This window comes from Bradyrhizobium sp. MV1.5 (assembly GCF_055807615.1).
The window spans coordinates 1-104,206 of record NZ_JBVVPL010000020.1; the positions used below are offsets into that span (position 1 = coordinate 1).

The window sequence follows — 104,206 nt, forward strand, 5'->3', positions numbered from 1 at the left end:
CGCTACCTCCCGAATATCGTCCCGGCGAAGGTTGGCACCCTGCTTCCCCACCGTCGTCCTGGCGAAAGCCAGGACCCGTACCGCGTGATCTATCGAGAGCACGCGGTATCGATACCGGCGAAGGGATAAACTCCCAGTGTTCGCCAAATTTCTCCCTGGGGTGATGGGTCCTGGCTTTCGCCAGGACGACGGTGGGGAAGCAGGGTGCCAACCTTCGCCGGGACGATATTCGGGAGGTAGCGTACCTTACCCCTGAGCGCGCAGCTTCTCCGCTGCCTTCGGTGCGAAATAGCTCAGCACACCGTCGGCGCCGGCGCGCTTGAACGCCAGCAGGCTCTCCATCATGGCGCGGTCGCCGTCGAGCCAGCCGTTGTTGGCGGCGGCCGCGATCATCGCGTATTCGCCGGACACCTGGTAGGCGAAGGTCGGCATCGCGAATGTGTCCTTCACGCGACGGACGACGTCGAGATAGGGCATGCCGGGCTTGACCATCACCATGTCGGCGCCCTCGGAAATGTCGAGCTCGACCTCGCGGAGCGCCTCGTCGGTGTTGGCGCTGTCCATCTGGTAGGTGCGCTTGTCGCCGGTGAGCGTCTTGGCCGAGCCGATGGCGTCGCGGAACGGGCCGTAGAAGGCGGAGGCGTATTTTGCGGCATAGGCCATGATCTGCACGTCGAGCAGGCCGGTGCGATCCAGGCCCTCGCGGATCGCGGCGACGCGGCCGTCCATCATGTCGGACGGCGCGATGATGTCGCAGCCGGCTTCGGCCTGCACCAGGGCCTGACGCACCAGCACGGCGACGGTTTCGTCGTTCAGGATCTTGCCGTCGGAGATCAGGCCGTCATGGCCGTGGCTGGTGAAGGGATCGAGCGCGACGTCGCAGAGAATGCCGATCTCCGGAAACTCCTTCTTGATCGCGCGCACCGCCTGGCAGACCAGATTGTTCGGGTTGGTGGCTTCCGAGCCCTCCTCGTCGCGCAGGGACGGGTCGGTGTAGGGAAACAGCGCGAGGCAGGGGATGGTGAGCTTCATCGCGCGCTCGGCGTCGCGCACGGCCTGGTCGACGCTGAGACGCTCGACGCCGGGCATCGAGGCGATCTGCTCGCGCTTGTTGTTGCCGTCGATCAGAAACAGCGGCCAGATCAGATCGTCCGTCGTGAGCACGTTCTCGCGCACCATGCGCCGGGCCCATTCGGCCTTGCGGTTGCGGCGCGGGCGGACGGTCAGATCGAGGGTAGGGGAGGCCCCAGTGCCATCCCGGCGCGAGACCTCGCGCAATTCGATCGGACGTCCGTATTTGATCGCCATCACTCTTCCTCCGCCTGGAATTATTCTTATACCAGCTCGCATGGTTCCCGTCACCGCGGCTTGACGTGCCGCAAAAGATGGCAGCCGATTGATTTTGCGGGGCAAAGCAGCCAGAAGGGGGGATGTCCGAGATCTCCACCCGCGATGCGGCCCGCGACAGCACCAGGGATGCCCTCCGAGACAATGCCCGAGACAGTGCAATGTCGGTGGCGGCGATCTCGTCGGAGCGAGCCGAGTCCGACGACAATGTCTGGACGCGCCGGCTCGTGCTGTTCCTGCGGGTGATGGCGCTGCTCTCGATCCTCAAGGGCCTCTATCACTGGGCGCAGGTGACGGGCTTCGTCGGCGGCGAGGACGAGGCCTTCGAGAACCAGTCGATGGCCTGGCAGGCCTCGACCATCTACTTCGCCGTGATCGAACTCGTTGCCGCGGTTGGGCTGTGGCTGGCGACGCCTTGGGGCGCCGTGGTGTGGCTGACGACCGTAGTGTCGATGGCGGTGATCGAGCTGATGTTCCCGGGCATCTACGGCGGCAGCCTGGTCGTGGTCGGGGTCGAAGCCTTCATGCTGGCCGCCTATCTCGCACTCGCCTGGATGGCCGCACGCGAACGGCCGCCATAGGCGAAGTCATTTCAACGCTCTCTCTCTCTCTCTCTCTCTCTCTTGCCCCGGACGCTGCGCAGCACGCAGTGATGCGCTGCTGAGCCGGGGCCCATCTCTCCACAAGCGCGTTTGTGGCCTCTGGGTCCCGGATCTTCGCTGCGCTCGTCCGGGACACGAGGGCGCAGTTGTGCCCGCTTGGTTGACGGTTGGTTGCGTAAAATTCGACGTAAGTTTTCGCTAACCAGCGTGTTCCGCCACAGCTCTTACGCGGCCGTTTCGAAACGGGGCGGGGCTGTTCTGGAATGCGACAATCGGGGCGGACGGAGGGTGAACAGGACCTTGCGAGAGTCAACAGAGAGTTGCGAAAAGTGCTTGTGGCACAGGCTTAATCCGCAATTCACTGTCTTAAATTCATGATCTCTTTATTCTCTTATTTAAGCCGATCTTCAAACGAGCCCCCTTAAGTTGCACCTATCAGACGGGACACAAGTTTCGTCGAATGAGTGTCGATAAAAACGACAACAGGGGAAGTGTCATGATGAAAGCCGTCGCAACTGCGGCAGATACCGCAGAGCGCGTCTCCGGCCAGCAGGGTTCGGTGCAGACGCTCTATCTGGAAGCTTTGACGCTGGTGGAGCGGCTGCATCGCCGGCTGCTCGACGTCATCAAGGACGAGTTCGATCGCCGCGGCCGTGCGGACATCAACTCGGTGCAGGCGCTGCTGCTCTACAACATCGGCGACAAGGAGCTGACCGCGGGCGAACTGCGCACGCGCGGTTATTACCTCGGCTCCAACGTCTCCTACAATCTGAAGAAGCTCGTCGAACTGGGCTTCCTCGATCATCAGCGCTCGCGCGTCGATCGCCGCTCGGTGCGCATCCGCCTGACGCCGCAGGGCCAGGAAGTCCGCCGCATCGTCGACTCGCTGTACCAGAAGCACGTCAAGACGGTCGAGCAGGTCGGTGGCATCTCGGGCGAGGAGTTCTCGACCCTGAACAAGTCGCTGCACCGCCTCGAGCGGTTCTGGACCGACCAGATCCTGTATCGTCTCTGAGTTCTTTTCGACGCGACAAGGCCAAGCCGGCCCGCAACAAGACCGGCAAGCCTCCCGAACGTGCCTGAGCTTCCCCAAGCGCGCCGGCCCGGCTCTGCCCGGACCGGTGCGTTTTTTCCATTTCGCGGTTGCGAAAAAAATCCCCAACCGCAGGGAACGAGTTCCCGGTTCGGTGCTTATCCTCTTCGATCGGAGGGCGGACGATGCTGGTCGAGCGTGGCGTGGGGGTGATGAACGTGGAACTCGTGAGCGAGGCCTACGCCATCGCCGCGAACTATCTTCGCCGCTCCGGCGCGATCCGGGACACCCTCGTCACCGACGAACGCCTGCTCGAAATCGTCATCAAGCTGCTCCAGCGCGGCGAACTCAACAAGATCAGGCTGGCCAACAAGGCCATCGTCAGGTTCGAGGCGCAGTCCGAGGCCAAAGCGGTTGCCTGATCTCAACTCCCAAACGCGGCAAGAACCAGAGGGTGCCATGGAAGCTGCCATCGACCGGATCATGCATACCTACGATTTGCTCGCCAACCGCACGTCTGCGGCGAGCGCGGAGGCGCGGGAAAAGGTGACGAACTACCTCAACACCTTGATGGAAGCCGGCGAGAAGGACACCCACAGGTTGACGGTTTGCGGCCTCACCTATCTGCGGCAGCTCGACGGCAGTGTGGATCCCGTGAAGGCGGGGTATACCGGGCTTTAGAGGCCGGCCGGACGTCAGCCGGTCGCACCGCGGCGTTTCGAGCGCAAAGCGGACCCTCCCGGGCATGGACGACTGGATGCCGGCCGGTCGTCCAATTTTCCAATCCCACCATATCTTGCATAAATCACAGGTCCGACCCGCAAACCCTTGGCCTGTTGCGGGCGATGTGGTAGATCGCGCTCGCCGCTTCCGATCGCCACACCAGACCCGCCCGTAGCCCACCAAACGGCTGCGGCGGTGGAGATATTCGCAAGATGACCTTCGCCAAAACCGCCTCCGCGCCCGATTCGTTTTTCACCGCCTCGCTCGAGCAGGCTGACCCGGAAATCGCAGCTGCCATCAAGGGCGAGCTCGGCCGCCAGCGTCACGAGGTCGAGCTGATCGCCTCCGAGAACATCGTCAGCCGTGCCGTGCTGGAAGCGCAGGGTTCGGTGATGACCAACAAATATGCGGAAGGCTATCCGGGCGCGCGCTACTACGGCGGTTGTGAGTGGGTCGACGTCGCCGAGAACCTCGCGATCGATCGCGCCAAGAAGCTGTTCGGCGCCAACTTCGCCAACGTGCAGCCGAACTCCGGCAGCCAGATGAACCAGGCGGTCTTTCTGGCGCTGCTTCAGCCCGGCGACACCTTCATGGGCCTCGATCTTGCGGCCGGCGGCCATCTCACCCACGGCTCCCCCGTCAACATGAGCGGCAAGTGGTTCAAGGCCGCGCACTACACCGTGCGCCGCGAGGACCAGATCATCGACATGGACGCGGTCGCCAAGCAGGCCGAGGAGGTCAAGCCGAAGCTGATCGTGGCCGGCGGCTCGGCTTATTCGCGCGCCTGGGACTTCAAGCGCTTCCGCGAGATCGCGGACAGCGTCGGTGCGTACCTCCTGGTCGACATGGCGCACTTCGCCGGTCTTGTCGCCGGGGGCGTGCATGCTTCGCCGGTGCCCCACGCGCACATCACCACCACCACGACCCACAAATCGCTGCGCGGACCGCGCGGCGGCCTGATGCTGTGGAATGACGAGGCGCTGACCAAGAAATTCAACTCGGCGATCTTCCCGGGCCTGCAGGGCGGCCCCCTGATGCATGTGATCGCGGCGAAGGCGGTCGCTTTCGCCGAGGCGCTGCGGCCGGACTTCAAGGTCTATGCCAAGAACGTCGTCGAGAACGCCAAGGCACTGGCCGAGGCGATGAAGGGCCACGGGTTCGACATTGTCTCAGGCGGCACCGATAACCATCTGATGCTCGTCGACCTCCGGCCGAAGGGCCTGAAGGGCAACGCCTCGGAGAAGGCGCTGGTTCGCGCCGCCATCACCTGCAACAAGAACGGTATTCCTTTCGACCCCGAGTCACCGTTTGTCACCTCCGGTATTCGTCTGGGCACGCCGGCGGCGACCACCCGCGGGTTCGGCGTTGCCGAATTCCAGCAGGTCGGCGGCATGATCGCCGAAGTCCTGAACGCGATCGCACAATCTTCCGACGGCAAGGCGCCGCTGGTCGAAGCCGCGATCAAGGAACGGGTCAAGGCGCTCACCGACCGTTTCCCGATCTATCAGTAAGGCTCAAGACAACCGGTCAAGGTCAACGGATGCGCTGCCCGAACTGCAACAGTCTCGATACGCAGGTGAAGGACTCGCGTCCGACCGAAGACTCTTCCGTGATCCGCAGGCGGCGCGTGTGCGTCGCCTGCAATTTCCGCTTCACCACCTTCGAGCGGGTGCAGCTGCGCGAGCTCACCGTGATCAAGCGCAACGGCCGCCGCGTGCCGTTCGACCGCGACAAGCTGATGCGCTCGGTGTCGATCAGCTTGCGCAAGCGGCAGGTCGAGCCTGAAAGGGTGGAGAAGATGGTTTCCACCATCGTGCGCGAGCTCGAGACCGGGGGCGAGGCTGAAATCTCCTCGGAGGTGATCGGCGAGACCGTGATGGAGCATCTGCGCACGCTCGACGACGTCGCTTACGTCCGCTTCGCCTCGGTCTACCGCAATTTCCGCGAGGCCAAGGATTTCGCCGACGTGCTTGGCGAGCTCTCCGGTGAGGAGGAAGCGCGGCTCGCCGCGATCCGCAAATGATCTTCCGCATCCTGGAGGATCAATTCGCGCAGAAGGCGCGCGAGTCCAGGGATGCCGACCGGCGCTTCATGGAGCTTGCGCTGGCGCTCGGCAGGCGCGGGCAGGGACGTACCTGGCCCAATCCCGCCGTCGGCGCCGTCATCGTCAAGGACGGCGTGATCGTCGGCCGCGGCTGGACCCAACCAGGCGGACGGCCGCATGGCGAGCCCGAAGCGCTACGGCGTGCGGGCGAGGCCGCGCGCGGCGCCACGCTCTACGTCACGCTGGAGCCGTGCTCGCATTTCGGCAAGTCGCCGCCGTGCGCCGACGCCGTGATCGCCGCCGGCATCACGCGGGTGGTGGCCGCGATCGAGGATCCCAATCCGGAAGTCGCGGGTCAGGGCCATGCGCGCCTGCGCGCCGCCGGAATCACGGTGGATGTGGGTCTGTGCGCGCGCGAAGCCGCCTTTGATCATGCCGGGCATTTCCGTCGCATCAGGGATCACCGCCCGCATGTGATCCTGAAGCTCGCGGTCTCGCCCGACGGCAAGATCGGCGTAGCCGGCGGCAAGCCGGTCGCGATCACCGGCGAGGCGGCGCGCGACCGGGTGCATCTCCTGCGCGCGCAAAGCGACGCCATCCTGGTCGGCATCGGCACGGTGCTGGCGGACGATCCGCAGCTCGACTGCCGCCTGCCGGGCATGGCGGCGCGCTCACCGGTGCGCGTGGTGCTCGATCAGAGCCTGCGCATTCCCGGCGCGAGCAGGCTCGTGGGCTCCGCGCGCGAGATTCCGCTGTGGGTGGTGGGTTCTGAACTCGCGGAGGCCGCGGCCGCCACGCGGCTCGGTGCCGCCGGCGCGCAGGTGATCCGGGTGCCGCCCGGCAACGCCTCGGGACTCGATCTTGCGGCCGTGCTGCATGCCTTGGCCGGCAAGGGCATCACGCGGCTGATGGTCGAGGGCGGCAGCCGCGTCGCCGCGTCCTTTGTCGCCGCCGACCTCGTTGACGAGATCTGGCTGTTCCGCGGCGCGGAGGCGGTGGGCGCCGACGGGGTGGATGCGCTCGCTGCATTGCCGCTGTCGAAAATCACGCAGTCGCAGGCCTACAAGGTTCATGCTAGCGAGACCTTCGATCAGGATACTCTCACCATCTACGAGCGCGCGTAATGTTCACCGGCATTGTCACCGATATCGGCGAGATCGTCGGCTTCACACCGAGGGCGCAGGGCCAGTTGCACCGGCTGCGCATCGCCTGCCGCTACGACCAGACCAGCATTGCCGACGGCGCCTCGATCGCCTGCAATGGCGTCTGCCTGACGGTGGTTGCTTCCGGTGTCGAAGGCGGCAAGGACTCTGCTCAAAGGACCTGGTTCGACGTCGATGCCGCGGCCGAGACGCTGGCGCTGACGACGGCCAAGCACTGGAGGGTCGGCACCAGGCTCAATCTCGAGCGTGCGCTCAAGATCGGCGACGAGCTTGGCGGGCATATCGTCGCCGGCCATGCCGATGGCATCGCGACCCTCGTCAGCCGCGAGGACCTGCCCGACATGGCGCGGTTCGAGCTCTCCACGACGCGGGAGCTGGCGCGGTTCATCGCGACCAAGGGCTCGATCACGCTCGATGGCGTGTCGCTGACGGTTAATACGGTGAAGGACGTGACCTTTTCGGTGCTGATCATCCCGCACACCCTCACGGTCACGACGATCGGCGGCTGGAAGGCGGGGGATGAGGTCAATATCGAGGTCGATCTGATGGCCCGCTATGCGGCGCGGCTGACGGAAATGAAGTGACGGCGTCTTTAAACTTGGCTTACCCGCTGGTGGCGACTACATAGCGCCAACCCCTGTGGAACGGATTTGACGATGGCAGACGCGCGGCGCGCACCCCTGAAGGACCAGACCGACATCTCCGGCGCACGCGCGCTGATTGTCGAGGCGCGGTTCTATGACGATCTCCAGGACGCGATGCTCGAAGGCGCGGTGGCAGAGCTGAAGGCGGCCGGTCTCACCCATGACGTCATCACGGTTCCCGGCGCACTGGAGATTCCTGCGGCGATCGCCATCGCGGTTGATGCCGCGGCCGCCAATGGCAAGCCCTATGACGCCGCGATTGCGCTCGGCTGCGTGATCCGTGGCGACACCATCCATTTCGAGATCGTCTCGCAGGAATCCTCGCGCGCGCTGATGGATCTGGCGGTGGCGCGAAAGCTGCCGCTCGGCAACGGCATCCTCACCGTCAACACCGAGGCGCAGGCCTGGGCGCGGGCGCGCGCCAGCGAGCTGAACAAGGGCGGCGATGCCGCGCGGGCCGCGATTGCGATGCTGCGCATAAAGCGCCGGCTGGCGCGGGCTTGATCATGGCCGATAACAACAAGAAGCCGCCGGCTGGCACGGAGAAGAAAGCGAACCGGCGCGGTGCGGCGCGGCTCGCAGCCGTGCAGGCGCTGTACCAGATGGATATCGGCGGCGCCGGCATCAACGACATTTTTGCAGAGTTCGAAAGCCACTGGCTCGGCAACGAGGTTGAGGGCGACACATATCTCCCGGCGGAAGCGGCGTTCTTCCGCGACGTCGTCTCCGGCGTCGTGCGCGACCAGAAGAAGCTCGATCCGCTGATCGACGAGGCGCTGTCGAAGGGGTGGCCGTTGAAGCGCATCGAAGCGATCCTGCGCGCGGTGCTGCGGGCAGGGGCGTACGAATTGGAACACCGCAAGGACGTGCCGGGCCGCGTCGTCGTGTCCGAATATGTCGACGTCGCCAATGCCTTCGTCGACCGCGAGGAGACCGGCATGGTCAACGCGGTGCTCGACCAGATTGGCCGCCAGTTTCGCGGTGACGAGTTCGGGCGGGGGTAGACGGCGCGAGGGCGGTGAATTGATGCGATGCGGCTGCCCCATATTCTGCTGTCATCACCCGCGAAGGCGGGTGATCCAGTACGCCGCGGCCTATCGATGTCACACGATCGTCTCTGGAATACTGGATCGCCCGGTCAAGCCGGGCGATGACAGCGATGTGTGTGGCTGACGCTAATGACCAGCCCGCACAACCCCTCCGCCGAAGACTCCCTCATCGCGCGCTATTTCAAGCCGCTGGCGACTGATCCCGGCGCGCTGGGGCTGGTGGACGATGCCGCCATCCTGCAGGCGCTCGGCAGCGACATCGTCGTCACCACCGACGCGGTGGTCGAGGGCGTGCATTATCTTGCCGCCGATCCGCCCGATACCATCGCGCGCAAGGCGCTGCGGGTGAACCTGTCCGATCTCGCCGCCAAGGGGGCCGCGCCGGCCGGCTTCGTGCTGACACTGGCGCTGCGTAGCAAGGAAGACGCCTGGCTCAGGCCGTTCGCGGACGCGCTCGGCGAGGATGCGAAAACCTTCGCCTGTCCGCTGCTCGGCGGCGACACGGTGTCGACGCCGGGGCCGCAGATGATCTCGATTACCGCCTTTGGCCGCGTGCCGCAGGGGCGGATGGTCGGCCGCACCGGCGCGAAGCCGGGCGACCGTATCCTGGTCACGGGAACGATCGGCGACGCCGCGCTTGGCCTCGACGTGCTCAAGGGCGGCGCGGTAGCGGCTGCGCTGGCCTCCGATCCGCACGCGCGCGAGACGCTGATCTCGCGCTATCGCGTGCCGCAGCCGCGCAACGCTCTCGCGCAGGCCGTGCGTGACCATGCGACGGCTGCGATGGATGTCTCCGACGGCCTGGCCGGAGACCTGACCAAGCTCTGTGCGGCATCAGGCGTCTCGGCCACGATCGACGTGACGAGCGTGCCGCTCTCGGCCGCTGCGGCCGGCCTGATCGCGGGCAACGTCGTTTCCGTCGAGACGCTGCTTGCCGGGGGTGACGATTACGAGGTGCTGTGCACCGTTCCGCCGGCGCAAAGCGACACCCTGATTGCCTTGGGGCGGGCGGCAGGCCTTGCCGTCACGGCCATCGGCACGATCGTCGCGGGCCATGAGCGGCCGCGCTTCCTGGACGGGCAGGGCCAGGAGCTGGTCTTGAAGCGGCTGTCCTACAGCCACTTCTAGGAATTGCTCCAAACCCGCGTCCGGGCTCCCAAGACCGGCTAAATACCTGCCGAGATCGGCTTTTCGGCCTTATCTGGCGTTGCACCCTCAATTTGATTTTGGCAAGGTCGTGACCGACTAGGGCCGCGCCTTCGGGCAAGGGGCGGCCCTTTTCAAATCAAGGCGCCGCACCGCACGACGGAAAAACAAAGGCGCCGGGGGTACGTTCATCAAGGATCTGAGGCAAAAAATCACATGACAGCATTATGGTTGATTGTGCTCTGCGGAGTGCTTTCCGTCGTCTACGCGATCTGGGCGACGTCTTCGGTTTTGAGCGCGGATGCGGGGTCTCCGCGCATGCAGGAAATCGCGGCAGCGGTGCGCGAAGGCGCACAGGCCTACCTGCGGCGTCAATACACCACGATCGGCATGGTCGGCATCGTCATCTTCGTGCTGCTCGCCTATTTCCTGGGGCTCTATGTCGCGATCGGTTTTGCCATCGGCGCGATCCTGTCGGGGGCGGCCGGCTTCATCGGCATGAACGTCTCGGTCCGCGCCAATGTGCGCACCGCCCAGGCGGCGACGACGTCGCTCGCGGGTGGTCTCGAGCTTGCCTTCAAGGCGGGCGCCATCACCGGCATGCTGGTGGCGGGTCTCGCGCTGCTCGGCGTGACCCTCTATTTCGGCTTCCTGGTCCATTCGCTGAAGCTTGCGCCTGACAGCCGCGTCGTCATCGACGCCATGGTGGCGCTCGGCTTCGGCGCCTCGCTGATCTCGATCTTCGCCCGTCTCGGCGGCGGCATCTTCACGAAGGGTGCGGACGTCGGCGGCGACCTCGTCGGCAAGGTCGAGGCCGGCATTCCCGAGGACGATCCGCGCAACCCGGCCACCATCGCCGACAACGTCGGCGACAATGTCGGCGACTGCGCCGGCATGGCCGCCGACCTGTTCGAAACCTATGCGGTGACCGCGGTTGCCACCATGGTCCTGGCGGCGATCTTCTTCGCCAAGACGCCGATCCTGGCCGACATGATGACGTTGCCGCTCGCCATCGGCGGCATCTGCATCATCACCTCGATCATCGGCACCTTCTTCGTGAAGCTCGGGCCGAGCCAGTCGATCATGGGCGCGCTGTACAAGGGTCTGATCGCAACCGGCGTCCTGTCGCTGGTCGGCATCGCCGGCGTGATCTATTACCTGATCGGCTTCGGCAAGCTCGCCGGCGTCGATTACACTGGCATGGCGCTGTTCGAGTGCGGCGTGGTCGGCCTCGCCGTGACCGCGCTGATCATCTGGATCACCGAATACTACACCGGCACCGACTATCGTCCCGTCAAGTCGATCGCCCAGGCCTCGGTGACCGGCCACGGCACCAACGTGATCCAGGGCCTCGCCATCTCGATGGAGTCGACCGCGCTGCCCGCGATCGTCATCATCGCCGGCATCCTGGTCACCCACAGCCTCGCCGGCCTGTTCGGCATCGCGATCGCGACCGCCACGATGCTGGCGCTCGCCGGCATGGTCGTCGCGCTCGACGCGTTCGGTCCGGTCACCGACAACGCCGGCGGCATCGCCGAGATGGCGGGCCTGCCGAAGGAGGTTCGCAAGTCGACCGACGCGCTCGATGCGGTCGGCAACACCACCAAGGCGGTGACCAAGGGCTACGCGATCGGCTCCGCCGGTCTCGGCGCCCTGGTGCTGTTCGCGGCCTACAACGAGGATCTCAAGTTCTTCATTGCGGACTCCGCGCACCACGCCTACTTCGCCGGCGTCAAACCGGACTTCTCGCTCAACAACCCCTACGTCGTGGTGGGCCTGTTGTTCGGCGGTCTCTTGCCGTATCTGTTCGGCGCGATGGGCATGACCGCCGTGGGCCGCGCGGCGAGCGCGATCGTCGAGGAGGTCCGCCGACAATTCCGCGAGAAGCCGGGCATCATGCAAGGCACCGACAAGCCGGATTACGGTAAGGCAGTCGATCTTTTGACCAAGGCGGCGATCAAGGAAATGATCATCCCCTCGCTGCTTCCGGTGCTGTCACCGATCTTCGTCTACTTCGTGATCTATGCAATCGCGGGGGGCGGGGCGGCCGGCAAGTCGGCGGCGTTCTCGGCCGTCGGCGCGATGCTGCTCGGCGTGATCGTGACGGGCCTGTTCGTCGCGATCTCCATGACCTCGGGCGGCGGCGCCTGGGACAACGCCAAGAAGTACATCGAAGACGGTCATTTCGGCGGCAAGGGCAGTGACGCGCACAAGGCGGCCGTCACCGGTGACACCGTCGGCGATCCCTACAAGGACACGGCCGGCCCGGCGGTGAACCCGATGATCAAGATCACCAACATCGTGGCCTTGCTGCTGCTGGCGATCCTGGCGCACTGAGGTAGACGTTGCTGAACGAAGACCCCGCGGCGCAGGCCTGCGGGGTCTTACTTTGCGTGCGTGGTGCCAGGGGGCGGTGCATCATCTGAACATGAAACCCGCCCGGCGGGACGTGAAACTGCAACAATCCGATCATCAGAGCGATCCATCGATGCCGAGGGCGTAAGCGGCGCGGAAATGTGCATCCTACGCGTGCGCGCATTTAGGGTTGCTTAACCGGCCGAGCTCTAGAAATACGCGAGATTGTCGGCGGCGTTTTAGCGAGTTCCGCAGCACGCGTCGGGATGCTCCGCGCGAGGCGCGCTCTCGATATGTTCAGGGGTTCGCTGCTTGCCGCCCGCACGAGGGAGGTTTCCGTTGCCTGCACGGCCTGTGAACGAGATTGAGCGGGCATTGATGGCGTTTCCGGGCGTGGCGGATGCTTTCTTCGGCGCCGAGCCTTGCCACGGCGGTCAGTCCGAGGTCGCTTTCGTCGCAATTGCCCCCGATCATCTGAGCGCCGGCAAGGCGAAGCGTCTCCAGGCCGAGACGGATCGCAGAGTTGCGCAATGGCGTCGGGCTTTCGATCAAGCGTATCGCCGTGACGCCGACGGTGTTGTGCCGTCATTCGTCGGTTGGACCAGCAACTTCACCAACAGGCCCATTCCCGAACCCGACATGGTCGATTGGCTGGATCATACGGTCCTGCAAATTCGTGCTCTTGGTGCAAGGCGGGTATTGGAGATCGGATGCGGCGTCGGCTTGCTTGTCGAAAAGCTCGCGCCTGGCTGCGAGGTATATTGCGGGACCGACCTCTCGCCGGTAGCCGTTCAGCGGCTGCGTGCGTTCGCGCAGTCGGAGCCCGAGCTTCGGCATGTCGAATTTCTAGAGCGGGAAGCCGCCGATTTGAGCGGCTTGCCGCTGAATTCGTTCGATGCAGTGGTGCTCAATTCGGTCGTGCAATACTTTCCCGGCATCGAATACCTGCACACAGTCTTGGAGCATGCCGCATGCCTGGTAGCTCCTGGGGGGCACATCTTCGTCGGCGACGTTCGTAACCTCGAGCTCCTGCCGGTCTTCCATCGCGAAGTTCAATCCGCGAAAGTTTCGGGAGCCAGGGATGCCGGGCTCGCGCGAAAGATCTTCCTGTCGATCGCCCAGGAGCGCGAGTTGGTGATCGACCCCCGCTATTTTCACGGCATTTCCGGATCCATCCCGCGGATATCGGGTGCGGAAATCCTGCTCAAGCGCGGATCAAGCTACGAGCTGACCCGCTATCGCTATGACGTGGTGCTGCGTGTCGATCCCGAAGCTGCTTCAGCTGGCAGCGAGAACAGCAGCCTCGTGCCGGACATGAAGCACGGGGCAAGTGAGGGCAGGCCGCTGGCGACCGATCCGATGGCCGCCGCGTTCCTTCAGCATCTCGGCATGGAGCTCGGGGACATGTTGCAGGCCCAGGTTCCGGAGGCGAAATTGCCCGCGGCCGTGATCGCGCTCAACCAGCGAGATTTTGTCGAGATCGTGCAGGCCTCGTCGAGCGCGCCGGGCGATCCCGGCGACAATGAAATGATCGAGGCGTCGGTATGACCGCCCATAATCTGGCGCTGCGTTTCGAAGAGGCCGTTGCGTCCTCGCCGGACGCTGTCGCTCTGTTCTGCGAAGGCGACAGGTTTGCCTTTTCGGAGCTCAACCGGTTGGCAAACCGGTTGGCGCGCTGGTTGGCATCGCGGGGCGTCAACAAGGGCGCCGTGGTGTGCCTCGAATTGCCGAAAATCGTCGAGGCCTATGCGCTCGCGATCGCCTGCATCAAGATCGGAGCACCCTATGCGTTCCTCGATCCTGCGGCTCCCGACGAACGTGCCTGGCTGATGCTGGAGCGATGCCGGCCCGCGCTGATCGTCAGCGTGCGCGATGGATCTGGACCGCGGACATTGATCGGCGATGCGAGTGCCCGAGCTGCCTTGCATCATGCCGCGTCGCAGTTTGAAGATGACAATCTACAGCTGACATCCCTGATCACCGGGGCCGATCCGGCCTATGTCATGTTCACCTCGGGATCGACTGGCGAACCGAAGGGGGTGGTCATCCCCCATCAAGGGGTGCTTCACCTGATCGCCTGGGCGAAGAACGATCTTGGAATTGGACCCGGTGACCGGCTGACGAATGTCAACCCGATCTATTTCGACAATTCGGTCTTTGACATCTATGCCGGCTTGCTGAACGGAGCGGCGGTTGTCGCGCTGGACGCGCTGAAGGGGCGGCCCCCCGCAGAGCTGATGTCGGAGATCACCAAGCATCAGTGCACATTCTTCTTCGCCGTGCCGACCCTCTTCATGTTCCTGGACTCCATGCATCTTCTGAGCCCGGATTGGCTGCCGAGCATCAGCCGGTTCATGTTCGGCGGTGAGGGGTTTCCGCTGGCCCGGCTTCGCCGCTTCCACGACGCGTTTGCTGGCAAGGCGAAGCTGATCAATTGCTACGGTCCGACCGAGACGAGCTGCATTTGTAGCGGTTTCGAGATCGTCGAATCCGTTTTTGAGACCAAGGACGGATTGGCCCCCCTGGGGCGGCTCAACCCCAATTTCAGCTACCGGATCCTGGATGAAGAGATGAAGCCGGTGCCCGCGGGCACCGCCGGCGAGTTGTGGCTGGGAGGCCCTGGGGTAGGGCTCGGCTACATCAACAACCCGCAAGAGACGGCCCGCCGTTTCTGTCAGGATCCTCTGATCGACGGCTATCGGTCGATCCTCTATCGGAGCGGCGACCTCGTGGAGGCCGACGTTGAAACTGGCGTCCTGCGTTTTCGCGGTCGCGCGGATAATCAGGTCAAGCTTCGGGGGTATCGGGTCGAGTTGGAGGAGATCGACCACGCACTGATGGCGTGCAGGGGAATAACCCGTGCGCTTGCCGTGGTGCAGCACGACGCCAGTGGTGCCAGTCGGCTGCTGGCCGCGTATTCGGGTGCGAGAATGGCAGAGACCGATCTGCGCCTGCACTGCGCGGCGCACCTTCCCGCCTATATGGTGCCGGGCCGGTTCATCTGGATGGAAGACATTCCCATCAATCCCAATGGCAAGGCGGACCGCCGCTCGGTGGCGTCGCTGCTTGGCGAAGCTGTTGCAAGGGCCTCGTAGATGCAACAGCTCGTCGTGATCGCGCGCGTTGTCCGATGAGTGTTGAAAGCCAGTCCTACGGCTACGCGCCATCGGGTCCTCTTGAGAAGCCGTCGTGGCGGTTGATCCCCAGGATCGATCAGGACCCGAGGCTCGTGGCGGGGGTCCAGGACATCGGTGGCCGCGTGCTGCTCTGCTGCGCGGTCGGATTGCTCGCAGTTCTGTTTCGGCAGATAGGTATCGATTTTACAGCGGCGGGACTCGCGCTGATATGCGCCTATGCCGGCCGGTACCGGCGCGTCCTGATCCTGCTCGCAACCTTGCTGCTGCTCTATCGCAGCGGGTTCCTGATCGACCGCGGTTTTCTCGAACGGCTGGCGGTCGACGAAGGCGTCGGCGACCGGATCCATCAGCCGCTGCTGGAAGCGGTCATGCTGGTCGTCGTGGTTGCGCTGTTCGCGGGACTGCTGATCATGCAAGGAGCAGGGACGATCGTTTTCCGGCGCCCGACGCTCAGCCTGTTGCTGGCGTTCCTGGCACTCGTCGCGCTGACGCAGGCCACGGCGATGGCCGGCCTGCCGCGCGTCTTACTGTGGTCGTTCCTGATGACGGTCCAACCCTATTTGTGGTTCCTTGCCTATGGTCTGGCCGATGCGGGCAGGAAGCGATCTCCGGTGTGGCGGCATCTGAGCGTTTTCCACCCCTTCTGGGGATCGTCGCTGACGCCGTTCGGGAAGGGGCTGTCTTATCTCGACCGCTTCGAGGCCAAGACACCCGAGGAGCTTGCTGAAACGCAGCTCAAGGGCGTCAAGCTTGCGGTCTGGATCCTTGTGCTCGCCATCGTCAGGATCTGTCTCGTCGAGTTGGTCCACGCGCGTTTGCAGCTTCCAATGTTCGACGACAACCTGCTGCAATATCTCGCGGGCCATCCCTGGTCGCGTTTCGTCGGATGGGCGAGCCTCGTCAGCTTCTTCGCCGAGGACCTGCTGAGCATGACGGTTTTCGGCGGCGTCATCATTGCCACGGCGCGGCTTGCCGGCTTTCGCCTGCTGCGCAACACCTACCGGCCTCTGGAGTCAACGACGCTCGCGGAATTCTGGAACCGCTACTACTTCTATTACAAGGAACTGCTCGTCGATCATTTCTTCTACCCGACCTTTGTTCGCTGCCTCCGCGGCCATCGCCGCCTTCGCATGTTCTTCGCCACCTTTGCCGCGGCTTGTGTCGGCAACCTGCTGTTTCACTTCATCCGCGATATTCATTTCGTCCGCGAAATGGGCCTTTGGCGGGCCGTGGTCGGTCAGCAATCGCACGCGTTCTACACGTTTGTCCTTGCCATCAGCGTCGGGCTCTCGCAGATGCGCCGCGCCCCACGGGCGCCGCAAGGATGGCTGCGTGGCCGCTTGCTGCCTTGCCTGTGGGTGTCGAGCTTCTTTTGTCTCATTCACGTCTTCGATGCGCCGCTCGACCGCGAGCATTCGCTCGGGCAACGCGCCGAATTCCTGTTCTATCTCCTGGGAGTCTCGACATGACCACGAAAGCCGGCCCTGAAGTCAGATCGCAGATGCGACGCTACATCGTGCAGCGGCTGCTGATGAAGGGCGACAGCGCGCCGCTTGGTGACGATGATCTGCTGTTCACCAGCGGTCGCCTCGATTCACTCGACGCGGTCGAGCTGATTATGAGCATTGAGACCGACCACGGGATCAATTTCTCCGACATCGGCTTCGATTTGACGCGCCTGGACTCGATTTCGGCGATTGCTGCTTTGGTAGGACAGCCGTCGGCCGAGCTTGCATAGCAACCGATGTGTCGCCACGCGCTCAACCCGAAAGCGCGTCGCGGCGATGCATGTTGGGCCGCCTCCGCGGATGCGAAGGCTACTGCACGTCCATCTGCAGCCCTTCCTTCTGGATGATGCCGGCGAACTTCTTCGTCTCGGCGTCCACGAAGGCGGCAAACTGGTCGGGCGTGCCGTAGTCGGCGCGGGCGCCCATGGCGGTGATGTTCTTCTTGATGTCGTCGCGCTCGAGCATCGCCTTCACTTGAAGGTTGAGCGCTTCGAGAACGGCGGGCTGCACGCCCTTCGGCAGGAAAACGGCGAACCACGACGAGACGTCGAAAGCCGCAAGCTCCGGCGCGCTCTCGCGCATGGTCGGCAGGTTCGGCGCCAGCTCGCTGCGCTCGGTCGTGGTGACGCAGAGGCCGGTGAGCGTGCCGTTCTGCACCTGCGGCAGGCTCGGATAGAGATTGTCGAACAGGATCTGGATGTCGCCGGCGAGCGCCGCCTGGAGCGCGGGACCGGCGCCGCGGAACGGGATGTGCGTCATCTTCAGGCCGGTGAGCTGCAGGAACCAGGCGCCGGTGAGGTGAGGGCTCTGGCCGACGCCGGAGGAGGCGTAGCTGAGCTTGTCCGGATTGGCCTTGAGATAGGCGACCAGCTCGGCGATCGACTTGATGCCGGTCTTGGGATGCGCCGAGACGATGTTCGGGATCCGGATCATGTTGGAGACCGGCTGGAGCTGGTCCGGCTTGTAGGTGAGGTTCTTGAAAATGCTGTAGGCGATCGCGTTCGGACCGGGATTGCCGATCAGGATGGTGTGGCCGTCCGGCTTGGCGCGGACCACCTCGGCCGTGCCGATCGTACCGCCGCCGCCGGAGCGGTTTTCCACCACGGCCGATTGGCCCCAGGCGGTCTGCAGATGCGCGGCCAGAAGCCGACCCATTACATCGGTCGAACCGCCGGCGGCCGCCGGCACGACGAGGCGGACGTTTTCGGTGGGCTTCCAGTCCGCGAGGCTCGATCGCGGCAGGATCGCTGCGGCCGAGATAGCGGCAGCACCGGTGAGCACGCGACGGCGGGACAGCAATTTATTGGGCACGAATCCACTCCCTGCATCTTGTTTTGCGGAGAGCGTATGGAACAGGACGCGCAACGGCAAGCCGCACGAAGCCGCAGGCTGAAGGCTCAGTTAAAGCTGAGCAGCTTGAAGATCGGCGCGAGGTAGCTCATCTCCTGGCCCGACGTCGGCGTGGTCCGGCTGATGAAGTCGAAGATCTTGCCGTCCTGCAGGCCGTAATTCGCAAGGCGGCGCACGCGCCGGTTCTTGTCGAAATAGACCGCGATGACGCGCTGATCGACCACCTTCTGGTTCATGAAGGCGACCATGCGCTCCGAGCGCTGCGAGATGTAATAGAACACCTCGCCGTCGAGGGTTGCGACGGTGGAGGGGGTGCCCATCACGATCAGCACCTGGTCCTGGCTCGCGCCGATCGGAATCTGCTCCAGCGCGCCGGGCGGCAGGATATAACCCTTCTGGAACTGCTCGCCGGTACAGCCCGCAAGCGCAGCGCCAACCAGGGCCGCGGCCGCGAACAGGCGCAAGCCGCGCCAACGTGCATGAAGGCCGCGCCGCTTGTCTGCACGCAGGCTGGTCTGGTTCGTTATCGTCATAGCGGAACTGATTCCGTCCCCTTGCGTCGCGCGAGGCGCTGAAGTACCGGGCGGAGGCTCTGAATGCAACACGCGCGCGCCCGCTTGCGGAAACCACAATGCTTTGGCCGTTCAATCACTTCAGGAAACCCCGCCTAGCCTCGCCGGGCACCATTGAAGCCATCTATGGCATGATCGTGACGCAGGCGCGAGAACCCATATTTTACCGCGACTTGGGCGTGCCGGATACCGTTAACGGGCGTTTCGATCTGTTGCTGCTGCACCTCTGGCTGCTGCTGCGCCGCCTGCGCACGGTCCAGAGCGCCACCGAGCTGTCGCAGGCGCTGTTCGACCGCTTCTGCGAGGACATGGACGACAATCTGCGCGAGATGGGGATAGGGGACCAGACCGTGCCGAAGCGGATGCGGGCCTTCGGCGAGGCCTTTTACGGGCGGGTCCAAGCCTACGATCAGGCTATGGAAGGCAGCGGCGAGGCGCTGGCATCGGCGATCTGCAAGAATATCTTGAACGGGGCCGGCATGGACCAGGCGCAGCGGCTCGCGGCCTATGCCAGGGCCGCCGAGGCCGACCTCGCCCGGACCGGCGAGGCCGCATTGTTGGCCGCGTCCTTCAAGTTTCCCCGAGCGCTCCCTGAGGATGTCACGCCATGACCCGACCGATACCAGCATCCGGGCCCGATCCCTGGCGGGTGCCCGTCATCGTTGCACAGATCCCGGATACCGGCCTGCATCGCAAGCTCGAGGCCTCGGCCGCCGAGCGGCAGGCCATGGCTGAGACGGCAGGCTTGCGCGAGGTTGTCTCGGTCCAGGCCGATTTCGATGTCGTGCCGAAAAGCGGCAACCGGATCCAGGTCACGGGGCACGTCCGCGCCCGGATCGGCCAGACCTGTGTGGTCACGCTTGACCCGATGGAGAGCGACATCGACGAGGAGGTGGACCTGATATTTGCCCCCGAGGCCGAGGTCCGCCGCCTGGCCGAGCTGATGGAGGAGGGGCACGACGATCAGGAGCAGGTCGCCGACCCGCCGGAGGCGATCGTCAATGGCATTATCGACCTCGGCCGGCTCGCCACCGACGCCCTGTTCCTGGCGGTCGACCCCTATCCGCGGAAGCCGGGGGTCGTGTTTGAGCCCGAGGTCACCGCCCCCGATCCGGAGGACCATCCCTTTGCGGTCCTGAAGGCACTCCAGGACAAGAAGAAAGACGAATAGGTGCCGTCTCCCCATGGGCCCGCTTTGCTACGGGGCGCGAAGTGTTTGCGGTGGTGGTTTGAAAGCTCGAATTATCTGTTTGATTTTGATGTGTTTCTCGTGAATTAGTCCGTCCGCGGCCCGATGCTCCCGAATGCAAAAGGCTGGGGGCAAGAGGTTGTTTCGGGATAACAAAACGCTATTGTCGCGCCCCGGTCCGGGTGCGGCGTGGCGCTTGACCGACCGCCATGTTCGTGGCGAACCCATTTGCGGCCCCGCTCGTTCAAGACCGCACCAGACCAGGTTTCCAGGACTTTTATGCCAAGCAAGGTTCGCATCGCGCTTGACGCCATGGGGGGCGACGCCGGCGCCGCCGTGGTCATTCCAGGCGCCGCCATCTCGCTCGCTAGGCATCGCGAGATCGAATTCCTGCTGATCGGGGACCGCGCCAAGATCGAGCCCGAGCTCGACCGCCACCCCGCGCTGAAGGCCACCTCGAAGATCATTCATACCGATGTCGCGGTCAGCGGCGAGGACAAGCCGAGCCAGGCGCTGCGGCGCGGCCGCAGGACCTCCTCCATGTGGCTTGCCATCGATGCGGTGAAAAAGGGCGAGGCGGATGTTGCGGTCTCTGCCGGGAATACCGGCGCGCTGATGGCGATGTCGCGCTTCCACCTGCGCACGCTGCCGGGCGTCGACCGTCCGGCCATTGCCGGCATGTGGCCGACCAGGCGCGGCGATTCCGTCGTCCTCGACCTCGGCGCCAGCATCGGCGGCGATACGCATCATCTGGTGTCGCTCGCCATCATGGGCGCGGCGATGGCCAGCGTGTTGTTCAACAAGACCCGTCCCACGGTCGGCCTGCTCAATATCGGGGTCGAGGAGATCAAGGGGCACGAGGAGATTCGCGAGGCCGGCGAAATCCTGCGCGCCAGGAACCTGCCCGAGCTCGATTATCTCGGCTTCGTGGAGGGCGACGGCATCGGCAAGGGGGTGGCGGACGTCATCGTCACCGAGGGCTACAGCGGCAACATCGCGCTGAAGGCCGCGGAGGGAACCGCACGGCAGATGGCGGAATTGCTCCGGGACGAGATGAAGCGGAGCTGGCTGTCAAAGCTCGGCTATCTCTTTGCGCGCGACGCCTTCCAGGCCCTGCGCAACAAGATGGATCCGAACAAATCCAACGGCGGCGTGTTGCTGGGATTGAACGGGATCGTGGTCAAGAGCCATGGCGGAATCGCTGCCGAAGGCTTTGCCTATGCGATCGATGTTGGCTATGAGATGGTCAAATTCGATCTCCTCAACAAGATCAATCAGATGCTCAATCGCGAAGGTGGTGCACTCAGTTCCGTGCAGGCCGCGCAGGAGGCTGTTTCGTGACTCAAATTCGTTCGGTCGTGCTGGGCTGCGGCTCTTATTTGCCGGAGCAGGTGGTGACCAACGCCCAACTGGCGGCGCGCATTGACACGTCCGACGAGTGGATCGTGCAACGCACCGGCATTCGCGAGCGGCACATCGCGGCCGAGGGCGAGTTCACCTCGCATCTGGCGCTCAAGGCGGCGCAGGCTGCGCTCGCCGATGCCGGCGTGGACGCGCAGTCGATCGACCTGATTGTGCTCGCGACCTCGACCCCTGACAACACCTTCCCCGCGAGCGCGGTCGCCGTGCAGCACGGGCTCGGCATCAACCATGGCGCCGCCTTCGACCTTCAGGCGGTGTGCTCGGGCTTCGTGTTCGGGCTCGCCACCGCCGATAATTTCCTGCGCACGGGCGCCTTCAAGCGCGCGCTGGTGATCGGGGCGGAAACCTTCTCGCGCATCCTCGACTGGACCGATCGCGGCACCTGCGTGCTGTTCGGCGACGGCGCCGGCGCCGTGGTGCTGGAGGCGCAGGAGCAACCGGGCAATGCCGCGACCGACCGCGGGATCGTGACCACGCATCTGCGCTCGGACGGCCGCCACAAGGCGAAGCTGTTCGTCGACGGCGGTCCGTCCTCGACCCAGACCGTCGGCCATCTGCGCATGGAGGGCCGCGAGGTCTTCAAGCACGCGGTCGGCATGATCACCGACGTGATCGTCGACGCCTTCAAGGCGACCGGGCTCGATGCCGACAGCATCGACTGGTTCGTGCCGCACCAGGCCAACAAGCGAATCATCGACGCGTCCGCGCACAAGCTCCATATCGCGCCGGAGAAGGTGGTGCTGACGGTGGACCGTCACGGCAACACCTCGGCGGCCTCGATCCCGCTGGCGCTGTCGGTGGCGCGCAAGGACGGCCGCATCAAGCGCGGCGACCTGGTTCTGCTCGAAGCCATGGGCGGCGGCTTCACCTGGGGCTCCGCGCTGGTGCGCTGGTAAGCCACAGTCGATAAAATTTTGCCCGAATCAGATCGGATTATCGATGCGCCTGCATTGATGAGCGCTGTTGACCGCCGTATCGTAAGCTCATAATTTCAGACAACAATTGTTCGCCGTGATGTGGGGCAGGGCGATGACCGATCAAAGTAAAACCGTAACGCGTGTCGATCTGTGCGAGGCCGTCTACCAGAAGGTGGGGCTATCGCGCACGGAATCGTCCGCCTTCGTGGAACTCGTGCTGAAGGAGATCACCGATTGCCTTGAGAAAGGCGAGACGGTGAAACTGTCCTCGTTCGGCTCCTTCATGGTCCGCAAGAAGGGTCAGCGCATCGGTCGCAATCCCAAGACCGGCACTGAGGTGCCGATCTCGCCGCGCCGGGTCATGGTGTTCAAGCCGTCGGCGATCCTGAAGCAGCGGATCAACGGCCAGCACCGCACCAATGGCGACGCCAGCAAGGCGCAACCCGAGGCGTAATCCGCCCTCCGGATAAGGATTTGGCATTTGGACAAGGCGCCGGATGCGTTCCGAACCATCAGCGAAGTAGCGCAGGAACTCGACATTCCGCAGCACGTGCTGCGGTTCTGGGAGACGCGATTCTCCCAGATCAAGCCGATGAAGCGCAGCGGCGGCCGCCGCTATTACCGCCCCGACGACGTCGACCTGCTCAAGGGCATCCGCCGTCTGCTCTATGGGGAGGGTTACACCATCCGCGGGGTGCAGCGGATCCTGAAAGAACACGGCGTCAAATCGGTGCAGGGCCTCGCCGACAGCGCGGCCGCGGTCTCGTTCGGCGCCATCGAGGACGCCGTCGGCGCCAGCCTGATGGAGCCCGAGGAGGAGACCGGCGTCCGCGGCGCCCGCGACAGCGACGATGACGACTACCAGGGCGAGGAGGAGGAGGGCATCGACTTCCGCTTCTCCGAGACCGACGACGAGGAAATCCTCACCACCTTCCGCAAGGGCGGCACCCCCGCGCCCGCCGGCCCCAGCGCCATCGACCGGGAGCGCCTCGGACGGGTGCTCGCCGAACTGATCGCCTGCCGCGAGATGCTGGATCAGGCGCTGAAGGACGCCTGACGCCGGATCTCCCCGGCTGTGGGTCAGTTCCGGCGCCTTTCGGCGGAGGCAGCAAAATGGTGTCACCTCGCCTTGCGCAAACCGGCGATCCTAGCTAATGGAACGACGTTCGGAGCGTGGCGCAGCCCGGTTAGCGCACTAGTCTGGGAGACTAGGGGTCGGAGGTTCAAATCCTCTCGCTCCGACCAAATTAAAGAACGACATCAATGGGATGGATCAGGAGGTGGGGTTGGCGCGCTGACGGTCCGGGATCGTGTAGGCACGATGTCGGCACAGCATGAGCCAGCTGCAATTCTTCCACCGCCGAGCTGTCATTCAGTACCCGCCCAGTGACCCGAGCGCGGACAGCCTTGGCAGCGTCGAAGCGGACGACGGATTTCGCTACTACGTAAAGGGCGATGCGCACGGCCGTCCGGTGCGCGCAAGCGAGTGGATTTCGACCCACATCGCGGAGGCAGTAGGCGTTACCTCGCCGGGCGCGGTGACCATGCAGATGCTCTCCGGAGAGGTGGTGTTCGGATCGCGGCGTGTTCCGGGCGTTGCTAGTCGGATCGAAACACAGGCGTTCTTGACGTCGCCGTCCAGTGGCAATCTCGGTCAAAACCTGCCTGGGCTCGGTTCGCTCTTGTCGAAGATCTATGCTCTGGACCTTGTTCTGTTCAATGATGACCGTCACCTGGATAACTACCTCTCGGTCAACGACAACGGCGTCCGCCGGTTGTACACCTTCGACTTTAGCCGCGCGCTCTTCTGGCACTGGCCGTGGAACGGCTACCCAGCACCGACGTGCAACACGCGATTGTGCGGTGGGGTACTCAGGCAACTCCATGGGTTCGATTTAGTGGCTGCGAGCTCTGTGCTCGATGCTTTGGGTGCGTTCGCAACCAAGTCGGTGGAAGGGATAATCAACCAGATGCCGGTAGACTGGATGCCGACAGTACTCCGAGCGGAATTTATGGACCTGTGGACAGCCGGCGTGCGACGCTCGCGGATAGATGGTGTTCGGAAGGGATTGAGTGATGGCTCCCTCCTATAGGTTTTCGGTAGTTCAGCTCGCGACCGAAGAGGATCGCGGCGAGCGGCTCAACGTCGGTATGGTTGTCTTCAATGACGATCGCCTGGACGTTCGGGTCGGCAGGCGACTTGAGAAGGTGAGAGCCATCTCAGCAGCCATTGATGCGGATGACGTGCAGCGGGCGCTGGATGGCATGTCCACCATCGACCAAAAGCTCAGGGACGGCGGAGCAAAATTCAGCGACCGGCTCAAATTTTTGTCGAAGCTCGGTCCTCTGACGTTGTCGAAGTTCGGTGTTTTCGAGGCTGATGGGGCTTCGACCTATGAAGCTCGTGTAGCTTCGATATTGAAAGCTCTCGTTGACGCAGAGCCTGCGCCGATGCGATCGAAAGAAAAGCGCTCAAAACTTCTCACGCAAATGAAGCGTATTTTCCGGGACGAGAGAGTTCTTGCGAAGAGAGACGAGGATCTCTCGTCGCACAGAATTGTCCCTCAGTACGAAGTCGCCGAAGGCTTGACTGCCGATCTCGTTCTCAAGAATGGCGCGTATCACGTTGTCGAGACAGTCGACGCCTCCGGGGATGAGAGCACCTTCCGCAAGGCCGTCTCTGAAATCGGAGTTGCCGCACTCGTGCTTGAGCGTGCTCGCATGAAGTTTGGCGACGGGACAAGTGCGCGCCTCGTCTACGAAGCGTCCTCCTTCCTTGAGCGAGTGGCTATGCCGTCATTGGAAGCGGCTGCGCATCAGGGAGCGGAGCTCGTGAATTGGGCGAGTGCAGCAGACCGAAGCAAGTTCGTGAACTACCTCTCTTCGCTCGCAACTCCCGTTGAGCAGAAGAGAAAGGGAGCAAAAAGACCCCACCGGACGGGCCCGACCTTCATCTAAATCCGCGGCTGAGCGGAGGGGTAGGGTTGGGGAAGAAGGAAGTGCATGATGCCGGTGAACTATATCTGCGATAGCTGCGGATCCGAGGATGGTGCCACGCTTTTTACGGTCTCTTATCCAAGCGGGACTGCCAAAAGCGGAACGACCCGAGTGCAGAGTGTACTTTGCAAGGCATGCAAGACTGCTGTCGTCGAGACGATTAACAGCGCCATGCCGACGTCGGCCTCTCGCTATTGAGCCGGCCGCTCAGCCCTCGTCATCTCTTCTAGCGCGCCTTTTGTGTCAGAACACGTTCGCGAGCCGGTCGGCTAGAGCTGCTCGGGACTGGCACCCCGCGCCAAGTGTAGATTACCTTAGAGCGACGGATTGTTGCGTCCAGCCCCCCAGGTTATAGCGTCTCTCCGGTGGAGCACGTCGACACCAGCTTGGAGGCTCGCGAGGTTACGTTCGAGTATCTGCATTCGTCGATCTAAGAGTTGGGTGTGCAAGGCGTCTCGGAAAGCCAGCCGCCTAACGCAATTCTGCAGGACCCAAAGTGCAATCGCGCCAAACGCCGCAACCGACCACCAAACAGGCGCTTGGAGCAAATAAAGCACCGCGAGGGCAGCAGGAGCCACCAACAGTTCCCAAAATTTCGGAGAAAAGATGTCGTCGTTATCGATCAACTCCGGATGAACACTCGGGATGTCCTCGTGGTCGGCATCGTCCATGTTCTATGCTCCATCGTCACAGTCTGTAGCAACGCACGTCTCGGACAAGATTGCTTTGAATTCAAGCCCTCGATAGTTGATCTTCGAGCAGCTCTCCTTGTTTGCCGAGAGTTGGAGCGGCGGCTCGAAACCGTCGCTCCCAGAAGCCCATGGATCAATCTCTCCGGCCTTGTTCTCAGTTCGAGCCGTACTTCCGTTTGAGCTGCTTGTCGCCGGCTGGCACCACGAACTTCCATGCGTTAGGGAGATCGGCGCTGCGCTCATCAAGAAAGGGGACCCTACGCCCTGAAGCCGACGCCGGAGGGGCGACGCGCGCGTGCGATCATTCTGCGGGCGGTGGCTTAAAAGGAAGGTGTGATCGTTGTCACAAAGCGCGCCACCGCAATGGGGTCTGGCGCTTGCACTGCCCGCGCGGAAAGGCCAGTCGGCCTCCGGGGCGTTTCCTCGTTTTAGTCTTGGTCCGTCGTCTTGGTATCAGTAGTTTTGCGGGGCCTTAGGCGTGGCCCTTGATCTCGTAGTGACCCGGGACGCATTTGTAGCGATCGAGCCGCCAGTTGGCGTGGTAGATCGGATGTTCGCCCATCCATTTCGCCAGGGGGGCCTGTGCGCCGATCGCACACTGCATCATCGACATTTCGGGCGTCATGTTGCTGTCGGTCACGATTTCCTCGATGCAACTGCCTGAGCTGGCTGCACTCAGCCGGCAGAGCACGGCAACGACGGTCACGAACATTCCAGTCACCTCATCGGTAGTTTCTGACCACGAAGAGGATGCAAGCGGAGTGCCAGAGCCTGTGACACAAACAACACGCTGGCCTGGCCGACTCGACCCAGCGTCCGGAGTCCATTGAAGATTCGGATTGTAAAATTGCCCTTAAACCGAAGCCGGGCAAATACGGGAACCGGCAGGGGTGAGTAAGGGGTGAGTCGCAGGGATGATCGTTTGTGGGGGCAGCGCCGCGCCGGGGGCGCTTCACAGGCCGCTTGCAGCCGGTAGGCTCGGAAGGACCGTGGGCACCCGCCAAACGAGCGGGACCGCCACAAGGGATATGGAAACGCGAGGGCAGACCATGAAGGCACGACCGACCGGCGTGATCCCGCCGATGACGACGCCGTTCCGCAAGGATGGCGAGATCGACTACACGCTCGTGGCGCCCCAGGTCGACTGGATGATCGGGGCCGGCGCGCACGGCGTCGCGGCCGGCGGCTCGACCGGCGAGGGGCACACGCTGGATCACGAGGAATATCGCGACCTGATGGAAGCGACGGTCGCGGCGGTGAAGGGGCGCATTCCCGTGATCGCCGGCATCATCGTCGATTCCACGCGCGATGCGATCCGCCGCGGCAAGCTGGTGCGCGACATGAATGTCGCCGCGCTCCAGGTCACGCCGGTGCATTATCTGTTCAAGCCGGACGACGAGGCGATGGTGGCGCATTTCCGCGCCATGGCTGATGAGACCGGCATGCCCATCATCATCTACAACGTGGTACCGTGGTCGTATCTTTCGCCGGCGCTGCTGACTCGGATCATGACCGAGGTGCCGCTGGTGGTCGGCGTCAAGCAGAGCGCGGGGGACCTGAAGCTGTTCGCGGACCTCATGATGATGGCGCCGGACAAGCTGATCTACAGCGCGGTCGATGCGCTGATGTATCCGTCCTACACATTGGGGGCTCATGGCTCGATCGCCGCGATCCTGACCGCGGCGCCGCATGCCTCGGTCGCGCTGTGGAATGCGGTGAAGGCGGGTGACCATCCGCGCGCGCTCGACCTGCACAAGAAGCTGCTGACGCTGTGGAACGCCGTCATCGCCGACAATCTGCCGGCCTGCACGCGCTATGCGCAGACGCTGCAGGGCCTGCCCAGGACTTATCCGCGCGCACCGATGCCGGAGGCATCGCCCGTGCAGCAGGCGGCGATCCGCAAGGCGTTGGATGGGCTCGGCGCGTTGAACGGGCGGCGCGTCGAGGCGGCCGAATAGTCCACGCCCCGAAATTCCTGATGAGCATGGCAGCGCCGATCCGCTTTTACCTGCGGATGCGGCGCTGCTACATTTTGCGCGCGCTCAGATGCGCGCGGCGCGAGCTGTGAAGAAACATACCGACAAGGGAGGGGCCGAAAGTCCCATGAAGGATTTTGCAGGAAAGATCGCCGTCATCACCGGCGGCGGCACGGGAATGGGACGTGAGCTCGCGCGGCAGCTCGTCGCCGAGGGCTGCAATGTCGCGATGTGCGACGTCTCGGAAGGCGCGATGGCCGAGACCAGGCGGCTGTGCGAGGTCGAGAAGCTGCCGCAGGGCCTGCGCGTCACGACCCATGTCGCCGACGTCTCGATCGAGGATCATCTGAAGCGATTCCGCGACGAGCTCGCCGAGCAGCAGAAGACCGACCGGATCCATCTTCTGTTCAACAACGCCGGCATCGGCGGCGGCGGCAGCCTGTTCACCAATACGCGCGAGCAGTGGGAGCGCACCTTCAACATCTGCTGGGGTGGCGTCTATCTCGGCGTCCGCACCTTCCTGCCGATGCTGGTCGCAGCCGACGAGGCCCACATCGTCAACACCGCGAGCGTCAACGGCTTCTGGGCCTCGATCGGCATGAACCAGTCCCACACCGCCTACAGCTCGGCGAAGTTCGCCGTGAAGGGATTTACCGAAGCGCTGATCAACGACCTCCGCCTGCACGCGCCGCACGTCAAATGCTCGGTGGTGATGCCCGGCCATATCGGCACCTCGATCGTCTCCAATTCGCGCAAGGTGCAGAGCGCCGACGGTTCGGAGCGGCTCAATGCCGACGAGGTCGCGCTGACCCGCAAGCGCATGGTGGCGGCCGGCGTGCCGGATGCCGACAAGATGTCGGACGAGGACATCCAGGCGGCGTTCACCGAGCGCGCCCGCAGCTTCCTCGAGGACGCGCCGACGACGGCGGCGCAGGCCGCCAGGATCATCCTCGACGGGGTCAAGGCGGAGCAATGGCGCATTCTCGTGGGCGAGGACGCAAAGCGCCTCGACGAGCGCGTGCGCGCCACGCCGGAGCAGGCCTACGACCGCGCCTTCTACGAAAGTTTCACGCAGGAGGTCGGCTGGCGGCTCGGCTGAGGCGGCCGCCGAGCGCGCGCCGATATAGGTATGATGCTCATCATGGCAAGAGGTGCGCAGGCAATTTCGCGTGCCACCTCTTGCCAGTTCGCGGTCGGCGTTTCCCGCCAGAGTTGGCCACTCATGACGAATTGGAGTGTCACGCATGCGACACATTCGTTCAAGCGATGGTGATGTCGAACGGCTCTCATTCGGCGCACGGCTGCTTGGTCAGGGAACCAAAATAGTTTAGTCAGTCATGTGTAAGGTGATGACCAGAGCGTAGCTCCCGATGATACCCGCATGCCTCTCCGACGACTGGACCCTTTGCCCGGAGCGAGAGGACATCTCCGCTGAGTTCACGCGGCTCCTGACCGCGGCCCAGGAGGGCGGCGCCACGATCGCGGAATGCCTGATGATCGCGCGGCAGCTGAAGCGGGGCGACGACCAGTCCTGGCATCGCGAGTGGAAGAACCTGGCGCAGGCCAATCGGCTTCGTGCCGAGGCCGCGTTCGCGGAAGGTCACAGGGCGACCGCGCAGCGCAACTGGCTCCGCGCCATGAATTACTACAGCGCGGCGGCGATGCCGCTCGATCAGGCGGACGAGCGCCGCTGGGTCGCAGTCCTCGCGATGCAGGATTGCGCCCGCCGCTTCCTCGCCGCGCGCGATCCGGCCGGCGAAATCATGACGATACCCTGGCTCGACGGCCATTCATTGCAGGGCTATTTCCTGCCCGCGCCGTCGGGACGCGTGCGAGCGCCGACCGTGATCTGCATCGGCGAGCCCGGCCACCGCAAGGAAGAGTTTCTGTTCAAGCTTGCGCCGCATGCGCGCGAGCGTGGCTTCTCGCTGCTGGCGCTGGACCTGTTCGGCGACCAGCGCGACGATTATCTCGACGCGCTGTTGCGGCGCCGGGACCTCGAGAGTGCGATTCCGTGCGTCATGGACTATCTGGAGACGTGCAGCGAGGTCGATTTCGAGCGCGTCGCGATCGTCGCCGATGGCTGGGGGTCGTCCTTCGTGGCGCGCGCGGTGTTGCAGGAGCCGCGGCTCGCCGCCGCCGTCTGTGATGGCGGCCTGTGGGACCTGCACGAGCGAGCCTTCTTTGCCAGCCGATTCGCGATGAGCGACGTCTCCATCGTTCCGGTGCCGCATGCTCCGCTGATGGCCTCCAGCGCCGACTGTCCGGTGCTGATCACGCTCGGTGAGGACGGCTGGCTCAAGGCCGATCGGGCGCGTCAGATCGTGCAGACGTCCCGGCTCGGCAGTTCGGATGTCATGTTGAAGGTATTCACCGCGGCCGAAACCGGCGCGGCGCAGGGCCATGCGGACAATCCGAGCCTTGCCAATGAATACATCTTCGATTGGCTCGAATCCCGGCTTGGCGCCGCGCGGCGCACCTGAGGACGTCGCCTCAGAAGTCGAGGGTCAGGCGGACGCAGGCCTTTTCGAGACGGGTCTTCAGCATCGCGAGCTTGGTGGTGAATTCCGTCAGCTCTTTCTCGTCGAACTCCTGGAAGACGAATTCCTTGATCGTCTTGTACTGCTCGTTGAGGCTCGCCAGGTGCTTCTGCGTCTTCTCGGTCAGGGACAGCCGCACCACCCGTGCGTCGGTCGGCGAGGGACGACGGCGCAACAGGCCCTTCTTCTCGAGCAGCTTGGACTGGGTGGTGACGAACGACGGGTCGACGTGGAGCAGTTTCGAGACGACGTTCACCGGAATGCCGTCGTCCTTGTCGAGGTCGGAGATCGCCATCAGGATCAGCCATTGCGGGCCGCTGATGCCGAGCGTTCTCGCCCAGAACTGACGCAGCTCCTCCAGATACATGTTGATCGACGATATCTCCCAGGTGAAGCGCCTGATGATATCCAGATTGCCGATGGTGCGGAGGCGCGCCCCTTCTTTCCTCGTCGCTGACACAGCGTCACTCCCGTGATCTGATTTGTATGCGGCCGGTGTCGTGCAAGCCATAGTCCACGCAAGCCTGCTCTGACGCAAGTGCAGAGCAGGGTAATTTTGTCACTAAAACTACAAAGATGATCAGCTCACGGAATCGCTTTGCCGGGGTGTTGCGCACGGGGCACAGGTTTAGTGAAACCACAAAGCTTATCAAATAAGGTATTTTGATTAGTGAACGGCGCAGGCATATTGCGTCGTGACGGTGGGGGGTACTCGATCGTCCCGTTGCAGCTGGTTCGCCCACGTCCCTCGCATCGAAAGCGGGTGTGTGCGCAAAGCGGCCGAGCGGATTTGAAAGACGGGGATCTGGGGGGCCTGACGGTCCGGTCTTCGTAACATGAGCAACTTGGAGGTTTTAATATGAAAGTGGTGAAGAGCCTTTTGCTCGGCACTGCGGCGGGTCTGATCGCCGTCAGTGGAGCCCAGGCGGCCGATCTTCCGGTCAAGGCCAAGGCGGTCGAGTACGTCAAGATCTGCTCCCTGTATGGAGCTGGATTCTACTACATGCCGGGCACCGATACCTGCATCAAGCTGGGCGGCTATCTGCGCGCTGACGCGATCCTCGGCGGTGCAGGCGACTATAACTTCCAGCAAGGCGCGAACGCGGGCTCGAACAACCGTCTGACCAACTACTATACCGGCCGCGCTCGTTTCGACTTCAACGTCGACACCCGCACAGCGACCGAGTATGGCGTGGTGCGAACCTACGCCGACGCGGTCTTCACCTACGATTCCGCGACGGTCACCGGCAGCAATCCCTCGACGTTCGCGACTGGCGGCGCCGCCTCGCTCGGCCTCTACCATGCGTTCATCCAGTTCGCTGGCTTCACGTTCGGCCGCACGGTCTCGATCTTCGACGCCCCGTGGCAGAGCTATCCGGCTGGCGGTCCCGACACCATTCCGGGCGGCAGCAACCATACCAACGGTGTGAACCAGGTTGCCTACACGGCCGACTTCGGCCAGGGCATCACCGCTTCGGTCGCGTTGCAGGATGAGACGTCCGCGAACAACGGTCAGTCGAACCTCTGGAACGTGTCCTCGGGTACGGCCGCTCAGTTCGTGACGGGCGTCTACGGTGCCAACTCCTGGGGTGGCACGCGTTCTCCTGACATCATCGGTCAGGTCCGCGTCGACCAGGCCTGGGGTCTGGCCCAGCTCTCGGTTGCCGCGCATGATCTCCATGCCGGCTACTACGGCGCCACGGAAGTTACCGGTCATCCCTCCGACAAGTGGGGTTGGGCTGTGCAGGGCGCTTTGTCGATCAAGAACATCCCGACCGGCGCGGGCGACAACATCAACCTGCAGGCCGTCTACACCGACGGTGCGACCCGTTACAACTTCCAGAGCCTGTTTCCGCAGAGCTTCTTCATGTTCAGCGGTAGCGACACCGCGTATCAGAGCACCGGTTTCGCCGGTCTTTCCGACGGCGTCTTCGGTGCCGGTACCGGCATCGATACCGTCAAGACCTGGGGCTTGCGTGGTGGCTATACCCACAACTGGAGCCCGAACTGGGCGAGCGCCGTCTACGGTGGCTATGCCCAGCTGAAGTACGGCACTGCCGGCAAGGGCCTGATCTGCGGCAACTTCGCTGCAATCGCGCTCGCGGGTGCGACCTGTAATCCGGACTTCAACTTCGCGGTCGTCGGTGTCAACACCGTGTGGACTCCGGTCAAGAACCTGGCGTTCACTGCCGACCTGAGCTGGTCGCGTCTGGACCAGAAGTACTCCGGCTCCATTGCAAGCCCGGGCATTGCCACCGCTGCGAAGCCGGCGGCCGTGTACGAGCTGAAGGACCAGAACTCGGTCAGCATGCTGCTGCGCGCCCAGCGCAACTTCTAACGTCGGTCTCGCGGATCGATCAGAGAACCCCGGCGGGAAACCGCCGGGGCTTTTTTACAAGAGGGGCGTTCGGAAAATCCGGCAGCCCGTGCGGGCAGCGAAGACGAGCCATGCGATTCGATCTGGCTCAAACTTATTTACTTACCTGAGTTACTAAGCTATATAACTCCCAGCCGATGACGAAAGTTGCGGCTCTGACTTGATGCTAAACCTCCAGAAACCTCCGGCAATGCCCTGCCGGAGGTTTTTCGTTTTGGGACATGGCTCTAGGACATGGCTCCAGGCTATCACTCTAGCCGCGCATGACGCGCGCGCGCGAGTTCGGCCGGTAGGCGAGGCGGCTGTGGCCGGCGCAATAGGACTGGCCGTCGGGTGCGGAGTTGCCGCAGAAGCAGAAATCGTCCGCGCCAGGCGTCGAGATCGGCCAGCGGCAGCGGTTCTCGGCAAGCTCCAGCAGCGAGCAGCGATTGGCGTCGTCGATCGGACCGGCGACCATCGGCGCACCGGTCTCGCCATAGATCGTGGCGAGCATTTCGTATTGCAGCCGCGGCACCGTCCGCGACGTGCGCGAAGGCGCGGAGCCCCTGTCCTGAACCTTGCGGTCGTCGATGGTCCGGCCGCGCGTCAGATTGAGGCGGGACAGCTTGCCGATCACGGCATTGCGGCTGACGCCGATGTCGGCGGCGATCTCGCGGCAGGAGAGGCCGGCCTCGAAGTGCTGCCTCAGCAGTTCGATGCGTTCGTCGGTCCAGGTGGGTGAGAGAACAGGCATGTGTAACGGTCCCAGGTTGCAGATGTCGGCCATCCGCCTCTCGAGATCCGTCCGCCTCACGTTCGGCGCGCGCTCACGTCCTGCCATTGTCGCGAATCGACAAAAGTCCGTCCTTGATGGCGAGACGGATACCTTCCTCGATCAAGGTACGTGCGACGCCGGGAACGCTGGTGCCGTGGGTGCCCTGTCTCACCAGCTTCTCCAGATAGGTGATGGTCGAGAGCGCCAAGGTTACGGGAATGCGGTCAGTCTCGGCTTTTTCGGTGGCCATGCCTAAACGCTAGCCTCATACGCAGGTACATAAAAGTTACGATTAAGACTCTATTTAGGTTTGGAGGCAGAAGTCAAATGCATGCTGCGGCGCTTGTTCAGCCCGTTGGAATCGCGAGGGAAATTAGGCATGACCGGACAAGCCGCGCGGCAGGCAGGCGGCGTGGCTTCGACCGGTCAGGCTTGGGCAGGTCGCCTCAGCCGTGCACGATCGCCTTTTCGATCATGCAATGGATGCCCTTGGAGCCGTTCACGGTCTGGGTCACCCGCAGATCGGCCGCCAGGCTGCACAGCGTATAGGCGTCCTCGCGCGACAAATTGCGCCTCTCGCCGAGCAGCACGATCATGTCGCGCAGCGCCCGCACCACGCACTGGTCGAGATCGGGGTCCATCGCCATGGTCATGTAGTGCGTCGCCGTCTCGCCGCGGGGATAGTCGAGCCTGAGGTCCTTGCGCAGCGTCAGGCGAAAGCGGCCCTGGAGCGCGGTCTCGATCGCGGTGACGCAGACCTCGCCGTCGCCCTGCACGCCATGGCCGTCGCCGCAGGAGAACAGCGCGCCCGGGACGAACACCGGCAGGTACAGCGTCGCACCCGCGCCAAGCTCCTTGTTGTCGAGATTGCCGCCCATGGCGCGCGGGACCAGCGAGGAGATGCGGCCCCAGGCGGGGGGCGGCGAAACGCCCATCACGCCGAAGAACGGCTTGAGCGGCAGGTCGAGCCCCCACGGCATGCGGGCGACCATCCGCGACCGGTCGAGCGGGATGTTCAGGATGCGCGTCTCGTGGAAATCGTCGGGCAGGGTGCCGGACAGCGGCTTGATCATGTTCCAGCCCCAATCCTGCCGGAGCTGGACGTCCAAGATCTCGACCGCGAGCACGTCGCCGGGCTCGGCCCCCTCGACCGCGATCGGGCCGGTGAGGATATGGCCCGGCAGCATGCGCTCGTTCCTGGCGTGAACCTCGTGCATCTCGGGCGGGATGTGAAACTTGCTGGGGTCGGGCAGCATGTCCGGACCGCCGCTGATGGTGTCGATCGTGACCTCGTTACCGCTCGCGATCGTGAGGACGGGCTTGAGCGCAGCCTCGAAGAAGCCCCAATGACAGGTCTCGGGGCTGGAATGCAGGTGGTGATGGGTCATTGGCCGCCTCTGGTCGGTTGTTTCTGAGCTTCCCATGAGCGACGGCCGGGCTTGACCAGGCAATCGATCCTCTTCCAAGAAGCTTTCTGAAGATCGACGGGCGGGTCAAGCCCGCGCGCACCAGGCACGATCATTCCAGCGAGGCTCCCCTGCTTTTTGTCCTGTCCAAGACCCTCGGCGCCGCGGTGCTGCCGATCAACTTGATGATCGAGCTCGGGATCGTCTCGGTTGTCCTGATGGCGACGCGCTTTGCCGCATTCGGCCGCAAGCTCGCCGCGGCCACGCTGATCATGCTGGCACTCGCCGCGTTCTCGCCGCTCGGCAATCTTTTGCTCTATCCGCTGGAGTCGCGTTTTCCGCCGTGGGATCCGTCGCGCGGTGCGCCCGATGGCATCATCGTGCTCGGCGGCTCGATCGACACCGATCTGTCGGCGGCGCACCGCACGCCGATCGTCGCGCACGCGGCCGATCGCCTGTTTGCGCCGGCCGAGCTCGCGCGCCGCTATCCGAACACGCGCATTGTTTTCACCGGGGGCACCGCGAACCTGGTTTCGACGGACTCCCGGGAGGCCGACTACTCCGCGCCGATCCTGGAGAATCTGGGCATCGCGAAGCAGCGCCTGATCCTCGAGCGCGACTCTCGCAACACCTACGAGAATGCCATCTTCACAAAGCAATTGGTGGCGCCCAAACCGGGCGAACGCTGGCTTCTGGTCACCTCGGCCTTTCACATGCCGCGTTCGATGGGGATCTTTCGCAAGGCGGGATTTGAGGTCGAAGCCTATCCGGTGGACTGGCGAATGGGTGGGCGTGACGATCTCTTCTCGTTCACCAATGCCGGCGCGGACGGGCTCGGCCGAACCGAGGTCGCCATGCGCGAATGGATCGGGCTGGTCGCCTACCGCCTGATGGGCCGGACTGGCGAGTTGCTCCCGGGACCGGCCAAGGACTAGAACCGTTCAAGAAGCAATAACAGCGCCGGCGCGCGACTGCCGGCCGGGAGGACGCCATGCAACAGCAGAGTGCAGACAGCATCGATCTTGCCGGGCTCGTCGCCGATCTCAACAGCCTGCTGCGGCTGAAGACCACGGTGATCGGCATGAAGCTGTTCGCGCGCACCGCGGACATGGAGGCAATCCCGAAAATCCGGCGGCCGAACGCGGTCCACACCACCGACCAGATCGTCAGCATGGCGGCGCGTCTGGGCTGGACCGTCGGCATCACCGCCGACGATCTCGTTGGCGCGCAATGCCGCGCGGTGATCGGCCTTGCACCGCAGGACGAGAAATGGCTCGCCGGCGAAAACTATGTCGGGGTCTGGCACGGCACGGCAGAGGACGCACGCAAGCGCCAGGAGGCGCTGGACGTGGTTCCGTTCGGGCAATATCAGGCGCTCGCGGTCAGTCCGCTGTCGAGCGGCCGGCTCGATCCGCCGGACATCTGTCTCGTCTACGCGACGCCGGGGCAGATGATCATCCTGATCAACGGGCTGCAATACACCGGCTACAAGAAGTTCGAATGGGGCGTGGTCGGCGAGACCGCTTGCGCTGATTCCTGGGGCAGGGCACTCAAGAGCGGCGAGCCCAGCCTGTCCTTGCCATGCTATGCCGAACGGCGCTATGGCGGCGTGCCGGACGAGGAGATGCTGATGGCCCTGAAGCCGGAACATCTCGCCAAGGCGGTTCTGGGCATGAAGGCGCTGGCGAAGAACGGCCTGCGCTATCCGATACCGCCCTATGGGATTCAAAGCGACGTCCGTGCCGGCATGGGCGTGAGCTACGCGAAGAAGTAAAGCAAAGGCCGACCATGAGCTCTGCGAAATTCGACATCGTCGTCTATGGCGCGACCGGTTTTACCGGCCAGCTCGTCGCCGAATACCTGACCCAGCATTACAAGAGCGACCATTCGCTCAAATGGGCGATGGCAGGCCGCAGCCTCGGCAAGCTGAAATCGGTGCGCGACGCGATCGGCGCGCCCGGGAATACGGAGCTTATTGTCGCGGATGCGTCGGATGCGGCCTCGCTGAAGGCGATGGCGGAACGGACGATGTCGGTGATCACGACCGTCGGGCCGTACCAGCTCTACGGCGAGGAACTGCTCGCGGCCTGCGTGGCCACGGGCACGGACTATTTCGATCTCTGCGGCGAGCCGATCTGGATGCGCCAGATGATCGACAAGTACGAGGCGGCCGCAAAAGAGAGCGGCGCGCGGATCGTGTTTTCGTGCGGCTATGATTCCGTGCCGTTCGAACTCGGTACGTTCTTCGTCCAGGAAGAGGCCAAAAATGTCTTCGGCGCGCCGGCCCCGCGCGTGAAGGGCCGCGTGCGCGACATGCGCGGCACGCTCTCGGGCGGCACCGCCGCGAGCGCGAAGGCGACCTTCGATGCCGTGGCGAAGGATCTCAGCCTTGTCGCCATTCTCAACGATCATTTTGCGCTGACGCCCGGCTTCAGCGGCCCGAAGCAGCCGAAAGGCAACAGGGCCGCCTTCGAGGAGGACCTGCAATCCTGGACGGCGCCGTTCATGATGGCGCTGATCAACACGCGCAACGTTCACCGCTCCAACATGCTGATGGGATTTCCCTACGGCCAGGACTTCGTCTACGACGAGATGGTCCTGACCGGTCCCGGCGAGAAGGGGGAGGCCAACGCCAAGCTTGTGATGGCTGCCAATGCGGGCAAGACCGGCCCCGACGCACCGAAGCCGGGCGAGGGGCCGTCGAAGGAAGAGCGCGAAAACGGTCTGTTCGATCTGCTCTATATCGCGATCGCACCTGATGGCCGCATGGTTCGCGCCGGCGTCACCGGCGACCGCGATCCCGGCTACGGCTCGACCTCGAAGATGATCTCCGAATGCGCCATCTGCATGCTGCGTGACACGACCGACGTCGCAGCCGGCTTCTGGACGCCGGGCGCGGCGATGCGGCACAAGCTGATCAAGCGGCTGGTCGAGAACGCGGGGCTGACGTTCGCTGTGGAGGAGTAGCTGTCACCTTCGCCTCTCCCGGGCGGCGAAACCGACCTTTCATCCTCAAGCCGTCTCGCGTGTTGAGCACGAGCAAGGTGATGTTCACAGCTCCTGCGGCAAGCTCGACAGCCTGCACTGCATAGAAGACTGCATCGAGCTCGGCGGCGCTCGCCTTGTGTGCGAGGAACAGTGCGGCCGGGACCAGGACCAGGATGCCATTGCCGGCGATCAGTGGCATTCGCTTGATCTTCGCGCCGACCAGCCCGGCTCGCCGACCCCGTGCCAGTGTAAAGCCCGTGCCGCCCGCCGCCGCCAGCGCCGGGACCAGCAAAAGAAAGCCCCACGGTATGGCCGTCTTGACGGCGGTGATGACGGCTTGGGATGCGAAAAGCTCGCTGAGCGCGGTCGACAGCCAAAACGTCGAGATGGTCAGAAGCGCGATGGCGCCAGCAATGGGATGAATCACCTTGATCATAATTGGGTTTCCTTGACCGAGAACGGCTAGCTTGTTCAATATGACATGATGATGTCGATATTGATGATGCAAAGAACCATATTGACATGATGGTGTCAATAAATTCATGGTGACAATATGCGCGTTACGAAGCGATCTCCGGCCGGTGATGCCTTGACTGACCTCATTCTCGATCTGTTCAGGGTCAACAACCTGACCGTGACGTGGGGCGACCGGCTGGTCGCTCCGCTCGGTCTGACCAGCGCCCGCTGGCAAATTCTGGGGGCGATCGTAGCCGCGGACCGCGCCCAGCCGGTCGCCTGGCTCGCCCGCGACCTTGGAGCGAACCGCCAGAACGTTCAGCGCATCGTCAATGACCTGGCGCAGGAGGGGCTCGTTACGTTTGAGCCCAATCCACATCACCGTCGCGCCCACCTTGTGGTGCTGACGGACAAGGGACGGAAGACTTACGATGCTGCCATCCGCCTGTATGACCCCAGGATCAACTCTCTCGTGCAAGGTCTGCCGATGGAAGACCTCAGGGCCGCCGGTCGCCTCATGAAGGTGCTGCGCAAGAGGCTTGAAGACCAAGAGAGTGCTACAGAGGCTTGATCAATCGTCGTGCCGACATCGACTATGTGGTGACGCTCTGCGTCCTTCTGGCGCCGCCCGTGCCGAGGCCGAGTACGATTCGACCTGATGCGCTTACACCGCCCGCGCATCGTACGCGTACATGAAATCCATGCCCTTTGCGCCGAGCGGCAGCAGCCATTTCATCATCTGATTGCGGATCCACGCGCCGGTGGCGCTGAACTCGCGCTTGCTGTTGCCGTTGCGGCGCGCCATGGCGACGATCTTTTCCGCGCGCGGGCGCCGTTCGGCCTCGAAGGCCTGGAAGGTGGCGCCGAGTTCCTGGCCTTGCTGCATCAACCGGGCGAGGCGCATCGCATCCTCCAGCGCGAGCGAGGCGCCCTGGCCGGCATGGGGGCTGGTCGCATGGGCGGCATCGCCGATCAGCAGCGAGCGCTTGCGCGACCAGGTCGGCAGGGTGTCGACGTCGAGCGTGTCGGTGACCACGATGTTCTCGGCTGCCTCGATGATGCCAGGGATCGGATCGTGCCAGCCGCGGTGGAAGCCGCGCAGATGCTGCTTCAGCGTCGCGTGGTCGAGCGCGCGAAACATCGCCGCGTCCATGCCGTGCGCCGGCTGCGTGCTCCACCACATCACGCCGTCGTCCGGATCTGGGCTGCAATAGCCGTAGCCGAAGAAGCCGCTCTGCCCGAACGTGGTCTCGACGTTCCGGCCGATGGGCCGGCCGTCGAGGACGGCGTGCGGCACGAAGCCGCCGAAGCCGATCAATCCGGTGTCGAACGGCTGCGGCCCGTCCGGCACCACCTGGCGGCGCGCGACCGAGTGTACGCCGTCGGCGCCGATCAGGAAGTCGCCTTCGGCCGTGGTGCCGTCGGCGAAGTAGGCGATGATCGGCTGGTCGCCGCGATCCTCGATCTTGATCAGGCGCTTCTCGAAATAAAGCGAAACGCATGCGCACCAGGCCTTGTCGATCAGCATCTCGTTCAGCGTGGCGCGGCAGACATTGACCGCGGGCTGGCCGAAGCGCCGCGCCATGTCGCGGTTGATCGAGCCGAGCCTCTCTCCGGCTTGCGAATAGAAGTCGAACGATTCCGCGATCGAGCCGCGGCTGATCAGCTCGTTCGAAAGGCCGATCTCGTCCATGACCTGCATGCCGTTCGGTGCGATCTGAAGGCCGCCGCCGATGCCCTTCGAATAGGGCCAGGCCTCGTAGATCGCGGACTCGATGCCGGCGCGGCGCAGCAGGATCGCCGCCACGGGGCCGGCGATGCCGGCGCCGATGATCAGGACCTTGCGGGGACGATAGGACATCGCTTGCTCCCGACGTTTCCGTGGTGCTAGGAGAATTATGGTCGCTAAATATCTTAGTGACCAAGATATATATCGACTAAGAGATGAGGTCGGCCTTGTCAAGGACGAAGGCGCGCGCTGCGCTGCTGCAGGAGCTCGAGGAGGCGATGCGCAGGTCGTCAGCGCAGGGCGTGCTCTATGGCCAGACCGTTGCGAACGTTGCCGGAATTGCCAATTCCGACCTCGAATGCATGGACATCCTGTATCTCGAAGGCCGTGTCACCGCCGGCCGGCTCGCCGAAGTGACGGGGCTCACGACCGGCGCCATCACCGGGGTGGTCGACCGACTCGAAAAGGCCGGCCTGGTGCGTCGTGAGCGCGACGATGCCGATCGTCGCAAGGTTTTCATTGCCGTCGTGCCGGAGGCGATAGAGAGGCTCGGCCAGTTCTACGTGCCGATGCAGCAGGCGATGGAGAAGGTTTTTGGCGCCTATTCCGACCAGGAATTGCGCCTGCTGCTGCGTTTCGCCAATGAGGGCTACAAGGGCGTGCTCGCGGCGACCGCGGCGCTGAAGGGCCTGCTCGACACGCCGCCGGAGAAACGCCCCGATCTCAAGCTGAAGAAGCTTCGTCGCCAGCCCTAGACTTGTAGATCTGCGCGGCCGCGATCATGCCCCACATCGCGCCCAGCATCATCCAGAAATGCCGCCAGTGGTCGGTGTCGATCACAAAACTTTCGCCGACGGTGCCGACGAAGGCGGAGAACACCGCGAGATAAGCGCGCTGCCAGGGCACAGGTACGAAGATGTGCCTGACCCCCATGATGACGGTCGTGAAGACCAGCGCGGGATAGCAGATGCCGGACAGCCAGCCGCCGGACATGAAGGCGTTGAGATAGGAGTTGTGGGTGTCCTCGGGAAAGAAGCGGTGGAATTGCAGAGGGCCGATGCCGAACGGCAGGTCGAGTGCCATCTCCGCTCCCAGGATGTGCCGGCCGAACCGGCCGAACCTGCCTTCGTCATAGCTCTGGTCGAAGCTCGCGCGCTGCTTGAACATCTCGGCGGTGGAATCGAACGACATCAACACTGCGATCAGCGCGAGGCCCAGCACCGCGGCCAGGATCGCCATGACGATGATGCGCGAGCGCTGCGCGTTGGTCCGGCTGGTCAGCACCATCAGCGCCAGCATGAAGGCGGATGTCAGCACCAGCCCGCCCCAGGCGGCGCGGGAGAACGCGAGCAGGATCGCCAGCGACATGATGCCGAAGGCGATGACGTTGCGGAACGCCTTGCCGGCCTTGTCGGAGACGACGCTCTGCAGCGAGAACAGCGCCGGGAGGATCAGGAAGGCGCCGAGCACGTTCGGGTCCTTGAAGGTGCCGCGCGCGCGTCCGTACAGTGTAAGGAGGTCGTCGCCGCCGGGAATCAGGTGGAAGTAGCCGACAACCGCCGACAGCGAGGCGACCATCGCGCCGACAACGAGCCCGCGGCGGAGCATGTCGAGCCGGGCCGCGGTGTCCTCCGACGTGACCATGGCGAAGAACACGACTGTCACCGCCATGTACCAGGAGGTCGCAATCCAGCTCACGACGTCGGACTGCTCGAACAGCGGGATCGCACTGATGGTGTAGCCGATGTTGAGCAGGACCAGCATCAGCACCAGTGGCATCAAAGCGAGCCGCAGACGCAGGCCGGTGGCGAAGAAGGTGACGGTGGCCAGCAGCGTCACGATCTCGTAGGGGCTCGGCTCGATGAAGACGATCGCGCCAGAGGCGCCGACCAGCCATACCAGCGCGCGCTGGAGCGCCAGCACGCCGGGCGCAGCGCGAACCGCTGCATTCATCTCCCCGGCTGTTGCCGCATACGCCATCACACGCTCATTCGTTTACGCAACTGCTACGCCCACAAATACCTCTGTCATCGCCCGGCTTGACCGGGCGATCCAGTATTCCGCGGCAGCGCGGCTGAATCTCAGCGCCGCGGCGTACTGGATGCCCCGCCCCAGTGCGCAACTGCGCACAAGGCGGGGCATGACCACAACTCAATACGCATTCTCGTTCTTGGTCAGCAGCGAGATCGGCGTCTTCAGCAGAATGACGAGATCGAACAGCACCGACCAGTTCTCGATATAATAGAGGTCGAACTCGACGCGTTTCTGGATCTTCTCTTCATTGTCGATCTCGCCGCGCCAGCCGTTGATCTGGGCCCAGCCGGTGATGCCGGGCTTGACCCGGTGGCGGGCGAAATAGCCGTCGACGGCTTCGTCGAACAGCCGGCTCTGCAGCTTGCCCTGCACCGCATGCGGTCGGGGGCCGACCAAAGAGAGATCGCCGGAGAAGACCACGTTGAAGAGCTGCGGCAGCTCGTCGAGGCTGGTCTTGCGGATGAAGCGGCCGACGCGGGTGACGCGCGAGTCGTTCTTGGTCACGACCTTCGAGGCCGTCGGATCGGCTTGATGATGGTACATCGAGCGGAACTTGTAGACGTCGATGCGCTCGTTGTTGAAGCCGAAGCGCTTTTGGCGGAACAGCACGGGGCCGGGGCTGTCGAGCTTCACGGCCAGCGCCACCAATCCCATCACCGGCAAGGCCACGAGCAGCGCGAGGGTGCCGACAACGCGGTCGAACAGCCATTTCATCACCAGGTCCCAGTCGGTGATCGGCGCCTCGAACACGTCCAGCGTCGGCACCTCGCCGATATAGGAATAGGAGCGGGGGCGGAAGCGCAGCTTGTTGGTATGTGCGGAGAGGCGGATGTCCACTGGCAGCACCCAGAGTTTCTTCAGCATCTCCAGGATGCGCGTCTCGGCGGAGATCGGCAGAGCGAACAGCACGAGATCGACGCGGGTGCGGCGGGCGAACTCGACGATGTCGTCGACCTTGCCGAGCTTGCGCGCGCCGGCACAGGTGTCGAGCGCGCGGCTGTCGTTGCGGTCGTCGAATACGCCGAGCACGTGGATGTCGGAATCCTCCTGCTCCTTCAGCGCCTCGACCAATTGTTCGCCGTTGCGGTCGGAGCCGACGATGATGGTGCGGCGGTCGAGCCGGCCCTCGCGCCCCCAGGCGCGCACCAGCGAGCGCAGCACCAGACGCTCGCAGAGGAGCGCGGCGAGCCCGAGGACGTAAAAGGCGGCAAGCCACAGCCGCGATATTTCGCTGCCGAACTTGGCGAAGAAGGAGATGCCGATGAACAGCAGGAAGACGAACGACCAGGACGAGATCATCCGCGTCATCTGCCGGAGCTGACCGCGGAACAGCTGCACCTGATAGATGTCGGCGGCCTGGAAGCAGACCACGGCGGACACCGCGACGGCGATGATCTGCGCGGGATAGATCCAGCTGAAAGAGCCAGCGTGCGGCATCACGTAGCCGAGATAGAGTACGATGCCGACGAGGCTCAGCAGTGCGAAATCGGCGAGGCGTACGAAGCCGGTGATCACGATCGGTGAATAGGCGCGGGCGACCTTCTGGTTGACGACGTCGAGCGCGGCGGGCGAGAGCCGCTGGCGGCGCTCCACAAAGGGCCGGTCAGCCGGCTTCGCCGCGGCGCTGGTCGCGGCATCGAGCATCGAGCGTGCGTTGAGCGGTTCCACGGGCGTCCACGTCCATTCCAAAAATCCGCGGGCCGCGTCCTTGCTGCCCGGGCGAGCATCCCATGGCCCTCGGATTATCGGACAAATCGGAAGATTCTCTAAAGCGGGTCTTAAGAATGGTTAGTGATTGGTAAATGCGTCGCGATAGCCCGCGAGCACGCCCTCGACCATCGCCTGCTGGGAGAAATGCGCGGAGATGCGCTCGCGAAGGGACGAGGCGCGCTGCGCTGTTGCCAGCGGATTGTCGAGCGCAGCGGCAATCGCCTCGGCCATGGCTTCCGCGTTGCTCGGCGCGAACAGCGCCGGGTTCTCCGCGCCGAAAATCTCGGGAATGCCGCCGATCTTGGACGCAATCATCGGAATGCCGGCGGCGCCGGCCTCGATCACGACATAGGGCATGGAATCGCCACGCGAGGGAACGACCAGCAGCCGCCCCTTGGAGAAGCCGTAGCGTGCCTTGACGTGACCGATGAAGCGGATGGCGCCGGAGAGGCCGAGCCTCTCGACTTGCGCTTTCAGCGCCGCGGTCTCCTCGCCGTCGCCGCCGAGCGTCAGCGTGACCTTCTTGCCGCCCTCGTGCAGGCGCGCCACCGCTTCGACCAGCAGATCGGCGCCCTTGATGTGCCTGAACTCACCGACATAAGCGAGGTCGGTGGCGTCGTCGGCCATGACGACAGGTTCGAATTCCTCCGGCGTCACGCCGTTGAAGACGCAATGCACCACGCCCTTCGGCTTGCCGACGATGCGCTGATAGGTGTCGCGGGCAAACGCGCTTTCGAACAGGAACAGGTCGGTCGCGTCCATCAGCGCACGCTCGAGCCGCGCGTAAAACTCGCCCTTGAGGGTGTTGAGGGGATAGTGCAGCGAGCCGCCATGCGGGGTGTAGATGCGGATGGTGTCGTCGGATCGCCGCCGCATGCGGATGAAGGCGCCGGCCTTGGCGCCGTGGCCATGCATGACGTCGGGCTTGAGCGTGGCGATCAGGCGCCGCAAGCGGAACCAGACCAGAACATCGTCAGGCGACGGTTCGCGGCGGATCGCCATCCGGTGCACGCCAAGCTTCAGCCGCGGTGCGAGCTCGGCAAGGGCCTTGTCGGCGCGCTCACCGCCGGTGAGACTGTCGGCGAGGATGCCGACATGATGGCCACGATCGACCTGGCCGTTGGCGACGTCGAGGATGTGGCGGAAAATGCCGCCGACCGGAGCGCGCACGGCGTGTAGGATACGAAGCGGCTGGTCGGGAGAGGGGGGCATGATCAAAACCAGCGCTCGACGGCGAATGCTCGAACAAACTCACGAAATATCGAGACGGATTAAGAGCCCTCGTGGTTAACAAACGGTGACGGGCGTGCCCGCGCGAGCTGCGGCACGCCACGATTAACCCAGCGGCAACCTTAATGGAGTGTAATCGCCCTGGTTGAGGTAGGTTCGTGGCGTTGCGCCTGCGGGAGTGTTCGATGCGTTTAGCGTTCTGGCGTGCCGGCAAGGACAAGGCTGTGGTCGAGCGGGCTGTCTCGAAGGCCGCAGCCAAGCGGGCCGAACTCGAGCCCCGGGTTGAAGCAAAGCCTGCACCCATTGCTCCGAGGCCGGCGCCAGTCGAATCCGGCGACATCGACCTGCACGCGCTCGGCGCGGCATTGGCGCGCAAGCGCGGCTGGATCATCGTGCCGACGGTGCTGGCGCTCGTCGCATCCGTCGCGATCGTCAATCTGATCACGCCGCGCTACAAGTCTGAATCCCGCATCCTGATCGACGGCCGCGAGAACGTGTTTCTGCGCCCCAACAGCGATCGCGCCGAGGAACGGCAGGCGCTCGACGCCGAAGCCGTTACCAGCCAGGTGCAGCTCGTGCTGTCGCGTGATCTCGCGCGCGAGATCATCAAGAAGAACAAGCTTGCGGAACGGCCCGAGTTCGATCCTGTGCTGCAAGGCATTTCGCCGCTGAAGTCGCTTGCGGCGCTGGTCGGCATCGGCCGCGATCCGTTCTCGATGACGCCGGAAGAGCGGGTGCTGGACGCCTATTACGAGCGCCTCCAGGCCTACGCCGTCGACAAGTCGCGCGTCATCGTCATCGAATTCCAGTCTGCCGATCCCGATCTCGCCGTGCGCGTCGCCAATTCGATCGCCGACGGCTATCTCGTGCTCCAGCAGGATGCGCGCCAGGATCAGGCCCGAAACGCCAGCCAGTGGTATGCCGGCAGGATCGACGAGTTGCGACGGAATGTCTCCGAGGCCGAAGCGAAGGCCGAGGATTTCCGCTCCAAGTCGAGCCTGTTCGTCGGCACCAACAACACGACGTTGTCGAACCAGCAGATGGGCGAGGTCAACACCCAGCTCAACAACGCACGCGCGCTCAAGGCCGATGCCGAGTCCAAGGCGCGCCTGATACGCGAGATGATCCAGAGCGGCAAGCCGATCGAATCGTCGGAAGTGCTGAATTCGGAATCGATGCGCACGCCCTCCCAGCAACGCGTGGCGTTGCGGGCGCAGCTGGCCGAGCAATCGTCAACGTTGCTCGGCAACCATCCGCGCATCAAGGAATTGAAGGCGCAGCTCGCCGACCTCGACACCCAGATCCGCGACGAGGCCGCCAAGCTCGCCCGCACGCTCGAAAACGATGCGCGTGCCGCCAGTGGGCGTGTCCAGGAATTGTCGGCGAGCCTCGAGCAGCTCAAGAAGCAGGCGACGGCCACCAACGGCCAGGACGTACAGCTCCGCGCCCTCGAGCGTGAGGCCAAGGCCCAGCGCGACCTGCTCGAAACCTATCTCGCGAAGTACCGCGAAGCCAACACCCGCGAGACCATCGACACCGCGCCGACGGATGGCCGCATCATCTCGCGCGCCGTGGTCTCGAACACGCCGGCCTATCCGAAGAAGCTGCCGATCGTGCTGATCGCGACGATCGCGACACTGCTGCTCTCGTCCGGCGTCGTCGTCACCGGAGAGTTGTTGCGCCAGACTGCGCCCCGTGCGGTAGCGGCGTTCACGCCAGCGCTGACGCGGGCGTCGGCTCGCCGGGAACAGATCGTCGAACCGGTGGTCGAGCCCTTCGCCGAGCCGATCGTCGGTCCGGTGATGGCAGAGCCTGCGCCGCTGCAGCCGGAGATGACGGCCGATGCCGACGTCACCGAATTCGCGGAGATCGAGCGTCTGGCCGACAGCCTGCGCGCCGCCGGAGCCATGGCGAAGAAAGTCACGGTACTGGGCACCGCGAGCGGCGAAGCCATCACGCTATCGACGCTGACATTGGCCCGGCATCTGGCGCGCGATGCGCGGGTCGTCGTGGTCGATCTCGCCGCGTCCTCGCCGACCATGGCCGCCGTGTCCGTCGATGCCTCGGCCCCCGGCCTTGCCGAACTGATGCAGGGCGAGGCGTCGTTCGCGCAGATCATCACCCGGGACAAGCTCTCGCGGCTGCATCTGGTCATGGCCGGCCGTGCCGGCTTCGATCGCAGCCTGTTGCAGTCGCCCCGCGTGACGCTCGCGATCGACGCGCTGCTGCGCGCCTACGACCACGTGCTGCTCGATGCCGGCAGTGCTTCCGACCTTCCCGCCGAGCTCCTGACGGCGAATGCCCGCGCCGTCGTGGTGCCCGACGCGTCGATGACGCCGGATGCACGCGCGCTTATGTGCGAACAGCTCAGCGCCGTCGGCTTCAGCGAAGTGACGATGCTGCGCAGGTCCGTGCAGCCGTCGGATGCGAGGGACGCACCGCGGGTCGTGGCGGCGTAATGTCCTTGCCCTCTCTGCGGGCCCGAGCGAGCGCCTCGTCCTTCGAGACGACCGCTTCGCGGTCTCCTCAGGATGAGGCTTGGCTAAATCGGAATCCGTTGAAGGTGCTGCCGCGAATTCTCCCCTCATCCTGAGGGCCCGCCAGAGGCGGGCGTCTCTAAGGATGCGCCGCAAGGGAGCGTTTCCCAACCGGGAAATTCTTACCCGAACGCTCGCCGCAGCCGCTGCGCGAGGTCGAACAGCATCTGGTTCTGTTTCACCAGCCGCTTGCCGTGGCTCAGCGAGGACATCGCCATTGCCGCGAATTTCCCGCGTGACGTTAGCGGAACAAAACTGTCGAAGATGTCCTGGTCGTCCTTGCAAAACATCCGCTTGTACTCGTCCGAGCCGATGCCGAGGTCGAGCGAGCGGTAGCCGCGCTCGGCGCAGCGGTCGATGATGTAGCGCATCAGGATCAGCCCGGGGCTGTAGCGGGCGTGCTCGGACATCGTGTAGGTGTTGAACATCATCGAGAAGCGCTGGCCGTCGGCGACGCCGGCGAAGATCGCGATCACCTCGTCGTCGCATTCGAGCGCGTGGATGTCGATGACGCGGCCGTCACCACGTGGCGCAAGGCAGGCGCTGCGGACGAATGGCTCGACGCCGGGCTCGGCGAAGACGTTGGGAAGCTTCTGTTCGGCCATCCGCGCCGGCTTGACGCGGAAGAACCAGTCGAGCAGGCGGGTGATGTCAGCGTCGGTCGTCGCCAGATGATAGCGATAGCCGGCGAGCGCCTGGAGCTTCTTCTCCTTGCTCTTGAGGCGGCGGCGGAAGGAGTTGCTGATCCGCGATGCCGGCGGGCCGCCCGGTTCCATCGTGAGCAGCGGGCAGCCGTTGATCGCGCTCTGGCGCGGCAAATGCGCGAACGGGTTCTGCTGGTCGTTCCAGTGCAGCGGCTGCTGCGTCAGTGCGAGCACGTCGGCATGTTCGCCGAGCGGCGCAAACAGCGCGTCGAGATCGGCGCTGGCGACCTGCGCCGCAAACCCAGCGCTCCACAAGCCCATGTTGAAGGTCGTATGCTTGCCGCCCATGAAGCAGGCGGTGCGCACGCCATGGTTCTGGCGCAGCGAGAGCGGCAGCAGCAGCAGCGGCTGATGCTCGGCGTCGCGGCCAACGACGATGAAAGGGCGGGCGCGTTCGTGCTCGCCGACCAGACGCTGCCAGGGACTGAGCAGATCAAATCGCTGATAGGGCGTGAAGAGGTGACCGGGCTGCTCGAAGCCACGCCAGACGGCCTCGGCCGCGCCGAGATCTGTGACGATATCGACATGCGCGATGCGGCCCGCTTTCGACCCCGCTGGCAATTCTGCCGTCCGGCTTTGCATCGCCGCAGCCATGGTCATTCGCGAACCTGTCGAGAAATCAAAATATGCGTAATTCGGCCTGTGGCCGACCTTTGCAAAGAAATGTCAACAAAGGGTAATGACTATAGGAGGGGGAACGGCCGCCGACGGGCGCGAGGTGGGATAGTGGCATCCGACGACAGATGGCTGGAACGGCTGCGCCTTGAGCTGACCTGGCTCACGGGCCAGGCCGCGCTGCGCAGTCGTGGCGCCGGCGCCATCCTGCGCTTTGCGCATGTGCGGCCGCGGCGCGGCGGGTTTCAGCCGCTGCGCGAAAACGAGATCACGCCGCATTTCCTCGATCGCGCCATTCGCGCGCTGAGGCGGTGGAAGTATGATTTTCTCGGCATGGACGAGGTCTGCCGGCGCGCGGTGACGCTGTCCGAACAGCGGCGCTTCGTGACCCTCACCTTCGACGGTGCCGGCAAGGATCTGATCGACTTTGCCTATCCGGTGCTGGCGCGCCACGCCGTGCCCTTCACGATCTACGTGCCCACGGCGTTTCCCGACGGCGTCGGTGAGGCCTGGTGGCTCGGACTCGAACAGGTGATCGCGCGCGAGAGCCGTGTCAGCCTGATGATGGGCGACAAGGAGCAGCGCTTCACGGTTACTGATAACGCCGAGAAGCAGGCGCTGTTTTCGTTCCTCGAGGCCTGGCTGCGCTCGCTGCCGCCGGCGGATGTGTCGGCTGCGATCGCAGACCTCTGCACGCGCTACCGGGTCGACCTTGCCGCGCTCTCGCGCGAGGCATCGATGAAGTGGGAGGATCTGGCGAGGCTTGCGGCCGATCCGCTGGTGACGATCGGCAGTGCGACCGTGAACTATCCCGTTCTCGCCAACATGAAGGATGCGGCGGCGCTGCGCGAGATGACGATGGGCAAGGCGGTGGCGGAAGCGGCCTTCGATCGCGATATCCGGCATCTCGCCTTTCCGTTCGGCGATCGCGCCTCGTTCCGGCGCAGCCATGTCATCATGGCGGAGGAGGCCGGCTTTGCCAGCGCGGTGACGACGATCCCGGGCGTCGTGGATGCGGAAGGGCGCACCAATCTGCGCGCGCTGCCGCGCATTTCCTGGGATGGCCGGGTGCGCTCGCTGCGCATCATGCGGGTGCTGGTGTCGGGGGTTGCTTTTGCGCCGGTGAAACCGACGGGCGGAACTACGAACTAGTTTTCGCCCGGTCCGGCCGCTGCATCCAGCTCACGATCGGCATCGCCGGCAGCACCCAGCCCATGCCGACCACCACGTAATAGATCGCCTGCCGCCAGCCGGATTCGGCGATCCACGGCATCTGCGCCAGCGCCATGCCGAGCAGGGCCCAGACGGTGGCGAGCACCAGGAGCAGGATGGTGCCGAGGAACTTGCGGGTGCGGATCGTCATGACGGAATATCGCGGCTTTCGCGTAACTTGCGCTGCGGGAGCGGGGGACTATAAGGGGCACGCAGTCCGGTTCAAGCTCTGGTTTTGCCTCGAATGACGACGATTTCCGCCCCGTCCGAACCGCATCGCGCCGTGCGCTGGTGGCTGATCTCAGTGGCTGCGCTGATTGCGCTGATGGTGCTGGTCGGCGGCGCGACGCGGCTGACGGAATCCGGGCTCTCGATCGTCGAATGGAAGCCGGTCACGGGCAGCGTGCCGCCACTCTCGGAAGCGCAGTGGACGGCGGCCTTCGAGGCCTACAAGACGATCCCGCAATATCGCGAACTCAACGCCGGCATGAGTCTGTCCGAGTTCAAGGAGATCTTCTGGTGGGAATGGAGCCATCGGCTACTCGGCCGTTTCATCGGCGTCGCCTATCTGCTGCCGTTCCTGTTCTTCCTCTGGCGCGGCGGCCTGTCCGGTGAGTTGAAGCGGCGGTTGTGGCTGTTGTTCGGGCTCGGCGGGCTCCAGGGCGCGGTGGGCTGGTGGATGGTGGCCTCGGGGCTGTCGGAACGCGTCGAAGTCTCGCAATATCGGCTGGCGACGCATCTTGTGCTCGCGCTCGTGATCTTCGCCGGGATCGTCTGGACGGTGCGGCGGCTCGCCGAACGGCCGCAGATCGCAGCATCGTCGCGGCTGCGCTTCACCAGCGCCTTGCTCCTCGTCATGACCTTTATCCAGATCTATTTCGGTGCGCTGGTTGCGGGCCTGCGCGCCGGTCGCGCCTACAACACCTGGCCGCAGATCGACGGCGCGTTCATTCCCTCAATGGAGCGGCTGTGGTTCGAAACGCCGTGGTGGCGCAACATGTTCGACAATGTGCTGACGGTGCAGTTTGAGCACCGCATGACGGCCTATGCGCTGTTCGCGCTGGCGGCGTTGCACGCGTTGGATGCGGTCCGTTCGCGCGCGGGGGCCGCGGCAAGCGGGGCGCTTTTGCTGTTGGGCGGGGTGAGCCTGCAAGCATTGCTCGGCATCCTCACGCTGCTCAACCAGGTGCCGATCGATCTGGCGCTCGCGCATCAGGCGGTCGCCATCGTGGTGCTGACGCTTGCGGTGATGCAGACAGAGCGGCTCGCTCCACGGCATTCGACCGAAGTGCAGCCACGCGCGGTTCCCGTCGGTCAGCCCGGCTGATCGGATCAGCTCTTCAGCAATAACCGTAGATGCCGCACGAGTAGGGCAGGCGCCAGAAATAATCGACCTGCGCCCCGCCGTAATACGCGCCCTGATAATCATAGTCCCATGGGCGGCCATAATAGCCCGGCAGCGTGTGGGAGCCGGGCAGCAGCGGCGTACCTGGCAAGTTGCTGACGTAGCTGCCGATGCCGTAGGCCGGCGAGATCAACGCATCCGGATCCTTCTCGACATAGACATGCGGCGGAGCGGCGGCCTGCCGCTTCGGCCTGGCCGGCAAATCGGCGGCCATCGCCGCCGAGACCATCAGCATTGCCGCAAGGGCAGGCACTATCCAGCGCAGCATCTTCGGCTCCGAATCAAAGAGGGCGATCCAGCGACGATGTATGCGGCAGATATGGTTAATGACTGTTAACTGGAGCCGCACTCCGGGGCACACCAAAGCGCCCCGGAATGACGTTGATGCTACGCGCCCAGCGCCTGTTCCAGATCGGCGATCAAATCTTCCTTGTCCTCGATGCCGATCGAGAGCCGCACCACGTCGGGGCCGGCGCCGGACTTGATCTTGGCGGCGTCGTCGAGCTGGCTGTGCGTGGTCGAGGCCGGATGGATGACGAGCGAGCGGGTGTCGCCGACATTGGCCAGATGCGAGAACAGCTGCAACTTCGACACCAGGCTGACGCCGGCATCGTAGCCGCCCTTCAGGCTGAAGGTGAACACGGCGCCGGCACCCTTTGGCGCGTATTTGCGTGCGAGCTGGTTGTACTTGTCGCTTGCAAGGCCCGCATAATTCACCGCGGCCACCGCCGGATGGCCGGCGAGGAATTCGGCGACTGCTTTCGCGTTGTCGCAGTGCTTCTGCATGCGCAGCGGCAATGTCTCGATGCCGGTGAGGATCATGAAGGCGTTGAACGGCGACAGCGCCGGTCCGAGGTCGCGCAGGCCGAGCACGCGGCAGGCGATCGCGAAGGCGAAATTGCCAAACGTCTCCTGGAGCCGGATGCCGTGATATTCGGGCCGCGGCTCGGAGAGCATCGGATATTTGCCGCCGGTCGACCAGTCGAAGGTGCCGGCATCGACGATGATGCCGCCGATCGAATTGCCGTGGCCGCCGAGAAACTTCGTCAGCGAGTGCACGACGATGTCGGCACCGTGGTCGATGGGACGGATCAGATAGGGCGAGGCCAGCGTGTTGTCGACGATCAGCGGGACGCCCGCCTTGCGCGCCACCGTCGAGATCGCCTCGATGTCGGTGATGCTGCCGGCGGGATTGGCGATGGACTCGATGAAGATCGCTTTCGTGCGCGGCGTGACCGCACGTTCGAAGCTCGCAATGTCGTCGGGATCGGCCCACACCACGTTCCAGCCGAAGCTCTTGAACGCGTGCGTGAACTGGTTGATCGAGCCGCCATAGAGCTTTCGCGCGGCGATGAACTCGTCGCCGGGCTGGAGTAATTGCTGCAGCACCACGACCTGCGCGGCATGGCCCGAAGCCACCGCAAGCGCGGCCGTACCGCCTTCGAGGGCTGCGACGCGCTCTTCCAGCACCGCATTGGTGGGATTGCCGATGCGGGTATAGATGTTGCCGAACGCCTGCAGGCCGAACAGAGAGGCGGCGTGGTCGGCATCGTTGAAGACGAACGACGTCGTTTGATAGATCGGAGTCGCGCGCGCACCGGTGGTGGGATCGGGCTGTGCGCCGGCATGCACGGCGAGGGTCGAAAATCCCGGAAGGCGATCGCTCATGGAGGGCGTCCTGTTCTCGTGGTCTGAAATCGCGCGGCATGCTGATTGGCGCCGCGGCTGCCGTCAAGGCGCGGCTTCACACCGGAACGATCGTGCTACGCATTGTCGCGTTCGCGAAATGAAACCTTCGCAACTGCGTCAGCTTTGCTCGCTCTTGTTCTTGGCGGCGCGGTCCGATGCCGCAGTGTCGCCGCCGCCGACACTCATCCGATTGAGGGATAAGCGCATGCCCTGCGTCGGCACCGGGGCGCGTTTGGAGCTCAGCGTGCGTGAATTGACGCCCATCCAGGAGATCTCCGACGACAGGCGGCCATATTCGATCTTGGGGCAGCGGTTCATCACCACCTTGATACCGACCGATTCCGCCTTCAGCGCCGCCGCATCGTCGCGCGCCCCCAGCTGCATCCAGATCACCATCGGCAGCGGATCGAGCGTGAGGGCTTCCTCGACCACCGGCATGATGTGGCTGGAGTTGCGGAAAATGTCGATCATGTCGACGGGGCGGTCGATGTCGGACAGCGAGGCGACGAAGGATTTTCCGAGCAGCTCCTTGCCGACATGGCCGGGATTGACCGGAATCATGTCGTAGCCGCGCTGGGCCAGATATTTGAACGCGAAATAGCTCGGCCGCACGTTGGCCGGCGAGGCGCCGACCATCGCGATCGATTTCACGTTGTTGAGAATGCCCCGGATGTAATTGTCGGGATAGGCGTCGTGGTTCATTTTCTTCTTTCGTTCGTCATTCCGGGGCGATGCGCAGCATCGAACCCGGAATCTCGAGATTCCGGGTTCGGCTCTGCGAGCCGCCCCGGAATGACGGTGTAACAAATACAGTCACTCGTCCCGCCATGTCGGCGTGCGTTTCTCGATGAAAGCGCCGATGCCTTCCTCGGCGTCTCGCGCCATCATGTTCTCGGTCATCACCTCTGCCGCATAGCGATAGGCGTCTGCAAGGCTCATCTCGGCCTGGCGATAGAACGCCTCCTTGCCGAGCTTGACGGTATAGGCGGATTTCAGCGCGACCTGTTCGGCCAGCGCAATGGCAGCAGCGCGCTCGGTGCCGGCGGCGACGACACGATTGACGAGCCCGATCTCGCGTGCGCGTGCGGCCGGGATCGGCTCGCCCGTCAGCAGCATCTCCATCGCCTGCTTGCGCGGGACGTTGCGCGACAGCGCCACCATCGGCGTCGAGCAGAACAAGCCGATGTCGACGCCGGGAGTGGCGAAGTGTGCTGCTTCCGAGGCGATCGCGAGATCGCAGCTTGCCACGAGCTGGCAGCCCGCGGCGGTGGCGATGCCCTGGACGGATGCGACCACGGGCTTGGGCAGGCGAACGATCGCCTGCATCATCGCGCTGCAGGCGGTCATCATCTCGGCGAAAAAGGCGCGGCCGCGATCCGGGTCGGTGCGGCGCGCGGTCAGCTCCTTCATGTCGTGGCCGGCGGAGAAGGCGGGGCCGTTGGCCGCGATCACGACACCGCGGACGGACTTGTCGTCGCGGATCTCGTTGAGCTCGGCATGCAGGCTTGCGATCATCGTCTCCGACAGGCTGTTGCGGGCGGCCGGGCGGTTGAGGGTGAGGACCGCGATGGGGCCCACGGTCTCGCGCAGCAGGATCGGCGGTTGCGGGGAGGGGGCGCGGGCGGCCTGGACGGACATCAAAGCGTTTCCGGTTGGATTATTGCGATTGGATGACGCAGATAACTTAATGTAACAGGGGACGTGAAGCGAGGGTGAGGGGCAGCATGGCGTTAGCGAAAATGAGCGTGGCGGAGCTCGAGCAGTTCCTTCGCAACGAGTTTCCCCAGGCCTTCAGCGGCGACGACATCACCATCGAGAGCGCGGACGGTCAGGCCTGCCTTTTGCGTCAACGCTACAGCGAAAGGATGCTGCGGCCGGGCGGAACCGTGTCCGGCCCGACCCTGATGGCGCTCGCCGATTTCGCGATGTACGTGGTGCTGTTGTCCGCGATCGGGCCGATCGGGCTCGCCGTGACCACCAATCTCAACATCAACTTCCTGCGCAAGGGGCAGCCCGGGCAGGACGTGCTGGCGGAGGCGCGGCTGCTCAAGCTCGGCAAGCGCCTCGCGGTCGGCGAGGTGAAGCTGTTGTCCGGTACCTCCCCCGATCCGATTGCGCATGTCACCTCGACCTATTCCATTCCAAACGTTTGAGCTTTTTACAGGTATCTTGATACCATAATTCTAAGCCATTGATCTTGAACATGTAAATTCCGCCTTTGGGCATTGACCGCAGCGCCGCTGTTCTCTAGAAAACCGCCCAGTCCGGTGCGGTGTTCGCGCCGATGCTCCCCGTCCACGGAAACTCTGACATGAAAACCTTTTCGGCAAAGCCGGCTGAGGTGACGAAGAAGTGGGTACTGATCGACGCCAAGGGTCTGGTCGTCGGCCGTCTCGCCACCATCGTTGCCATGCGCCTGCGCGGCAAGCACCTCCCGACCTACACCCCGCACGTTGATTGCGGCGACAACATCATCATCATCAACGCGCAGTATGCGGTTCTCACCGGCCGCAAGCGCGAGCAGAAGACCTATTACAAGCACACCGGTTATGTCGGCCACGTCAAGGAGCGCACCGCGCGCCAGATCCTCGAGGGCAAGCATCCCGAGCGCGTGCTCGAGAAGGCCGTCGAGCGCATGATCCCGCGTGGCCCGCTCGGTCGCGTCCAGATGGGCAACCTCCGCGTCTATGGCGGCGCCGATCATCCGCACGAGGCCCAGACGCCCGAGAAGATCGACATCGCCAAGTTGAACCGCAAGAACACGAGGGCCGCATAACATGGCCGAATCCATCCAGTCGCTCGACCAGCTCTCGCAGCTCAAGACGGCGGCCGCGCCCGACGCGCCCAAGCACGAGAAGAAGGTCGACAAGTTCAACCGCGCCTACGCCACCGGCAAGCGCAAGGACGCGGTCGCCCGCGTCTGGATCAAGCCCGGCGCCGGCAAGGTCACGGTCAACTCGCGCGAGGTCGAGGTCTATTTCGCCCGTCCCGTGCTGCGCATGATGATCGAGCAGCCGTTCTCCGTGGCCGCGCGGTCCGGCCAGTATGACGTGATCTGCACCGTCGCCGGCGGCGGTCTGTCCGGCCAGGCCGGTGCCGTCCGTCACGGCATCTCCAAGGCGCTGACCTATTTCGAGCCGGAGCTGCGCACCGTGCTCAAGAAGGGTGGCTTCCTCACCCGCGACTCCCGCGTGGTCGAGCGCAAGAAGTACGGCAAGGCCAAGGCCCGCCGGTCCTTCCAGTTCTCGAAGCGTTAATCGCTTCGGTCGCATTCGCCGCGAAAGCGGCTTCAATGAGATGCAAAAGGGCGCTGATTTCAGCGCCCTTTTTGCTGTTCGTTTGTATGCAAATTGATGGCGTGTTTCCCGAAAACTTGGCCCCGCATGAAAACCTGAATGGAACCCGCGGGACATAGCGTCGCATTTGGAAGGGCGCGCAAATCGGTTGGGCCGGTCGCGTAACTGCTATGTCTAGAAGGGGGCCGACATGATGTCGCTCGATAGCATCACGCTCTATTTGGTCGCCACCATGGTCGCCGCATTGCTCGGCGCCATGATGGTGTTTTTCGGAAGGCAGGAGAACAGCGCTGCGCTGAAATGGTGGGGCACCGCCTATCTGCTCGGCGCCGCATCGGTCGCACTCTGGACGGCGGCCGGCGACAGATTGGGGCCGCATCTTTACCTTGCGCTGAACGCGGTCGGCTTCGTCGCCTGCGGCATGGTGTGGAATGCGGCGCGCGTCTTCCACGGCCGCAAGCCGAATTGGCCGGGTCTCCTGGTCGGCGCGCTCGCCTGGGCCGCTGCCGCCACGCTGCTCGATCCCACCGCGTCCATGCTGCGCATGATCGTCGGCGCCGGCATCGTCTCGGTCTATGCGGCGCTGACCGCGAGCGAGCTCTGGGTCGAGCGGCGCAAGAGCCTGCAACGGCGCTGGCCGGCCTTCGTGGTACCGGTGATGCACGGCTGCGTCTTGATGCTGCCGATCCTGCTCGGCAGCTTCCTGCGCCCGAACGATGCCGGCTTCTCCACCAGCATCTGGGTCACCGTGTTCGCGGTCGAACTCGTGCTTTATGCCGTCGGCACGGTGTTCGTGATCTTCATGCTGGTGTCCGAGCGCACGGTCACCGCGCACCGGACCGCCGCGTCCACCGATCCCCTGACCGGCATGCTCAACCGCCGCGGCTTCTCGGAAGCCTGCGGACGCGTGATCGAGCGCGAGGCCAAGGCCGGCCGTCCCGTGACCGCGATGATCTTCGACATCGATCATTTCAAGTCGATCAACGATCGCTTCGGCCATCCCGCCGGCGACGAGATGCTGAAACTGTTCGCGACCGTCGTCGTCAGCAATCTGCGCATCAGCGACATGTCGGGTCGCATCGGCGGCGAGGAGTTCGCCGCCCTCCTGCCGTGTTCGCTCGAGGAGGGCGTGCTGGTCGCCGAGCGCGTGCGCGAAGCCTTCGAGACCTCCGGCGTCGTTGTCGATGACGGCCCGGTCGACACCACCGTCAGCATCGGCGTCGCCGGCGGTCCGGCCGGCACCGAGCTTGAAGTGCTGCTGGCCTCGGCCGACACCGCGCTCTACCAGGCCAAGCGCGGCGGCCGTAACCGCGTCGAGGCGGCGGAGGAGCTGCCATTGTCGCTGGAGAACTGGCGCCGCCAGAGCGCCGCGCGGATCGGTGGGCCCAATACGCCGTCCAAGGCGCAGACGGCGACCGCCTAGGCAAAGGAGACCTTGCGGTAATCCCCTGTTTACCATTCGATCCCTACCATTGCGGCCATGGAATCGATCCGTCGACAGAATCCGCAGGCCGCCTTGATGTCGCTCGAAGCCGCGGCGGCCTCGGCACGCGGCGGCTTCGCCTGCCTGTTCTCGACCGCGGACGAATACGAGAGCGCGCTGATCACCGAGCGCCGCGCCCAGGGGCGTTACACGCAAGGCCGCAACTACTGGCCGCTCGCGCTGTTCGCCGGTTGTGCGCTGATGGTGGCGGGCACCGTTGTCCTGCTTGCCTGAGTGATCTGCATTTCTGGACCGGGCAGGGCGCCGTTTCGGCGCCTTTTTCTTTGTCGCGGTCTGCGGTAGACACGCCCATCGAACAAAAATGGGTGGAAACAGATGATCACCGAGATCGCGCAAATCGACGTCAAGCCGGGCAGCGAGAAGGATTTTGAGGCCGCCGTCGCCAAGGCCAAGGCCGCTTTCGGCCGCGCCAAGGGTTTTCACGGTTTCGAGCTTCAAAAGTCGATCGAGAAGCCGCAGCGCTATCGTCTGATGGTGAAGTGGGAAACGCTCGAGAACCACACCGTCGATTTCCGCGGGTCCGAGAATTTCACCGAATGGCGCGGCCTCGTCGGGCAGTATTTTGCGTCACCCCCTGAGGTCGAGCACACCGAAACCGTGCTCACCACCTGAGGCGGCTCAGGCCGCCTCCGCCAGAGGCGGTGCTTCATACGTCTTGAAGTGGTCGATCATGACTTTGGCGATGGCGACCAGTGGTAGCGCCAGCGCCAGGCCCCAGATTCCGAACACGACGCCGAGCAGGATCTGGAACGCGAACAGCGTGGCCGGCGGAATGTCCAGTGCCTGCCGCTGGAGGATCGGCGTCAGCACATAGCTCTCCATGGCGTGCACGCCCATGAAGAGGAGAAAGGCCGACAGCGCCGGAATCCATCCCGAGGCGAGGCTCGCCAGCACGACCACGACGCCGGCGATGATGGCGCCGACGGTCGGGATGAAGGCGAGCAGGCCCGCCTGGATCCCCAGGATGAACGAGCCGGGAATGCCGATGAGGACGAGCCCGATCCAGGTCACCACGCCGACCGCAAGCATCACGACGATCTGCGCGATCAGCCAGCGCTCCAGCGTCTCGCCGATGCCGTCGATGATGAGGGTGATGCGGGCCCGATGCCTGGCCGGCGCGAGAAACAACAGGCCGTCATGATAGACGGTGGGCTGCGCGGCGAAGGCAAGCCCCAGGAACAGCACGATGAAGATGTTGCCGACCGCGCTGATGGTGCCGAGCAGCAGCTTGAAGGTCTGGCTCACGATCGCCCCGCCGCTCGAGGCCAGCGCGCCAGCGCCCGGCAATCCGCCGTGCGAGCCCGAGTTCGGGGCCGGCGCCGGCGTCGCATCGGTGGAGGCAGCGGGTGCGGCGTTGCCGAGATCGAAGAAGCTGGTGTCGATCCCATGGTTTTCGAGGAAGGACCGGACGTTGGTGATCTGCGACTTGATCGTCTTGCTCAGCAGCGAGGCCTGCTCGGCAATGGTGGCGCCGCCGAGATAGGCCACGCCGGCGAGCATCACGGCCAGCGCGGCACAGACGATGGCGAGCCGGACCGCGTGGGGCAGGTGCACGCGGCGACCAAGCGCGTTGGTCAGCGCGTTGAGGCCGACGCCGAGCAGCATTCCGGTGAAGATCAGGAGCAGGGTCGCGGCAAAATACCAGGTGAAGACCAGCATTGCCGTGAACAGCACGATGCCGATGCCCCCGACCGAGATCGACCAGGCCAGATCGGTGCGGGTCCGGGGTCGTTCATCTGCGGGAATGGTCACATCGGGTCCTTTTCAGCGCGGTGCGCACCGCACTCTTTCGATAAACGCGATCCGGATCAAGACCGCGTCAACGCGCTGGTTTGACGCTGGCGCGTGAACGGTGCAGAGCGATGAGGAAAGAACAGGTGAGGGCGCTTGAGTTTCATCAGCAAGTGGGCCGGTCTGCTCGGCCTTCTCGCCGTGCTCGTGATAGGCGACCAGATCCGGATCAACCGGCCCGGTCACAAATATCGCCTCACGGTCGAGGTGACGACGCCTGACGGGATCAGGACCGGGTCGGGCATTCTGTCCGTCGTGCCCGATCGCGGCTATAGCCGGGGCGGCCGCACCACGATGCGCGGCGAGGCTGTGTTCGTCGACCTCGGCCGGGGAAAGAATGTGGTGGCATTGCTCGCGCATCAGCAGGGCGCGAAGCTCGATCTCGACGACATCAACTATGTCGCGCTCCGCGCTTATGGCGCCGCGCGCGGCAACCGCGTCTCGTTCAACGAGCTCAACCGGCAGACCGGCGTCGTCGCGGTGCAGGGGGACCTAATGCCCGTGCTCGTGAGCTTTGGCGATCCCCTCGACCCTGCAACCGCGCGGCTTGTCACCGGCGACCATGCGGAGGCGGTCCTGGGCGACGGCTATGCACTCCGTGGCCTTACCGCCGAAATCGTGCCCAACGGGCTTTGGCCGATTGATTTCGGTGGCGTGCTCGGGGAGTCCGTGACGCGCGGAATCGAGGCGAAACTGCCCTGGCTGGCCGCGCCGGGCGACGCGGCGGCGACCGCGCTGAAGGCCGCCGGCCTGCCCCTCGGCGGCGCGATCGAGCCCCGGGAGGCATTTGCGCGAAAATAGCATTGCCGTCCCGCGTACCCTTCTGTTGAATTTGTTCCATCCCAGGGGCATGTTTAGAGAATCTTCTTACGGGAGAGGTCTGAACGGGAGATGAGAAAGCCGGTCGTCGGCGTGATCGGGAACGCCCATCGCGTTGAAAATCGATTTCAGGTCCAGATGGTCGGCGAGCGCAATCTGCGCGCGGTGGCCGAGGTGTCCGGCGGCCTGCCGGTGATGTTCGCGGGCTCGCCCGACATCACCGATATCGGCGCGCTGCTCGACACTGTCGACGGCATCGTGCTCACCGGCGCCCGCGCCAACGTGCACCCGACCCGCTTCAACGTCGATCCGTGTGAGGCGCACGAGCCCTACGACATCCACCGCGACGAGGTGGCGCTGGCGCTCTCGGTGGCCTGCGTTGCCCGCGGAATCCCGCTGTTCGGCATCTGCCGGGGCCTCCAGGAGATGAACGTCGCCTTCGGTGGCTCGCTGCATCCCGAGATCCGCGAAATCCCGGGCCGCATGAACCATCGCATGCCGAGGCTCGAGAACGGCGAGATCCATCCCGATCCGACCGTGGTGTTCGCCGATCGCCACGACGTCGATCTGACGCCGGGCGGCGCGTTCGCAGAATTGCTCGGCTGTAACAAGATCAGGGTCAATTCGCTGCACGGCCAGGGCATCCTCGATCCCGGCAAGCGCGTGCTGATCGAGGGCATTGCCGAGGACGGCACCATCGAGGCGATCCGCATCGCGGACGCCAAGGCCTTTGCGCTCGGGGTGCAATGGCACGCCGAATACGACCCGCAGCACAATCCGATCAATCGAAAACTGTTCGAGGCTTTCGGTCAGGCCATGGTGGCGAAGCAGCGCGCGGCGGCGTAGCTGCAGGGCGCGCCGAGGCCTATAACCATCGTCATCGTGAGCGCAGCGAAGCAAATCCAGTCGCTGTCGCGTGACGGCGTGAAGGCGGCCGCGATCTCTCGGGCACAATAAACCAGATATCAAGAATTGGTGCGCGTCGGTTTTCTCGATTCCGATTCGTTCCTTGAGAACGAAGTGGAGTCAGACGCAGAACGAAACGCGAGGACCACAAAAAAAGCGCCCCGAGGGGCGCCTTTCGTGCGTCGTGGTCGGGCCGCTCAGCCCGAATAGTACATTTCGAACTCGACCGGATGCGGGGTCATTTCGAAGCGGGCGACTTCGGTCATCTTCAGCTCGATGTAAGCGTCGATGAAGTCGTCGTCGAACACGCCGCCGTTCTTGAGGAAGCCGCGGTCCTTATCGAGATTTTCCAGCGCCTCGCGCAAGCTGCCGCACACGGTCGGGATCTGCTTCAGCTCTTCCTTCGGCAGATCGTAGAGGTCCTTGTCCATCGCCGGACCCGGATCGATCTTGTTCTTGATGCCGTCGAGGCCGGCCATCAGCATCGCGGCGAAGCCGAGATAGGGATTGGCGAGCGGATCGGGGAAACGCACCTCGACGCGCTTGGCCTTCGGCGAAGCGGTGTAGGGGATGCGGCAGGAGGCCGAGCGGTTGCGCGCGGAATAGGCGAGCAGCACGGGAGCCTCATAGCCCGGGACCAGCCGCTTGTAGGAGTTGGTCGACGGGTTGGTGAAGGCGTTGATCGCCTTGGCGTGCTTGATGATGCCGCCGATGTAATGGAGGCAGGTCTCCGACAGGTCGGCGTATTTGTTGCCGGCGAACACCGGCTTGCCGTCCTTCCAGATCGACTGGTGCACGTGCATGCCCGAGCCGTTGTCGCCGAAAACTGGCTTCGGCATGAAGGTGGCGGTCTTGCCGTAGATGTGCGCGACCTGGTGTATGCAGTATTTGTAGATCTGCATGTGGTCGGCCATCAAGGTCAGCGTGTCGAACTTCATGCCGAGTTCGTGCTGGGCGGAGGCGACTTCGTGATGGTGCTTCTCGACCTTCACGCCCATCTTGGCCATGGCGCCGAGCATCTCCGAGCGCATGTCCTGCACGGAATCCTGCGGCGGCACCGGAAAGTAGCCGCCCTTGGTGCGGACACGATGGCCGAGATTGCCGCCTTCGTATTCGGTGTCGGAGTTGGTCGGGAGCTCCGAGGAGTCGAGGCGGAAGCCGGTGCTGTAGGGGTTGGCAGAGAAGCGCACGTCGTCGAACACGAAGAACTCGGCTTCGGGGCCGACGAACACGGTGTCGCCAACGCCCATCGACTTCACCATCGCCTCGGCCTTCTTGGCGATGCCGCGGGGATCGCGGTTGTAGGGCTCGCCGGTGGTCGGCTCGAGCACGTCGCAGGTGATGACCATGGTGGTCTCGGCGAAGAACGGATCGATCGTCGCGGTCACCGGATCGGGCATCAGGCACATGTCGGACTCGTTGATCGCCTTCCAGCCGGCGATCGAGGAGCCGTCGAACATCGTGCCTTCGGCGAAAATGTCTTCATCGATCATGCTGATGTCGAAGGTGACGTGCTGCCACTTGCCGCGCGGATCGGTGAAGCGCAGGTCGACGTATTTGACGTCGTTGTCCTTGATCGATTTCAGGACGTCTTTGGCGGTCTTCATGCATACCCCTTTTGGCTCTGCGGGTCGGTTTCCAAGCTTCAAGCGACCGTGTTCACGCTTCTTGAGGCGCGCGAGGCACAAACAAAATGAGGCCGCCGAAGCAGCCTATTTCTTGTCAGAATGTCGCAAAATGCGGGATAGCACCCGGCTTAGATAGCGTCCAGCCCGGATTCGCCGGTTCGGATGCGGATCGCCTCTTCGATGTTGGAGACGAAAATCTTGCCGTCGCCGATGCGCCCGGTTTGCGCGGCGCGGCGGATTGCGTCGATGGCGCGCTCGACCAGATCGTCGCCGATCACGATCTCGATCTTCACTTTGGGCAGGAAGTCGACGATGTATTCTGCGCCGCGGTACAATTCGGCGTGACCCTTCTGCCGGCCGAAGCCCTTGGCTTCGGTGACGGTGATGCCCTGAAGGCCGACTTCCTGAAGCGCTTCCTTCACCTCGTCGAGCTTGAATGGCTTGATGATGGCTTCGATTTTCTTCACTGCGCGCCTCCCGGCCTTTCGAACAAATAGCAACGTCTTCGTCAGGATGCGCTTTTCTTAACGCACGATCTTGTCTCTTCGCTATGCCGGGATCCCTGACCAGTCCGGCAACAACGGCCGGCCACACCCTGATAAATGCCAGTGAGCACGACGAACCGAAGCGACTTCCGCGAAAGCAGGGTCTATGCCAAGTTGCAAATGCCCTGATTATTGGAGCGTTATCAGCCTTTTAACGTGCAGCTCTGATAGGTGGCGCCGACCCGCACAAAATACCGCAGACTACGAAATAGGCAAACGGTTCAATATCTGTGCAGATCGTCGTTCCGTCGGATGGCCCGGCGCAGAACGTGCCTCTTGAAAAGGCTTTTGGACAGGGAAGTGGCATGGAAGTTCTGACCAACGCCGAAATGCAGCGCGCCGACCAGCTCAGCATTGCGGCAGGCACCCCCGGCTTCAAGCTGATGCTCAGTGCCGGCCAGGCCATCGCCGAGGCCGCCCACGCGCTGGTGGAGGAGGGGCCGATCCTGATCGTGGCCGGCCCGGGCAACAACGGCGGGGACGGTTTTGTCGCAGCCGCCGAGCTCGCCGCGCAAGGCCGCGAGGTCTCGGTGATCCTGATGTGCGAGCGGGACCAGCTCCAGGGCGATGCGGCCTCGGCTGCGCGGGGCTGGAAGCACCCGGTGCTCCCGTTCAACCCGCAGGCGATCGGACGACCGGCGCTGATCATCGATGCGCTGTTCGGCGCGGGCCTCAGCCGTCCGGTCGAGGGCGAGGCGCGTGAGATGATCGAGGCGATCAACGCCAACGATGCGCCGGTGCTCGCGGTCGACCTGCCGAGCGGCATCAACGGCACCAGCGCGGCCATGCTGGGCGTGGCGGTCAACGCCACCGAGACCGTCACCTTCTTCCGCAAGAAGCCGGCGCATCTGCTGCTGCCGGGGCGCATGCATTGCGGCCACGTCCGTGTCGCCGACATCGGTATCGAGGCACAGGTGCTGGACGAGATCGCGCCGCAGATATTCGAAAACGATCCGGACTTCTGGGGCGCCGCCTTTCCGGTGCCGCGCATCGACGGCCATAAATACGCGCGCGGTCATGTGCTGGCGGTCTCGGGCGATGCGGCGGCGACCGGTGCGGCGCGGCTCGCCGCGCGCGGGGCGCTGCGCGCCGGCGCGGGCCTGGTGACTCTGGCCACACCGCGTGATGCGCTGGCAATCAATGCGGCTGCGCTCACCGCGGTGATGGTTCGCCCCGTCGATACCGCCATCGAGTTCGGCGAGCTGCTCGGCGACAAGCGTTACAACACCTGCATCATCGGTCCCGGCGTGGGTGTCGGCGAGCGCACCTGCGATCTCGTCCACACGGCGCTTAACGCCCAGCGGCGCCTGGTGCTCGATGCGGATGCGCTGACGAGCTTTGCCGCCAATCCCGAACGCCTGTTCGAATCGATCAAGACGTCGCAGGACAAGGCGGTGGTGCTGACACCGCACGAGGGCGAGTTCCCGCGGCTGTTCTCCGACCTCAGCAATAAACATCCGGGGCGCTCGAAGATCGAGCGGGTGCGCGCCGCCGCCGAGCGCTCCGGTGCGGTCGTGCTGCTGAAGGGCCCGGACACTACGATCGCCGCACCCGACGGCCGCGCCACCATCGCCGCCAACGCACCGCCCTGGCTTGCCACCGCGGGTGCCGGCGACGTGCTCGCCGGCATCATCGCAGGCCTCCTTGCGCAAGGCGTCCCGGCGTTCGAAGCCGCCAGCATCGCCGTGTGGATGCATGGCGAAGCGGCGAGCGAGGCGGGGCCGGGCCTGATCGCGGAGGATCTCACCGAGACGCTGCCCGCCGTGCACCGGCGGATCTATGGTGCGCTCGGGGTGGAATACTAGTGCTTAGGCAGCTCGCGCTCACCGAGATGGGCGCGGCGGCGCAGGTTCACCGGGCTGCGTTCGACCATGCGATACCCTGGCTCGCTGGGCTGCATACGCCGGACGAGGACCGCTGGTTCTACCGCGAGCATGTGTTCGCGACGTGCCGCGTGTGGGGACGCTTCAACGGCGATGTACTGAGCGGGATCATCGCTTTCCGTGACGGCTGGATCGAGCAGCTTTACGTGCTTCCTGCGGTTCAAGGGCGCGGCGTCGGCACCGAACTGCTCGATGTTGCCAAAGGCGCCTGCGAACGTTTGGAGCTCTGGACCTTCCAGCGCAACGCGTTGGCGCGGCACTTCTATGAAGCGCGCGGGTTCACGCTGATCGAGCGGACCAACGGAGCGCGAAACAGCACCAACGGTAATCCGACTCTGAAAACGACTATCGCGGTGATGAAGGCGCTCGGAATCGAACTCACGGCCAAGCCGCACGTCTGATCGACGCACCTCACTCCACCCCGTACCAGCGCACCAGCCGCGGCGCGGCCCAATCGGTGACGACGCATTCGATCAGCCATCGGCCGGGGCCTCTGGCTTCGAACGCGATGCGCTGGGTCTGGCCGGGTTCGATCGCGAGCGTGTCGAGCCAATAGGGCTTCCAGCCGTCGTCGAGCTTGTCGAGCAGGCGGAAATGGTGGCCGTGGAGATGGAAGACGGTGGCGACGGGGGCGAGGTTCTTGAGGGCCAACACGATGGTGCGGCCGGCCTTGGTGCGAAAGGCGGGGGCGGAGGACGTCGAGAAATTTGCGGGCCGTACCCAGCCGGCGTCGGCTGCCCCGAGCGCGACATCGAACCGCAGGGCGCCCCTCAGATCGAGCCGGTCGGGCAGGTCATTCGGAGGAAGCGGCTGCGGCGGCAACAGTGGCGCGCGCCGCTCAAGCTTGCCGGAGACCGTCAGGCGGCCGACCTGGCGCGCCTCCTTGCCGTCATGCAGCAGGAATGGGGCCGATGTGGCCGCATCCACGAAAGCGTCGGCGCGTGCGCCGGGAGCCAGCACCAGCGCGCCGTTGCGAGCCGGGAACGGCTCGGCCGGCTGTCCGTCCAGGGCCATCACCTGGACCTCGTGACTTTCCAATTTGATCGCCAGAACAGAACGTTGGGAGCCGTTGATAAAGCGCAGCCGCAGCAGCTCATTCGCCGAAGCTGAGAGTTCGAATGAAGTCGTTCCGTTGATTGTGTAGAGCGGGGACGTGTCCTTCGGGTCCCGGCCCGGGGCAAGCGCGGTCCCATCCGGCCGCAGCCGCCATTCCTCGATCAAGAGGACCACGTCGCGATCGGCGGCGACCGGGTTGGTCTCGGCGGCGATGATCGGAAGTGGGCGCGCGGGCTGCTTCAGGCCGTCCTCGAACAGCCGGAAGTCGGCCAGCAGGGTTCCCGCGTTTGGCACTGAAACGATTGATGTTTCCGTCGCGTCCGGGGCCGTCGGAGCGCGACCCCGAAGCGGGTCGGCTGCGGCCGGGCCATTGAGGCCGTACCAGACTGGTGCAAGCGGGACAGGCAGGCCGTTGCGGAAGACCACCTCGCAGCGGTCGCCACGTTTGAGACGGACATCCCCCAGGTGGCTTACGGCGGCGAGCTCCCAGATGGGTGTAGCCGGCTGCCCGGGCCTCAGAGCCAACGTTGCCGGCCTTGCCTGAAGGGCGAGCTGGGCGGTCATGGCCGGGACTGCGCCGCCCGCTATCAGCCCGGCCGCAGAGGCTCCAAGTCCGGCGCCAAGTCCGGCCAAAACCTCGCGCCTCGTCGGGTCGAAGATCCGCGTTTTCATCGCCGATCCGGACCACGCCGTGCTGGATAAGTCCAGCCGTCGTGCCTAGTTGAAGCCTGCCTCTATCGGTCCATTTTTTTGCTGCGAACAGGCGGGCACATGCTATAAGCCCGCCGCCCGCGGCATCGCGGCCGGTCTTGATGCAAATTTACGCGGGCGTGGCGGAACTGGTAGACGCGCTGGATTTAGGTTCCAGTGACGAAAGTTGTGGGGGTTCGAGTCCCTCCGCCCGCACCAAGCGCTTTCAGCGTTTGCACGGATTACGCGATCTGCTCCCGCGCGGATGTTTGTCCGCCGGAAGCCGGTCCGATGAACCACCGGCGTTGAGGCGTTCGCCTCGCGCCGGATCGATTAATGACAGCGTCCCGACGCATGCGCGCCGGGACCGAACGAGAAGAAGATTGGACACCATGCAGGTCACAGAAACCCTCTCGGAAGGTTTGAAGCGCGAGTTCAAGATCAGCGTTCCCGCGTCTGATCTCGACGCCAAGGCCGGTGCCAAACTCGTCGACCTCAAGGACAAGGTTCGCATCAACGGCTTCCGTCCCGGCAAGGTGCCGGTCACGCACCTCAAGAAGGTCTATGGCCGCTCGGTGATGGCCGAGACCATCGACCAGACGATCCGCGACACCAACACGCAGCTGTTCTCCGAGCGCGGCTTCCGCCTTGCGACCGAACCGAAGATCACCATGCCGACCGAGCAGGCCGAGGTCGAGGAGCTGCTCAACGGCAAGACCGATCTGACCTACACGGTTGCGATCGAGGTGGTGCCGTCAATCGCGCTCGCCGACTTCAAGACCTTCGAGGTCGAGAAGCCCGTCGCCGAAGTCACCGACGCGGACGTCGACGAGGCGATCAAGCGCATCGCCGATTCGAACCGCGGCTATGCCGCGAAGGCCGAGGGCGCCAAGGCCGAGTCGGGCGATCGCGTCACCGTCGCCTTCAAGGGCACCATCAACGGCGAACCCTTCGAGGGCGGCGCCGGCGAGGGCATCCAGGTGGTGATCGGATCCAACACCTTCATCCCCGGCTTCGAAGAGCAGCTCATCGGCATCGGCGCGGGCGAGACCCGCACGCTGAAGGTGGCTTTCCCCAAGAACTACATGAACGACAAGCTCGCCGGCCAGCCGGCCGAGTTCGAGACCACCGCGACGCTGATCGAGGCGCCGCAGGATCTCGCGATCGACGACGAGTTCGCCAAGACGCTCGGCCTCGAATCGCTGGACAAGCTGAAGGAAGCTGCGCGCGAGCGGCTGGTCGCCGAGTTCGCGACCGCGACGCGCCAGCGCGTCAAGCGCGCGCTGCTAGACCGCCTCGACGAGGCCCATCGCTTCGAGGCTCCGCCCTCGCTGGTCGACGAGGAGTTCAATCTGATGTGGAACTCGGTGAAGGCCGAGATGGACTCCGCCGGCAAGACCTTCGCCGACGAGGACACCACTGAAGACGCCGCCAAGGAAGAGTACCGCAAGATCGCCGACCGCCGCGTGCGGCTCGGCCTCGTGCTCTCCGAGATCGGCGAGAAGAACAAGATCTCCGTGACCGACGACGAGGTCGGCCGCGCCGTGATCGAGCGGGCGCGCTCGATGCCGGGCCGCGAGAAGGAGGTCTGGGACTATTACCGCAGCAACGCCCAAGCGTTGGCCCAGCTTCGTGCACCGATCTATGAGGACAAGGTCGTCGACTTCATCCTCGAGCTCGCCAAGGTGACCGAGAAGAAGGTCTCGCGCGACGATCTCTACAAGGACGACGAGGCGGAAAAGACCGCCGCCTGAGGGCTCCAGAAGACCCTTAGGAGAGCCTTTGGGATAGGCTTGCATTAAGGATGATCAGCGAAGAGGTCGAGCTAGCCAGGTGGCCGGCTGGGCCTCTTTGTACGAATCAGCTTCAACTCCCTCACGGATTAAGCCTTAATTCGCTCCGCACTTGTCAGGCGCGAATTGGGCTATATCTGTCGCTACGCCTTATGCTTCTACCAAGTTCTTCTACTAAGTTCCTGCATCACGGGACGTCCATCGGCCTTCCGGCAGATCCAGCCCCGACTGGCAGCCGGGCCTGGCGATGTCCGCCTCTTCAAAACCCTAGGTGACTCATGCGCGATCCGGTTGAAACCTACATGAACCTCGTGCCCATGGTGGTCGAGCAGACCAACCGTGGCGAGCGCGCCTACGACATTTTCTCGCGCCTTCTGAAAGAGCGCATCATCTTCCTGACCGGGCCGGTCGAGGACGGCATGTCGACGCTGATCGTCGCACAGCTGTTGTTCCTCGAGGCGGAAAATCCGAAGAAGGAAATCTCGATGTACATCAACTCGCCGGGCGGCGTGGTGACGTCGGGTCTCGCGATCTACGACACCATGCAATTCATTCGCCCGCCGGTCTCGACGCTGTGCACGGGACAGGCCGCCTCGATGGGCTCGCTGCTGCTCTGCGCCGGCGAGAAGGACATGCGCTTCTCGCTGCCGAACGCGCGCATCATGGTGCATCAGCCCTCCGGCGGCTTCCAGGGCCAAGCCACTGACATCATGCTGCACGCCCAGGAAATCCTGAACCTGAAGAAGCGGCTCAACGAGATCTACGTGAAGCACACCGGCCAGACCTACAAGGCGATCGAGGACGCGCTGGAACGCGACAAGTTCCTGACCGCGAGCGACGCCAAGGAGTTCGGCCTGGTCGACAGGGTCATCGACAAGCGCGCCGAGGAAACCGCGGCGCCGAAGACTCCGTAGCACTACTGTGCCGGCAATCCCCTGGGATCGCCGGCACCATCAGGGAGCGTTCACGTTAAGGACACGTGCGCGCGTCGCAAAACACAGTTTTGCGCCCTGCGACAGGCAGAAAGTTCCGCTTTCGTGCTTGTTTTTCGTGGTAATCCAGCAACGCCGGGGTGATTTCGATCACTTCGCCCGTGCCAAGACCGGAAATCACGGTATTGTCACGGGTAGCCGGCGCCCCCCGATTAGCGAATTCTTGATAGTCGGGTGACAGCATGGTTCGCTACGACTGATCGGCTATGATCGCGGAGAATCGAGTGACCGTGATTCGCACGGCATGCAACGCGTAGGGTCTTTTTTGGTACGGAATTTGCTCTATTTGAAGGACTGTACCGGCTGTCGTGCCGGAATAGGGCGATCGAGCGGACGGGATCGAACCGCGGACGGAGACATGAATGAGTAAGGTCGGCACGAGCGACTCCAAGAACACGCTGTATTGCTCGTTCTGCGGCAAGAGCCAGCACGAAGTTCGCAAACTGATCGCGGGTCCCACGGTCTTCATTTGCGACGAGTGCGTAGAGCTCTGCATGGACATCATTCGCGAGGAGAACAAATCCTCGCTGGTGAAGTCGCGCGACGGGATTCCGACGCCGAAGGAAATCTGCAAGGTGCTGGACGATTACGTGATCGGTCAGAACCATGCGAAGAAGGTCCTCTCGGTCGCGGTGCACAACCACTACAAGCGCCTCAACCACCAGACCAAGCACAACGACGTCGAGCTTGCGAAGTCGAACATCCTGCTGATCGGTCCGACCGGCTCGGGCAAGACGCTGCTCGCGCAGACGCTCGCCCGCATCCTGGACGTGCCGTTCACGATGGCGGATGCGACGACGCTGACCGAAGCCGGCTATGTCGGCGAGGACGTCGAGAACATCATCCTGAAGCTGCTCCAGGCCGCCGACTACAATGTCGAACGTGCCCAGCGCGGCATCGTCTATATCGACGAAATCGACAAGATCAGCCGCAAGTCCGACAATCCCTCGATCACGCGCGACGTGTCGGGTGAGGGCGTGCAGCAGGCGCTGCTCAAGATCATGGAAGGCACGGTGGCTTCGGTCCCGCCGCAAGGCGGGCGCAAGCATCCGCAGCAGGAATTCCTGCAGGTGGACACCACCAACATCCTGTTCATCTGCGGTGGTGCGTTCTCGGGCCTCGAAAAGATCATCTCGGCACGCGGACGTTCGACCTCGATCGGTTTCGCCGCTCAGGTGCTCGCGCCGGAAGACCGCCGTACCGGCGAAATCTTCCGTCATGTCGAGCCGGAGGATCTCCTGAAGTACGGCCTGATCCCGGAATTCGTCGGCCGTCTGCCCGTCGTGGCGACGCTGGAGGATCTGGACGAGGCTTCGCTCAAGAAGATCCTGGTCGAGCCGAAGAACGCGCTGGTGAAGCAGTACCAGCGGCTGTTCGAGATGGAGAACATCGAGCTGACCTTCGCCGACGAGGCGCTTGGCGCGGTGGCCCGTAGGGCGATCGAGCGCAAGACCGGAGCGCGCGGGCTGCGTTCGATCCTCGAGGCGATCCTGCTCGAGACCATGTTCGACCTGCCGGGCCTCGAAGGTGTGGAAGAAGTCGTGATTTCCCGCGAAGTCGTGGAAGGAACGGCGCGTCCGCTCTACATCTACGCCGATCGGTCCGATCGCGCCGTCGAGAACGCCAGCGCCTGATTTCGGCGCTGGAACGCTCCAATCGTCTCCTCAAGCAAGGGCTGCGGAAAGTATCTCCGCAGCCGGTGTTGCGTCGCTTATTTGCGTGCGTAAGCGCCTGATGGCGCGCGTCTTCAATGACTTGACACCCCCCGGGTCGATAGCCACCTAATGTCGGCGGCGAGCAAAAATTCTCTTCAAGATTCGCCTCAGTTCCGATCCGGCAGGCCGGTCCAACCTCAAAAGGACCGACCGGTTTTGTGGATCACCTCGGCACCTTGTGGCGGTTGCGCATGAGCATGGCGGGCTGCGTGCAAGGGGGCAAAGCAAAAGGAAAAGGCCATGACCAATCCAAAACCCAGGCCAACCATCGTCCATGGCGAAACGCACGCCTATCCCGTGCTGCCCCTGCGCGACATCGTCGTCTTCCCGCACATGATCGTTCCGCTCTTCGTCGGCCGCGAGAAGTCGATCCGCGCGCTCGAAGAGGTGATGAAGAACGACGCGCTGATCATGCTCGCGACCCAGAAGAACGCGTCTGACGATGATCCGGCACCCGATTCCATTTACGAGACCGGTACGCTTGCGAGCGTGCTCCAGCTCTTGAAGCTTCCCGACGGCACCGTGAAGGTGCTGGTCGAAGGGCTCGAGCGGGCGCGCGTGCAGAAGTACACCGATCGCGCCGACTATTACGAAGCGACCGCGGTTGCGCTCGCCGACACCGATGCGAAGTCGGTCGAGGCCGAGGCCATGGCGCGCTCGGTCGTGTCCGACTTCGAGAGCTATGTGAAGCTCAACAAGAAGATCTCGGCCGAAGTCGTCGGCGTCGTGCAGGCGATCACCGATTTCGCCAAGCTCGCCGACACCGTCGCCTCGCATCTCGCCGTCAAGATCGCGGATCGCCAGGGCATCCTGGAGACGCTGTCGGTCACGCAGCGCCTGGAGAAGGTGCTGGGCCTGATGGAGAGCGAGATCTCGGTGCTCCAGGTCGAGAAGCGCATCCGCTCGCGCGTCAAGCGCCAGATGGAGAAGACCCAGCGCGAGTACTATCTCAACGAGCAGATGAAGGCGATCCAGAAGGAGCTCGGCGACGACGACGGTCGCGACGAGCTCGCTGATCTCGAAGAGAAGATCTCCAAGACCAAGCTCTCCAAGGAAGCGCGCGAGAAGGCGCAGCATGAATTGAAGAAGCTGCGCCAGATGTCGCCGATGTCCGCGGAAGCGACCGTCGTGCGCAACTATCTGGATTGGCTGCTGTCGATTCCGTGGAACAAGAAGTCCAAGGTGAAGAAGGATCTGGAAGCCGCGCAGGCGGTGCTGGACGCCGATCACTACGGGCTGGAAAAGGTCAAGGACCGCATCGTCGAGTATCTCGCCGTGCAGTCGCGCGCCAACAAGCTCACGGGCCCGATCCTGTGCCTCGTCGGCCCCCCCGGTGTCGGCAAGACCTCGCTCGGCAAGTCGATCGCGAAGGCGACGGGGCGCGAATTCGTGCGCGTCTCGCTCGGTGGCGTGCGTGACGAGGCCGAGATCCGCGGTCATCGCCGCACCTATATCGGCTCGATGCCCGGCAAGATCATCCAGTCGATGCGGAAGGCGAAGTCGTCCAATCCGCTGTTCCTGCTGGACGAGATCGACAAGATGGGCGCCGATTTCCGCGGCGATCCGTCCTCGGCGCTGCTCGAGGTCCTCGACCCCGAGCAGAACGCGACCTTCAACGACCACTATCTCGAAGTCGACTACGATCTGTCCAACGTGATGTTCATCACGACCGCGAATACGCTCAATATTCCCGGGCCGCTGATGGACCGCATGGAGATCATCCGGATCGCTGGCTACACCGAGAACGAGAAGGTCGAGATCGCGCGCAAGCACCTGATCCCGAACGCGGTGTCCAAGCACGGCCTGGATTCCAAAGAGTTCTCGATCGACGACGACGCGCTGCTGCTTCTGATCCGCCGCTACACCCGCGAAGCGGGCGTACGCAATTTGGAGCGTGAGCTCTCCACACTCGCCCGCAAGGCGGTGAAGGAGCTGATGATCTCCAAGAAGAAGTCGGTCAAGGTCACCGAGAAGACTCTGGAAGAGCTGCTCGGCGTGCCGAAGTACCGCTACGGCGAGATCGAGAGCGAGCCGCAGGTCGGTATCGTCACCGGCCTTGCCTGGACCGATGTCGGCGGCGAGCTGCTGACGATCGAAGGCGTCATGATGCCCGGCAAGGGCAAGATGACGGTCACGGGCAATCTGCGTGACGTGATGAAGGAATCGATCTCGGCGGCGGCGTCCTACGTCCGCTCGCGCGCGATCGTCTACGGCATCGAGCCGCCGCTGTTCGACCGCCGCGACATCCACGTGCACGTGCCGGAAGGCGCGACGCCGAAGGACGGTCCGTCGGCGGGCGTGGCGATGGCCACCGCGATCATCTCGGTCATGACCGGCATCCCGGTCCGCCACGATGTCGCGATGACCGGCGAGATCACGCTGCGCGGCCGCGTGCTGCCGATCGGCGGCCTGAAGGAGAAGCTGCTGGCTGCTGCCCGCGGCGGTATCAAGACGGTGCTGATCCCCGAGGACAACGCCAAGGATCTCACGGAGATTTCCGATGCGATCAAGGGCGGCATGGAGATCATCCCGGTCTCGCGCCTCGACGACGTCGTCGCCAAGGCGCTGGTCAAGAAGCCGGTGCCGATCGTCTGGGAAGAGGACACCAAGGTGACGGTGAAGCCGGACGGCGACGAAGCCGCCGGCGGCCTGACCGCTCACTGAGATCGCAGCTCGAAAAGATGATAAAACGGCGCCTTCGGGCGCCGTTTTTGTTGTGGGGCAGCGGATGACGACAATGCACATCGACGGGCAATGCCATTGCGGCGCGATCACCTTTGAAGCGGAGATCGATCCCGAGACGGTGTCGGTCTGCCATTGCCGGGACTGCCAGACCCTAACGGGATCGCCGTTCCGGGTGACGGCGATCTGCACCAAGACCGACGTCAAGCTGACCGCCGGCACGCCCAGGATCTACGGCAAGCGCGGCGACAACGGTCGGATGCGCTTCCAGCATTTTTGCGCCGACTGCGGTTCCCCGCTGTTCACGAGCGGCGAGGGCGACCAGGAGGACGATTGGGGCATTCGCTGGGGCAGCATCCGCCAGCGCGACAAATTGCGGCCCCTCAGGCAGATCTGGTGCCAGTCGGCGGCGGTGTGGATCGACGCGGTGCCGCTGCTGCCGGGGCGGCCGGGGGATTGAGGCCCAGGAATTGGCGTTCCGCGCTTGCCCGTTCGGGGCAGGTGGGGATAAAGAAGCGGCGAGGGGCGGTTAGCTCAGCTGGTTAGAGCATCTCGTTTACACCGAGAGGGTCGGGAGTTCGAATCTCTCACCGCCCACCAGCCTTTGCTCGCTTCGCGAGCTTCGGCTCGGCGAGCCAGCCTCACACGTTATTAGCGCGAAGCGAACGAAGGCTGCCGCGCCGAAGCCGATAGGCGCAGGCGGGCGATACCGAGCCACAGAGGCCCTGATGCAACAGCCAAGCGGACACGAACAAAACGCCGATCAGATCGCTTACTGGAATGGCCCCAGCGGGCAGCGCTGGGCCGATCGCCATGCGGCGCAGGAAAGGCTGCTTGGACCCATTGCCGATGTGCTGATCGACCGCGCCAGGCTGACGCCGGGAGAGCGAGTCCTCGACGTCGGCTGCGGCTCCGGCGCGACGACGTTCGCGTTCGCGAAGGCTGTCGCGCCTGATGGTTTCGCGCTCGGGCTTGACGTCTCCGAGCCGATGCTGTCGCAGGCGCGTGCGTTTGCGCCAAAAGGCCTGCCGCTCGATTTCGTGCTGGCGGATGCGACGGTGCATGCATTCGAGCCGGCGAGTTTTGACTTGCTGACCTCGCGGTTCGGCGTGATGTTCTTCGCCGATCCCATCGCGTCCTTCACCAATCTCCGCCGCGCGCTGAAGCCGACGGGCCGACTGGCGTTTGCCTGCTGGCGCGAGCCGAAGGAAAATCCCTGGATGATGGCGCCGTTGATGGCGGTCTACAAACATGTGCCCAAGATGCCGCCGGTCGGGCCGGAGGAGCCAGGCCCGTTCGCCTTCGCCTCCGAAGAGCGCGTGACGCGCATCCTGAAAGGCGCGGGCTTTGTCGATATCGCGATGGAGCCGCACAATCTCGCGATGGATGTCGCGATCGGCGGCGGCCTCGATGCCGCGGTCGAGGGCTCGCTCCAGATCGGCCCGGCCAGCCGCGCGCTGCAGGGCCATCCTCCGGAAACATATGCCGCGGCAAAAGCCTCGATCCGCGAGATGCTGAAGCCGTTCCTGAAGGGGCAGTCGGTGGCGTTGCAGGGCGCGATCTGGATCGTGACGGCGAAGGCGGCGTAGGCACGCCTCTCTCCACCGTCATTGCGAGGAGCTCTTGCGACGAAGCAATCCAGACCGTGTCCGCGGAGGCAGTCTGGATTGCTTCGCCGCGCTCGCAATGACGAGTGTTGGACTGGCGAATCCTACACCACGTCATCCGGCGCCAGCGCGCAGCCGTTGTCCGGATGGGTCTCGACCTGAAGGGTGGTGTGGCCGATGCGGTGGGAACTCTTCAGCATCTGCGCCGTCTCCATCAGGAATGCATCGCCGGCGCCGGTGGGCATGACGAGGTGGCAGGTCAGCGCCGTCTCGGTGGTCGAGATCGGCCAGACGTGGAGATCGTGGATCGCGGACACACCGGGACGTGCCAGCAGGAACACCCTGATCGCAGCAATGTCGGTGCCCCTGGGCGCAGCCGCCATCGACATGTCGATGGAGCCGCGCAGCAGGCTGGTGGTGCTCCAGAGAATGGTGGCGCAGATGACGAGGCTGGTGACGGGATCGAGCCAGAGCCAGCCGGTCCAGATGATCAGCGCCGCCGAAACCACGACGCCGAGCGAGACCGCGGCGTCGGCCGCCATGTGCAGATAGGCCCCTTCGATGTTGATGTCGTCCTTGCGTCCGCGCGCGAACAGCATGGCGGTAAAACCGTTGACGAGGATGCCGATGCCGGCGACCACCATCACGGTGATGCCGGCGACCGGCTCCGGCTCGCGCAGGCGCAAAAACGCTTCCCAGCCGATCGCGCCGGTTGCGACCAGCAGGAACACCGCGTTCGCCAGCGCTGCCAGAATCGTGGAGGCACGCAGGCCATAGGTGAAGCGGCCGCTGGGCGCGCGCCGCGCGGCGATCGATGCGCACCAGGCCACGACCAGGCCGAGCACGTCGCTTAGATTGTGGCCTGCGTCCGCGAGCAGGGCGGTGGAGTTGCCGATATAGCCGTAGACGGCCTCGGCCACGACCAGCGCGGTGTTGAGCGAGATGCCGATCGCGAACGCCTTGCCGAAACTGGCGGGCGCATGGACGTGCGCGTGGCCAGGACCATGATCGTGATCATGGCCGTGGCTATGATCATCGTGGTGATGGCCGTGATGTTCGTGGCTGCCCACCTCTACCGCTCCCCGGAAGCTGCCAAATCAGGCGCCATTGTAGGCGTTTCGGCGGCCCCGTCACGGCGGAACAGCACGTAGAGCGCCGGCAGCACCAGCAGCGTCAGCACGGTCGAGGAGATGATGCCGCCGATCACCACGGTTGCAAGCGGCCGCTGCACCTCGGCGCCGGCCCCGGTGGCAAGGGCCATCGGCACGAAGCCGAGGGACGCCACCAGCGCCGTCATCAGTACCGGACGCAGGCGTGTCAGCGCGCCCTCGCGCACCGCGTCGGCAACGGGATGGCCCTCGCTGCGCAGCCGCTCGATGAAGGCGATGATCACAAGCCCGTTGAGCACGGCCACGCCCGACAGCGCGATGAAGCCGACACCGGCGCTGATGGATAAGGGAATGCCGCGCAGCAGCAGCGCCATGACTCCGCCGGTCAGCGCCAGCGGCACGCCGGAGAACACGAGCGCCGCATCCGCCGCCGATCCCATGCCCATGAACAGCAGCAGGAACACCAGCAGCAGCGCCACCGGCACCACAAGCGTCAGCCGCTTGGTGGCGGAGACCAATTGCTCGAACTGCCCGCCCCAGCCGATCCAGTAGCCCGGCGGCAGCTTGACCTTCTCCGCCACGGCCGCCTCCGCCTCGGTGACGAAGGAGCCGAGATCGCGCGCGCGGACATTGGCGGTGACGACGATGCGCCGCTTGCCGTTCTCGCGGCTGATCTGGTTCGGGCCGGGCGTCGCATCGACGGTGGCAACCGACGACAGCGGCACATAGCGCATCAGGGCGAGAGGGGAGCCGGACAGTGCCGTCCGGATCGGCACGCCGGCTGTGGCTTCCTCACCCGGTGGCAGCGGGATCGGGATCGCCCTGATGGCTTCGAGATTGCCGCGCAGATGTTCCGGCAGGCGCACGACGATGTCGAAGCGGCGATCGCCCTCGAACAGCTTGCCGGCCGACTTGCCGCCCACCGCGATCTCGACGATGCCCTGCACCTCGCTGATGCTGAGCCCGTACCGGGCGAGTGCCTGGCGGTCGAGCCGAACGGTGAGGATCGGCAGGCCCGAGACCTGCTCGATCTTGACGTCGCTGGCGCCGCGGATGCCGCGGATCGCGGCCTCGACCTGTTTTGCCGCGCCTTGTAGGATATCGAGGTCGTCGCCGAAGATCTTGACGCCGACATCGCTGCGGACGCCGGAGATCAGCTCGTTGACACGGAACTGGATCGGCTGGGAGATTTCATAGGCGCTGCCGGGGATGTCGTCGGCGGCACGGTCGATCGCCTCGATCACGTCCGACTTGGACCTGCCCGGGTCGGGCCATTCGGCGCGCGGCTTCAGCATGATGTAGCCGTCGGTCTGTGCCGGAGACATCGGGTCGGTTGCGATCTCCGCGGTGCCGATGCGGGTGAAGAACTCCTTCACCTCCGGAATCTGCTTGATGCGCTTTTCGAGCGCCTTTTGCAGGTCCAGCGACTGGGTCAGGCTGGTGCCGAGAATCCGGATCGAGGCCAGCGCGACATCGCCTTCGTCCAGGCTCGGAATGAACTCACCGCCCATGCGCGCGGCGGCAACGCAGCTTGCGACCACGATGATGGCGGCCATGATTGCGACGCCGAGGCGATGGTCGATCGCAAGCCGGAGCAGGGGCAGGTAGGCGCGCTTCGCCAGCCGCATGAACAGGTTTTCGTGTTCCGACACCTTGCCGGTGACGAAGATCGCGACCGCCGCCGGCACGAAGGTGATGGAGAACAGCACCGCGGCGCCCAGCGCCATCAGCACCGTCAGCGCCATCGGCGTGAACATCTTGCCTTCGACCCCGGTCAGCGTCAGCACCGGCAGATAGACCACCGCGATGATCAGCGTTCCGAACAGGCTCGGCTTGATCACCTCGCGCGACCCACGCCGGATCGCGCGCAGCCGTTCAGAGATCGTGAGCAGGCCGCCGTTCTCGCGCTGGGCCTCGGCCAGCATGCGCAGGCAGTTCTCGACGATGATCACGGCGCCGTCGACGATGATGCCGAAATCGATCGCGCCCAGGCTCATCAGGTTTGCGCTGACCTTGGTCTCGACCATGCCGGTGACCGTCATGGCCATGGACAGCGGAATGACGCAGGCCACCACGAGCGCGGCGCGAATGTTGCCGAGGATCAGGAACAGCACCGCGACGACCAGGGCCGCGCCTTCCAGCAGGTTATTCTCGACCGTGCGGATGGTGGCTTCGACCAGATCGGTGCGGTCGTAGACGGTCCGCGTCACGACGCCGTCGGGCAGCGATTTGGCGATCTCCTCGAGCCGGGCCGCGACACGGCGCGCCACGGTGCGGCTGTTCTCGCCGATCAACAGCATAGCCGTGCCGAGCACGGTTTCCTCGCCATCGCGCGTCGCGGCTCCCGTGCGCAGGTCGCGGCCTTCGGTGACGGTCGCGATATCCCTGATCCTGACGGGATTGCCGCCGCGCGAGCCGATGACGATGTCCCTGATTTCGCCGACATTGCCGACCTGGCCCGGCGAGCGAACCAGATATTGCTCGCCGTTGCGCTCGATATAGCCGGCGCCGACATTGGCGTTGTTGGCGGCGAGCGCCGTCATGACGTCGCGAAAGCCGAGCCGGTAGGCCATCAGCTTGCCGGGATCGGGGAGCACGTGGAATTGCCGCTCGAAGCCGCCGATGGTGTTGACCTCGATCACCCCCGGCACGTTGCGAAGCTGCGGCTTGATGATCCAGTCCTGCACGGTGCGCAAATCGGTCAGCGAGTAGTCGTGGCCGCCTTGGGTCTTCGCGCCCGGCTTGGCCTCGACGGTGTACATGAAGATTTCGCCGAGCCCGGTCGAGACCGGTCCCATCGCGACCTCGACACCGGCCGGAAGCTGGTCCTTTACTTGCTGGATCCGTTCGCCGACGAGCTGGCGGGCAAAATAGATGTCGGTGCCGTCCTTGAAGACGACCGTCACCTGGCTCAGGCCGTAGCGCGACAGCGAGCGGGTGTAGTCGAGCTTGGGCAGCCCGCCCATGGCGGTCTCGACGGGAAAGGTGATGCGCTGCTCGGTTTCCAGCGGCGAATAGCCGGGGGCGCGGGTGTTGATCTGGACCTGGACGTTGGTGATGTCAGGCACGGCGTCGATCGGAAGCCCCTGGAAATTCCAGGCTCCGAAAGCGACGGCGCCGAGCGCGAGCAGCAGGACCAGCCAGCGCTGCTGCAGCGAGACCGCGATGAGACGCTCAATCATGCTCGGCCTCGCCCTTGCCCATCTCCGCCTTCACGACGAAGCTGTTTTCCGCGACGTAATGCTCCCCGGCCGATAGACCGGCCCTGATCTCGACATGGCGCGGATCGGAATCGCCTGTTTCAACGGGGCGCGCCTCGATCTTGTCGCCATCCTCGCGGACGAACACGATGGTCCTGTTCTCCAGCGTCTGGATCGCGCTTTTGCGCACGGCGACCGCGACGTCGCGCGCGGCGAGGATCAGCCGTGCCGTGACGAACAGGCCGGGACGCAAGCGCCCGTCGGGATTTGGCAGCACCACGCGCGCCAGCGCGGTCTGGGTCTCGCTCGAGCCGATCGGGGCCATGTAGGAGATGGTGCCCTTGATCTCGCCGCGGCCGTCGTCGGGATCGATCAGCACCTCGTCGTTGAGGCGGACGCGCCGCAGATCTTGGCGATAGATCGACAGATCGACCCAGATGGTGGTGAGGTCGGCGATGACGAAGGCCGGCTTCTGCTCGGAGGCGTATTCGCCGAGCGAGATCTGCCGTTCGATGACGGTGCCGGCAAGCGGCGCCTTGAGCTCGTAGACGGTGAGGCTCTGGTTGCTCTCGATCGCGGCGAGCAGATCGTCCTTGCCGACCTTGTCGCCGATGCGCTTCTGGATCGATTTGGCGACGCCGGGAAAGCGCGGCGTCACCTGCACCACGGCTTCCTGGTTGGCGCGCAGGATGCCGTTGAAGGCGAGCGTGTCGGTCAGCGTGACGCTCGCGGCTTCCGCCAACGTCACGCCGGCGGCTGCGAGCTTGACGTCGGAGATGCGGATCCGGTCGGCGCCGTGCTCGTCCTGCTCGACATGGTCGTTCGGCTTCTCCGGCTTCTTGTCCGCGGCGTGTTCGGCATGCTCGACCCTTGTTGGAGCCAGCAGGGAATAGCCATAAGCGCCGAGCGCAGCGGCAACGAATGCGACGAGGATGGTGGAGGACGTCTTCATCGTGCGCTCTCCCGCGCCAGCGTGAAGGGATTGCCGACGAGGCCTTCGATGGTCGCCACCCCCGCGTGGAAATTCTGCAGCGCCTCCTGCTCGCGCAGCCGCGCCTGGGTGACACTGGCCTGGGCATCGAGCACTTCGAGCAGGCTGAAGCGGCCCTGGCCGTAGCCTTGAGCGATCGCGTCCGAGGCTTCGGTGGCCTTGGGAATGGCGCTCTCGCGCAGCACCGCGAGCTCGCGCAGCGAGCCCTGGAGCGAGTCGTAGGCGCGGCCGGCCACCACGATCAGCGTGTTGCGGTTGGCCTCGCGCTCGGCCTTGGTCTTGGCGAGGCTTTCCTGCGCCGAAAGGATATTGCCCTGGTTCTGGTCGAACACGGGGATCGGCACCGAGACCGTGAGGCGCGCCGCGTCGTCATTGGTCTCGTTGAAATGGCGCCAGCCGGCGGCGATCCGCACGTCGGGATAGGGCCGCAGCCGCGCCAGCAACAGCTCGGCGTTGCGCTGGGCATAGATCGCGGTCCAGCGCACCAGCTGCGGATTGGCATCGATCGCGGCCACGACCGACTGGAACGTCGGGGGCCGTCCCATGGCGTCGAGCCGTCCGGAGACCTCGCCGAATTTCGGTGCCGCGTCGCCCATCAAGACCGCAAGCTCGCGCCGGGCGCTCGCCAGCGTCGCCTTGAAGCGCTCGCGGTCGGCCTTCACGAGGGCGGATGCCACTTCCGCACGGCCGGTCTCGGCCGGCGAGGAGGCACCGGCCTCGACGCGTCGGCGCAAAAGCGGCGTCAGCCGGTCGATGGCGGTGATCTGCTCGTCGAGGATCTGGATGCGCCGCTGCGCGCCGAGCACGCTGAGGAAGGCGATCGCGGTCTCTGACAGCACCTCCAGCCTGACGGCTTTGCGCTGGATCGCGGCGACCTCGATGCCGGCGACGCCCGCTGCGATCCGCGCGTCGCGCTTGCCGAACAGCTCGAAGGCCTGGCTGATCTGGAGCGTGGTCTCGGCCGATCGCGTGCCGCGATAGATGCCGGACCCGAACGAATTGTCCTGTTCGTAGGTCAGTTCCGGATTGAGAAGCGCACCTGCCTGGATGCGCTGGCCCGTGGCGATGCCGACATCGCGCTCCGCCGCGGTCAGCCGCGGACTCGTGGCCAGCGCGCGCGAGAGCGCGCTCCGCATCGTCAGAGTCTGGGCGTGAGATGGCGCAAGCACCGATCCGGCAATCAGACACACTGCCGCGCACGCCAGGCGCGCGGCCATTCCCCTGCAAAACATGAAACCGACCTGTAAATGATGACCGAATGGACGCGCGTGGCGCCCGACCAATCCGTTCAGGCCATATGTTTGGGAGGCGGGGAGTCGGGATCGGGAACAATGCCGGCGAGCCGGGGTGCGCGTTGCGGGCGCGATGCGGAGACGAGCCCGATCGATGCGGCCGGTGGCGACGGCTGCGCCACCGTCACCGAGAAGCAGCCATGGCAATGGTGCCCGCCGACGGCCTTGTGGTCGTTGTGATCTGTGGAGCCGTCAAGGACCGCGCTGATCTCCGAGCCGCCACCCGGCGTGGTGACGTCGATGTCGTGCAGGCCATGCAGAGCGCCCGCGAGCAGGTAGACAACCGCGATCAGCACAGCCAGCAGCCCGCGCCAGTTGCGCGGCCGGCAAGATCCTGAGGGCTGGCGGTTGGCGAGCACGATGTCACTCTGGTTGCGGTCTGCGCCCGGCCTAGCATGAGGGCCGGAACAGTGTCGACCCGCAACATTGTTGCGTCCCTGGAACAATTGCCGCAGTGGGAGCGGAGACGCCAGCTCTTCTCATTGGCGTGTGATCAAGCTCAGCCGAGCATCGGCTGCTGCTCCGCCTGCCACGTTCGCCACATCGTCGGCTTCGACTGTGACGACGGCGCGACAGCCGGCTTCCATGGCTCGTTCCAGCCATTTGATGGCTTCATCGATCCACTGGTCGTGGTGTTCGGGATCGGCGATCGCCTTTTCCCGGAATGCATCTGCCTGATGAAGGCACGCGGTTCTGCGATCCACGCGGCTCTCCCAATCCGGAGGTTCCGCCCCGATCGCATCCTTGATGATCGGAGAGCCGGCGTCGTTAACATAGGACAGGAACCGCCGCCCAAAAAGAAAGCCCCAGCCGGGACTGACCGACTGGGGCTTTCGTGCTCACAAATTTCGTCCTTGGGACTTGGACAGATAATTCGCAGCGCGCCGGTTCGTTCCCGCGCCTCGGTCAGTTTGGAACGTTCTTTCTTCGTTGTGATTAGCGACGAGGAGAAATTGAGGAGGACGGACCATGGACGGATTGATTTATCTCATCGGCTTGATCGTGGTGGTCATGGCGATCTTGTCGTTCTTCGGCCTGCGCTGAGAGAGCAGCGATGACGATGGAAACTCTCATACGGGAAGAGATCATGGAAGGCGGCGGCGCCGCTGCCGACGACCGGCGCACCATCCAGTGGAGCTCGGTCATCGCAGGCGCGTTGGCTGCCGGCGCAATGTCGTTCATCCTGGTCGGCTTTGGAGTCGCCGTCGGCCTGGGCGTCAGTTCAGCCTCGCCGACATGGCGCGATGCATCGGCGGCGCTGGCTTTGCTGTCGGGGCTGTATCTGATCATCCAGGCGATTATCAGCTTCGGCTTCGGCGGCTATGTCGCCGGCCGGACAACGCGACCAGCCCCGGCGGTCACAACGATCGAAGACGACGGCGAACGGCGGGACGGGCTGCATGGCCTCATGTCCTGGGCGCTCGCCGTGCTGCTTGGTGCCGCTCTGCTCGCGATGCTCGGCGCAGCTGCGATTGATCGTTCGCCGATGCGCAGTTCGGCCAGCAGTACCTCCGCCGCCGAGCCTCTGCTGAGCTACGAGCTGGACAAGCTGTTTCGCGCGCCGCGGCGGCCCCCTAACACGGACCTCAGGGAAGCCCGGGCCGAAGCCGGACGCGTCCTGATGACGTCGTCGAGCCACAGCGGCGTCAGCACCGATGACCGGGCCTACCTCGTGCAGCAGGTGGCTGCGCTGACGGGCCTCGCGGCGCCCGACTCGGAACGACGGGTCGATGCGGCGATTACGGATTCAAAGACGGCGATCCACCGGGCGCGTCGTAACTCCATCATCGTCGCCTTCTCCGTTGCGGCCGCAACCCTGATCGGCGCTGCGGTGGCCTGGGCTGCGGCGGTTGCCGGCGGGCGGCACCGGGATGGAGAGCCGCTGCCGAACTGGATGGCAAGCTCGAACCGGTTCCATCGCTCTCCGCGCGCGATGCCGGTGCCTTGACATGCAGGACGATGGCCGGGAGCGATCCCGGCCATGTTGCTTTGACGAGAGGCCTAGGCCTTCTCCTCCCAGATCATGGCGAGGTGGACGATCGTCTGCACCGCCTTCTCCATGTCCTGCCGACTGACCCATTCCAGACGCGAATGAAACGCGTGCTCGCCGGCGAAGATGTTGGGGCAGGGCAGGCCCATGAAGGACAGGCGGGAGCCGTCGGTGCCGCCGCGGATCGCGGTGCGCATCGGACGCAGGCCGGCGCGGCGGATCGCTTCGATGGCGTATTCGAGGATGTGCGGGTGACGATCGATCACCTGCTTCATGTTGCGGTACTGCTCCCGCACCTCGAACGTGTAGGTCGAGCGCGGATAATCCTTCATCACGTCCTTGACGATGGTCTCGAGCAGGATCTCCTTCTCCTTCAGCCCTTCCTCGGTGAAGTCGCGCACGATGAACGAAAGCGTCGCATGCTCCAGCGCACCCTCGATGCCGATCGGATGCAGAAAGCCCTGCTTGCCTGATGTCGTCTCGGGCGAGCAGCCTTCCCTCGGCAGGCGCTCGACGATCGCGGCGGCGATCTTGATCGCGTGCTCCATCTTGCCCTTGGCATAGCCGGGGTGCGCGCTGACGCCGTTGATGGTGATGGTGGCGCCGTCGGCCGAGAAGGTCTCGTCCTCGACGCAGCCCGCGCTCTCGCCGTCCATGGTGTAGCCGAAATCGGCGCCCAGCTTCTTGATGTCGACATTGTCGACGCCGCGGCCGATCTCCTCGTCGGGCGTGAACAGGATCTTGATGGTGCCGTGCTTCACTTGCGGGTTGTTGATGAAGAAATGCGCGGCATCCATGATCTCGGCGACGCCGGCCTTGTTGTCGGCACCGAGCAGTGTGGTGCCGTCGGTGGTGATGATGTCGTTGCCGATCTGGTTCTTCAGCGCCGGATGCTCGGCGAAGCGGATCACCTGGCTGGTGTCGCCTGGGAGGGTGATGTCGCCGCCGCGATAGTTCTTCACCATCTGCGGCTTGACGTCGTTGCCGGTGACGTCGGGCGAAGTGTCCATGTGCGAGCAGAAGCAGATCACCGGGACCTTCTTGGTCGTGTTCGCCGGGATCGTTCCGTAGACGTACCCGTAATCGTCGAGATGCGCGTCCGCGACGCCCATCTCCCTGAGCTCGGCGGCGAGCACGCGGCCGAGGTCCTTCTGTTTCTCCGTCGAGGGCGAGCTCGGGGATTCCGGATCGGACTGGGTGTCGATGGTGACGTAGCGCAGGAAGCGCTCGGTCACGGTATGCGAAAAGGTGAGGGAGGACATTTCTGGTCAAACCGCCGGGTCAGGGGAGAGAGGCGGTATACCAGAAAAGCAGGGCGCGGTGAGGCCGGAGGACGCTGATCAGGCTTAACGAAACGTGAGGGGTCAGATCGCCTCTTTCAGCTCCTTGACCGGGCGGAAGGCGACCTTCTTGCTGGCCTTGATGTGGATGGGCTCCCCGGTGGCGGGATTGCGGCCGGTGCGGGCGGCGCGCTTGCGGACCTGGAGGATTCCAAGCCCGACGATCCGGACGCGGTCGCCCTTCTTCAGGTGCTTGGTGATCAGGTCGACCATGTCGGTCAGAACGGCCTCGGCGCGCTTCTTCGACAGGTCCTGGCTTTCCGCGATGTCGGCGGCGAGGTGCTTGAGCGTGATGGTGGCCGGAGCGGCAGCCTTCTTCGCGGAATCCTTCTTAGCCATATCTGGCCTCCTTAATCACAGGGGCCCCGGAAAAAACCGCTAAAGCGTGGGGATCCCTCCAAGTCCTGGAAGGCCTAGACGATTCGGGCTTGGGCTGACTATGGCGCGAATTCTCGACGGATGCCGGCAATCGCCGTCACAGCCGCGAAAGGCGTGTAGAAGTTTGTTCTAAGGCTATGAAGGAATTGCCAAAATGGCGCGAGAGACGGGGCTCGAACCCGCGACCTCCGGCGTGACAGGCCGGCGCTCTAACCAACTGAGCTACTCCCGCGTGGTTCGCTGAAAGCGCGCGGAACGAGGGGGGACTTAAAGGCGGGGCTGGGTGAAGTCAAGGATGTTGCGCTTCACCGGCAGGTCTCGGCTAAGCATTGCTCTGGAAAACGAAAAAAGGCCGCCAGGCGGCGGCCTTTGTCAGCCCGGAGCGGGGCGGTATCAGCGGATCTCCGACGTCCCGGCGCTGGTCACGACGACCGGCTTGCCGGCCTTGATGACGTGGGCGGACTGGGCGGTCTGGCTGTAATCGGCATTGGTGCGTGCTGCGATCCCGAAGGCGGCCACCGTAATTCCGGCTACCAGCGCCACCACCACGATCTTCAGGTGGGTCGCACGATCAGCAGAGTGGATGGAGTGGTTCATGTGAGCCTCCCGACGGGCTTTGCCGCCGTCTATGGCTCTTCTTGTAAGGACGGTCTGTTTCCGGATGGTTTCGCGGGTTCCGCAAAACGGTTTCATCCGGCCGTTTGTCTGGTTTCGCCTGCGGGCGGCGGGAGCGCCTCAAGCGATCTTACCTGGCGCGTAATCGCGGAGGTGATCCCGCCTTGTCATGATCGTTTTCATCGGCCGAGACCGATGGGCCGACAGATCCGCAAGAGTATCGGCAAGGGAGAAGCGCCATGAACCGTCGAACCGTCCTCGAAGCCACGTTGTTTGGGACCGCCTTCGCGGCAGCGTCTGGTGTCAGCGCGCCAGTGGCAGCAGCGGCCCAGCGGAATGAACGGCCGTCCTTTGTGACGGCCAGGGACAGCACAAAACTCTTCGTGCAGGATTGGGGCAGCGGCCGACCGGTGCTGCTGCTTTCGGCCTGGACGTTCAACGCCAGCACGTGGGGCAGCCAGATTGCCGCCCTCAACGCAAATGGCTTCCGCTGTGTTGCACCCGATCGGCGCGGGCATGGCCGGTCCGAGATGCCGTCCGCGGGTTATGACCTGGACACGCTGACCGACGACGTCGCCGCGTTGATCGAGGCGCGTGACCTGCGCGACGTGACACTGGTCGGCTTCTCGATGGGGACGGCCGAGGCGGTAAACTATCTCGGACGATACGGATCGGACCGGATCGCAAGGGTGGTGCTGGTTGCGCCGACGACGCCATTCCTGATCAAGACCGAAGACAATCCGGATGCGGTGCCGAAGGCGATGATCGAGGCCGACAACGCGGCCATCGCGCGCGACTTCCCCAAATGGATTGCGGCGAACGAAGCGCCGTTCTTCACTGCCGAGACACCCGAGATCACGCGGACCTGGATCCGCGAGATGATGCTGAGCGTGCCGTTGCCGGTGGCGCTGGCCTGCCGCAAGGCCATCGCCTTCGCGGATCTCCGCGCGGCAGCCGCCAAGATCGATCGCCCGACGCTGATCGTTCATGGCGACAAGGATGCCAGCGCGCCGCTGCCGTTGACCGGTGCAAAGACCGCAAAACTAATCAAGGGGAGCAAGCTGACCGTCTACGAAGGCGGCCCGCATCCGCTGCCGCTGACGCACAGCGACCGCCTGATCGCGGACATGCTGGCGTTCATGGGCGCCTAGCTCGCTCGCTTGATGTCGGTGCGGATGGTTCGCGCCGCCCAGACGAACAGGAGCGCCCCCAGCGTGGTCGTGACCGCCGCCGAGAGCAGGGAATAGCGCACGGCGTCGGCGCCGTAAGCGCCCTTCAGGGCATCGTTGGCCACGCCCACGGCGAGCGGACCAACGCCCTGGCCGAAGCAGGTCGCGGTGAGCGCGATCAGGGCGGAGGCCAGCGCCCGCATGCTCGGTTTGGCGACCGTCTGCGCGATCGCGAAGATCGGTCCGAGGTGGAAGCCGACCAGGAACGAGGTCAGCGCCAGCATGGCCACCATCATCGCAAAGTCCTGCGTCAGCATGCAGAGCGCGAACACCGGCCCGGCAAGGCCCGAGGTGATCGCGGGGGCCCACAGCTTCCAGCGGTCGTCGCGGCGGCTGATCTGCGCTACGACGAAGCCGCCGAGCAGGGTGCCGGCCATGCCGGCGAGGCCCTTGAAGGTGCCGGCATAGGTGCCGATCTCGGCGCTCGACAGATGGTGCACGCGCGCCAGGAACGGCGGGATCCAGGCCGCGGTCGCGTAGTTCGTGTAAGTGGTGAGACAGAAGCCGATCAACACGATGATGAAGCTCTGCTGCGAGGCCAGGAAGCGCAGCGTCGGCCCGAGCGGCTCGGGCACGAAATTCTCCTGCATGGCGCCGCGCTTCGGCTCGGAGATCGTCAGCCACAGGACAATAGCGAGCAGGATGCCGGGCAGGCCCGCGACGTAGAACGCCATCCGCCAGCCATAGTGCTGGTTGACGTAGCCGCCGACGAAATAGCCGAGGAAGACGCCGAGATAGGTACCGACGGCGTAGATCCCGAGCGCGCGCGGACGCTCATTCTTGGCGAAGAGATCAGCGACGATCGATTGCGAGGCGGGCGAGCCCGCGGACTCGCCGATGCCGACGCCGATCCTCGCCAGCGCCAGCGAAGTGACGCTCGAAGCGGCGCCGCACAACGCCGTCATCGCGCTCCAGAACGCGAACGCAGCGGCGACGATGTTGCGCCGGTTGAGCCGGTCGGCGACGCGCGCGATGGGAATGCCGAGCAGGGAGTAGAACAGCGCGAAGCCGAAGCCCGCGAGCAAGCCCATCATGGTGTCGCTGAGCTGGAACTCCTTCTTGATCGGCTCGATCAGCACGTTGAAGATCGTGCGGTCGAGGAAGTTCAGCGCGTAGATGATCGTGAGCAGGCCCAGCACATAATAGCGCCGCGGCGAGGGCTTTGCCGTGGCGGCCGTTTGCACCGACATTTGTGACGTCACATCGACCATCGCTTTCCCCCAATTAGTCTTTGTTATCGTTGTCGGTCCAGCCCTGACTGGAGCTGGCAGGTCAGCCTTCGCGGATGTAATTCCCCGCTTCGAATTCGACCGGAGGCGCGCTTGCATCGAACGAGATGCCGATCGGATCGCGGCCTGCTTCCATCGCCTCGAGCTGCTCGCTCAGCATGCGCCGGATCAAGAGGATGCCGCGGTCGCTCTGGCCGAAATGCTCCTCGGAATGGATGGTCTGCGGTCCCTGGCCGACCTGAGCCTCGTAGTCGCCGGGGAATTGCTGGTGCTCTTCCTCGGTCATGTCCCACCAGAACTTGCCGTTGAATTTCGAGCGCATGCGGCCGATGTCGCCGGCGCTCTTGACGCGGCCGGCGACGTAGATGCGGAACGAGGTGTCGTCGATCGGCAGTGTCCAGCCGATCGACTCGACGCGGGCGAATTGCGCCACGCGCGGGTTTGGAACGACGCGCAAGGTGGGGAGCGCCGCCTCGGTGAGGCGGTAAAACTCACGGCCGTCATCCTGCTTGCGGATCGAACGCACCGCGATCCCGCGCGGGGTCTTGTCGAACGTCACCTCCGGCATCGAGGCCATCATGTTGGTGAACTGCGGACCCGAGAACGAGCCGTGCAGCACCGGCACGTGGTAGGGGTCGACCACGTTCTCGAAATGCTGGAGCCAGTTGCAGGGGATGATCGCGGGACCACCGCCGCCGATCGAGGAATCGTCGGCCTCGACGAACTCGCCGTCGTCCATGGTCTCCAAACATTCATAGGCCGGCAGCACCGGGCGTTTCTCGGCTGGGCCCATATAGGCGAAGATCAGCCCGTAGCGTTCCTCGACCGGATACCAGGGCTGGCGCACCTTGTCCTTGAACTGGCCGCCATCGGGCTCGCAGGGCTGCTCCAGGCAATGACCTTCGGTGTCGAACTTCCAGCCGTGATAGCAGCAGCGGATGCCGTCCTCCTCGACCTTGCCATAATAGAGCGTGGTGCCGCGGTGGCAGCAGCGGGCGTGCAGCAGGCCGGCGCGGCCGTGCTTATCGCGGAACAGCACCAGGTCCTCGCCCAGCGCGCGAACCTTCTTTGGGGTATCGGTGGCGTCGCTGATGAGCCCGACCGGATGCCAGTAACGTCGCAGCAGTTCGCCCATCGGCGTGCCGCGCACGACCGAGGTGAGCTCGGTGCGGGTGTGCGCGGGCTTCATCGCATAGGCCGTGCCGAGATCGCGATCCCGCTGGGTGATGGTCATGCTGATCCTCCCGCTGTCGGCCGTACTGGCAGGCCTTTTTTTGATGCCTTGTACCCAGTGAAGAGTGGATCGATGACAATGTCAACGATATTCCTAATGCCTCTCAATCGCATTTGACTGGGCGGCGAGCGGAGACCGCCCTGGGCTTGGCAGGCCTCGGCTTTCTTGGCAGAGGTGGATCATGAGCCAGACCGAGAGCAGGGGCGGGCCGTCGGCCGAGACGGACGCGAGCGATCCGCCGGCGCCGATCACCGTGATGCTGTCGTCGCGGCTGATGGTGCTGGCCAATTTGCTCAAGCGCGGCGCCATCCTGCGCTACAAGCGTCTCGCCGGATTGTCCTCCGTCGAGTTCGGCCTGGTCGCCTCGCTCGGCCGGCGGCCGCCGATGAGCGTGGCGCGGCTTGCCGAAGCCGTCGGCCAGGACAAGGGGCAGATCAGCCGCGCGCTTGCGGAACTCGTATCGCGCAAGCTGATCGCGAAATCAGCCAACCCGAAGGACAGCCGCGAGGTGCTGGTCTCGCTGACCGCAACGGGCCTTGCGGCGCATGATGCGATCGTCGCCGGAGCGCAGGAGCGCAATCGGCGTTTGCGCGAACATCTGAGCGAAGCCGAGTTCGAGATGCTGCTGCATCAGGTCGATCAGCTGACGGCGATCGCCGCCGAGATGCTTGAGAGCGAGAAGATTTCGCGCTGACGTTTCTGCGATCCCGGAACATGTTGGATCGCGTCCAAGACCCTTTCCAAGACTCTTTCTAAGACTCCTTCTAAGAGGCTTTCAATTAGGGAATTCGCGCGCGCTCCCCTAAGCGTCACCGCAAGCACATGCCGTCATGGGACTGACGGCATGTGCAAATCAAAACACGCAGTTTTGGGGTTGCGCGTTGAACAGTCTTGGAATGCTGCGGTCGGCCGTATTGGCGACCGCATCCGCTTGGGTTTTTCTGCCGCAGGCATCGCTTGCACAATCTCCTGCGCAGAGTGGCGCGCAAAACATTCCGTCGGTGACCGTCACCGCGCCGGAAGCGCGGCGCCGCGCGCCGCGATCATCCGAGCAGACCGCCAACCGAAGCAAGCCGCAGCCGCAGCGCAATGTCGGTTTCGTGGAGACCCCGCTCGGCCCGGTGCACGGCTACGTCGCCGGCCGCAGTTCGTCCGGCACCAAGACCAACACGCCGATCATGGAGACGCCGCAGGCGGTGTCGGTGATTGGCGCGGAGCAGATCCGCGACCAGAAGGCGAACAAGCTCGATGAGGTCCTGCGCTATACCGCCGGTGTCCGCGCCGGGACCTTCGGCGCTGACACGCGCAACGACTGGTGGCTGATCCGCGGCTTCAAGTCCGACGACGTCGGGCTGTTTCTCGACGGCATGCAGCTGTTCTACACATCCTATGCGAGCTGGAAGCTCCAGACGCCCAACATGGAGCGCGTCGAGGTGCTGCGCGGCCCATCGGCCGTGCTCTATGGCGGATCGAGCCCGAGCGGCATCGTCAACGTCATCAGCAAGATGCCGCCGGCGGAGCCCGTCCGTTTCATCGAGACCGGCGTCAACAATTTCGGCAACGCCTATGTCGGCTTCGATGTCGGCGGTCCGGTCGCGACGAGCTCTGAGAACGGCAAGCTGTTCTACCGCGTCGTCGGCCAGGTCCAGAACGGCCCTACGCAGGTCAATTTCACGCCGGACAAGAATTACTTCATCGCGCCGTCGGTGACCTGGAGGCCGGACGCCGACACGACGTTCACGGTACTGGCTTCAGCGTCCCGGCAGGAAACCCGTGGCATCAACTTCCTGCCCTATGAGGGCACGGTGGCCAACGCACCGTTCGGCAAGATTCCGACCAGCTTTTTCGCCGGCGATCCCAGCGTCGACAAGTTCACGCGCGAGCAGGAGATGCTGGGCTATCAGTTCGAGCGCAATCTCACCGACGATTTGACGTTCCGGCAGAATGCGCGCTTTGCCCATGTCGACGTGACCTATCGCGGCTACGTCGGCAACAACTGGGCTGACATCAACACAGCTAATCTCGGTCGCTATAATTGGTATGCGAAGAACACCGCCAACCAGGCCAATCTCGACAACCAGCTGGAGTACCGCTTCAACACCGGCGCGGTGCGGCACACGATGCTGTTCGGGGTCGATTTGAAGGATTATCAGATCGACGACTATCAGGCTTTCAACTTCGGCACCGTCCCTTCAATCAACGTCTTCAATCCCGCCTATGGATTTGACATTCCGTTGACGGGCGCACCGTTCCGCAACTTCCAGATCACGCAGAAGCAGGCCGGCACCTATCTTCAGGACCAGATGAAGCTCGGCAATTTCACGCTGGTGCTGAGCGGCCGCAACGATTGGGTCGAGACGACGCAGGCTGCCCGCGATACCGGCGCCACGCTCGCCAGCCGCGACGACAGCCGATTCAGCGGACGCGCCGGGCTGATCTACAATTTCGACAACGGCATCGCGCCCTATGTGTCCTACGCCACGAGCTACAATCCGATCATCGGCCTCAACGCGCAAAACCAGCTGTTCCTGCCGGAGACCGGCCAGCAGGCCGAAATCGGCATGAAGGTCGCGCCCCGGGGATTTGACGGCTACTTCACCGCCTCGGTGTTCGACCTGAAGCGCCAGAACGTGGCAACCACTGATCCTGTCGTCACGACCTTGCAGAACCAGACCGGCGAGGTGACCTCGCGCGGCATCGAGCTCGAAGCGGTGGCGAACGCCACGCGTGAGCTGAAGCTGATCGGCTCGTTCACGGCCTACCATTTGTTCAACAGCAGGGATCTGGACCCGTCGCTGGTCGGCAAGACCCCGACCAACACGCCCGAGCTGCTGGTGTCCGGCTGGGCGGACTACACCTTCAAGGACGGGCCGCTCGCAGGGTTCGGCTTCGGCGGCGGTGTCCGCTATATCGGGTCGTCGTGGGCGGATACCGCCAATACCCTCGAGGTTCCCGCAGTCGTGCTCGGCGATCTCGCGCTCCACTATGAGTGGCAGAACTGGCGCACCGCGCTGAACGTGATCAATTTGACCGACAAGGTCTACGTCGCGAGCTGCGCGGCGGCGTCCTCCTGCTTCTACGGCGACCGCCGGCGCGTGACCGCCAGCGTCTCCTACAAATGGTGAGGCAGATGACGAGCAGGCGAGGGAAGGCCATCGTGAGAGCCTGCCCGGCTCGTCAGCGGCTTCCACCACGAGATCGATGAGCTCGCGGGCGATGCCCCCCGGCCCGAAGCTCATGCGAGCGCGGCGCGTGACGACCAAGCCACGTCGCCGCCGCGCTCGCCACTGATTTTCCGCGGCGGCAGAAGCGGGCGCCGCCCGCCCGACGTATTCGCCAGACGGGCCCGGGGCCGATCGTGATGCATGGCTCCCGGATCGGTCGCCCGATCGTGGGCGCGCCTGTCCTCGTTGTAATCTGGACTTTGCTGCGTCGCGGCCTAGATAAAGTGAGCCTTCCCAACAACGGACGTCACGGCCCAGCGCGTGTGGACTGATTGGGGCGCCCTTGCTGGGGCGCTCGATCTGCTCCATACCAGCCGCGGGGTGATTCCGGGATTTCCACCGTTTTGAGGGCGACAAAGGGCCTAAAAAGAGCGTGTCTTGCGCCCATTGGTGCACTGCGCTAAGGCTCAGAACAATTCCAAACTGGACGAATCCGTGGCTGTCCCGAGGCTGCGGGAAAAAGGGCTCGTCAATGAGCGGCATTCTGCAGAACTATCTTCCACTCGTCGTCTTCATCGGGGTAGCGGGCCTCATTGGCCTGGTGCTGCTGATCGCGCCCTTCATCGTGGCGTTCCAGCAGCCGGACCCGGAAAAGCTGTCGGCGTATGAGTGCGGTTTCAACGCCTTCGACGACGCCCGCATGAAGTTCGACGTCCGCTTCTATCTCGTCGCCATCCTCTTCATCATCTTCGACCTCGAGGTGGCGTTCCTGTTTCCCTGGGCGGTGGCGTTCGGCAAGCTCGGCGCGACCGGCTTCTGGTCCATGGTGGTGTTCCTTGGCGTGCTGACGGTCGGGTTCGCCTATGAATGGAAGAAAGGCGCACTCGAATGGGATTGAACCCTGTGTCGTCCGCCGGTCCGGTTCTCGCGCCGGCCCCCAAGGGCATCCTGGACCCGTCGACCGGCAAGCCGGTTGGGGCCAATGATCCGTTCTTCCTCGAGGTCAACTCGGAACTATCCGACAAAGGCTTCTTCGTGGCCGCGACCGACGACCTCATCACCTGGGCGCGTACCGGCTCGCTGATGTGGATGACCTTCGGTCTCGCCTGCTGCGCGGTCGAGATGATGCAGGTGTCGATGCCGCGTTACGACGTCGAGCGCTTCGGCTTCGCGCCCCGCGCCTCGCCGCGTCAGTCGGACGTAATGATCGTCGCGGGGACCCTGACCAACAAGATGGCGCCGGCGCTGCGCAAGGTCTACGACCAGATGCCCGAGCCGCGTTACGTCATCTCGATGGGCTCCTGCGCCAATGGCGGCGGCTATTATCACTATTCCTACTCGGTCGTGCGCGGCTGCGACCGTATCGTGCCGATCGACATCTACGTGCCGGGCTGCCCGCCCACGGCGGAAGCGCTGCTCTACGGCGTGCTGCTGCTGCAGAAGAAGATCCGCCGCACCGGCACCATCGAACGCTAAGGTTTTACGTCATGGACGACGCCAAGCTCGACGCCCTGGGGCAGACGATCGTTAGCGCGCTTGCGGGCGCCGCCATCGGTCATTCGGTGGCCTTCAACCAGCTCACGGTCGATGTCGAAGCCAGCAAGATCGTCGAGGTGGTCAAGTACCTCCGCGACGACCCGAACTGCCGCTTCGTCAACTTCACAGACATCACGGCGGCGGACTATCCCTCGCGCGAGAAGCGCTTCGACGTGATCTATCACTTCCTGTCACCCACCCTGAACGCGCGGATCCGGCTCAAGGCCCAGGCCGACGAGACCACGCAGGTGCCGTCGCTGATCGAGGTGTTTCCAGGCGCCGACTGGTTCGAGCGCGAGGCCTACGACCTCTATGGCGTGATCTTCGTCGGTCATCCCGACATGCGCCGCCTCCTGACCGATTACGGCTTCGAGGGGCATCCGCTGCGCAAGGATTTCCCGACCACCGGCTTCCTCGAGGTCCGCTACGACGACCAGGAGAAGCGGGTGGTGTACGAGCCGGTCAGGCTCAACCAGGAATTCCGCAAGTTCGACTTTTTGTCCCCGTGGGAGGGCGCCGACTATCCGGTCCTTCCGGGTGATGAAAAAGCGGGGCCGAAGGTCTGAACATGAACGAGCAACCCGAACAGCTTCGCAACTTTACGATCAATTTTGGGCCGCAGCATCCGGCGGCGCACGGCGTGCTGCGCCTGGTGCTGGAGCTTGACGGCGAAGTCGTCGCCCGCGTCGACCCGCATATCGGCCTGCTTCACCGCGGCACCGAAAAGCTGATCGAGCAGAAGACCTATCTGCAGGCGATCCCTTATTTCGACCGTCTCGACTACGTCGCGCCGATGAACCAGGAGCACGCCTTCTGCATGGCTGCAGAAAAGCTGCTCGGCATCGAGGTGCCGCGCCGCGCGCAGCTGATCCGCGTGCTCTATTGCGAGATCGGCCGCATCCTGTCGCATTTGCTCAACGTCACCACGCAGGCGATGGACGTCGGCGCGCTGACCCCGCCGCTTTGGGGCTTTGAAGAGCGCGAAAAGCTGATGGTGTTCTACGAGCGCGCCTCCGGCAGCCGCATGCATGCAGCCTACTTCCGCGTCGGCGGCGTGCATCAGGACCTGCCGCAGAAGCTGGTCGACGACATCGATGCCTGGTGCGATCCGTTCCTGAAAGTGGTCGAAGATCTCGACCGGCTGCTCACAGCCAACCGCATCTTCAAGCAGCGCAACGTCGACATCGGCGTCGTCTCGCTGAAGGAAGCCTGGGAGTGGGGCTTCTCCGGCGTGATGGTGCGCGGTTCGGGCGCGGCCTGGGACCTGCGCAAGTCGCAGCCCTATGAATGCTACGCCGAGATGGATTTCGACATCCCGATCGGCAAGAACGGCGATTGCTACGACCGCTATCTGATCCGCATGGAAGAGATGCGCCAGTCCGTGCGCATCATGAAGCAGTGCATCCAGAAGCTGAACGCAGCCGACGGAAAGGGCCCCGTCGTCGTCGAGGACAACAAGGTCGCGCCGCCGCGCCGCGGCGAGATGAAGCGCTCGATGGAAGCGCTGATCCACCACTTCAAGCTCTACACTGAAGGCGTCCACGTGCCGGCCGGCGAAGTCTATGCCGCGGTCGAGGCGCCCAAGGGCGAGTTCGGCGTCTTTCTGATCTCGGACGGCACCAACAAGCCTTACAAGTGCAAGATCCGCGCGCCCGGCTTTGCGCATCTGCAGGCCATGGACCACATCTGCCGCGGCCATCTGCTCGCCGACGTCTCGGCTATCCTCGGCTCGCTCGACATCGTGTTCGGAGAGGTCGATCGGTGATGGCGCAGGCGCCGATCCAGTTTGACCGTGCCTCGGGGGCCCTTGAAGGGGCCAACCTGTGGGAGCGGACGGCTGCCTTGGCGCTGGTGACGGGATCGAAGATCTCCTCGCACTTCTCGCATATGGGCTACATCGCCTGCGCCAATCTGCTGCGCAAGACGCTGCCCGAGCGCAACATCGCGATCAAGCTCAACCCCGACGCCGTGTTCGAATTTCCCTACGGCGACGGCTATTGGAGCAAGCTGCTCAACCGCTCCTACAATTACGAGGACGAGCTGGAGCTGTTGTTCGCCGACTCCATCGAGGTCGACTATACGCTGCTCGATTGCGGCGCAAATTACGGCTATTGGTCGGTGCTGGTGTCGAGCAAGCCGTTCGGTTCGCACAAGGCGATCGCGATCGAGCCGTCGGGTCAGAACCATCCGAAGCTCGCCAACAACGCCCGCATCAACGGCAGCCGCTTCGAGACCATGAAATGCGCGATCGGCGCGGCCCGTGGCACCGCGCGTCTGTCAGGCACCAAGCACGAGGCCTTCAGCATCGCCGGCGATGCCTCGGCGGGCGGCGAGGACGTGCCGGTCATTGCGCTCGATAATCTCATCGACGACGGCAAGATCGCCGCGAGCGGCAAGTACCTGATCAAGCTCGACGTCGAGGGCGTCGAGATCGAGGCGATCAAGGGCGGCGCCCGGCTGCTCCAGGCCGACAGCGTCATCATGTGCGAAGAGCACGGCAGCGACCGCTCGCATGCGGTCTCGCGCTACATCCTCGAACACACCCCGCTGAAGCTGATCGTCTACGATCCCAGCACAAGGCGTATGGAGACGGTGACCGAGCTGTCGATCCTCGACCGCATCAAGGTCTCGACCCACGTCGGCTACAATGTTTTCGGCACCGCAAGCGCATTCTGGCAGGACAGGATCAATGCCCTGAATGCGAAAACCGCGCGCCGCGTGCAGTGAGAGATTGAAGAGATGTCCGTTCGCCGATTAGCACCGAAGGAAGTCCAGCCCGCGAGCTTTGCGTTCACGGAGGAGAACCTCGCGTTCGCCAAGCAGCAGATCGCGAAATATCCGGCCGGGCGCCAGGCTTCGGCCGTGATCGCCATCCTCTGGCGCGTTCAGGAACAGCACGACGGCTGGGTCTCGGAGGCCGCGATCCGCGCAGTCGCCGACATGCTCGACATGCCCTATATCCGCGTGCTCGAGGTCGCGACCTTCTACACGATGTTCCAGCTGGCCCCAGTCGGCAAGAAGGCTCACGTCCAGGTCTGCGGCACCACGCCGTGCCGCCTGCGCGGCGCCGAGGATCTGATCCACGTCTGCGAGCATCGCATCCATCACGAGCCCTTCCATCTCTCCAAGGACGGCAATTTCAGCTGGGAAGAGGTGGAGTGCCTCGGTGCCTGCGTGAACGCGCCGATGGTGCTGATCGGCAAGGACACTTATGAGGATCTGACCAAGGAAAGCTTCGGCAAGGTGCTCGACGGCTTTGCCTCTGGCAATCCGCCCAAGCCAGGTCCGCAGAACGGCCGCCAGTTCTCGGCGCCGACCGGTGGGCCGACCACGCTGAAGGAGATCACCTGATGCGTGATCTCGCCTCGCCGCCAGTTGAAGGGAGCAGTGTTGTGAAGAAGTGGGGCTTCGTCGCAATGCATTCCGCCGTGGCGGCCACGTTCATTTTCCTGCTTCAGCGCTTCGCCCTGAACGCGACGCTGGAATCCAGTCTGCTCTGGGCGCTGACCTTCGCCGTCTGCGCCGCCGGGCTTGCCTACAAGCAAGCCAACCGTTGATCGGAAAGCACTGACATGCTCGAGGACAAGGACCGCATCTTCAAGAACCTCTACGGCCTGCACGATTGGGGCCTCGAGGGCGCGCGGCGCCGCGGCGCCTGGGATGGTACGAAGAACATCATCGACAAGGGCCGTGACTGGATCATCAACGAGATGAAGGCGTCGGGGCTGCGCGGCCGCGGTGGCGCCGGCTTCCCGACCGGCCTGAAATGGTCGTTCATGCCGAAGGAATCGACCGACGGCCGGCCGAGCTATCTCGTCGTCAACGCCGACGAATCCGAGCCCGGCACCTGCAAGGATCGCGAGATCATGCGGCACGATCCGCATCTCCTGATCGAGGGCTGCCTGATCGCGAGCTGCGCGATGAACGCGCATGCCTGCTACATCTATGTCCGCGGCGAGTTCATCCGCGAGCGCGAGCATCTCCAGGCGGCGATCGACCAGGCCTATGAGGCCAAGCTGGTCGGCAAGGACAACGTCAACGGCTGGCCGTTCGACATCTACGTCGCCCACGGCGCCGGCGCCTATATCTGCGGCGAGGAAACCGCGCTGCTCGAGAGCCTCGAAGGCAAGAAGGGCCAGCCGCGCCTGAAGCCGCCGTTCCCGGCCAACGTCGGCCTGTACGGCTGCCCGACCACCGTCAACAACGTCGAGTCGATCGCGGTCGCGCCGGACATTCTGCGCCGTGGCGCGGCGTGGTTCGCCGGCATCGGCCGTCCGAACAATGTCGGCACCAAGCTGTTCTGCATCTCCGGCCATGTCGAGCGGCCCTGCAACGTCGAAGAGGCCATGGGCATTCCGTTCCGTGAGCTGATCGAGAAGCATTGCGGCGGCGTCCGCGGCGGCTGGGACAACCTCAAGGCCGTGATCCCCGGCGGCTCCTCGGTGCGCATGGTGCCGGCCGAGCAGATCATCGACACGCCGATGGATTTCGACAGCTTGAGCAAGCTGCGCTCCGGCCTCGGCACCGCGGCCGTGATCGTGATGGATAAGTCGACCGATTTGATCCGCGCCATCGCCCGCATCTCCTATTTCTACAAGCACGAGAGCTGCGGCCAGTGCACGCCGTGCCGCGAGGGCACCGGCTGGATGTGGCGCGTCCTGACCCGCATGGCCGACGGTCGCGCCCACAAGCGCGAGATCGACATGCTGCTGGAAGTCACCAAGCAGGTCGAAGGCCACACCATCTGCGCGCTGGGCGACGCCGCAGCGTGGCCGATCCAGGGCCTGATCGCGCATTTCCGTCATGAGATCGAAGCGCGCATCGACCAGTATTCGCATAAGGCCGACATCGACGATGCCGGCGTCCGCGATCCCGTGAACATGGTCGCGGCGGAGTAGAGACAATGACCAAGCTCATCATCGACGGCAAAGAGATCGATGTCCCCGCCGAATACACGCTGCTTCAGGCGTGCGAAGCGGCCGGCGCCGAGATTCCGCGCTTCTGCTATCACGAGCGGCTGTCGATTGCCGGCAATTGCCGGATGTGCCTCGTCGAGGTGAAGGGCGGCCCGAAGCCGGTCGCGAGCTGCGCCTGGGGCGTGCGCGATTGCCGTCCGGGTCCCAAGGGCGAGCCGCCGGAAATCTCCACCCGTTCGCCGATGGTGAAGAAGGCGCGCGAAGGCGTGATGGAATTCCTTCTCATCAACCATCCGCTGGATTGCCCGATCTGCGATCAGGGCGGCGAGTGCGACCTGCAGGACCAGGCGATGGGCTACGGTGTCGACACCAGCCGCTTCGCCGAGAACAAGCGCGCGGTCGAGGACAAATATCTCGGCGCGCTGGTTAAGACGTCGATGAACCGCTGCATCCAGTGCACCCGCTGCGTCCGCTTCTCGGCGGAAGTGGCCGGCGCCCCCGAGATGGGCGCGACCGGCCGCGGCGAGGACATGGAGATCACGACCTATCTCGAGCACGCGCTGACCTCGGAATTGCAGGGCAATCTCGTCGACATCTGCCCGGTCGGCGCGCTGACCTCGAAGCCCTATGCTTTCGCCGCACGCCCGTGGGAGCTCGGCAAAACCCAGTCGATCGACGTGATGGACGGATTGGGCTCTGCGATCCGCGTCGACACGCGCGGCCGTGAAGTGATGCGTATCCTGCCGCGCATCAACGAGGCCGTGAACGAGGAGTGGATCTCGGACAAGACCCGTCACGTCGTCGACGGCCTGCGCACCCAGCGCCTCGACCGGCCCTATATCCGCGAAGCCGGCAAGCTGCGCGCGGCGAGCTGGCCCGAGGCCTTTGCCGCGATCGCCTCCAAGGCGGCGCGCACCGACGGCAAGCGGATCGGCGCGATCGCGGGCGACCTCGCCGGCGTCGAGGAGATGTTCGCGCTGAAGGATCTGCTGGCCAAATACGGCTCGGCCAATCTGGCAGTGCAGGGCGGCGACGCCTTCGATCCCGCACTTGGCCGCGGCTCCTACATCTTCAATCCGACGCTCGCCGGCGTCGAGCAGGCCGATGCGCTGCTCATCATCGGCGCCAATCCGCGGAAAGAGGCGGCGGTGTTCAACGCCCGCATTCGCAAACGCTGGCGCGCCGGCGGCTTCAAGGTCGGCGTGATCGGCGCCAAGGCCGATCTCACCTACGATTATGACCATCTGGGCGCAGGCACTGACACGCTAGGTGAACTCGCGGCCGGCAAGCACTCCTTCATGGACGTGCTGAAGAACGCCAAGAATCCGATCATCATGGTCGGCGCCGGCGCCGCCTCGCGCCACGACGGCGCCGCCGTTCTTGCAGCGGCCGCCAAGCTCGCGCTCGATGTCGGCGCGCTCAAGGACGGCTGGAACGGCTTTGGCGTCCTGCACGAGAGCGCCTCGCGCGTCGGCGCGCTCGATATCGGCTTTGTTGCCGGTCAGGGCGGGCTGAATGCGGCGCAGATGACGACGTTCGGAACGCTCGATCTGCTGTTCCTGCTCGGCGCGGACGAGATCAAGCCGTCGGACGGCACCTTCGTCGTCTATATCGGCACCCATGGCGACCGCGGCGCCCATCGCGCCGACGTCATCCTGCCGGCAGCCGCCTATACCGAGAAGTCGGCGATCTACGTCAACACTGAGGGCCGCGTGCAGATGACCGGACGCGCCGCATTTCCGCCGGGCGAGGCCCGCGAGGACTGGGCGATTGTCCGCGCGCTCTCGGAGGCGCTCGGCAAGAAGCTCGGCTATGACTCGTTGTCGGCCCTGCGCCAGGCGATCTTCAAGGCGGTGCCGCACCTGATCCGTCTCGACCAGATCGAGGCCGGCTCGGCCGACCAGATCAAGAAGCTCGCGGGGAAGGGCGGCACGACGGAGAAGGCTCCGTTCAAGCCGCTCGTCGAGGACTTCTATTTGACCAACCCAATCGCGCGTGCGTCCGCCGTGATGGCGGAGTGTTCGCGGCTTGCCTCCGGGCAGATGCTGACCGCAGCGGAGTGACCTGATGGAATTCTTCGAAAGCGCCTTCTGGACCGGGTTCCTCTGGCCGCTGATCATCATGATCGCGGAGAGCGTCCTGGTGCTGGTCGTCCTGCTGGTGGCGATCGCCTACATCCTGCTTGCCGACCGCAAGATCTGGGCGGCGGTGCAGATCCGCCGCGGCCCGAACGTGGTCGGTCCGTGGGGCCTGCTGCAATCCTTCGCCGACCTCCTGAAGTTCGTGCTGAAGGAGCCGATCATCCCGTCCGGCGCCAACAAGGGCGTGTTCTTGCTGGCACCGCTGGTGTCATGCGTGCTCGCGCTCGCCGCCTGGGCGGTGATCCCGACCAATCTCGGCTGGGTGATCTCCGACATCAATGTCGGCATTCTCTTCATCTTTGCGATCTCGTCGCTGTCGATCTACGGCATCATCATGGCCGGCTGGTCGTCGAACTCGAAATATCCGTTCCTGGCGGCGCTGCGCTCGGCGGCGCAGATGGTGTCCTACGAGGTCTCGATCGGCTTCGTCATCATCACGGTGCTGCTCTGCGCCGGCACGTTGAACCTCTCGGCCGTGGTCGAGGCACAGCATGTCCGTGGCCTCGCCAGCCTGATCGGGTTGCCGCAGCTGACCATCCTGAACTGGTACGTCTGGCCGCTGTTCCCGATGTTCGTGATCTTCTACGTCTCGGCGCTGGCTGAAACCAACCGCCCGCCGTTCGACCTCGTCGAAGCGGAATCCGAGCTCGTCGCCGGCTTCATGGTCGAGTACGGCTCGACGCCGTATCTGCTGTTCATGCTCGGCGAGTATGTCGCGATTGCCACGATGTGCGCGATGGCGACGATCCTGTTCCTCGGAGGCTGGCTGCCGCCGGTGGACCTGCCGCCCTTCAACTGGGTGCCGGGGATCATTTGGTTCTCGCTGAAGCTGTTCTTCATGTTCTTCCTGTTCGCGATGGCCAAGGCGATCGTGCCGCGCTACCGCTACGATCAACTGATGCGCCTCGGCTGGAAAGTCTTCCTGCCGTTGTCGCTGGCGATGGTGATCGTAGTGGCCGGTGTGCTGCACTTTGCCGGCATCGCGCCGAAGTGAGGGCCGTCATGGGTATCAACATCAACGCCACTGCACGCTCGCTTCTGCTGTCGGAATTCGTCTCGGCGTTCTTCCTCGCCATGCGCTATTTCTTCCAGCCGAAGCCGACGCTGAACTATCCCTTCGAGAAGGGCCCGATCTCGCCGCGCTTCCGCGGCGAGCATGCGCTGCGCCGCTATCCGAACGGCGAAGAGCGCTGCATCGCCTGCAAGCTGTGCGAAGCGGTCTGCCCGGCGCAGGCCATCACGATCGAGGCCGGTCCGCGCCGCAACGACGGCACTCGCCGCACCGTGCGCTACGACATCGACATGGTGAAGTGCATCTATTGCGGCCTCTGCCAGGAAGCCTGTCCGGTCGACGCCATCGTCGAAGGTCCGAACTTCGAGTTCGCGACCGAGACCCGCGAGGAACTGTTCTATGACAAGGCCAAGCTGCTCGCCAATGGCGACCGCTGGGAACGCGAGATCGCGAAAGCGATCGAACTCGACGCGCCGTACCGGTGAGATGAGAGCATGATCCTTCCCGCTATCCCATCGTCATTCCGGGGCGCGCAAAGCGCGAACCCGGAATCTCGCGCCATAACCTCTGGATTCCGGGTTCGCGGGGGTTTGCCGCGCCCCGGGGTGGCGGGGGCGGCCCCAAGGGGGGGGCCGGGCGGGTGGTGGTTGGGGTGGGCGGGGGGGGGGTGG

General features: G+C 64.3%; 102 protein-coding genes and 4 tRNA genes. 70 read left to right on the forward strand and 36 right to left on the reverse strand.

The annotated features are described in order from the left end of the window. Nucleotides 1-246 precede the first annotated feature (246 nt). The gene (gene hemB / locus AC0L2J_RS19515; RefSeq protein ID WP_473393238.1) at nt 247-1,308 is read right to left on the reverse strand and encodes a porphobilinogen synthase; all 1,062 of its coding nucleotides are present in this window, start codon (nt 1,306-1,308) and stop codon (nt 247-249) included. Between the two features lie 122 nt (nt 1,309-1,430). Between hemB and AC0L2J_RS19520 the strand changes: the two genes are divergently transcribed. The 16 genes from AC0L2J_RS19520 to AC0L2J_RS19595 all read left to right on the forward strand — a co-directional run bounded on the left by AC0L2J_RS19520 (nt 1,431) and on the right by AC0L2J_RS19595 (nt 16,981). After that, nucleotides 1,431-1,928, forward strand: coding sequence for a DUF6163 family protein (locus AC0L2J_RS19520; protein WP_473393242.1), 498 nt, complete (start codon nt 1,431-1,433; stop codon nt 1,926-1,928). A gap of 517 nt (nt 1,929-2,445) precedes the next feature. Further along, nucleotides 2,446-2,964 (forward strand): transcriptional regulator LdtR, encoded by a 519-nt coding sequence (gene ldtR, locus AC0L2J_RS19525; protein ID WP_007603420.1) that lies wholly within the window; start codon nt 2,446-2,448, stop codon nt 2,962-2,964. A 203-nt stretch (nt 2,965-3,167) separates the two neighbouring features. Then, nucleotides 3,168-3,404, forward strand: coding sequence for a hypothetical protein (locus tag AC0L2J_RS19530; protein ID WP_007611117.1), 237 nt, complete (start codon nt 3,168-3,170; stop codon nt 3,402-3,404). Nucleotides 3,405-3,441: 37 nt separating this feature from the next. Next, nucleotides 3,442-3,663, forward strand: a complete 222-nt coding sequence (locus AC0L2J_RS19535) for a hypothetical protein (protein WP_007603423.1) — start codon at nt 3,442-3,444, stop codon at nt 3,661-3,663. Nucleotides 3,664-3,917: 254 nt separating this feature from the next. Continuing rightward, on the forward strand, nt 3,918-5,216 hold the full coding sequence (gene glyA, locus AC0L2J_RS19540) for a serine hydroxymethyltransferase (RefSeq protein ID WP_027518330.1): 1,299 nt from the start codon (nt 3,918-3,920) through the stop codon (nt 5,214-5,216). A 29-nt stretch (nt 5,217-5,245) separates the two neighbouring features. Continuing rightward, nucleotides 5,246-5,728 carry a transcriptional regulator NrdR gene (gene nrdR / locus AC0L2J_RS19545; RefSeq protein ID WP_007603426.1) on the forward strand — a complete coding sequence of 161 codons (483 nt, stop codon included), beginning with the start codon at nt 5,246-5,248 and terminating at the stop codon, nt 5,726-5,728. Beyond that, complete coding sequence (gene ribD / locus AC0L2J_RS19550) at nt 5,725-6,873, forward strand: bifunctional diaminohydroxyphosphoribosylaminopyrimidine deaminase/5-amino-6-(5-phosphoribosylamino)uracil reductase RibD (protein WP_473393248.1); 1,149 nt, start codon at nt 5,725-5,727, stop codon at nt 6,871-6,873. The genes nrdR and ribD overlap by 4 nt, the downstream gene beginning before the upstream one ends. Continuing rightward, entirely contained in the window at nt 6,873-7,496 is a 624-nt protein-coding gene (locus AC0L2J_RS19555) for a riboflavin synthase (RefSeq protein WP_473393252.1), read from the forward strand. The genes ribD and AC0L2J_RS19555 overlap by 1 nt, the downstream gene beginning before the upstream one ends. 72 nt (nt 7,497-7,568) lie before the next feature. Continuing rightward, nucleotides 7,569-8,060, forward strand: coding sequence for a 6,7-dimethyl-8-ribityllumazine synthase (gene ribH, locus AC0L2J_RS19560; RefSeq protein ID WP_007611095.1), 492 nt, complete (start codon nt 7,569-7,571; stop codon nt 8,058-8,060). 2 nt (nt 8,061-8,062) lie between these two features. Continuing rightward, nucleotides 8,063-8,560 (forward strand): transcription antitermination factor NusB, encoded by a 498-nt coding sequence (nusB, locus tag AC0L2J_RS19565; RefSeq protein WP_007611091.1) that lies wholly within the window; start codon nt 8,063-8,065, stop codon nt 8,558-8,560. Between the two features lie 174 nt (nt 8,561-8,734). Beyond that, on the forward strand, nt 8,735-9,733 hold the full coding sequence (thiL, locus tag AC0L2J_RS19570) for a thiamine-phosphate kinase (protein WP_473247993.1): 999 nt from the start codon (nt 8,735-8,737) through the stop codon (nt 9,731-9,733). Between the two features lie 234 nt (nt 9,734-9,967). Further along, nucleotides 9,968-12,088 carry a sodium-translocating pyrophosphatase gene (locus AC0L2J_RS19575; RefSeq protein ID WP_007611089.1) on the forward strand — a complete coding sequence of 707 codons (2,121 nt, stop codon included), beginning with the start codon at nt 9,968-9,970 and terminating at the stop codon, nt 12,086-12,088. 357 nt (nt 12,089-12,445) lie between these two features. Continuing rightward, nucleotides 12,446-13,654, forward strand: coding sequence for a class I SAM-dependent methyltransferase (locus AC0L2J_RS19580; protein ID WP_473393256.1), 1,209 nt, complete (start codon nt 12,446-12,448; stop codon nt 13,652-13,654). Further along, complete coding sequence (locus AC0L2J_RS19585; protein WP_473393259.1) at nt 13,651-15,201, forward strand: amino acid adenylation domain-containing protein; 1,551 nt, start codon at nt 13,651-13,653, stop codon at nt 15,199-15,201. Before AC0L2J_RS19580 ends, AC0L2J_RS19585 begins: the two co-directional genes overlap by 4 nt. 35 nt (nt 15,202-15,236) lie before the next feature. Then, nucleotides 15,237-16,712, forward strand: coding sequence for a hypothetical protein (locus AC0L2J_RS19590; protein WP_473393262.1), 1,476 nt, complete (start codon nt 15,237-15,239; stop codon nt 16,710-16,712). Then, on the forward strand, nt 16,709-16,981 hold the full coding sequence (locus AC0L2J_RS19595; RefSeq protein WP_007603436.1) for an acyl carrier protein: 273 nt from the start codon (nt 16,709-16,711) through the stop codon (nt 16,979-16,981). The genes AC0L2J_RS19590 and AC0L2J_RS19595 overlap by 4 nt, the downstream gene beginning before the upstream one ends. 79 nt (nt 16,982-17,060) lie before the next feature. On the opposite strand, the gene AC0L2J_RS19600 is transcribed toward AC0L2J_RS19595, so the two are convergent. Both AC0L2J_RS19600 and AC0L2J_RS19605 read right to left on the reverse strand, forming a co-directional pair. After that, nucleotides 17,061-18,062, reverse strand: a complete 1,002-nt coding sequence (locus AC0L2J_RS19600) for a Bug family tripartite tricarboxylate transporter substrate binding protein (RefSeq protein ID WP_473393265.1) — start codon at nt 18,060-18,062, stop codon at nt 17,061-17,063. An 86-nt stretch (nt 18,063-18,148) separates the two neighbouring features. Further along, nucleotides 18,149-18,634 carry an outer membrane protein assembly factor BamE gene (locus AC0L2J_RS19605; RefSeq protein ID WP_007611081.1) on the reverse strand — a complete coding sequence of 162 codons (486 nt, stop codon included), beginning with the start codon at nt 18,632-18,634 and terminating at the stop codon, nt 18,149-18,151. A 98-nt stretch (nt 18,635-18,732) separates the two neighbouring features. Between AC0L2J_RS19605 and AC0L2J_RS19610 the strand changes: the two genes are divergently transcribed. The 9 genes from AC0L2J_RS19610 (at nt 18,733) to AC0L2J_RS19650 (ending at nt 25,159) form a co-directional block, all read left to right on the forward strand. Then, on the forward strand, nt 18,733-19,284 hold the full coding sequence (locus AC0L2J_RS19610; protein ID WP_473393269.1) for a ubiquinol-cytochrome C chaperone family protein: 552 nt from the start codon (nt 18,733-18,735) through the stop codon (nt 19,282-19,284). Then, nucleotides 19,281-19,844, forward strand: a complete 564-nt coding sequence (locus AC0L2J_RS19615) for a YceD family protein (protein WP_473393272.1) — start codon at nt 19,281-19,283, stop codon at nt 19,842-19,844. Before AC0L2J_RS19610 ends, AC0L2J_RS19615 begins: the two co-directional genes overlap by 4 nt. A 297-nt stretch (nt 19,845-20,141) precedes the next feature. After that, complete coding sequence (plsX, locus tag AC0L2J_RS19620) at nt 20,142-21,203, forward strand: phosphate acyltransferase PlsX (RefSeq protein WP_473393275.1); 1,062 nt, start codon at nt 20,142-20,144, stop codon at nt 21,201-21,203. Continuing rightward, nucleotides 21,200-22,180: a beta-ketoacyl-ACP synthase III gene (locus tag AC0L2J_RS19625; RefSeq protein WP_007611077.1), complete on the forward strand. Its 981-nt coding sequence runs from the start codon at nt 21,200-21,202 to the stop codon at nt 22,178-22,180. Before plsX ends, AC0L2J_RS19625 begins: the two co-directional genes overlap by 4 nt. Nucleotides 22,181-22,313: 133 nt before the next feature. Beyond that, nucleotides 22,314-22,655: an integration host factor subunit alpha gene (locus AC0L2J_RS19630; protein ID WP_179950105.1), complete on the forward strand. Its 342-nt coding sequence runs from the start codon at nt 22,314-22,316 to the stop codon at nt 22,653-22,655. Between the two features lie 27 nt (nt 22,656-22,682). Further along, nucleotides 22,683-23,258 (forward strand): MerR family transcriptional regulator, encoded by a 576-nt coding sequence (locus tag AC0L2J_RS19635; RefSeq protein WP_063996100.1) that lies wholly within the window; start codon nt 22,683-22,685, stop codon nt 23,256-23,258. Between the two features lie 110 nt (nt 23,259-23,368). Next, a tRNA-Pro gene (locus tag AC0L2J_RS19640) sits at nt 23,369-23,446 on the forward strand. Nucleotides 23,447-23,535: 89 nt separating this feature from the next. Next, a complete protein-coding gene (locus tag AC0L2J_RS19645; protein ID WP_473393281.1) occupies nt 23,536-24,294 on the forward strand; it encodes a hypothetical protein in 759 nt (252 codons plus the stop codon). Beyond that, nucleotides 24,278-25,159, forward strand: coding sequence for a DUF3037 domain-containing protein (locus AC0L2J_RS19650; RefSeq protein ID WP_473393284.1), 882 nt, complete (start codon nt 24,278-24,280; stop codon nt 25,157-25,159). Before AC0L2J_RS19645 ends, AC0L2J_RS19650 begins: the two co-directional genes overlap by 17 nt. A gap of 353 nt (nt 25,160-25,512) precedes the next feature. Here AC0L2J_RS19650 and AC0L2J_RS19655 read toward each other — a convergent pair whose 3' ends face one another. Beyond that, nucleotides 25,513-25,869 carry a hypothetical protein gene (locus AC0L2J_RS19655; protein ID WP_473393288.1) on the reverse strand — a complete coding sequence of 119 codons (357 nt, stop codon included), beginning with the start codon at nt 25,867-25,869 and terminating at the stop codon, nt 25,513-25,515. A 493-nt stretch (nt 25,870-26,362) separates the two neighbouring features. Continuing rightward, nucleotides 26,363-26,602 (reverse strand): hypothetical protein, encoded by a 240-nt coding sequence (locus AC0L2J_RS19660; protein ID WP_007611067.1) that lies wholly within the window; start codon nt 26,600-26,602, stop codon nt 26,363-26,365. Nucleotides 26,603-26,939: 337 nt separating this feature from the next. Here AC0L2J_RS19660 and AC0L2J_RS19665 point away from each other — a divergent pair, with 337 nt between their 5' ends. From AC0L2J_RS19665 to AC0L2J_RS19675, 3 genes are all read left to right on the forward strand, one after another. Beyond that, nucleotides 26,940-27,848 (forward strand): dihydrodipicolinate synthase family protein, encoded by a 909-nt coding sequence (locus AC0L2J_RS19665; RefSeq protein ID WP_473247984.1) that lies wholly within the window; start codon nt 26,940-26,942, stop codon nt 27,846-27,848. 145 nt (nt 27,849-27,993) lie between these two features. Then, on the forward strand, nt 27,994-28,965 hold the full coding sequence (locus tag AC0L2J_RS19670) for an SDR family NAD(P)-dependent oxidoreductase (RefSeq protein ID WP_473247983.1): 972 nt from the start codon (nt 27,994-27,996) through the stop codon (nt 28,963-28,965). Nucleotides 28,966-29,236: 271 nt separating this feature from the next. Further along, on the forward strand, nt 29,237-30,349 hold the full coding sequence (locus AC0L2J_RS19675; RefSeq protein ID WP_473247982.1) for an alpha/beta hydrolase family protein: 1,113 nt from the start codon (nt 29,237-29,239) through the stop codon (nt 30,347-30,349). 10 nt (nt 30,350-30,359) lie between these two features. On the opposite strand, the gene AC0L2J_RS19680 is transcribed toward AC0L2J_RS19675, so the two are convergent. Then, nucleotides 30,360-30,866, reverse strand: a complete 507-nt coding sequence (locus AC0L2J_RS19680) for a MarR family winged helix-turn-helix transcriptional regulator (RefSeq protein ID WP_007611061.1) — start codon at nt 30,864-30,866, stop codon at nt 30,360-30,362. 399 nt (nt 30,867-31,265) lie between these two features. On the opposite strand from AC0L2J_RS19680, the gene AC0L2J_RS19685 reads away from it, so the two are divergent. Beyond that, entirely contained in the window at nt 31,266-32,744 is a 1,479-nt protein-coding gene (locus tag AC0L2J_RS19685; protein WP_007611060.1) for a porin, read from the forward strand. A 292-nt stretch (nt 32,745-33,036) separates the two neighbouring features. Here AC0L2J_RS19685 and AC0L2J_RS19690 read toward each other — a convergent pair whose 3' ends face one another. The 3 genes from AC0L2J_RS19690 to AC0L2J_RS19700 all read right to left on the reverse strand — a co-directional run bounded on the left by AC0L2J_RS19690 (nt 33,037) and on the right by AC0L2J_RS19700 (nt 34,925). Further along, complete coding sequence (locus tag AC0L2J_RS19690; RefSeq protein ID WP_035974168.1) at nt 33,037-33,516, reverse strand: GcrA family cell cycle regulator; 480 nt, start codon at nt 33,514-33,516, stop codon at nt 33,037-33,039. Between the two features lie 73 nt (nt 33,517-33,589). Next, nucleotides 33,590-33,787: a hypothetical protein gene (locus AC0L2J_RS19695; RefSeq protein ID WP_007603456.1), complete on the reverse strand. Its 198-nt coding sequence runs from the start codon at nt 33,785-33,787 to the stop codon at nt 33,590-33,592. Between the two features lie 196 nt (nt 33,788-33,983). Continuing rightward, nucleotides 33,984-34,925, reverse strand: a complete 942-nt coding sequence (locus AC0L2J_RS19700; RefSeq protein ID WP_473393292.1) for an acetamidase/formamidase family protein — start codon at nt 34,923-34,925, stop codon at nt 33,984-33,986. A gap of 185 nt (nt 34,926-35,110) precedes the next feature. Here AC0L2J_RS19700 and AC0L2J_RS19705 point away from each other — a divergent pair, with 185 nt between their 5' ends. Genes AC0L2J_RS19705 through AC0L2J_RS19715 form a run of 3 tightly spaced genes read left to right on the forward strand, consistent with a single transcriptional unit; the run spans nt 35,111 to nt 37,910 of the window. Further along, nucleotides 35,111-35,878 (forward strand): YdcF family protein, encoded by a 768-nt coding sequence (locus AC0L2J_RS19705; RefSeq protein ID WP_473393296.1) that lies wholly within the window; start codon nt 35,111-35,113, stop codon nt 35,876-35,878. Nucleotides 35,879-35,934: 56 nt separating this feature from the next. Continuing rightward, nucleotides 35,935-36,717 carry a DUF169 domain-containing protein gene (locus AC0L2J_RS19710; protein ID WP_007611054.1) on the forward strand — a complete coding sequence of 261 codons (783 nt, stop codon included), beginning with the start codon at nt 35,935-35,937 and terminating at the stop codon, nt 36,715-36,717. Between the two features lie 14 nt (nt 36,718-36,731). After that, nucleotides 36,732-37,910, forward strand: coding sequence for a saccharopine dehydrogenase family protein (locus AC0L2J_RS19715; RefSeq protein WP_473393302.1), 1,179 nt, complete (start codon nt 36,732-36,734; stop codon nt 37,908-37,910). On the opposite strand, the gene AC0L2J_RS19720 is transcribed toward AC0L2J_RS19715, so the two are convergent. Then, on the reverse strand, nt 37,861-38,367 hold the full coding sequence (locus AC0L2J_RS19720) for a hypothetical protein (protein ID WP_007611052.1): 507 nt from the start codon (nt 38,365-38,367) through the stop codon (nt 37,861-37,863). The two genes, AC0L2J_RS19715 and AC0L2J_RS19720, sit on opposite strands and share 50 nt — an antisense overlap. Before the next feature lie 117 nt (nt 38,368-38,484). Here AC0L2J_RS19720 and AC0L2J_RS19725 point away from each other — a divergent pair, with 117 nt between their 5' ends. Next, complete coding sequence (locus AC0L2J_RS19725) at nt 38,485-38,958, forward strand: MarR family winged helix-turn-helix transcriptional regulator (RefSeq protein ID WP_007611050.1); 474 nt, start codon at nt 38,485-38,487, stop codon at nt 38,956-38,958. Nucleotides 38,959-39,051: 93 nt separating this feature from the next. On the opposite strand, the gene AC0L2J_RS19730 is transcribed toward AC0L2J_RS19725, so the two are convergent. After that, complete coding sequence (locus tag AC0L2J_RS19730; protein ID WP_473393310.1) at nt 39,052-40,248, reverse strand: FAD-dependent monooxygenase; 1,197 nt, start codon at nt 40,246-40,248, stop codon at nt 39,052-39,054. Between the two features lie 146 nt (nt 40,249-40,394). On the opposite strand from AC0L2J_RS19730, the gene AC0L2J_RS19735 reads away from it, so the two are divergent. Continuing rightward, a complete protein-coding gene (locus AC0L2J_RS19735) occupies nt 40,395-40,871 on the forward strand; it encodes a MarR family winged helix-turn-helix transcriptional regulator (RefSeq protein ID WP_473393457.1) in 477 nt (158 codons plus the stop codon). On the opposite strand, the gene AC0L2J_RS19740 is transcribed toward AC0L2J_RS19735, so the two are convergent. The 3 genes from AC0L2J_RS19740 to AC0L2J_RS19750 all read right to left on the reverse strand — a co-directional run bounded on the left by AC0L2J_RS19740 (nt 40,840) and on the right by AC0L2J_RS19750 (nt 45,072). Continuing rightward, a complete protein-coding gene (locus tag AC0L2J_RS19740; protein WP_473393314.1) occupies nt 40,840-42,096 on the reverse strand; it encodes an O-antigen ligase family protein in 1,257 nt (418 codons plus the stop codon). The genes AC0L2J_RS19735 and AC0L2J_RS19740 overlap by 32 nt on opposite strands. Nucleotides 42,097-42,267: 171 nt before the next feature. Then, nucleotides 42,268-43,818: an undecaprenyl-phosphate glucose phosphotransferase gene (locus AC0L2J_RS19745; RefSeq protein ID WP_063996112.1), complete on the reverse strand. Its 1,551-nt coding sequence runs from the start codon at nt 43,816-43,818 to the stop codon at nt 42,268-42,270. 120 nt (nt 43,819-43,938) lie between these two features. Then, complete coding sequence (locus tag AC0L2J_RS19750; RefSeq protein WP_473393318.1) at nt 43,939-45,072, reverse strand: glycosyltransferase family 4 protein; 1,134 nt, start codon at nt 45,070-45,072, stop codon at nt 43,939-43,941. A gap of 203 nt (nt 45,073-45,275) precedes the next feature. Here AC0L2J_RS19750 and AC0L2J_RS19755 point away from each other — a divergent pair, with 203 nt between their 5' ends. Beyond that, on the forward strand, nt 45,276-47,549 hold the full coding sequence (locus tag AC0L2J_RS19755) for a GumC family protein (protein WP_473393322.1): 2,274 nt from the start codon (nt 45,276-45,278) through the stop codon (nt 47,547-47,549). A 200-nt stretch (nt 47,550-47,749) separates the two neighbouring features. On the opposite strand, the gene AC0L2J_RS19760 is transcribed toward AC0L2J_RS19755, so the two are convergent. Then, nucleotides 47,750-48,931 carry a GNAT family N-acetyltransferase gene (locus AC0L2J_RS19760; RefSeq protein WP_473393325.1) on the reverse strand — a complete coding sequence of 394 codons (1,182 nt, stop codon included), beginning with the start codon at nt 48,929-48,931 and terminating at the stop codon, nt 47,750-47,752. A 126-nt stretch (nt 48,932-49,057) separates the two neighbouring features. Here AC0L2J_RS19760 and AC0L2J_RS19765 point away from each other — a divergent pair, with 126 nt between their 5' ends. Beyond that, the gene (locus AC0L2J_RS19765; protein WP_473393330.1) at nt 49,058-50,098 is read left to right on the forward strand and encodes a polysaccharide deacetylase family protein; all 1,041 of its coding nucleotides are present in this window, start codon (nt 49,058-49,060) and stop codon (nt 50,096-50,098) included. Here the strand turns inward: AC0L2J_RS19765 and AC0L2J_RS19770 are convergent. Continuing rightward, complete coding sequence (locus AC0L2J_RS19770; RefSeq protein WP_007611039.1) at nt 50,088-50,309, reverse strand: DUF2842 domain-containing protein; 222 nt, start codon at nt 50,307-50,309, stop codon at nt 50,088-50,090. The two genes, AC0L2J_RS19765 and AC0L2J_RS19770, sit on opposite strands and share 11 nt — an antisense overlap. Before the next feature lie 93 nt (nt 50,310-50,402). On the opposite strand from AC0L2J_RS19770, the gene AC0L2J_RS19775 reads away from it, so the two are divergent. Continuing rightward, nucleotides 50,403-51,485 carry a COX15/CtaA family protein gene (locus tag AC0L2J_RS19775; protein ID WP_473393333.1) on the forward strand — a complete coding sequence of 361 codons (1,083 nt, stop codon included), beginning with the start codon at nt 50,403-50,405 and terminating at the stop codon, nt 51,483-51,485. Between the two features lie 13 nt (nt 51,486-51,498). Here the strand turns inward: AC0L2J_RS19775 and AC0L2J_RS19780 are convergent, their stop codons facing one another. The 4 genes from AC0L2J_RS19780 to AC0L2J_RS19795 all read right to left on the reverse strand — a co-directional run bounded on the left by AC0L2J_RS19780 (nt 51,499) and on the right by AC0L2J_RS19795 (nt 54,890). After that, entirely contained in the window at nt 51,499-51,831 is a 333-nt protein-coding gene (locus tag AC0L2J_RS19780) for a hypothetical protein (protein WP_007611037.1), read from the reverse strand. 119 nt (nt 51,832-51,950) lie between these two features. Next, nucleotides 51,951-53,231, reverse strand: a complete 1,281-nt coding sequence (locus tag AC0L2J_RS19785) for an O-acetylhomoserine aminocarboxypropyltransferase (protein ID WP_007611036.1) — start codon at nt 53,229-53,231, stop codon at nt 51,951-51,953. A 138-nt stretch (nt 53,232-53,369) separates the two neighbouring features. Then, complete coding sequence (locus AC0L2J_RS19790) at nt 53,370-53,954, reverse strand: CoA-binding protein (RefSeq protein ID WP_473393336.1); 585 nt, start codon at nt 53,952-53,954, stop codon at nt 53,370-53,372. A 111-nt stretch (nt 53,955-54,065) separates the two neighbouring features. Beyond that, nucleotides 54,066-54,890 (reverse strand): enoyl-CoA hydratase, encoded by an 825-nt coding sequence (locus AC0L2J_RS19795; RefSeq protein ID WP_473393338.1) that lies wholly within the window; start codon nt 54,888-54,890, stop codon nt 54,066-54,068. 86 nt (nt 54,891-54,976) lie between these two features. Between AC0L2J_RS19795 and AC0L2J_RS19800 the strand changes: the two genes are divergently transcribed. The 6 genes from AC0L2J_RS19800 (at nt 54,977) to AC0L2J_RS19825 (ending at nt 58,664) form a co-directional block, all read left to right on the forward strand. Next, complete coding sequence (locus tag AC0L2J_RS19800; RefSeq protein ID WP_007611026.1) at nt 54,977-55,405, forward strand: PaaI family thioesterase; 429 nt, start codon at nt 54,977-54,979, stop codon at nt 55,403-55,405. A gap of 158 nt (nt 55,406-55,563) precedes the next feature. Beyond that, complete coding sequence (rplM, locus tag AC0L2J_RS19805; protein WP_007611024.1) at nt 55,564-56,028, forward strand: 50S ribosomal protein L13; 465 nt, start codon at nt 55,564-55,566, stop codon at nt 56,026-56,028. 1 nt (nt 56,029) lies between these two features. Beyond that, nucleotides 56,030-56,509 carry a 30S ribosomal protein S9 gene (rpsI, locus tag AC0L2J_RS19810; protein ID WP_007611021.1) on the forward strand — a complete coding sequence of 160 codons (480 nt, stop codon included), beginning with the start codon at nt 56,030-56,032 and terminating at the stop codon, nt 56,507-56,509. Nucleotides 56,510-56,738: 229 nt separating this feature from the next. After that, nucleotides 56,739-57,971 carry a GGDEF domain-containing protein gene (locus AC0L2J_RS19815; RefSeq protein WP_473247964.1) on the forward strand — a complete coding sequence of 411 codons (1,233 nt, stop codon included), beginning with the start codon at nt 56,739-56,741 and terminating at the stop codon, nt 57,969-57,971. Between the two features lie 57 nt (nt 57,972-58,028). Then, the gene (locus tag AC0L2J_RS19820) at nt 58,029-58,265 is read left to right on the forward strand and encodes a hypothetical protein (protein WP_007611018.1); all 237 of its coding nucleotides are present in this window, start codon (nt 58,029-58,031) and stop codon (nt 58,263-58,265) included. 102 nt (nt 58,266-58,367) lie between these two features. Then, complete coding sequence (locus AC0L2J_RS19825) at nt 58,368-58,664, forward strand: antibiotic biosynthesis monooxygenase family protein (protein WP_007611016.1); 297 nt, start codon at nt 58,368-58,370, stop codon at nt 58,662-58,664. Nucleotides 58,665-58,670: 6 nt separating this feature from the next. On the opposite strand, the gene AC0L2J_RS19830 is transcribed toward AC0L2J_RS19825, so the two are convergent. Further along, on the reverse strand, nt 58,671-59,804 hold the full coding sequence (locus AC0L2J_RS19830; protein ID WP_473393346.1) for an AI-2E family transporter: 1,134 nt from the start codon (nt 59,802-59,804) through the stop codon (nt 58,671-58,673). Between the two features lie 135 nt (nt 59,805-59,939). Here AC0L2J_RS19830 and AC0L2J_RS19835 point away from each other — a divergent pair, with 135 nt between their 5' ends. Then, on the forward strand, nt 59,940-60,644 hold the full coding sequence (locus AC0L2J_RS19835) for a hypothetical protein (protein WP_007611013.1): 705 nt from the start codon (nt 59,940-59,942) through the stop codon (nt 60,642-60,644). Between the two features lie 90 nt (nt 60,645-60,734). Further along, on the forward strand, nt 60,735-61,508 hold the full coding sequence (locus AC0L2J_RS19840) for a gamma-glutamyl-gamma-aminobutyrate hydrolase family protein (protein WP_473247960.1): 774 nt from the start codon (nt 60,735-60,737) through the stop codon (nt 61,506-61,508). A gap of 257 nt (nt 61,509-61,765) precedes the next feature. Here the strand turns inward: AC0L2J_RS19840 and glnA are convergent, their stop codons facing one another. Then, nucleotides 61,766-63,175, reverse strand: coding sequence for a type I glutamate--ammonia ligase (glnA, locus tag AC0L2J_RS19845; protein ID WP_007603494.1), 1,410 nt, complete (start codon nt 63,173-63,175; stop codon nt 61,766-61,768). 149 nt (nt 63,176-63,324) lie between these two features. Further along, entirely contained in the window at nt 63,325-63,663 is a 339-nt protein-coding gene (locus AC0L2J_RS19850; RefSeq protein ID WP_007603495.1) for a P-II family nitrogen regulator, read from the reverse strand. 383 nt (nt 63,664-64,046) lie between these two features. Between AC0L2J_RS19850 and AC0L2J_RS19855 the strand changes: the two genes are divergently transcribed. Then, nucleotides 64,047-65,546, forward strand: coding sequence for an NAD(P)H-hydrate dehydratase (locus AC0L2J_RS19855; protein ID WP_473393352.1), 1,500 nt, complete (start codon nt 64,047-64,049; stop codon nt 65,544-65,546). Then, nucleotides 65,546-66,025 (forward strand): GNAT family N-acetyltransferase, encoded by a 480-nt coding sequence (locus AC0L2J_RS19860; RefSeq protein WP_473393356.1) that lies wholly within the window; start codon nt 65,546-65,548, stop codon nt 66,023-66,025. The genes AC0L2J_RS19855 and AC0L2J_RS19860 overlap by 1 nt, the downstream gene beginning before the upstream one ends. A gap of 10 nt (nt 66,026-66,035) precedes the next feature. Here the strand turns inward: AC0L2J_RS19860 and AC0L2J_RS19865 are convergent, their stop codons facing one another. After that, the gene (locus AC0L2J_RS19865; RefSeq protein ID WP_473393359.1) at nt 66,036-67,352 is read right to left on the reverse strand and encodes a multicopper oxidase family protein; all 1,317 of its coding nucleotides are present in this window, start codon (nt 67,350-67,352) and stop codon (nt 66,036-66,038) included. Between the two features lie 152 nt (nt 67,353-67,504). Between AC0L2J_RS19865 and AC0L2J_RS19870 the strand changes: the two genes are divergently transcribed. The 8 genes from AC0L2J_RS19870 (at nt 67,505) to AC0L2J_RS19905 (ending at nt 76,141) form a co-directional block, all read left to right on the forward strand. Further along, a tRNA-Leu gene (locus AC0L2J_RS19870) sits at nt 67,505-67,589 on the forward strand. 173 nt (nt 67,590-67,762) lie between these two features. Then, nucleotides 67,763-69,124, forward strand: a complete 1,362-nt coding sequence (tig, locus tag AC0L2J_RS19875) for a trigger factor (protein WP_473393362.1) — start codon at nt 67,763-67,765, stop codon at nt 69,122-69,124. Nucleotides 69,125-69,441: 317 nt separating this feature from the next. Beyond that, nucleotides 69,442-70,077, forward strand: coding sequence for an ATP-dependent Clp protease proteolytic subunit (locus AC0L2J_RS19880; RefSeq protein WP_007603501.1), 636 nt, complete (start codon nt 69,442-69,444; stop codon nt 70,075-70,077). Nucleotides 70,078-70,517: 440 nt separating this feature from the next. Next, complete coding sequence (clpX, locus tag AC0L2J_RS19885; RefSeq protein ID WP_007603503.1) at nt 70,518-71,789, forward strand: ATP-dependent Clp protease ATP-binding subunit ClpX; 1,272 nt, start codon at nt 70,518-70,520, stop codon at nt 71,787-71,789. A gap of 321 nt (nt 71,790-72,110) precedes the next feature. After that, nucleotides 72,111-74,534 (forward strand): endopeptidase La, encoded by a 2,424-nt coding sequence (lon, locus tag AC0L2J_RS19890; RefSeq protein ID WP_007611004.1) that lies wholly within the window; start codon nt 72,111-72,113, stop codon nt 74,532-74,534. A gap of 73 nt (nt 74,535-74,607) precedes the next feature. Then, nucleotides 74,608-75,012, forward strand: a complete 405-nt coding sequence (locus AC0L2J_RS19895; protein WP_473248064.1) for a GFA family protein — start codon at nt 74,608-74,610, stop codon at nt 75,010-75,012. Between the two features lie 63 nt (nt 75,013-75,075). Next, nucleotides 75,076-75,152 (forward strand) — tRNA-Val (locus AC0L2J_RS19900). A gap of 128 nt (nt 75,153-75,280) precedes the next feature. Then, nucleotides 75,281-76,141 carry a class I SAM-dependent methyltransferase gene (locus AC0L2J_RS19905; RefSeq protein WP_473393367.1) on the forward strand — a complete coding sequence of 287 codons (861 nt, stop codon included), beginning with the start codon at nt 75,281-75,283 and terminating at the stop codon, nt 76,139-76,141. A gap of 122 nt (nt 76,142-76,263) precedes the next feature. Here the strand turns inward: AC0L2J_RS19905 and AC0L2J_RS19910 are convergent, their stop codons facing one another. The 6 genes from AC0L2J_RS19910 to AC0L2J_RS19935 form a co-directional block, all read right to left on the reverse strand. Then, entirely contained in the window at nt 76,264-77,229 is a 966-nt protein-coding gene (locus tag AC0L2J_RS19910) for a cation diffusion facilitator family transporter (RefSeq protein ID WP_473393371.1), read from the reverse strand. A gap of 2 nt (nt 77,230-77,231) precedes the next feature. Then, the gene (locus AC0L2J_RS19915; RefSeq protein WP_473393375.1) at nt 77,232-80,450 is read right to left on the reverse strand and encodes an efflux RND transporter permease subunit; all 3,219 of its coding nucleotides are present in this window, start codon (nt 80,448-80,450) and stop codon (nt 77,232-77,234) included. After that, complete coding sequence (gene ihpB, locus AC0L2J_RS19920) at nt 80,443-81,420, reverse strand: divalent metal ion exporter adaptor subunit IhpB (protein ID WP_473247952.1); 978 nt, start codon at nt 81,418-81,420, stop codon at nt 80,443-80,445. The genes AC0L2J_RS19915 and ihpB overlap by 8 nt, the downstream gene beginning before the upstream one ends. Continuing rightward, nucleotides 81,417-82,691, reverse strand: coding sequence for a divalent metal ion exporter subunit IhpA (ihpA, locus tag AC0L2J_RS19925; RefSeq protein WP_473393379.1), 1,275 nt, complete (start codon nt 82,689-82,691; stop codon nt 81,417-81,419). Before ihpA ends, ihpB begins: the two co-directional genes overlap by 4 nt. A gap of 56 nt (nt 82,692-82,747) precedes the next feature. Continuing rightward, the gene (locus AC0L2J_RS19930) at nt 82,748-83,110 is read right to left on the reverse strand and encodes a hypothetical protein (protein ID WP_473393383.1); all 363 of its coding nucleotides are present in this window, start codon (nt 83,108-83,110) and stop codon (nt 82,748-82,750) included. Nucleotides 83,111-83,230: 120 nt separating this feature from the next. Continuing rightward, nucleotides 83,231-83,455: a hypothetical protein gene (locus AC0L2J_RS19935; RefSeq protein WP_473247949.1), complete on the reverse strand. Its 225-nt coding sequence runs from the start codon at nt 83,453-83,455 to the stop codon at nt 83,231-83,233. 350 nt (nt 83,456-83,805) lie between these two features. On the opposite strand from AC0L2J_RS19935, the gene AC0L2J_RS19940 reads away from it, so the two are divergent. Beyond that, a complete protein-coding gene (locus AC0L2J_RS19940) occupies nt 83,806-84,699 on the forward strand; it encodes a hypothetical protein (RefSeq protein ID WP_473393387.1) in 894 nt (297 codons plus the stop codon). Between the two features lie 53 nt (nt 84,700-84,752). On the opposite strand, the gene pepT is transcribed toward AC0L2J_RS19940, so the two are convergent. From pepT to AC0L2J_RS19960, 4 genes are all read right to left on the reverse strand, one after another. After that, nucleotides 84,753-86,003 carry a peptidase T gene (pepT, locus tag AC0L2J_RS19945; RefSeq protein WP_473393390.1) on the reverse strand — a complete coding sequence of 417 codons (1,251 nt, stop codon included), beginning with the start codon at nt 86,001-86,003 and terminating at the stop codon, nt 84,753-84,755. Between the two features lie 102 nt (nt 86,004-86,105). After that, nucleotides 86,106-86,420 (reverse strand): HU family DNA-binding protein, encoded by a 315-nt coding sequence (locus tag AC0L2J_RS19950; protein WP_007610993.1) that lies wholly within the window; start codon nt 86,418-86,420, stop codon nt 86,106-86,108. Between the two features lie 194 nt (nt 86,421-86,614). After that, nucleotides 86,615-86,691: transfer RNA gene (locus AC0L2J_RS19955), tRNA-Asp, on the reverse strand. A 161-nt stretch (nt 86,692-86,852) separates the two neighbouring features. Next, nucleotides 86,853-87,056, reverse strand: a complete 204-nt coding sequence (locus AC0L2J_RS19960) for a hypothetical protein (protein WP_007603528.1) — start codon at nt 87,054-87,056, stop codon at nt 86,853-86,855. 257 nt (nt 87,057-87,313) lie between these two features. On the opposite strand from AC0L2J_RS19960, the gene AC0L2J_RS19965 reads away from it, so the two are divergent. After that, the gene (locus AC0L2J_RS19965; RefSeq protein ID WP_473393393.1) at nt 87,314-88,225 is read left to right on the forward strand and encodes an alpha/beta fold hydrolase; all 912 of its coding nucleotides are present in this window, start codon (nt 87,314-87,316) and stop codon (nt 88,223-88,225) included. On the opposite strand, the gene AC0L2J_RS19970 is transcribed toward AC0L2J_RS19965, so the two are convergent. Beyond that, nucleotides 88,222-89,514 (reverse strand): spinster family MFS transporter, encoded by a 1,293-nt coding sequence (locus tag AC0L2J_RS19970; RefSeq protein ID WP_473393397.1) that lies wholly within the window; start codon nt 89,512-89,514, stop codon nt 88,222-88,224. The two genes, AC0L2J_RS19965 and AC0L2J_RS19970, sit on opposite strands and share 4 nt — an antisense overlap. 61 nt (nt 89,515-89,575) lie before the next feature. After that, a complete protein-coding gene (locus AC0L2J_RS19975; RefSeq protein ID WP_473393400.1) occupies nt 89,576-90,766 on the reverse strand; it encodes a Rieske 2Fe-2S domain-containing protein in 1,191 nt (396 codons plus the stop codon). Between the two features lie 181 nt (nt 90,767-90,947). Here AC0L2J_RS19975 and AC0L2J_RS19980 point away from each other — a divergent pair, with 181 nt between their 5' ends. The 13 genes from AC0L2J_RS19980 (at nt 90,948) to nuoI (ending at nt 104,020) form a co-directional block, all read left to right on the forward strand. After that, nucleotides 90,948-91,460: a MarR family winged helix-turn-helix transcriptional regulator gene (locus AC0L2J_RS19980; protein ID WP_473393403.1), complete on the forward strand. Its 513-nt coding sequence runs from the start codon at nt 90,948-90,950 to the stop codon at nt 91,458-91,460. A gap of 202 nt (nt 91,461-91,662) precedes the next feature. Continuing rightward, nucleotides 91,663-93,891: a TonB-dependent siderophore receptor gene (locus tag AC0L2J_RS19985; protein ID WP_473393461.1), complete on the forward strand. Its 2,229-nt coding sequence runs from the start codon at nt 91,663-91,665 to the stop codon at nt 93,889-93,891. Nucleotides 93,892-94,462: 571 nt separating this feature from the next. Then, nucleotides 94,463-94,828 carry an NADH-quinone oxidoreductase subunit A gene (locus AC0L2J_RS19990; RefSeq protein ID WP_007603535.1) on the forward strand — a complete coding sequence of 122 codons (366 nt, stop codon included), beginning with the start codon at nt 94,463-94,465 and terminating at the stop codon, nt 94,826-94,828. Next, the gene (locus tag AC0L2J_RS19995; protein ID WP_007603537.1) at nt 94,819-95,406 is read left to right on the forward strand and encodes a NuoB/complex I 20 kDa subunit family protein; all 588 of its coding nucleotides are present in this window, start codon (nt 94,819-94,821) and stop codon (nt 95,404-95,406) included. The genes AC0L2J_RS19990 and AC0L2J_RS19995 overlap by 10 nt, the downstream gene beginning before the upstream one ends. An 11-nt stretch (nt 95,407-95,417) precedes the next feature. Continuing rightward, nucleotides 95,418-96,032, forward strand: coding sequence for an NADH-quinone oxidoreductase subunit C (locus AC0L2J_RS20000; RefSeq protein WP_007610986.1), 615 nt, complete (start codon nt 95,418-95,420; stop codon nt 96,030-96,032). A gap of 2 nt (nt 96,033-96,034) precedes the next feature. Then, nucleotides 96,035-97,231, forward strand: coding sequence for an NADH-quinone oxidoreductase subunit D (locus tag AC0L2J_RS20005; RefSeq protein WP_007603549.1), 1,197 nt, complete (start codon nt 96,035-96,037; stop codon nt 97,229-97,231). After that, complete coding sequence (locus AC0L2J_RS20010; protein ID WP_473247940.1) at nt 97,231-98,193, forward strand: FkbM family methyltransferase; 963 nt, start codon at nt 97,231-97,233, stop codon at nt 98,191-98,193. The genes AC0L2J_RS20005 and AC0L2J_RS20010 overlap by 1 nt, the downstream gene beginning before the upstream one ends. A gap of 12 nt (nt 98,194-98,205) precedes the next feature. Further along, the gene (gene nuoE, locus AC0L2J_RS20015) at nt 98,206-98,817 is read left to right on the forward strand and encodes an NADH-quinone oxidoreductase subunit NuoE (protein ID WP_007610983.1); all 612 of its coding nucleotides are present in this window, start codon (nt 98,206-98,208) and stop codon (nt 98,815-98,817) included. After that, complete coding sequence (locus tag AC0L2J_RS20020) at nt 98,817-99,023, forward strand: hypothetical protein (RefSeq protein WP_007610982.1); 207 nt, start codon at nt 98,817-98,819, stop codon at nt 99,021-99,023. Before nuoE ends, AC0L2J_RS20020 begins: the two co-directional genes overlap by 1 nt. Nucleotides 99,024-99,038: 15 nt before the next feature. Then, nucleotides 99,039-100,364 (forward strand): NADH-quinone oxidoreductase subunit NuoF, encoded by a 1,326-nt coding sequence (gene nuoF / locus AC0L2J_RS20025; protein ID WP_007610981.1) that lies wholly within the window; start codon nt 99,039-99,041, stop codon nt 100,362-100,364. Between the two features lie 5 nt (nt 100,365-100,369). Then, the gene (nuoG, locus tag AC0L2J_RS20030) at nt 100,370-102,445 is read left to right on the forward strand and encodes an NADH-quinone oxidoreductase subunit NuoG (RefSeq protein WP_063996142.1); all 2,076 of its coding nucleotides are present in this window, start codon (nt 100,370-100,372) and stop codon (nt 102,443-102,445) included. Nucleotides 102,446-102,449: 4 nt separating this feature from the next. Further along, nucleotides 102,450-103,517, forward strand: coding sequence for an NADH-quinone oxidoreductase subunit NuoH (gene nuoH, locus AC0L2J_RS20035; RefSeq protein ID WP_007610979.1), 1,068 nt, complete (start codon nt 102,450-102,452; stop codon nt 103,515-103,517). A 14-nt stretch (nt 103,518-103,531) separates the two neighbouring features. Continuing rightward, complete coding sequence (nuoI, locus tag AC0L2J_RS20040) at nt 103,532-104,020, forward strand: NADH-quinone oxidoreductase subunit NuoI (RefSeq protein WP_026232873.1); 489 nt, start codon at nt 103,532-103,534, stop codon at nt 104,018-104,020. Nucleotides 104,021-104,206: the final 186 nt, after the last annotated feature.

Excerpts from the sequence above, each read along its gene's own strand:
- AC0L2J_RS19650 (WP_473393284.1), top strand. The coding sequence starts at position 24,278 with ATGGCTCCCTCCTATAGGTTTTCGGTAGTTCAGCTCGCGACCGAAGAG.
- rpsI (WP_007611021.1), top strand. The coding sequence starts at position 56,030 with ATGGCCGAATCCATCCAGTCGCTCGACCAGCTCTCGCAGCTCAAGACG.
- AC0L2J_RS19665 (WP_473247984.1), top strand. The coding sequence starts at position 26,940 with ATGAAGGCACGACCGACCGGCGTGATCCCGCCGATGACGACGCCGTTC.
- nuoF (WP_007610981.1), top strand. The coding sequence starts at position 99,039 with ATGCTCGAGGACAAGGACCGCATCTTCAAGAACCTCTACGGCCTGCAC.
- AC0L2J_RS19670 (WP_473247983.1), top strand. The coding sequence starts at position 27,994 with ATGAAGGATTTTGCAGGAAAGATCGCCGTCATCACCGGCGGCGGCACG.
- AC0L2J_RS19775 (WP_473393333.1), top strand. The coding sequence starts at position 50,403 with ATGACGACGATTTCCGCCCCGTCCGAACCGCATCGCGCCGTGCGCTGG.
- nrdR (WP_007603426.1), top strand. The coding sequence starts at position 5,246 with ATGCGCTGCCCGAACTGCAACAGTCTCGATACGCAGGTGAAGGACTCG.
- AC0L2J_RS19755 (WP_473393322.1), top strand. The coding sequence starts at position 45,276 with ATGCGTTTAGCGTTCTGGCGTGCCGGCAAGGACAAGGCTGTGGTCGAG.
- AC0L2J_RS19615 (WP_473393272.1), top strand. The coding sequence starts at position 19,281 with ATGACCCGACCGATACCAGCATCCGGGCCCGATCCCTGGCGGGTGCCC.
- plsX (WP_473393275.1), top strand. The coding sequence starts at position 20,142 with ATGCCAAGCAAGGTTCGCATCGCGCTTGACGCCATGGGGGGCGACGCC.
- AC0L2J_RS19840 (WP_473247960.1), top strand. The coding sequence starts at position 60,735 with ATGAGAAAGCCGGTCGTCGGCGTGATCGGGAACGCCCATCGCGTTGAA.
- AC0L2J_RS19985 (WP_473393461.1), top strand. The coding sequence starts at position 91,663 with ATGCTGCGGTCGGCCGTATTGGCGACCGCATCCGCTTGGGTTTTTCTG.
- AC0L2J_RS19990 (WP_007603535.1), top strand. The coding sequence starts at position 94,463 with ATGAGCGGCATTCTGCAGAACTATCTTCCACTCGTCGTCTTCATCGGG.
- AC0L2J_RS19645 (WP_473393281.1), top strand. The coding sequence starts at position 23,536 with ATGAGCCAGCTGCAATTCTTCCACCGCCGAGCTGTCATTCAGTACCCG.
- thiL (WP_473247993.1), top strand. The coding sequence starts at position 8,735 with ATGACCAGCCCGCACAACCCCTCCGCCGAAGACTCCCTCATCGCGCGC.
- AC0L2J_RS19585 (WP_473393259.1), top strand. The coding sequence starts at position 13,651 with ATGACCGCCCATAATCTGGCGCTGCGTTTCGAAGAGGCCGTTGCGTCC.
- ldtR (WP_007603420.1), top strand. The coding sequence starts at position 2,446 with ATGATGAAAGCCGTCGCAACTGCGGCAGATACCGCAGAGCGCGTCTCC.
- AC0L2J_RS19760 (WP_473393325.1), bottom strand. The coding sequence starts at position 48,931 with ATGACCATGGCTGCGGCGATGCAAAGCCGGACGGCAGAATTGCCAGCG.
- AC0L2J_RS19895 (WP_473248064.1), top strand. The coding sequence starts at position 74,608 with ATGCACATCGACGGGCAATGCCATTGCGGCGCGATCACCTTTGAAGCG.
- AC0L2J_RS19855 (WP_473393352.1), top strand. The coding sequence starts at position 64,047 with ATGGAAGTTCTGACCAACGCCGAAATGCAGCGCGCCGACCAGCTCAGC.
- AC0L2J_RS19720 (WP_007611052.1), bottom strand. The coding sequence starts at position 38,367 with ATGATCAAGGTGATTCATCCCATTGCTGGCGCCATCGCGCTTCTGACC.
- AC0L2J_RS19660 (WP_007611067.1), bottom strand. The coding sequence starts at position 26,602 with ATGTTCGTGACCGTCGTTGCCGTGCTCTGCCGGCTGAGTGCAGCCAGC.
- AC0L2J_RS19975 (WP_473393400.1), bottom strand. The coding sequence starts at position 90,766 with ATGACCATCACCCAGCGGGATCGCGATCTCGGCACGGCCTATGCGATG.
- AC0L2J_RS19960 (WP_007603528.1), bottom strand. The coding sequence starts at position 87,056 with ATGAACCACTCCATCCACTCTGCTGATCGTGCGACCCACCTGAAGATC.
- AC0L2J_RS19790 (WP_473393336.1), bottom strand. The coding sequence starts at position 53,954 with ATGAACCACGACGCCTATCCCGACAATTACATCCGGGGCATTCTCAAC.
- clpX (WP_007603503.1), top strand. The coding sequence starts at position 70,518 with ATGAGTAAGGTCGGCACGAGCGACTCCAAGAACACGCTGTATTGCTCG.
- AC0L2J_RS19785 (WP_007611036.1), bottom strand. The coding sequence starts at position 53,231 with ATGAGCGATCGCCTTCCGGGATTTTCGACCCTCGCCGTGCATGCCGGC.
- nuoG (WP_063996142.1), top strand. The coding sequence starts at position 100,370 with ATGACCAAGCTCATCATCGACGGCAAAGAGATCGATGTCCCCGCCGAA.
- AC0L2J_RS19880 (WP_007603501.1), top strand. The coding sequence starts at position 69,442 with ATGCGCGATCCGGTTGAAACCTACATGAACCTCGTGCCCATGGTGGTC.
- AC0L2J_RS19605 (WP_007611081.1), bottom strand. The coding sequence starts at position 18,634 with ATGACGATAACGAACCAGACCAGCCTGCGTGCAGACAAGCGGCGCGGC.
- AC0L2J_RS19535 (WP_007603423.1), top strand. The coding sequence starts at position 3,442 with ATGGAAGCTGCCATCGACCGGATCATGCATACCTACGATTTGCTCGCC.
- AC0L2J_RS19695 (WP_007603456.1), bottom strand. The coding sequence starts at position 33,787 with ATGGCCACCGAAAAAGCCGAGACTGACCGCATTCCCGTAACCTTGGCG.
- AC0L2J_RS19555 (WP_473393252.1), top strand. The coding sequence starts at position 6,873 with ATGTTCACCGGCATTGTCACCGATATCGGCGAGATCGTCGGCTTCACA.
- AC0L2J_RS19820 (WP_007611018.1), top strand. The coding sequence starts at position 58,029 with ATGGAATCGATCCGTCGACAGAATCCGCAGGCCGCCTTGATGTCGCTC.
- AC0L2J_RS20020 (WP_007610982.1), top strand. The coding sequence starts at position 98,817 with ATGCGTGATCTCGCCTCGCCGCCAGTTGAAGGGAGCAGTGTTGTGAAG.
- hemB (WP_473393238.1), bottom strand. The coding sequence starts at position 1,308 with ATGGCGATCAAATACGGACGTCCGATCGAATTGCGCGAGGTCTCGCGC.
- AC0L2J_RS19575 (WP_007611089.1), top strand. The coding sequence starts at position 9,968 with ATGACAGCATTATGGTTGATTGTGCTCTGCGGAGTGCTTTCCGTCGTC.
- AC0L2J_RS19940 (WP_473393387.1), top strand. The coding sequence starts at position 83,806 with ATGACGATGGAAACTCTCATACGGGAAGAGATCATGGAAGGCGGCGGC.
- AC0L2J_RS19630 (WP_179950105.1), top strand. The coding sequence starts at position 22,314 with ATGACCGATCAAAGTAAAACCGTAACGCGTGTCGATCTGTGCGAGGCC.
- AC0L2J_RS19520 (WP_473393242.1), top strand. The coding sequence starts at position 1,431 with ATGTCCGAGATCTCCACCCGCGATGCGGCCCGCGACAGCACCAGGGAT.
- nusB (WP_007611091.1), top strand. The coding sequence starts at position 8,063 with ATGGCCGATAACAACAAGAAGCCGCCGGCTGGCACGGAGAAGAAAGCG.
- AC0L2J_RS20000 (WP_007610986.1), top strand. The coding sequence starts at position 95,418 with ATGGACGACGCCAAGCTCGACGCCCTGGGGCAGACGATCGTTAGCGCG.
- AC0L2J_RS19995 (WP_007603537.1), top strand. The coding sequence starts at position 94,819 with ATGGGATTGAACCCTGTGTCGTCCGCCGGTCCGGTTCTCGCGCCGGCC.
- AC0L2J_RS19685 (WP_007611060.1), top strand. The coding sequence starts at position 31,266 with ATGAAAGTGGTGAAGAGCCTTTTGCTCGGCACTGCGGCGGGTCTGATC.
- AC0L2J_RS19740 (WP_473393314.1), bottom strand. The coding sequence starts at position 42,096 with ATGGCGTATGCGGCAACAGCCGGGGAGATGAATGCAGCGGTTCGCGCT.
- AC0L2J_RS19530 (WP_007611117.1), top strand. The coding sequence starts at position 3,168 with ATGCTGGTCGAGCGTGGCGTGGGGGTGATGAACGTGGAACTCGTGAGC.
- AC0L2J_RS19590 (WP_473393262.1), top strand. The coding sequence starts at position 15,237 with ATGAGTGTTGAAAGCCAGTCCTACGGCTACGCGCCATCGGGTCCTCTT.
- AC0L2J_RS19770 (WP_007611039.1), bottom strand. The coding sequence starts at position 50,309 with ATGACGATCCGCACCCGCAAGTTCCTCGGCACCATCCTGCTCCTGGTG.
- AC0L2J_RS19715 (WP_473393302.1), top strand. The coding sequence starts at position 36,732 with ATGAGCTCTGCGAAATTCGACATCGTCGTCTATGGCGCGACCGGTTTT.
- ihpA (WP_473393379.1), bottom strand. The coding sequence starts at position 82,691 with ATGTTTTGCAGGGGAATGGCCGCGCGCCTGGCGTGCGCGGCAGTGTGT.
- AC0L2J_RS19905 (WP_473393367.1), top strand. The coding sequence starts at position 75,281 with ATGCAACAGCCAAGCGGACACGAACAAAACGCCGATCAGATCGCTTAC.
- ribD (WP_473393248.1), top strand. The coding sequence starts at position 5,725 with ATGATCTTCCGCATCCTGGAGGATCAATTCGCGCAGAAGGCGCGCGAG.
- AC0L2J_RS20005 (WP_007603549.1), top strand. The coding sequence starts at position 96,035 with ATGAACGAGCAACCCGAACAGCTTCGCAACTTTACGATCAATTTTGGG.
- AC0L2J_RS19795 (WP_473393338.1), bottom strand. The coding sequence starts at position 54,890 with ATGTCCGTCCAGGCCGCCCGCGCCCCCTCCCCGCAACCGCCGATCCTG.
- glyA (WP_027518330.1), top strand. The coding sequence starts at position 3,918 with ATGACCTTCGCCAAAACCGCCTCCGCGCCCGATTCGTTTTTCACCGCC.
- rplM (WP_007611024.1), top strand. The coding sequence starts at position 55,564 with ATGAAAACCTTTTCGGCAAAGCCGGCTGAGGTGACGAAGAAGTGGGTA.
- AC0L2J_RS19655 (WP_473393288.1), bottom strand. The coding sequence starts at position 25,869 with ATGGACGATGCCGACCACGAGGACATCCCGAGTGTTCATCCGGAGTTG.
- AC0L2J_RS19735 (WP_473393457.1), top strand. The coding sequence starts at position 40,395 with ATGCGCAGGTCGTCAGCGCAGGGCGTGCTCTATGGCCAGACCGTTGCG.
- nuoE (WP_007610983.1), top strand. The coding sequence starts at position 98,206 with ATGTCCGTTCGCCGATTAGCACCGAAGGAAGTCCAGCCCGCGAGCTTT.
- AC0L2J_RS20010 (WP_473247940.1), top strand. The coding sequence starts at position 97,231 with ATGGCGCAGGCGCCGATCCAGTTTGACCGTGCCTCGGGGGCCCTTGAA.
- AC0L2J_RS19815 (WP_473247964.1), top strand. The coding sequence starts at position 56,739 with ATGATGTCGCTCGATAGCATCACGCTCTATTTGGTCGCCACCATGGTC.
- AC0L2J_RS19800 (WP_007611026.1), top strand. The coding sequence starts at position 54,977 with ATGGCGTTAGCGAAAATGAGCGTGGCGGAGCTCGAGCAGTTCCTTCGC.
- AC0L2J_RS19595 (WP_007603436.1), top strand. The coding sequence starts at position 16,709 with ATGACCACGAAAGCCGGCCCTGAAGTCAGATCGCAGATGCGACGCTAC.
- AC0L2J_RS19915 (WP_473393375.1), bottom strand. The coding sequence starts at position 80,450 with ATGATTGAGCGTCTCATCGCGGTCTCGCTGCAGCAGCGCTGGCTGGTC.
- glnA (WP_007603494.1), bottom strand. The coding sequence starts at position 63,175 with ATGAAGACCGCCAAAGACGTCCTGAAATCGATCAAGGACAACGACGTC.
- AC0L2J_RS19690 (WP_035974168.1), bottom strand. The coding sequence starts at position 33,516 with ATGCCTGTTCTCTCACCCACCTGGACCGACGAACGCATCGAACTGCTG.
- AC0L2J_RS19675 (WP_473247982.1), top strand. The coding sequence starts at position 29,237 with ATGATACCCGCATGCCTCTCCGACGACTGGACCCTTTGCCCGGAGCGA.
- AC0L2J_RS19750 (WP_473393318.1), bottom strand. The coding sequence starts at position 45,072 with ATGCCCCCCTCTCCCGACCAGCCGCTTCGTATCCTACACGCCGTGCGC.
- AC0L2J_RS19610 (WP_473393269.1), top strand. The coding sequence starts at position 18,733 with ATGCTTTGGCCGTTCAATCACTTCAGGAAACCCCGCCTAGCCTCGCCG.
- ribH (WP_007611095.1), top strand. The coding sequence starts at position 7,569 with ATGGCAGACGCGCGGCGCGCACCCCTGAAGGACCAGACCGACATCTCC.
- AC0L2J_RS19780 (WP_007611037.1), bottom strand. The coding sequence starts at position 51,831 with ATGCTGCGCTGGATAGTGCCTGCCCTTGCGGCAATGCTGATGGTCTCG.
- AC0L2J_RS19970 (WP_473393397.1), bottom strand. The coding sequence starts at position 89,514 with ATGGTCGATGTGACGTCACAAATGTCGGTGCAAACGGCCGCCACGGCA.
- AC0L2J_RS19980 (WP_473393403.1), top strand. The coding sequence starts at position 90,948 with ATGAGCCAGACCGAGAGCAGGGGCGGGCCGTCGGCCGAGACGGACGCG.
- AC0L2J_RS19965 (WP_473393393.1), top strand. The coding sequence starts at position 87,314 with ATGAACCGTCGAACCGTCCTCGAAGCCACGTTGTTTGGGACCGCCTTC.
- ihpB (WP_473247952.1), bottom strand. The coding sequence starts at position 81,420 with ATGAAGACGTCCTCCACCATCCTCGTCGCATTCGTTGCCGCTGCGCTC.
- pepT (WP_473393390.1), bottom strand. The coding sequence starts at position 86,003 with ATGTCCTCCCTCACCTTTTCGCATACCGTGACCGAGCGCTTCCTGCGC.
- AC0L2J_RS19865 (WP_473393359.1), bottom strand. The coding sequence starts at position 67,352 with ATGAAAACGCGGATCTTCGACCCGACGAGGCGCGAGGTTTTGGCCGGA.
- AC0L2J_RS19710 (WP_007611054.1), top strand. The coding sequence starts at position 35,935 with ATGCAACAGCAGAGTGCAGACAGCATCGATCTTGCCGGGCTCGTCGCC.
- AC0L2J_RS19725 (WP_007611050.1), top strand. The coding sequence starts at position 38,485 with ATGCGCGTTACGAAGCGATCTCCGGCCGGTGATGCCTTGACTGACCTC.
- nuoH (WP_007610979.1), top strand. The coding sequence starts at position 102,450 with ATGGAATTCTTCGAAAGCGCCTTCTGGACCGGGTTCCTCTGGCCGCTG.
- AC0L2J_RS19700 (WP_473393292.1), bottom strand. The coding sequence starts at position 34,925 with ATGACCCATCACCACCTGCATTCCAGCCCCGAGACCTGTCATTGGGGC.
- tig (WP_473393362.1), top strand. The coding sequence starts at position 67,763 with ATGCAGGTCACAGAAACCCTCTCGGAAGGTTTGAAGCGCGAGTTCAAG.
- lon (WP_007611004.1), top strand. The coding sequence starts at position 72,111 with ATGACCAATCCAAAACCCAGGCCAACCATCGTCCATGGCGAAACGCAC.
- AC0L2J_RS19825 (WP_007611016.1), top strand. The coding sequence starts at position 58,368 with ATGATCACCGAGATCGCGCAAATCGACGTCAAGCCGGGCAGCGAGAAG.
- AC0L2J_RS19730 (WP_473393310.1), bottom strand. The coding sequence starts at position 40,248 with ATGTCCTATCGTCCCCGCAAGGTCCTGATCATCGGCGCCGGCATCGCC.
- AC0L2J_RS19950 (WP_007610993.1), bottom strand. The coding sequence starts at position 86,420 with ATGGCTAAGAAGGATTCCGCGAAGAAGGCTGCCGCTCCGGCCACCATC.